The organism is Streptomyces sp. NBC_01571 (genome assembly GCF_026339875.1).
Lineage (GTDB): Bacteria > Actinomycetota > Actinomycetes > Streptomycetales > Streptomycetaceae > Streptomyces.
Genome location: NZ_JAPEPZ010000002.1, coordinates 1 through 115343, shown reverse-complemented (window position 1 = coordinate 115343; position 115343 = coordinate 1). Strand labels below are relative to the sequence as shown.

General features: G+C 70.2%; 98 protein-coding genes and 6 pseudogenes. 57 read left to right on the top strand and 47 right to left on the bottom strand.

Annotated features, from left to right (window positions below; genetic code table 11):
• Positions 1 to 28: 28 nt before the first annotated feature.
• Positions 29 to 745, top strand: coding sequence for a tetratricopeptide repeat protein (locus tag OHB41_RS43655; RefSeq protein WP_266706885.1), 717 nt, complete (start codon positions 29 to 31; stop codon positions 743 to 745).
• Between the two features lie 31 nt (positions 746 to 776).
• On the opposite strand, the gene OHB41_RS43650 is transcribed toward OHB41_RS43655, so the two are convergent.
• Positions 777 to 1160 carry a toxin Doc gene (locus tag OHB41_RS43650; protein WP_153286752.1) on the bottom strand — a complete coding sequence of 128 codons (384 nt, stop codon included), beginning with the start codon at positions 1158 to 1160 and terminating at the stop codon, positions 777 to 779.
• Positions 1160 to 1399 carry a hypothetical protein gene (locus OHB41_RS43645; RefSeq protein ID WP_168533035.1) on the bottom strand — a complete coding sequence of 80 codons (240 nt, stop codon included), beginning with the start codon at positions 1397 to 1399 and terminating at the stop codon, positions 1160 to 1162. Before OHB41_RS43645 ends, OHB41_RS43650 begins: the two co-directional genes overlap by 1 nt.
• Before the next feature lie 185 nt (positions 1400 to 1584).
• On the opposite strand from OHB41_RS43645, the gene OHB41_RS43640 reads away from it, so the two are divergent.
• The 4 genes from OHB41_RS43640 (at position 1585) to OHB41_RS43625 (ending at position 5361) form a co-directional block, all read left to right on the top strand.
• Positions 1585 to 2031, top strand: a complete 447-nt coding sequence (locus tag OHB41_RS43640) for an SRPBCC domain-containing protein (protein WP_266706878.1) — start codon at positions 1585 to 1587, stop codon at positions 2029 to 2031.
• A complete protein-coding gene (locus tag OHB41_RS43635) occupies positions 2028 to 2423 on the top strand; it encodes an ArsR/SmtB family transcription factor (RefSeq protein ID WP_266706876.1) in 396 nt (131 codons plus the stop codon). The genes OHB41_RS43640 and OHB41_RS43635 overlap by 4 nt, the downstream gene beginning before the upstream one ends.
• 183 nt (positions 2424 to 2606) lie before the next feature.
• Positions 2607 to 3146 (top strand): EF-hand domain-containing protein, encoded by a 540-nt coding sequence (locus OHB41_RS43630; RefSeq protein WP_266706874.1) that lies wholly within the window; start codon positions 2607 to 2609, stop codon positions 3144 to 3146.
• A 790-nt stretch (positions 3147 to 3936) separates the two neighbouring features.
• Entirely contained in the window at positions 3937 to 5361 is a 1425-nt protein-coding gene (locus tag OHB41_RS43625; RefSeq protein ID WP_266706872.1) for an RICIN domain-containing protein, read from the top strand.
• A gap of 147 nt (positions 5362 to 5508) precedes the next feature.
• Here the strand turns inward: OHB41_RS43625 and OHB41_RS43620 are convergent, their stop codons facing one another.
• Entirely contained in the window at positions 5509 to 6342 is an 834-nt protein-coding gene (locus OHB41_RS43620; RefSeq protein WP_266706870.1) for an enoyl-CoA hydratase/isomerase family protein, read from the bottom strand.
• A gap of 271 nt (positions 6343 to 6613) precedes the next feature.
• Here OHB41_RS43620 and OHB41_RS43615 point away from each other — a divergent pair, with 271 nt between their 5' ends.
• On the top strand, positions 6614 to 7519 hold the full coding sequence (locus OHB41_RS43615; RefSeq protein WP_266706868.1) for an alpha/beta hydrolase: 906 nt from the start codon (positions 6614 to 6616) through the stop codon (positions 7517 to 7519).
• Positions 7520 to 7657: 138 nt separating this feature from the next.
• Positions 7658 to 8161, top strand: coding sequence for a winged helix-turn-helix transcriptional regulator (locus OHB41_RS43610; RefSeq protein WP_266706866.1), 504 nt, complete (start codon positions 7658 to 7660; stop codon positions 8159 to 8161).
• Positions 8162 to 8339: 178 nt separating this feature from the next.
• Here OHB41_RS43610 and OHB41_RS43605 read toward each other — a convergent pair whose 3' ends face one another.
• Entirely contained in the window at positions 8340 to 8999 is a 660-nt protein-coding gene (locus OHB41_RS43605; RefSeq protein WP_266706864.1) for a TetR/AcrR family transcriptional regulator, read from the bottom strand.
• A 127-nt stretch (positions 9000 to 9126) separates the two neighbouring features.
• On the opposite strand from OHB41_RS43605, the gene OHB41_RS43600 reads away from it, so the two are divergent.
• The 7 genes from OHB41_RS43600 to OHB41_RS43570 all read left to right on the top strand — a co-directional run bounded on the left by OHB41_RS43600 (position 9127) and on the right by OHB41_RS43570 (position 20894).
• Positions 9127 to 10641: an FAD-dependent monooxygenase gene (locus tag OHB41_RS43600; protein WP_266706862.1), complete on the top strand. Its 1515-nt coding sequence runs from the start codon at positions 9127 to 9129 to the stop codon at positions 10639 to 10641.
• A gap of 492 nt (positions 10642 to 11133) precedes the next feature.
• Positions 11134 to 12399, top strand: a complete 1266-nt coding sequence (locus OHB41_RS43595) for an MFS transporter (protein ID WP_526025102.1) — start codon at positions 11134 to 11136, stop codon at positions 12397 to 12399.
• Positions 12400 to 12825: 426 nt separating this feature from the next.
• Positions 12826 to 14844, top strand: a complete 2019-nt coding sequence (locus OHB41_RS43590; protein WP_266706858.1) for an ATP-binding protein — start codon at positions 12826 to 12828, stop codon at positions 14842 to 14844.
• A 265-nt stretch (positions 14845 to 15109) separates the two neighbouring features.
• Entirely contained in the window at positions 15110 to 18241 is a 3132-nt protein-coding gene (locus OHB41_RS43585) for a GH92 family glycosyl hydrolase (protein ID WP_266706856.1), read from the top strand.
• A gap of 637 nt (positions 18242 to 18878) precedes the next feature.
• Positions 18879 to 19061, top strand: coding sequence for a hypothetical protein (locus OHB41_RS43580; RefSeq protein WP_266706854.1), 183 nt, complete (start codon positions 18879 to 18881; stop codon positions 19059 to 19061).
• A 137-nt stretch (positions 19062 to 19198) separates the two neighbouring features.
• Positions 19199 to 20470: an FAD-dependent monooxygenase gene (locus tag OHB41_RS43575; RefSeq protein WP_266708323.1), complete on the top strand. Its 1272-nt coding sequence runs from the start codon at positions 19199 to 19201 to the stop codon at positions 20468 to 20470.
• A gap of 211 nt (positions 20471 to 20681) precedes the next feature.
• Positions 20682 to 20894, top strand: a complete 213-nt coding sequence (locus tag OHB41_RS43570; protein ID WP_266706852.1) for a hypothetical protein — start codon at positions 20682 to 20684, stop codon at positions 20892 to 20894.
• Positions 20895 to 20904: 10 nt separating this feature from the next.
• Here the strand turns inward: OHB41_RS43570 and OHB41_RS43565 are convergent, their stop codons facing one another.
• From OHB41_RS43565 to OHB41_RS43550, 4 genes are all read right to left on the bottom strand, one after another.
• On the bottom strand, positions 20905 to 22497 hold the full coding sequence (locus OHB41_RS43565) for a phytoene desaturase family protein (RefSeq protein WP_266706850.1): 1593 nt from the start codon (positions 22495 to 22497) through the stop codon (positions 20905 to 20907).
• On the bottom strand, positions 22490 to 22942 hold the full coding sequence (locus OHB41_RS43560; RefSeq protein WP_266706848.1) for an SRPBCC family protein: 453 nt from the start codon (positions 22940 to 22942) through the stop codon (positions 22490 to 22492). The genes OHB41_RS43565 and OHB41_RS43560 overlap by 8 nt, the downstream gene beginning before the upstream one ends.
• A 333-nt stretch (positions 22943 to 23275) precedes the next feature.
• Positions 23276 to 23665: a hypothetical protein gene (locus tag OHB41_RS43555; protein ID WP_266706846.1), complete on the bottom strand. Its 390-nt coding sequence runs from the start codon at positions 23663 to 23665 to the stop codon at positions 23276 to 23278.
• Positions 23666 to 23764: 99 nt separating this feature from the next.
• Positions 23765 to 23920 carry a DUF6131 family protein gene (locus tag OHB41_RS43550; RefSeq protein ID WP_266708321.1) on the bottom strand — a complete coding sequence of 52 codons (156 nt, stop codon included), beginning with the start codon at positions 23918 to 23920 and terminating at the stop codon, positions 23765 to 23767.
• Positions 23921 to 25313: 1393 nt separating this feature from the next.
• Between OHB41_RS43550 and OHB41_RS52445 the strand changes: the two are divergent.
• A pseudogene (locus tag OHB41_RS52445) lies at positions 25314 to 25819 on the top strand (PP2C family protein-serine/threonine phosphatase).
• 33 nt (positions 25820 to 25852) lie between these two features.
• On the opposite strand, the gene OHB41_RS43535 reads toward OHB41_RS52445, so the two are convergent.
• The 6 genes from OHB41_RS43535 to OHB41_RS43510 form a co-directional block, all read right to left on the bottom strand.
• Positions 25853 to 27148, bottom strand: a complete 1296-nt coding sequence (locus tag OHB41_RS43535) for an AI-2E family transporter (protein ID WP_266706844.1) — start codon at positions 27146 to 27148, stop codon at positions 25853 to 25855.
• 372 nt (positions 27149 to 27520) lie between these two features.
• Entirely contained in the window at positions 27521 to 28549 is a 1029-nt protein-coding gene (locus OHB41_RS43530; protein WP_266706842.1) for an iron-containing redox enzyme family protein, read from the bottom strand.
• On the bottom strand, positions 28546 to 28812 hold the full coding sequence (locus OHB41_RS43525; RefSeq protein WP_266708317.1) for a CDGSH iron-sulfur domain-containing protein: 267 nt from the start codon (positions 28810 to 28812) through the stop codon (positions 28546 to 28548). Before OHB41_RS43525 ends, OHB41_RS43530 begins: the two co-directional genes overlap by 4 nt.
• 40 nt (positions 28813 to 28852) lie before the next feature.
• Positions 28853 to 29542 (bottom strand): HemK2/MTQ2 family protein methyltransferase, encoded by a 690-nt coding sequence (locus tag OHB41_RS43520; protein ID WP_266706840.1) that lies wholly within the window; start codon positions 29540 to 29542, stop codon positions 28853 to 28855.
• Positions 29543 to 29683: 141 nt separating this feature from the next.
• The gene (locus tag OHB41_RS43515) at positions 29684 to 29914 is read right to left on the bottom strand and encodes a DUF6479 family protein (RefSeq protein ID WP_266706838.1); all 231 of its coding nucleotides are present in this window, start codon (positions 29912 to 29914) and stop codon (positions 29684 to 29686) included.
• A gap of 518 nt (positions 29915 to 30432) precedes the next feature.
• Positions 30433 to 33036: a PA14 domain-containing protein gene (locus OHB41_RS43510; protein WP_266706836.1), complete on the bottom strand. Its 2604-nt coding sequence runs from the start codon at positions 33034 to 33036 to the stop codon at positions 30433 to 30435.
• Between the two features lie 159 nt (positions 33037 to 33195).
• Here OHB41_RS43510 and OHB41_RS43505 point away from each other — a divergent pair, with 159 nt between their 5' ends.
• From OHB41_RS43505 to OHB41_RS43480, 6 genes are all read left to right on the top strand, one after another.
• Complete coding sequence (locus OHB41_RS43505) at positions 33196 to 34209, top strand: LacI family DNA-binding transcriptional regulator (RefSeq protein ID WP_266706834.1); 1014 nt, start codon at positions 33196 to 33198, stop codon at positions 34207 to 34209.
• Positions 34210 to 34353: 144 nt separating this feature from the next.
• Positions 34354 to 35454, top strand: coding sequence for an ABC transporter substrate-binding protein (locus OHB41_RS43500; protein WP_266706832.1), 1101 nt, complete (start codon positions 34354 to 34356; stop codon positions 35452 to 35454).
• Position 35455: 1 nt separating this feature from the next.
• Positions 35456 to 36997, top strand: coding sequence for a sugar ABC transporter ATP-binding protein (locus tag OHB41_RS43495; RefSeq protein ID WP_266706830.1), 1542 nt, complete (start codon positions 35456 to 35458; stop codon positions 36995 to 36997).
• Positions 36990 to 37952 (top strand): ABC transporter permease, encoded by a 963-nt coding sequence (locus OHB41_RS43490; protein ID WP_266706828.1) that lies wholly within the window; start codon positions 36990 to 36992, stop codon positions 37950 to 37952. The genes OHB41_RS43495 and OHB41_RS43490 overlap by 8 nt, the downstream gene beginning before the upstream one ends.
• On the top strand, positions 37949 to 38971 hold the full coding sequence (locus OHB41_RS43485; protein ID WP_266706826.1) for an ABC transporter permease: 1023 nt from the start codon (positions 37949 to 37951) through the stop codon (positions 38969 to 38971). The genes OHB41_RS43490 and OHB41_RS43485 overlap by 4 nt, the downstream gene beginning before the upstream one ends.
• Positions 38972 to 39527: 556 nt before the next feature.
• Positions 39528 to 41180, top strand: coding sequence for an alpha-keto acid decarboxylase family protein (locus OHB41_RS43480; protein ID WP_266706824.1), 1653 nt, complete (start codon positions 39528 to 39530; stop codon positions 41178 to 41180).
• Between the two features lie 63 nt (positions 41181 to 41243).
• Here OHB41_RS43480 and OHB41_RS43475 read toward each other — a convergent pair whose 3' ends face one another.
• Together OHB41_RS43475 and OHB41_RS43470 are read right to left on the bottom strand one after the other, a co-directional pair.
• Positions 41244 to 42068, bottom strand: a complete 825-nt coding sequence (locus tag OHB41_RS43475) for a DUF1684 domain-containing protein (RefSeq protein WP_266706822.1) — start codon at positions 42066 to 42068, stop codon at positions 41244 to 41246.
• The gene (locus OHB41_RS43470; RefSeq protein ID WP_323138462.1) at positions 42068 to 42241 is read right to left on the bottom strand and encodes a hypothetical protein; all 174 of its coding nucleotides are present in this window, start codon (positions 42239 to 42241) and stop codon (positions 42068 to 42070) included. Before OHB41_RS43470 ends, OHB41_RS43475 begins: the two co-directional genes overlap by 1 nt.
• A gap of 570 nt (positions 42242 to 42811) precedes the next feature.
• Here OHB41_RS43470 and OHB41_RS43465 point away from each other — a divergent pair.
• Positions 42812 to 43528 (top strand): hypothetical protein, encoded by a 717-nt coding sequence (locus OHB41_RS43465; protein WP_266706820.1) that lies wholly within the window; start codon positions 42812 to 42814, stop codon positions 43526 to 43528.
• A 97-nt stretch (positions 43529 to 43625) separates the two neighbouring features.
• Here the strand turns inward: OHB41_RS43465 and OHB41_RS43460 are convergent, their stop codons facing one another.
• The 6 genes from OHB41_RS43460 to OHB41_RS43435 all read right to left on the bottom strand — a co-directional run bounded on the left by OHB41_RS43460 (position 43626) and on the right by OHB41_RS43435 (position 49783).
• Positions 43626 to 45671 (bottom strand): CocE/NonD family hydrolase, encoded by a 2046-nt coding sequence (locus OHB41_RS43460; RefSeq protein ID WP_266706818.1) that lies wholly within the window; start codon positions 45669 to 45671, stop codon positions 43626 to 43628.
• 86 nt (positions 45672 to 45757) lie between these two features.
• Positions 45758 to 47065: an ATP-grasp domain-containing protein gene (locus OHB41_RS43455; protein WP_266706816.1), complete on the bottom strand. Its 1308-nt coding sequence runs from the start codon at positions 47063 to 47065 to the stop codon at positions 45758 to 45760.
• Positions 47066 to 47321: 256 nt separating this feature from the next.
• Positions 47322 to 47588 (bottom strand): DUF4235 domain-containing protein, encoded by a 267-nt coding sequence (locus tag OHB41_RS43450; RefSeq protein ID WP_266706814.1) that lies wholly within the window; start codon positions 47586 to 47588, stop codon positions 47322 to 47324.
• A 5-nt stretch (positions 47589 to 47593) separates the two neighbouring features.
• A complete protein-coding gene (locus OHB41_RS43445; protein WP_266706812.1) occupies positions 47594 to 48043 on the bottom strand; it encodes a DUF3618 domain-containing protein in 450 nt (149 codons plus the stop codon).
• The gene (locus OHB41_RS43440; protein WP_526025101.1) at positions 48040 to 48468 is read right to left on the bottom strand and encodes a phage holin family protein; all 429 of its coding nucleotides are present in this window, start codon (positions 48466 to 48468) and stop codon (positions 48040 to 48042) included. The genes OHB41_RS43445 and OHB41_RS43440 overlap by 4 nt, the downstream gene beginning before the upstream one ends.
• 265 nt (positions 48469 to 48733) lie before the next feature.
• Positions 48734 to 49783, bottom strand: coding sequence for a YihY/virulence factor BrkB family protein (locus tag OHB41_RS43435; protein ID WP_266706810.1), 1050 nt, complete (start codon positions 49781 to 49783; stop codon positions 48734 to 48736).
• Positions 49784 to 49943: 160 nt separating this feature from the next.
• Here OHB41_RS43435 and OHB41_RS43430 point away from each other — a divergent pair, with 160 nt between their 5' ends.
• Entirely contained in the window at positions 49944 to 50768 is an 825-nt protein-coding gene (locus tag OHB41_RS43430) for a DUF427 domain-containing protein (RefSeq protein ID WP_266706808.1), read from the top strand.
• A 48-nt stretch (positions 50769 to 50816) separates the two neighbouring features.
• Here OHB41_RS43430 and OHB41_RS43425 read toward each other — a convergent pair whose 3' ends face one another.
• Positions 50817 to 52424 (bottom strand): sensor histidine kinase, encoded by a 1608-nt coding sequence (locus OHB41_RS43425; RefSeq protein ID WP_266706806.1) that lies wholly within the window; start codon positions 52422 to 52424, stop codon positions 50817 to 50819.
• 112 nt (positions 52425 to 52536) lie between these two features.
• Between OHB41_RS43425 and OHB41_RS43420 the strand changes: the two genes are divergently transcribed.
• Positions 52537 to 53313, top strand: coding sequence for a response regulator (locus tag OHB41_RS43420; protein WP_266706804.1), 777 nt, complete (start codon positions 52537 to 52539; stop codon positions 53311 to 53313).
• A gap of 361 nt (positions 53314 to 53674) precedes the next feature.
• Here OHB41_RS43420 and OHB41_RS43415 read toward each other — a convergent pair whose 3' ends face one another.
• Entirely contained in the window at positions 53675 to 54898 is a 1224-nt protein-coding gene (locus tag OHB41_RS43415) for a phospholipase D-like domain-containing protein (protein WP_266706802.1), read from the bottom strand.
• A 457-nt stretch (positions 54899 to 55355) separates the two neighbouring features.
• Between OHB41_RS43415 and OHB41_RS43410 the strand changes: the two genes are divergently transcribed.
• On the top strand, positions 55356 to 56681 hold the full coding sequence (locus tag OHB41_RS43410) for an epoxide hydrolase family protein (protein ID WP_266706800.1): 1326 nt from the start codon (positions 55356 to 55358) through the stop codon (positions 56679 to 56681).
• Positions 56682 to 56793: 112 nt separating this feature from the next.
• A pseudogene (locus OHB41_RS43405) lies at positions 56794 to 57531 on the top strand (class I SAM-dependent methyltransferase); the annotation flags it as partial.
• Between the two features lie 952 nt (positions 57532 to 58483).
• On the opposite strand, the gene OHB41_RS43400 reads toward OHB41_RS43405, so the two are convergent.
• Positions 58484 to 58759 carry a hypothetical protein gene (locus OHB41_RS43400; protein ID WP_266706798.1) on the bottom strand — a complete coding sequence of 92 codons (276 nt, stop codon included), beginning with the start codon at positions 58757 to 58759 and terminating at the stop codon, positions 58484 to 58486.
• A gap of 185 nt (positions 58760 to 58944) precedes the next feature.
• Here OHB41_RS43400 and OHB41_RS43395 point away from each other — a divergent pair, with 185 nt between their 5' ends.
• A complete protein-coding gene (locus tag OHB41_RS43395) occupies positions 58945 to 59526 on the top strand; it encodes an LOG family protein (RefSeq protein ID WP_266706796.1) in 582 nt (193 codons plus the stop codon).
• 982 nt (positions 59527 to 60508) lie between these two features.
• Here OHB41_RS43395 and OHB41_RS43390 read toward each other — a convergent pair.
• Together OHB41_RS43390 and OHB41_RS43385 are read right to left on the bottom strand one after the other, a co-directional pair.
• Positions 60509 to 60985: pseudogene (locus tag OHB41_RS43390) on the bottom strand (transposase); the annotation flags it as partial.
• Positions 60986 to 61059: 74 nt separating this feature from the next.
• The gene (locus OHB41_RS43385) at positions 61060 to 61668 is read right to left on the bottom strand and encodes a TetR/AcrR family transcriptional regulator (protein WP_266706794.1); all 609 of its coding nucleotides are present in this window, start codon (positions 61666 to 61668) and stop codon (positions 61060 to 61062) included.
• 107 nt (positions 61669 to 61775) lie between these two features.
• On the opposite strand from OHB41_RS43385, the gene OHB41_RS43380 reads away from it, so the two are divergent.
• From OHB41_RS43380 to OHB41_RS43365, 3 genes are all read left to right on the top strand, one after another.
• A complete protein-coding gene (locus OHB41_RS43380) occupies positions 61776 to 62786 on the top strand; it encodes an alcohol dehydrogenase catalytic domain-containing protein (RefSeq protein ID WP_266706792.1) in 1011 nt (336 codons plus the stop codon).
• Positions 62787 to 62899: 113 nt separating this feature from the next.
• Positions 62900 to 63988: an alkene reductase gene (locus tag OHB41_RS43375; RefSeq protein ID WP_266706790.1), complete on the top strand. Its 1089-nt coding sequence runs from the start codon at positions 62900 to 62902 to the stop codon at positions 63986 to 63988.
• 994 nt (positions 63989 to 64982) lie between these two features.
• Positions 64983 to 65849 (top strand): alpha/beta fold hydrolase, encoded by an 867-nt coding sequence (locus tag OHB41_RS43365; RefSeq protein WP_266706788.1) that lies wholly within the window; start codon positions 64983 to 64985, stop codon positions 65847 to 65849.
• A 180-nt stretch (positions 65850 to 66029) separates the two neighbouring features.
• Here the strand turns inward: OHB41_RS43365 and OHB41_RS43360 are convergent, their stop codons facing one another.
• Entirely contained in the window at positions 66030 to 66530 is a 501-nt protein-coding gene (locus OHB41_RS43360; RefSeq protein WP_266706786.1) for a winged helix-turn-helix transcriptional regulator, read from the bottom strand.
• A 102-nt stretch (positions 66531 to 66632) separates the two neighbouring features.
• Here OHB41_RS43360 and OHB41_RS43355 point away from each other — a divergent pair, with 102 nt between their 5' ends.
• Positions 66633 to 67730, top strand: a complete 1098-nt coding sequence (locus OHB41_RS43355; RefSeq protein ID WP_266706784.1) for a Glu/Leu/Phe/Val dehydrogenase dimerization domain-containing protein — start codon at positions 66633 to 66635, stop codon at positions 67728 to 67730.
• Positions 67731 to 67918: 188 nt separating this feature from the next.
• Here OHB41_RS43355 and OHB41_RS43350 read toward each other — a convergent pair whose 3' ends face one another.
• Complete coding sequence (locus OHB41_RS43350) at positions 67919 to 68164, bottom strand: hypothetical protein (protein WP_266706782.1); 246 nt, start codon at positions 68162 to 68164, stop codon at positions 67919 to 67921.
• Positions 68165 to 68362: 198 nt separating this feature from the next.
• On the opposite strand from OHB41_RS43350, the gene OHB41_RS43345 reads away from it, so the two are divergent.
• A complete protein-coding gene (locus OHB41_RS43345) occupies positions 68363 to 68776 on the top strand; it encodes a winged helix-turn-helix transcriptional regulator (RefSeq protein WP_266706780.1) in 414 nt (137 codons plus the stop codon).
• A 666-nt stretch (positions 68777 to 69442) separates the two neighbouring features.
• Complete coding sequence (locus OHB41_RS43340; protein ID WP_266706778.1) at positions 69443 to 70342, top strand: YceI family protein; 900 nt, start codon at positions 69443 to 69445, stop codon at positions 70340 to 70342.
• Between the two features lie 230 nt (positions 70343 to 70572).
• Here the strand turns inward: OHB41_RS43340 and OHB41_RS43335 are convergent.
• Both OHB41_RS43335 and OHB41_RS43330 read right to left on the bottom strand, forming a co-directional pair.
• A pseudogene (locus tag OHB41_RS43335) lies at positions 70573 to 70826 on the bottom strand (IS701 family transposase); the annotation flags it as partial.
• A gap of 362 nt (positions 70827 to 71188) precedes the next feature.
• Positions 71189 to 71887 (bottom strand): TetR/AcrR family transcriptional regulator, encoded by a 699-nt coding sequence (locus OHB41_RS43330; RefSeq protein ID WP_266706776.1) that lies wholly within the window; start codon positions 71885 to 71887, stop codon positions 71189 to 71191.
• A 262-nt stretch (positions 71888 to 72149) separates the two neighbouring features.
• Here OHB41_RS43330 and OHB41_RS43325 point away from each other — a divergent pair, with 262 nt between their 5' ends.
• Positions 72150 to 72557 carry a hypothetical protein gene (locus OHB41_RS43325; RefSeq protein ID WP_266706774.1) on the top strand — a complete coding sequence of 136 codons (408 nt, stop codon included), beginning with the start codon at positions 72150 to 72152 and terminating at the stop codon, positions 72555 to 72557.
• Positions 72558 to 72999: 442 nt separating this feature from the next.
• Here OHB41_RS43325 and OHB41_RS43320 read toward each other — a convergent pair whose 3' ends face one another.
• The 3 genes from OHB41_RS43320 to OHB41_RS43310 all read right to left on the bottom strand — a co-directional run bounded on the left by OHB41_RS43320 (position 73000) and on the right by OHB41_RS43310 (position 76456).
• Entirely contained in the window at positions 73000 to 74061 is a 1062-nt protein-coding gene (locus OHB41_RS43320) for a CU044_5270 family protein (RefSeq protein ID WP_266706772.1), read from the bottom strand.
• Positions 74058 to 74696, bottom strand: a complete 639-nt coding sequence (locus tag OHB41_RS43315) for an RNA polymerase sigma factor (RefSeq protein WP_266696835.1) — start codon at positions 74694 to 74696, stop codon at positions 74058 to 74060. The genes OHB41_RS43320 and OHB41_RS43315 overlap by 4 nt, the downstream gene beginning before the upstream one ends.
• A 263-nt stretch (positions 74697 to 74959) precedes the next feature.
• Positions 74960 to 76456, bottom strand: a complete 1497-nt coding sequence (locus OHB41_RS43310; protein WP_266706770.1) for a dihydrolipoyl dehydrogenase family protein — start codon at positions 76454 to 76456, stop codon at positions 74960 to 74962.
• Between the two features lie 287 nt (positions 76457 to 76743).
• Here OHB41_RS43310 and OHB41_RS43305 point away from each other — a divergent pair.
• Positions 76744 to 76864, top strand: a pseudogene (locus OHB41_RS43305) (cyanase); the annotation flags it as partial.
• A gap of 335 nt (positions 76865 to 77199) precedes the next feature.
• Complete coding sequence (locus OHB41_RS43300) at positions 77200 to 77472, top strand: hypothetical protein (RefSeq protein ID WP_266706768.1); 273 nt, start codon at positions 77200 to 77202, stop codon at positions 77470 to 77472.
• 304 nt (positions 77473 to 77776) lie between these two features.
• Here the strand turns inward: OHB41_RS43300 and OHB41_RS43295 are convergent, their stop codons facing one another.
• A complete protein-coding gene (locus tag OHB41_RS43295) occupies positions 77777 to 78754 on the bottom strand; it encodes a hypothetical protein (protein WP_266706766.1) in 978 nt (325 codons plus the stop codon).
• Positions 78751 to 79458, bottom strand: a complete 708-nt coding sequence (locus OHB41_RS43290; RefSeq protein WP_266706764.1) for a hemerythrin domain-containing protein — start codon at positions 79456 to 79458, stop codon at positions 78751 to 78753. The genes OHB41_RS43295 and OHB41_RS43290 overlap by 4 nt, the downstream gene beginning before the upstream one ends.
• A 73-nt stretch (positions 79459 to 79531) precedes the next feature.
• On the opposite strand from OHB41_RS43290, the gene OHB41_RS43285 reads away from it, so the two are divergent.
• Positions 79532 to 80176 (top strand): TetR/AcrR family transcriptional regulator, encoded by a 645-nt coding sequence (locus tag OHB41_RS43285; RefSeq protein WP_266706762.1) that lies wholly within the window; start codon positions 79532 to 79534, stop codon positions 80174 to 80176.
• A 1094-nt stretch (positions 80177 to 81270) separates the two neighbouring features.
• On the opposite strand, the gene OHB41_RS43280 is transcribed toward OHB41_RS43285, so the two are convergent.
• Both OHB41_RS43280 and OHB41_RS43275 read right to left on the bottom strand, forming a co-directional pair.
• Complete coding sequence (locus OHB41_RS43280; protein ID WP_266706760.1) at positions 81271 to 81462, bottom strand: hypothetical protein; 192 nt, start codon at positions 81460 to 81462, stop codon at positions 81271 to 81273.
• A 14-nt stretch (positions 81463 to 81476) separates the two neighbouring features.
• Complete coding sequence (locus tag OHB41_RS43275; protein ID WP_266706758.1) at positions 81477 to 81704, bottom strand: DNA ligase-like domain-containing protein; 228 nt, start codon at positions 81702 to 81704, stop codon at positions 81477 to 81479.
• 308 nt (positions 81705 to 82012) lie between these two features.
• On the opposite strand from OHB41_RS43275, the gene OHB41_RS43270 reads away from it, so the two are divergent.
• A complete protein-coding gene (locus OHB41_RS43270) occupies positions 82013 to 82402 on the top strand; it encodes a hypothetical protein (RefSeq protein ID WP_266706756.1) in 390 nt (129 codons plus the stop codon).
• Positions 82403 to 83000: 598 nt separating this feature from the next.
• Positions 83001 to 83129 carry a hypothetical protein gene (locus OHB41_RS43265; RefSeq protein ID WP_266706754.1) on the top strand — a complete coding sequence of 43 codons (129 nt, stop codon included), beginning with the start codon at positions 83001 to 83003 and terminating at the stop codon, positions 83127 to 83129.
• A 351-nt stretch (positions 83130 to 83480) separates the two neighbouring features.
• Here OHB41_RS43265 and OHB41_RS43260 read toward each other — a convergent pair whose 3' ends face one another.
• The 6 genes from OHB41_RS43260 to OHB41_RS43235 all read right to left on the bottom strand — a co-directional run bounded on the left by OHB41_RS43260 (position 83481) and on the right by OHB41_RS43235 (position 87397).
• On the bottom strand, positions 83481 to 83774 hold the full coding sequence (locus OHB41_RS43260; protein ID WP_266706752.1) for a DUF1330 domain-containing protein: 294 nt from the start codon (positions 83772 to 83774) through the stop codon (positions 83481 to 83483).
• 33 nt (positions 83775 to 83807) lie between these two features.
• On the bottom strand, positions 83808 to 85241 hold the full coding sequence (locus tag OHB41_RS43255) for an MFS transporter (protein WP_266706750.1): 1434 nt from the start codon (positions 85239 to 85241) through the stop codon (positions 83808 to 83810).
• Positions 85238 to 85600, bottom strand: coding sequence for a MarR family winged helix-turn-helix transcriptional regulator (locus OHB41_RS43250; protein ID WP_323138606.1), 363 nt, complete (start codon positions 85598 to 85600; stop codon positions 85238 to 85240). Before OHB41_RS43250 ends, OHB41_RS43255 begins: the two co-directional genes overlap by 4 nt.
• Before the next feature lie 120 nt (positions 85601 to 85720).
• A complete protein-coding gene (locus OHB41_RS43245; RefSeq protein ID WP_266706746.1) occupies positions 85721 to 85933 on the bottom strand; it encodes a hypothetical protein in 213 nt (70 codons plus the stop codon).
• Positions 85924 to 86058: a hypothetical protein gene (locus OHB41_RS43240; RefSeq protein ID WP_266706744.1), complete on the bottom strand. Its 135-nt coding sequence runs from the start codon at positions 86056 to 86058 to the stop codon at positions 85924 to 85926. Before OHB41_RS43240 ends, OHB41_RS43245 begins: the two co-directional genes overlap by 10 nt.
• Before the next feature lie 715 nt (positions 86059 to 86773).
• Positions 86774 to 87397 carry a TetR/AcrR family transcriptional regulator gene (locus tag OHB41_RS43235; protein ID WP_266706742.1) on the bottom strand — a complete coding sequence of 208 codons (624 nt, stop codon included), beginning with the start codon at positions 87395 to 87397 and terminating at the stop codon, positions 86774 to 86776.
• A 433-nt stretch (positions 87398 to 87830) separates the two neighbouring features.
• On the opposite strand from OHB41_RS43235, the gene OHB41_RS43230 reads away from it, so the two are divergent.
• The 4 genes and pseudogenes from OHB41_RS43230 to OHB41_RS43215 all read left to right on the top strand — a co-directional run.
• Positions 87831 to 88055 (top strand): hypothetical protein, encoded by a 225-nt coding sequence (locus tag OHB41_RS43230; RefSeq protein ID WP_266706740.1) that lies wholly within the window; start codon positions 87831 to 87833, stop codon positions 88053 to 88055.
• Between the two features lie 94 nt (positions 88056 to 88149).
• Positions 88150 to 89022, top strand: coding sequence for an NmrA family NAD(P)-binding protein (locus tag OHB41_RS43225; protein WP_266706738.1), 873 nt, complete (start codon positions 88150 to 88152; stop codon positions 89020 to 89022).
• 21 nt (positions 89023 to 89043) lie between these two features.
• Positions 89044 to 89874: an oxidoreductase gene (locus tag OHB41_RS43220; protein WP_266706736.1), complete on the top strand. Its 831-nt coding sequence runs from the start codon at positions 89044 to 89046 to the stop codon at positions 89872 to 89874.
• A gap of 106 nt (positions 89875 to 89980) precedes the next feature.
• Positions 89981 to 90382: pseudogene (locus tag OHB41_RS43215) on the top strand (hypothetical protein); the annotation flags it as partial.
• A gap of 145 nt (positions 90383 to 90527) precedes the next feature.
• Here the strand turns inward: OHB41_RS43215 and OHB41_RS43210 are convergent.
• Together OHB41_RS43210 and OHB41_RS43205 are read right to left on the bottom strand one after the other, a co-directional pair.
• On the bottom strand, positions 90528 to 90968 hold the full coding sequence (locus OHB41_RS43210) for a hypothetical protein (RefSeq protein ID WP_266706734.1): 441 nt from the start codon (positions 90966 to 90968) through the stop codon (positions 90528 to 90530).
• A gap of 342 nt (positions 90969 to 91310) precedes the next feature.
• A complete protein-coding gene (locus OHB41_RS43205; protein WP_266706732.1) occupies positions 91311 to 92429 on the bottom strand; it encodes a ScbA/BarX family gamma-butyrolactone biosynthesis protein in 1119 nt (372 codons plus the stop codon).
• A gap of 1498 nt (positions 92430 to 93927) precedes the next feature.
• Between OHB41_RS43205 and OHB41_RS52125 the strand changes: the two genes are divergently transcribed.
• The 9 genes from OHB41_RS52125 (at position 93928) to OHB41_RS43165 (ending at position 107228) form a co-directional block, all read left to right on the top strand.
• A complete protein-coding gene (locus tag OHB41_RS52125; RefSeq protein WP_323138461.1) occupies positions 93928 to 94446 on the top strand; it encodes a cytochrome P450 family protein in 519 nt (172 codons plus the stop codon).
• Between the two features lie 2 nt (positions 94447 to 94448).
• Positions 94449 to 94991 carry a cytochrome P450 gene (locus OHB41_RS52120; RefSeq protein ID WP_323138605.1) on the top strand — a complete coding sequence of 181 codons (543 nt, stop codon included), beginning with the start codon at positions 94449 to 94451 and terminating at the stop codon, positions 94989 to 94991.
• Between the two features lie 1621 nt (positions 94992 to 96612).
• Positions 96613 to 97299, top strand: a complete 687-nt coding sequence (locus OHB41_RS43195; protein WP_381240001.1) for a ScbR family autoregulator-binding transcription factor — start codon at positions 96613 to 96615, stop codon at positions 97297 to 97299.
• 534 nt (positions 97300 to 97833) lie between these two features.
• The gene (locus tag OHB41_RS43190) at positions 97834 to 98511 is read left to right on the top strand and encodes a ScbR family autoregulator-binding transcription factor (RefSeq protein WP_266695916.1); all 678 of its coding nucleotides are present in this window, start codon (positions 97834 to 97836) and stop codon (positions 98509 to 98511) included.
• Between the two features lie 792 nt (positions 98512 to 99303).
• Entirely contained in the window at positions 99304 to 100170 is an 867-nt protein-coding gene (locus OHB41_RS43185) for an AfsR/SARP family transcriptional regulator (protein ID WP_266695915.1), read from the top strand.
• Positions 100171 to 100886: 716 nt separating this feature from the next.
• Complete coding sequence (locus tag OHB41_RS43180) at positions 100887 to 101864, top strand: SRPBCC family protein (protein ID WP_266695914.1); 978 nt, start codon at positions 100887 to 100889, stop codon at positions 101862 to 101864.
• 22 nt (positions 101865 to 101886) lie between these two features.
• A complete protein-coding gene (locus tag OHB41_RS43175) occupies positions 101887 to 103521 on the top strand; it encodes a hypothetical protein (RefSeq protein ID WP_266695913.1) in 1635 nt (544 codons plus the stop codon).
• A complete protein-coding gene (locus tag OHB41_RS43170) occupies positions 103518 to 104621 on the top strand; it encodes a 4'-phosphopantetheinyl transferase family protein (protein WP_266695912.1) in 1104 nt (367 codons plus the stop codon). Before OHB41_RS43175 ends, OHB41_RS43170 begins: the two co-directional genes overlap by 4 nt.
• A gap of 339 nt (positions 104622 to 104960) precedes the next feature.
• Positions 104961 to 107228, top strand: a complete 2268-nt coding sequence (locus OHB41_RS43165) for a condensation domain-containing protein (protein ID WP_266695911.1) — start codon at positions 104961 to 104963, stop codon at positions 107226 to 107228.
• An 891-nt stretch (positions 107229 to 108119) separates the two neighbouring features.
• Here OHB41_RS43165 and OHB41_RS43160 read toward each other — a convergent pair.
• Positions 108120 to 108941, bottom strand: a complete 822-nt coding sequence (locus OHB41_RS43160; protein WP_168525349.1) for an AfsR/SARP family transcriptional regulator — start codon at positions 108939 to 108941, stop codon at positions 108120 to 108122.
• Between the two features lie 655 nt (positions 108942 to 109596).
• Between OHB41_RS43160 and OHB41_RS43155 the strand changes: the two genes are divergently transcribed.
• The 5 genes from OHB41_RS43155 to OHB41_RS43135 all read left to right on the top strand — a co-directional run.
• Positions 109597 to 109794 carry an acyl-CoA carboxylase subunit epsilon gene (locus OHB41_RS43155; protein WP_266695910.1) on the top strand — a complete coding sequence of 66 codons (198 nt, stop codon included), beginning with the start codon at positions 109597 to 109599 and terminating at the stop codon, positions 109792 to 109794.
• Between the two features lie 35 nt (positions 109795 to 109829).
• Positions 109830 to 111416 (top strand): acyl-CoA carboxylase subunit beta, encoded by a 1587-nt coding sequence (locus OHB41_RS43150; protein ID WP_266705540.1) that lies wholly within the window; start codon positions 109830 to 109832, stop codon positions 111414 to 111416.
• 412 nt (positions 111417 to 111828) lie between these two features.
• The gene (locus OHB41_RS43145) at positions 111829 to 112653 is read left to right on the top strand and encodes an AfsR/SARP family transcriptional regulator (RefSeq protein ID WP_266695909.1); all 825 of its coding nucleotides are present in this window, start codon (positions 111829 to 111831) and stop codon (positions 112651 to 112653) included.
• A 652-nt stretch (positions 112654 to 113305) separates the two neighbouring features.
• A complete protein-coding gene (locus OHB41_RS43140; RefSeq protein ID WP_266695908.1) occupies positions 113306 to 114118 on the top strand; it encodes an acyl carrier protein in 813 nt (270 codons plus the stop codon).
• A 15-nt stretch (positions 114119 to 114133) separates the two neighbouring features.
• On the top strand, positions 114134 to 115343 hold a 1210-nt coding region (locus tag OHB41_RS43135), incomplete at its 3' end, for a beta-ketoacyl synthase N-terminal-like domain-containing protein (RefSeq protein WP_266706730.1).

The following is a 115343-nucleotide window of genomic DNA, read 5'->3' as shown; positions in this document are numbered from 1 at the left end:
GGCAGGTCAGGACGAGAGAGGCAGCGACGTGGTGCAGTGGCAGGGGACCAACTTCACCGTGGACGGACACGAGCCGACCAGCGCCGAGGAGTACTACCGGATCGGTCTGCACTGCTGGGACAGCGCCGAACACCGGGGCGCGGCCACCGCCTTCCTGGAAACCGCGGCGGCCAACGGTCACGGCGACGCCGTCGAGCTCCTGGGACACATCGACTACGTGCGGGGGCAGTACGCGAGCGCCGTGCCACGGCTGCGGCAGAGCACCGGGTCACCGCGAGCGGCCTACTACCTCGCTTCGCTCTACCACCAGGGCTGCCCCCAGGCGGGTATCCCCCAGTCGCTCGACGAGGCGGCCGGCTGGTACCGCTCCTCGGCCGAACTGGGCGAGCCCGAAGCGATGCTGGCCCTGGGCGACCTGTACCTGGAGCGGCTGCTGCCCGTGACCCGCACCCCCGCGGAGCACGCTCTCGAGTACTTCCTGGCGGCCGCCGCACGCAATCACCCCTACGGCCAGTACCGCGCCGCCGAGGTGTACCGCACCCTCTACCAGGACGTCCAGCGCGCCGCCGTGCTCTACCAGGCCTGCGTGGACAACCCGATGACGGTGCGTCACGCACTGGGCTCGATGATGACCCTTCAGAGTCAGGCACACCTGCGGGAGACAGCGGCGAACAGGACGGCCGGGCTGCTGCAGCAGCGTCGTGACGCCGTCAACCCCCCACACCACCGAGGCGACTTCTACTGAGCCCACGTGAGCCCACGGGTCCGGGAGAGTCTCAGATCCTCCAGGAACGCAGGACGTCCGCGACGGCGTAGATCGGCAGGCGGGTCTCCCGGACCTTTCTGATCAGGTCGGACAGGCTGCCGTAGGGAGGATCGATCCCTTCGCCGGACTGGTCCATGTACTGGGCGGCGACGAACGCCGCGAAGAGGCTGTTGCGATGCGGCAGCGGCTCGAGCCGCACGACGGTGTGCAGAAGCGCTGCCGCGCGCCACGCCGTGTCGGGATTGGACGTCTGAAGGGTCGGCATGCGCGTCTTGTGCCGCGCGACGGCCGCGACCAGGGCCGAGTAGTCGGTGACCGACACGTCGTCAGTTCCCAGGGCGGCTTCCTGGACGTCCAGGAGCCAGGAGACATCGATGTACAGGATTTCGCTCATCAGGCGGCGGCGACCCCATCGCCACGCTGCGAGGGTGGGACCTCGTCGGGGAACGCCTCGTCGAACTCGGCGTGCAGCTTGTCCGCCCACGAGGTGGCGCCGGCGACGAACCGCTTGCGGTGCATCTCACGGACGCCGAGATCGTGCATGTACTGCTTCAGGCTCTTGCCCTCCGCCGAGGCGGCCGCGCGCACACCTTCCATTTCCTCGTCGGTGAACGTCACATTCAGTGATGGCATGCTCAGCATGGTACCTACCTGGTACCTGTGAAGCCAGGCGGGGGGCGGAAGTCCCGCGTCCTGGGCATCCGGGGCGCCGGTACTCCTTCCGGGCACATTCTTCTGGTGCAACCTTCGGGTTGCTCCTCGGGCCTCGGTGTGCAACCTTTGGGTTGCACCCAAATCGACATGGACGGAGAATCCTCATGAGCGAGGACCGCATCGAACGCGAAACCCTGATCGCCGCATCCCTGGAGCGGGTCTGGGAGCTGGTGGCCCAACCAGGGTTCTGGGTGGCCGACAAGGCGAGCCTTCCCGGCACGGTGGCCAGGGAAGGAGAGTCGTTGATCGCGAAGAACGCCGAGCACGGCGACTTCCCGGTGCGTGTGGAGAAGGTCGAGCCGCCGACGTATCTGGCGTACCGCTGGACCAGCGCGTTCCCGGGAGAAGAACTGCGCGAGGACAACAGCACCCTCGTGGAGTTCACGCTGACCCGGGAAGGCGACCGGACGCGGCTGCGCGTCGTGGAGAGCGGATTCGCGGCACTGGCCGGCTCCGAGGAACTGCGCAGTCAGAATGTGAAGGACCACAGCGAAGGCTGGCCCCTGGAACTCGGCGCGCTCAAGACGCGTGCCGAACAGCCCTCCACGTGACGGAAGAACGTCCTGGCACCGCCGGGGCCGTCGACGGTGTCCTGGTCGCACTCGCCGACCCGACGCGACGCCAACTGCTCGAACTGCTCGCCGCACAGGGCGAGGCCACCGCGACGACACTCGCCGAAGGACTGCCCGTCTCACGGCAGGCGGTGGTCAAGCATCTCTCCGTCCTGGACGCGGCCGGGCTGGTCACCGGCGGCCGGGTCGGACGCGAGGTCCGCTACGCGGTGCGGCCCGCGGCCCTGAGCGCCACGGCCCGGTGGATGGCCACGCTCGCGGACGACTGGGACCGACGACTGGCCAACATCAAGCACATCGCCGAGGCGGCGGAGCGGGAGGCGAGAAACGAGGAGAGGAACCCTCACCCCTCACCGGACCGGAACACGTGAGGAGGGGCTTGCGGGTCGGTCGGTGACCCCGTCAAGTGGGTGACCGTTCGCCCACATGTGCCCGTGGGGCCGGGGGCGCGCCCCGACCTACGCTGTCCGTGGCGACTGCAAGCAGGAACGGCATGCGTCGGGCAGTCGCGGTCCGCGGTTCGTGGTTCGGTTCGGCGTCGAGGGAGGCCGCTCATGGCCAGCGCGTTTCAGGAGCGCAAACTCAAGGGGATGTTCGCCGCGTTCGACGCGGACGGTGACGGCTACCTGCGCGAGGACGACTTCGCCGCGCTCGTCGGCCGCTGGAGCCTGCTCCCGGGCGTCGGGCCCGGGACCCAACTGCGCGCGCGGGTCGAGATGTTGCTGATGGGCTGGTGGGACGCTCTTCTGGAGGCCGGGGACGCCAACGGTGACGGCACGGTCGACATGGGCGAACTGCTCACCCTCGTCGACCGGTTGCCCACCATGGCCGAGGCCGTCACGGCGACCGCTGACACCGTCTTCGACGCGGTGGACGCGAATGGCGACGGCCGTATCTCCCCGGAGGAACACCGCAGGCTCGTGGAGACCTGGAACGGGCAGCCCGTGGACATGACCGGTGTCTTCGAACTGCTCGACCCGAACGGCGACGGCCACCTGGGCCGCGAGGAGTTCGCGTTTCTCTGGCGCCAGTTCTGGACCAGCGACGACCCGGCAGAACCCGGCAACTGGCTCTGCGGGCGCTTCCTCGCCTGAAGCGCGTTGCGAAAGTCCCGTCGTCCGCCCGCGAGGCAGGCGGGACTTTCGCAGCACGCCCCAGCAGGTGTCCGGGTGGCCGGTGACTGTCCGCTGGTCCGGTCGGTGATGACGAGACGGGGCGGGGCGATCCGGCGGGTGTCGAGTGGGCGCGCGTGAAGGCGCGCCCACTCAAGTGTGCTCAGCGGGGCGGGCGTTGCATCGAGCTCCGCGCAGCGATCAACGGGATTCGCATCCGCGGGGACACCGGGATGCCACGGTGGGACCTGTCCGCGCGACCCGCAGCTGAAGAAATACCGCTGACCGGCACCGGCACCGGCACCGGCACCGGCACCGGCACCGGCACCGGCGTTGGCACCGGCACGGGCACCGGCACCGGCGTTCGCACCGGCACTGGCGATGGGCTCGGCCGGCGGCCACGACGCGTGCACATGCAGAGCGTAGGTCACCCGCCACGGCACCCGGGGCTTCTGCCGCGTCGACAACTCCGGACCCACCGTGGTCACCGGCCGGGCTCGCGACGTGCCGGCCGCTGCACGGTGCGGGCGTGCTCCTGCCGCCGCCCTTCGTCGCGTGCCACCCGGGCGGAGGTGGCCGCGCCCGTCCGAACTCTTCCCGGATTCAAGGGTATTGACGCGAAGCTGGTCTAGTCCATACCGTCATCGCTCATCGGATGTTCATGTGGCGGAATCGATGTCAGCCACATGAACCGCTGTTCCGTCCCCGTTGCTCCACCCACGGCACCCCCCGCATCATCGCGCCCCCTCGCGCTCATGACAGGAGCCGTCTTGTGATCAGATCCGCCGTCAGAGCCCTCGCCACCGCTCCCGCCGTCCTGGCGATGGCCGCCACCGCGGTCGTCGCCGCCGGCGGCTCCGCGAGTGCCGCGGCCAACCCCGGCCCCGGCTTCCCCGCCCACTACGCCGCGCCGTACGTCGAGACCTGGAACTCGCCCTCGGCGATGACCAACGCGCGCAATGCGACAGGCCTGAAGTACTTCACACTCGCTTTCGTCATCGACGGCGGCGGCTGCAACGCCATGTTCAACGGAGACACGCCCGTCACCGACGCCGGCTGGACCTCCGCGATCAACTCCCTGCGGGGCGCGGGCGGCGACGTCATCGCCTCCTTCGGCGGTGCCTCCGGCATCGAGGAGGCGCAGGCCTGTACGAGTGTGACCTCGCTGAAGGCCCAGTACAAGAAGGTCATCGACACCCTCAACCTCACCCGCGTCGACTTCGACATCGAAGGCGGCGCGATCGCCGACACCGCCGCCAACGACCGTCGTAACAAGGCGCTCGCCCAGCTCCAGCAGGAGTACGCCGCCGCGGGGCGCAAACTGGACGTCCAGTACACCCTGCCGGCCATGCCGAACGGCCTGGACGGCAACGGGACGAAGCTGCTGTCCAACGCCAAGAGCAACGGTCTCAACGTCAACCTCGTCAACATCATGACGATGGACTACTACGACGGCACCCGGGACATGGGCAAGGCGGCCACCGACGCCGCCGGCGCCCTGCGCACCCAGCTCGGCGCCATCTGGCCGGAGAAGACCGACGCGCAGCTGTGGGCGATGGAGGGCAACACCCCGATGATCGGGGTGAACGACGACGTCAGCGAGATCTTCACCACCGGCAACGCCACCACGCTCGCCAACTTCGCGAAGTCCAAGGGCATCCAGGAACTCGCCTTCTGGGCGCTCGGCCGCGACAAGGCCTGCGCCACCAACGGCCAGCTCTCCGACACCTGCAGCGGCACCCCGCAGAGCGCCTGGCAGTTCTCCAGCACCTTCAACACCTTGACCGGCGGAACCACCCCGCCGCCCACCGGCTCGACCGGCCAGATCACGGGCCTCGGCGGCAAGTGCGTGGACGTCGCCTCGGCGAGCAGCGCCAACGGCACCGCCGTCCAGATGTACGACTGCAACGGCACCACCGCCCAGCAGTGGACCGTGGGTTCCGACAACACCGTCCGCAGCCTCGGCAAGTGCATGGACCTCACGGCGGCAGGCACCGCCAACGGCACCAAGGTCCAGCTCTACGACTGCAACGGCACCGGCGCCCAGGTCTGGCAGCAAGGCAGCGGCGACACCCTGGTGAACCCCGTCTCCGGCAAGTGCCTCGACGTCACCGACAAATCGACGGCCAACGGAGCCCGGCTGCAGATCTGGACCTGCGCGGGCGGCACCAACCAGCAGTTCCACCTCCCGGCCTGACAGGGGGACAGGCCCGCTACCGCCCGGTGCACCTCGTGTGTGCCGGGCGGCAGCGTGTGCGAACCGGGACGGGGACGGCGGTCCCCACCACGCACGGCGCTGGGCGAGGGGCGAGGGGTCGTTCGGCCGGCCCGCGGTTCAGTGCCCTCAGAGCTCACCGATGACCGTGCCGAGTTCGAGCTCGGTGTGGGAGCGCTCCTGGAGTCCGCGCTGCATCAGGGCGCCCACCCGGGCGGCGACGGCGCCGTCGCCCGCCAGGACCTGGAACATACTGCCGTCGACGTGGACGTCCTCCTTGGGCGGGAGACCGGCCGCGTTGATGCGGCGCTTGGCGAGTCGCACCGCCGCTTCCGGGAATTTGGCGATCCGCTCGGCGAGCCGCTCGACGTATGAGGACAACTCCCCGTCCGGAAGTGCCTTGTTGACCACGCCGATGCGTTCGGCCTCGCGCGCGTCGACGTCCTCCGAGCTCAGGATCATCTGCATGGCCTGGCCCCGGCCGGCGAGCCGTACGAGATGCTGGACGGCGCCGGCACCGGTGAAGACCCCGGTGCCCACCTCGATCTGGCCGATGACCGCGCGTTCGAGGGACGCGAACCGCATGTCGCACGCGTACAGGAATTCGGCGCCGGCACCGCGGGCCCGGCCTCCGAGGAGCGCGATCGTGACGGGACGCGCCTCGCTGAGCCGCCGGAACAGCGCGCCGAGGCTCACGTCGTCCGGACCGCCGGACGTGGCGGCAGCCGCCGTGTACTGGGGGATCCGCTTGAGGTCGACGTGGGAGATGAAGAAGTCGGGGTCCGCACTGCGGAACACCACGACGCGCACGTCCCCGTCGGTATCGGTGCTGTCGAGCAGGGCCACGAGATCGGTGACCAGCCGCTCGTCGATGAGGTTGACCGGAGGGTTGTCGATCGTGGCCCACAAGACCCCGTTGCGCAGTTCCGTTCGAATTGTCTCGTACGAGTACGTTGCTGGCACTTGATGCGCCCCCTTCCTGAATCTCACTTGCTTTCTGCAAGCTGTATGAGTCATCCTGGCATTGCGACTTGCGTTTTGCAAGCAACCGGGCGGGAGCCCGGGGCTCCGCGCCCTGCCTCCCCGGCCGGAGCGGCGCCTCCGCCCCGAAGCCCGCGCCGACGTGGTCGGGCATGCCGTCGCCGTCGAAGGGCCGCCGCGTCCGCGGTGCCGTGCCGGGAGAGGCGAGTGCGCCGCGAGGCCGCACCACACCGACCACCCCAGGAGAGAACTCATGGTCCAGCGCACAGACGACCTGATTCACCTGCCCGACGGGACGGTGCTCAGCGCATGGCTGTTCCTGCCGGAGGGCCCCGGGCCCCACCCGGCGGTCACGATGAGCCACGGCTTCGGCGGCACCAAGTACCACCAGGGCATCGAAGCGATCGCGCGCCGTATCGCGGAGGCGGGGTTCGCGGTGTCGCTGCATGATCACCGGGGCTTCGGCGACAGCACCGGAGAGCCTCGCCAGGACATCGACCCCTACCGGCAGATCGAGGACTGGCGGCGGGTCATCTCATACCTGCAGACCCTCGACCCGATCGATGCGGACCGCATCGGCATCTGGGGCTCCAGCTATTCGGGCGGACACGCCCTCGTTCTCGGGGCGACGGACCGCCGGATCGCGGCCGTGTACTCCCAGGTGCCGACCATCAGCGGCTCCCAGAGCAGCCGGCGCCGTGTTCCGCCGCACCTGACCCGTCAGCTCGAGCAGGCCATCGCCGCCGACGAACTGGACCAGGCCCGGGGCAGGGAACCCGCGAGTCAGGCGTTCGTCAGCGACGACCCGACCGTGCAGGCCTCCTACCGCTCCGCCGACGCCATCGACTTCTACCTGCGGCACAACGCGCCGGAGGGCGTGTGGGAGAACCGCGTCACGGTCCAGTCCAACCGGCGCGCCCGTTCCTACGACCCCGGCCACTGGATCGACCAGATCTCGCCGACACCCCTGATGATGCTGGTCGGCACCCACGACACCGTCGCCCCCACCGACCTGGCCCTGAGCGCGTACGAGAGAGCTCTGGAACCCAAGGAACTGGTTCTCGTGCCCGGCGGCCACTTCGATCCCTACCTCGACGGCTTCGAGGCGAGCACCAGCGCCGCCGTGCGGTTCTTCCGCACCCACCTCCGGGCCGGGTGAACAACCGGGTGCGTCCCGCCGGGCCGGGGGAGGAGCGGTGGGACACACCCGTGACGCCGCCGGACAGGAGAACGGCCTCGATCGGCCAGGAGACCCACCTGCTCTACAATCGCAAGTAACACGGAGAGGGGAGTCGCGGTGAAGCGTCAGGAACTGGGCCGGTCCGCCTGCCCCATCGACCGGTCCCTGTACGAGGTCGGCGACACCTGGACTCTGCAGATCCTGCGCGACGCGATGCACGGCGTCACGCGCTTCACGGACTTCAGCAACCACATCGGTCTCGCCACCAACGTCCTGAGCGCGCGCCTGCAGAAGCTCGTGGCCGTCGGGATCTTCGAGATCCAGGAGTCGGCACTCGGCAACTCGCACGAGTACGTCCTGACCGAGAAGGGCCGGGACTTCCACACCGTCCTGGCCGCACTGCGCCAGTGGGGCCAAAAGCACCTCTTCGACGACGACGAGCTCGTCAACCGTGTGGTCGACGCCCGCACCGGCCGGCAACCCCTGCCGGTCGCCCTCACCGCGGACGACGGCCGGGAACTGTCCGCCGACGACATCCTCGTAGTCCAGTCACGGGCGTCGGATCCCATCGAGTCCGCCACGCCGGTCGACACACCACGCCGTCGCCGGTCCCGGGCGTAGGCGACGCCCGATTTCGTACCGGGTGGTGATCCCGGCCCGCACCATACGAACGGTCGCCCTGCCGGGCACATGGTCGTTCACCTCACTGACAAGAGCAGGCCGATCAGGACAGCTCTCCGGCGCGCTGATCGCCACCGGCAGAAGGCGAGACCGGTCCGCGACCCTCGTCTCCTGAACGTCAGCCGTCGGTCCGGCCGTCGCCGGTCTCTCGCCGGTGGTCGTCCAGGGGGGTGGAGCGTCCGGTCCGCGGCCTCTCGTGCAGCAGTGCGTCGATGGAGGCGGTCAGGTCCTCCGTGAAGCGCTCCGTGCTCATCTCCGCCAGTGCGCCGGCCCGGATGACGTACCGGCTGAAGGTGACGCCGACGAGCAGTGCGGCCAGGAACGGCACCCGGTGCTCCAGCGCGTGCTCGCCGAGCAGCCGGCGATAGGTCTCGTCGGTGCGTTGCTGCATGGCGATGTACAGCTGGGCGGCGGCGTGTTCGTCGTCCGCCGCGCTCCGCATCAGGGCGACGAAGGTGTCGGTGCCTTCGGGGTTCTCCAGGCGACGGACGAACTCCTGGGCGATGCGGGCGGCCAGGGGTTCGCCGGAGTCCTCGGCCAGGTCCTCGATGGAGCGGGTACCGGGAACCGCGGCGAGGAACAAATCCTCCTTGCTGCCGAAGTGACGCAGGACCAGTCCGTGCGTGACCCCGGCCCGCTGGGCGATGTCCCGCAGCGTGGCCCGGTTGTAGCCGCGCTCGGCGAAAGCCCGCGCCGCGGCCTCGAGGATGGCGCGGCGGTGCAGCTCCGGATCGCGGACGCGGCGGGGGCGGGCGGGCGGAGTCTGTGCGGTGGACATGGAGTGAAATCTACCGTCGCGGACGAGACCTCCAGTGACCGCTTGGTCATGTGCGCGGAGAGGGCTAGCATCTCTAATGACCACGCGGTCAATAGAGATCCTCACGCCGCTCAGGAGACGAACCGACATGTCCGCCACGCCTCAGGCCGCCTCGCGCGGGTCCTCCGACCAGCAGGTCGTGATCGTGGGAGCCGGCCCGGTCGGTCTCTGGCTCGCCCACGAACTCGCCGTGGCCGGCGTGACCCCCCTCGTCCTCGAACGCGCCCGTCGGCGAAGCCCTCACTCCAAGGCCCTGGGCATCCAGCCGCGCACCATCGAAGTGCTGGCCCTGCGCAACCGGCACAAGGACGTGATCGCCGGCGGCCGCCCCCTGCCGAACTGGCACTTCGGCATGCTCGAGTCGCGCGTCGACTTCCGCGACCTGCCGACCCCCTTCCCGTATCTGCTGGCCCAGCCGCAGTCGGCCACCGAGCGGCTTCTGGAGGGCTACGCCACCGAATCGGGCGTCGAAGTCCGTCGCGGACACGAAGTCACGTCGCTGACCCAGGAGGGCAAGTCGGTGACCGTACGGGTCCAAGGCCCGGAAGGCGCGTACACGGTCGAGGCCGACTACGTCGTCGGCGCGGACGGCGCCCGCAGCGTGGTGCGCCAGGAGGCCGGCATCGACTTCCCGGGCTCCGAGACGTCCGCGTACGGCTTCCTCGGCGAGGTGGTCCTCGACCGACCGCCCCTGACCCCCGGATTCACCGCCCTCAACGAAGCCGGACGCCTCCTCGTCGTGCCGCTGCCCGGTGGAAGGTTCCGCGTCACGGGGTACGACCCGCTAAACCAGACGCGCGAACCGATGACACTGGACGAGCTGCGAGACGCCTCGGTACGCATCGCGGGCACCGACTTCGGCATGCGTGACCCGTCCTGGCTGTCCCGTTTCGGCAACGCGACCCGGTTGGCGGCCACCTACCGCGCGGGCCGGGTGCTCCTTGCCGGTGACGCCGCGCACATCCACTGGCCGGCCGGCGGCGTCGGCCTGAACGTCGGCCTTCAGGACGCCATGAACCTCGGCTGGAAGCTGGCCGCAGTGGTTCAGGGCCGCGCCGATGAGAAGCTCCTGGACACCTATCACGCCGAACGCCGTCCGGTCGGCCGGGAACTCGCCGAGCACACCCTCGCGCAGACGGCTCTCATCGTCGGCCTGACCCCCGAGACCACGGCGCTACGCGCCCTGCTGAGCGAGGCCGCCGCCGGCACGCGTGCCTTCTCCGACTTTCTGGCCGGCAAGCTCTCCGGGCTCGACATCGCCTACCCGCCCGCCGACCCCGGAACACACCCTCTGACCGGCGTCCGCGCCTACGATCCCGAGGGCGAGGGAGTCCTCCCGCTCCTGCACGACGGTCGCGCCGTACTGCTGACGATGGGGGAGGAACCGGTGAACGCGGGCGTGGCCGAGCGGGCGACGAAGGCCGGCATCTCCGTCCATGCCAGCCGACTCGCCGAGACCGGCGGCCCCGCCTGGTCCCACGTCACCGCGGCCCTCGTCCGGCCCGACGGCCATGTGTGGTGGGCAACCGAAGCGGACAGCTCGGGTGCGGAGTTCACGGCCGAGGTCAGCAGGACACTGGAGGAGCTGGCGGTGGTCTTCTAGGCGGGACGAGCGACGGGTCGTGACCCGGGCCGACACGGATGGCCAAGGTGGGCGGCGACCCGGGTGCTCCCGATCGCACGACCGCCCCGCGGGAGGCTGTCGAGCCGGCGACCGTTGCACCCGGCGGCTCGGCCGGCTTCTCCTCGGCGGTCTTCTCACCGCCCGCCGTCACGGATAGTGTCGTTTCCCGATCGGGCCGTTCTTCGATCCCGATTCCTCGATCTCAGTACTCAACGTCTCTGCCGGCGCTGGAGCCGACGCCGACGCGGACCTCGAGTCCGTCCTGTCCGCGTCACCTTGGACGACTCCTGGCGGCGGGGGACGGTGCCCGTGGCGGGCGCCGTCTCCCGGACCGCCCCACCGCGCAGCGGAAGGTTCACCGTGACGCCGCGGCGCCGGCTTCGTCGTACCGCACCGGATCCCGCCCGTTCCGCACGGGGATCGCGCACCACCGTCCCGGCCCGGAAAGGAACCGTCTCCTACCGTTCTGTCCTGCGGACCCCCGGCGCGGCGGCCTTCTTCCTGGCCGCGGTTCCCGCTCGCGTCGGGGTGGCCATGGCCGGTCTCGGCATCGTCTGGCTGATCCATGGGGAGACCGGGTCCTTCGGGGTGGCCGGCCTGGTCACCGGCTCGTTCGCCGTCGCGGAGACCCTGGTGGGCCCGCAGACGGCCCGTCTCATGGACCGTCTCGGGCAGCCGCGGGTCCTCGTCCCCCTCGTGTGCGCCCACGCCGGAGCGATCGCCGCCCTGGTCGCGCTGGCCCTGTCGGGGGCGCCCGCGGGGCCGCTGATGGCGGCCGGCCTCGCCGCCGGGGCGACCGTCCCGCAGTTCGGCGCGCTCTCCGCGGCGCGCTGGTCGGCCCTGCTGCACGGCCGGGACGAACTCACCCCGGCCTTCGCACTCGAAACGATCAGCAACGACGTCGCCTTCCTGCTCGGCCCCGGCCTCGCGGTGCTGACGGCGACCCGGTGGCACCCGGCCGCGGGTACGGTGCTGGCGGGGGCGCTCGTCGTCGGCGCCGGACTGGTCTTCGCGGCACTGCGTCGTACCGCCCCGGCGCCCGCCGCGACGGCCGCCCCGGATCGTACGGCCGCCCGGGATCGTACGGCCGCCCGGGATCGTACGGCCGCCCGTGGACCGGGGACCCTGCTGACCCGGAGCTTCGCCACCCTGCTGACGGTCGATCTGGCCCTGGGCGTCTTCTTCGGCTCGATGCAGGTCTCGGTCAGCGCCTTCGCCGGCGTCCACCACGCCGCCGCGGCGGCCGGGTTCCTGTACGGACTGATGAGCGCGGCGAGCCTGCTGGCCGGTCCGGCCTACGGGCGGCACCACCCGCACAGCCCGCCCGCGGCCCAACTGCCCCTGATCCTGGCCTTTCTGGCCTGCGCGTCGTTGCTGCCGCTCCTGGCCGACACCCCCTGGCAGCTCGGCCTCGCCCTGCTGCTCCCCGGTGCGGGCGTCGCTCCGTGCGTCATCGTCTCCTCGACGCTCGTCGAGTCGGTCATGGACCGGTCCGTCCTGACCCAGGCCTTCACCTGGACGAACTCCGCGAGCGCGGCGGGTATCGCCGTCTCCGCCGCCGCGGTCGGCGGACTCGTCGACGGTCCGGGCAGCACACGAGCCGGCTTCGCCGTCCCCCTCCTCGCCCTGACCGCGACGGCGGCCCTGACCTGGTCCAGCCGTGACGCCCTCACCACGGGCACCCCGGCGTCGAGGCAACCGCCGGCAGGGTCCGATTCGTCGGACCCCGCCCCCTGACGGGTCGACGCTGGGGATCCGGCACGCGTACGGATCAGAGGTGTACCAGACGGATTTGATGTCCCGTCAACAGGTGTTCCTCCGGGGTGTGATGGCGCGGCCGCAGCGTGACCGTCCGGGATCCGCCGGGCGGCGATGTCGGTGCGATGTCGGTCTGGCCGGACGGGTGCCGCCTGAGGCGACAGGGGGTGCGCGGGGTGACCGTGGCGCGGGAGAACGCCAGTGGGGAGGGTTATGCCGGTGGGGGCGCCGGCAGTGGCGCGATCGGGTCCATGAGGTTGGCGGAGGCGCCATACCCTGTCCGTTACAGGAACTGTCCGATCGGATAGTGGTCAATCTCGATCGTTTATGACCGCTTCTTGTAAGAGGGCTTAGGTCCGTGCGCGGGCCATGCAGGATGGGGGCGTGGTAGGCAACCTCCCGGTCATGACGACCAGCTTCGTCGGCCGCGACAGCGAACTCGAGGCAGTCGGAACGGCGTTGGCCCAGCACCGGGCGGTCACCCTCACCGGTGGCGGCGGTGTCGGCAAGAGCCGCCTGGCACTGCGCGTCGCGGAGCAGGTACGGAGTCGGTACGCCGACGGGGTCTGGTGGATCGACCTGTCCAACCTCTACGACGACCGGCTGTTCACCACCACGGTCTGCGACGCGGTCGATCTCCTGGACCACAACCCGCGCTCCCCGGTCGAGGCGCTGCGCGAATGGCTGACCGGCCGGCAAGTCCTGCTCGTCTTCGACTGCTGTGAACGGGTGTTGGCCTCCTGCCTGTCCCTGGTGAGCGAACTCCTGGCTTCCGCACCCCGGTTGACCGTCCTCGCAACCAGCCGACAGCCTCTGGGCGTCCAGGGTGAGCATCGCATCGAGGTCGCTCCGCTCTCCATGGACGACGGCGGCAGCGGAGACGCGGTGCGCCTGTTCCGCGAGCGCTGTGCCACGGCCGCACCCGCGGTGTCCCTCGATTCCCCCGACTCCACGGATGCCGTCACCGCCATCTGCCGCCGCCTGGAGGGAATTCCGCTCGCCGTCGAACTCGCCTGCGCACGCCTGCGGGAGAGCAGTCTCTCGGAGATCGCGGAGCGCCTCGCCTCGCGGCTCGACACTCTCGTGGACGAGACGGCGTGGCCCAAGCGCCACCGAGCCCTTCGCACGGCTATCGGCTGGAGCCACGAACTGTGTTCCCCGCTCGAACGCCTGCTGTGGGCCAGGCTCTCCGTCTTCCGCGGCCCCGTCGAAGCGGCGGACGCCCAGTCCGTCTGCGCGGGCGGCCCTCTCGGGGCCCACGACATCCCCCGGCTTCTCGAGCGGCTGGTCGATCAATCCGTCCTCCAACGGGTGGGCACCCGCTACCGCATGCTCGACACACTGAGCGAGTACGGTGCGATGTGGCTCACGGAGCTCGGCGAGGAGCACGCCCTGGCCCGGCTCCACGCCACGCACTTCGCGACCGTGCTGGCCGAGGCCGAAGCCGGCTGGCTCAGCGGCCAGCAGGTCGCCTGGTACGCGCGGATCTCCGCAAGCCACACCGACATCCGCGCCGCACTCGACCACCTCATCGAGGCAGACCCCGACGCCGCCCTCGAAATGGCCGGCCGGACGGGCCTGTTCTGGCCCTGCTGCGGACACCTTCACGAGTCCCGGGACTACCTCGAACGCGCCCTGGCCCTCGACACGCCCCAGGGGCCGTCCCGCACCCGCGCACTCTGGGCCCTGGGGATCACGCTCACCCTCCAGGGTGACCACCGGGCCGCCCTGCGCATCGGGGAGGAATGCGCCTACGCGGCGCGGCAGGACGGCACCCCGCAGTCCGCGCTCTTCGCCGCCCACACCCTCGGTCTCACCCATCTCATGGCCGGCCGCCCCCAGGCGGCGTACGACGTGAGCGACCACGCGTTGAGCGCCCGCGGCACGTCGCCCCCGTCGGGGGCACCACAGCTGTGCTGCATGGTGATCCGGACGTTCGCCCACTCCGCGCTGGGCCGGCTGGCCGAGGCCTACGAAGCGGCCATCGGTCTGCGCCGTCTCAGCCTCCGGTACGGCGAGCACTGGGCGCGGTCCTACGCGTTTCACCAACTCGCCTTCATAGACCTCCTCCAGGGGCGCGCGCACGACGCCGAACGCCACGCCCGAGCCATGCTCGCCAGCAAGCACAACCTCAACGACAACCTCGGAATCGCCCTGGCGCTAGACCTCCTGACAGGAGCGAACGCAGCTCAGGGCAACGGCATCGGAGCCGCTCGTACATCCGGCACCGGGAACTCCTTCTGGCGCATGCTCGGCCATCCGAACCACGGCACACCCGAGCTCTCCGAGGTTCGGGACCAATGGGAGCTGCAAGCCCGTGAGGCGGCCGGGGACGACGCCTACGACAAGGCTTTTCACGACGCGCTGAACAGCGACGCCGAACTGGGCCTCGCCCTCGTGCTGCAAGGCCCGCCACCCTCCTGACCGTGGCGTTCGTGGTCGGGGGAAGCCTGCGGCGCACCGGTGGATCCGGCCGACCGGTCCGAGGGGCCGGTGCGTGGCGTCCCCCGCGGTGGCGCCGCGGGCCTCTTGACCTTGGCGTGACCATGCCCGACTGTGTGGTGGCCGGGACGCCACTGCACAGGAGTCGCACGTGAGACGCATCAGAAGGCAAGTCGCAGTCGTAGCAGCTGTCATGGCAGCACTGGTCGGGGGCTCGGGAGGAGTGGCGTCCGCTGGTCAGACAACGTTGTCCAAGCCGCGAGCCGCCGAACTCGTCGAAGACCCCACCGAGTTCGTCGACCCGCTCATCGGGACCGGCAACGGCGGTGCGTCCGTCGGAGAGATCAACAACTTCCCCGGCCCGTCGACCCCGTTCGGCATGATGCAGTTCTCGCCCGATACCGAGGGCTCGTACGCCGGGTACCAGTACCACAGCAGCAGGATCAAGGGCTTCAGCCTCAACCACGCGTCGGTCGGCTGCACCGCGTTCGGCGACGTACCGCTGCTGCCGGTCGCGGGCGACATCGGCAACGCACCGTGGGACCGCACCGAGGCGTTCACGCACACGGACGAGAAGGCCGAGGCCGGCTACTACGCCGTGACCACCGGCGACGACGCGAAGGTACGCACCGAACTCACCGCCACCACCCGCACCGGACTGGCCTCGTTCACGTTTCCCGCCGACACCGGGAAGAAGGCGCAGGTCCTGGTCAAGGGCGGTGGCAGCCTCGCCGGCGACAAGGAGGCCGACCTGACGATCTCCGGCGACCGGCGGATCACCGGATCCGCGACCACGGGCAACTTCTGCGGCAAGGGCAACGAGTACACCGTGCACTACGCGATCACCTTCGATCGCCCCTTCGTCGCGCACGGCACCTGGGACGGCAGGACGGTGACCGACGGCGGAGACTCGGTGGACGCCCCCAGGGCGGGTGCCTATCTGACCTTCGACACGGCCGAGGAACGTACGGTACGCGCGAAGGTCTCCATGTCGTACGTCTCGGTCGACGGCGCCCAGGCCAACATGGCCGCGGAGATGCCCGGTTGGAACCCGGACGACGTACGCGAGCAGACCCGGGACCAGTGGAAGCAGGCACTGCGCAAGATCCGCGTCGGGGGTGGCGAGACCGGTGAGAGGAAGATGTTCTACACCTTCCTCTACCACTCGCTGATGCACCCGAACACCTTCGACGACGCCGACGGCCGCTACATCGGCTTCGACGACAAGGTCCGCACGCTGCCCGAGGGCCGCACGCAGTACGCCAACTTCTCCGACTGGGACACCTACCGCTCGCTGGCCCCGCTGCAGGCGATGCTGTTCCCGGAGCAGGCGAGCGACATGGCGCAGTCGCTCGTCCACGACGCGGAGCAGGGCGGCTGGTGGCCGCGCTGGCCGCTCGCGAACGACTACACGGGCCAGATGACCGGCGACAACTCCGTCCCGTTGATCGCGAACCTGTACGCCTACGGCGCACGCGACTTCGACCTCAAGGCCGCCCTGAAGTACCTGGTCAAGGGTGCGACCTCGGTGGACGGCACGCCAGGCGCGTACCAGGAGCGGCCGGGCGTCGAGGACTACATGGAGCGCGGTTACGCGAACAACAGCGTCGTCCGCGGGGACCACGCCCGCGTCGGCGCCTCCGTCACCCTCGAGTGGGCGATCGACGACTTCGCCATCGCACAACTGGCACGGGCCGCCGGTGACCGGGACACGGCCCGCACCTTCACCCGCCGCGGCCAGAACTGGCAGAACATCCTTAACCCGGCGACCGGCTATCTCTCCCCGCGCGGCGAGGACGGTCTCTTCCCGGACGGCCCCGGCTACCAGCCGCCACCGGCGGGCAAGTTCGGCCAGGACGGCTTCGACGAGGGCAACGCGGCGCAGTACAACTGGCTCGTACCGCAGAACACCGGTGGCCTGATCCAGGCGATGGGCGGCCGCGAGGCCACGGCGAAGCGGCTCGACACCTTCTTCGGCAAGCTCAACGCCGGGCCCAACGAGCCATACATGTGGGCGGGGAACGAGGTCGACTTCGGCGTGCCCTGGGTCTACAACCACCTCGGCCAGCCGTGGAAGACGCAGGAGAAGGTCCGGTCGATCGCGACCGGCCTCTTCAGCCCGACCCCCGACGGCGAGCCGGGCAACGACGACCTGGGCGCCCAGTCCTCCTGGTACGTCTGGGCCGCCGTCGGGCTCTACCCCGCCACACCGGGCACCGCCGACCTGTCGGTGCACAGCCCGCTCTTCCCGCGCGTGGTCGTCGACCTGCCGGGCCAGGGACGGGACTTGGACATCCGCGCCCCCAGGGCGGCGGCGGGCACACCCTACGTCCACGGGCTGCGACTGGACGGCCGCGACCATCAGCGCACGTACCTGCCCAGGTCGGCGGTGACCAAGGGCGGTCGACTGGACTTCGAGCTGTCCGGTACACCGGACAAGTCCTGGGCCACCTCAGCGAACGCGGCGCCGCCGTCGTACCGCGACGGCGAGCAGGACTTCCTGGCGTACGCGGCACAGAACCAGGTGATCGCGTCCCCGGGCGGTGCCGGCACGACGGTCACGGTGCACGGACAGCGGCTGGCCGGACACGACCGCACACTGACCCTCGCCGCGGACGCCCCGCCCGGACTGTCCGTGTCGGGGCACAGGATGAACCTCGCTCCCGGCACGGGTTCCGGCACCGCCGAGTTGACGGTGAAGGCGGCGGCAGGGACGGAACCGGGCTACTACGAGGTGCCATTTACCGTCCGCGGCCGTGAGGGCGACGCCGTGCACCGCACCGTGATCGTCCTGGTGGCCGAGGAGGGCGGCGTCACCGCGGCTCTCGGCGACGCGTATGCCACCGTGGGCGTGTCGAGCGACGGCACACCGGCCGAGGCCGACTTCGACGGCGCGGGCAACAGCTACTCGCGGCAGGCGCTCGTCGCGGCCGGGCTCAAGGGCGGCGCGACAACGGACGTTTCCGGTACGAGCTTCGTCTGGCCCGGCACTCCCGCGGGCCGCCCGGACAGCGTGACGGCGGACGGCCGGCGGCTCGACCTCGCCGCCGACACCAAGGACGCCACACGGCTGCTCTTCGTCGGCTCGGCCACGAACGGCGACCGCCGGGGGAGCGCGACGGTCACCTTCACCGACGGCACCACGGCGCAGACGGATCTGTCCTTCGGTGACTGGACCCGACCGGGCGGCGGCACCGATCCGGTCTACGGCAACGCCGTGGTGGCGAAGACGGAGTACCGCAACACCCCGAACGGAAAGGGCGACGCGGCGTTCGTCTTCGCCACCAAGCCCTATGAGGTGCCGGAGGGCAAGCAGATCAAGTCCGTCACCCTGCCCGAGGACGCAGACCTGCACATCTTCGCGCTGGGTCTCGGCTGAGGTCCGCCGCGGGCCGGAGGGCGACCACCGGTCTCCGGCCCGCGGAGCTTCCTGGCACCGTACGCGGACGATGTCGGCCCGGTTCCGGGCCTTCTCGCGCGGGGCCTCTGTACGCAGGTGATATCCGGAAACCCGGCCGCGATCGCGTCGCCTGCCGTCCCGTCCCGTCCAGCACCGCACGGCACGGCACGGCACGGCACCGTAGTCCCGCGGCCGACCGGGTCGTGGCCGACGGGCCGGCACCCGCCTCGACGATCAGATGGCGGTTGCTGTCACTTTTTACCGTCATTTCTTTGACTTCGCCGAGCTGGACTCCTAGGTTGGTACATACAGGTTTTTGTCCCTTTTGTGGGCAAAAGATATAGCTTGGCAATCCGCGGCCCGGCAGGCAAGGCCTCCGGCGACGGACCCCGCACACGGGCTGTGTGTCGGCCCCGATGTGCATGGGCGCTCGCTCTCCTGCGCCCGGCAGCGACATCAACCCTCTGGAGAGGGGATCATCATGCGAGCGAACACTTCACGCATCAGGCGAGTGGCCATTGCCGTCTGCACGGCGCCCATCATCGCCATCGCGGCCGGAGTCGGGGCGGCCAGCGCGGCAAGCGCTCCTGCGTCTGCTCCCGCGGCAACCTCGTCCGTGCACGAAGACGGATGGGGTTGGGGCGGCGGTCACGGCGGCTGGGGCTGGGGCAACGACAGCGGCTGGGGTTGGGGCGGTCACGGCGGTGGCTGGGGCGGCGGCTGGGGCGGCGGCTGGGGTGGCGGCGGCTGGGGTGGGGGCGGCTGGGGCGGCGGCGGTTGGGGCGGAGGTGGCTGGTGACCAGTCATTCGCCACGGCCATCCGTATGACCGGCATGAACTGATGGATCCGGGCGTCCGAGCCCGTGGGACGCCCGGATTTTTGCCGTCTTCCGGGCGGCATTCGCGTACACGAGGGCGTCGAGGCTGTGAGGCGTGATGAAGATCGTCTGCGTGGGTGGCGGTCCGGCCGGGCTGTACTTCGCGATCTCGGCGAAGCTCCGCGACGCCGGACACGAGATCACCGTTCTTGAACGCGATCCGCCCGCGGCCACGTACGGCTGGGGCGTCGTCTACTGGAACGACCTGCTGGACATCCTGCACCACAACGACCCCGAGAGCGCCCGGCAGATCGGCGCCAGATCCGTGCTCTGGCAGGGCCAGGAGGTGTGCCTGCACGGTGCCCGTCACGACGGCTCGGCGTACTTCGGAGGCTACGGGTACAGCATGGGCCGCGCGGCCCTCCTGGAGGTACTGACCCGGCGTGCTTCGAGCCTCGGTGTGGACGTCCGGTACGGGCGGCAGGCCACGGATCCCGCGCACCTGCCGGAAGCCGACCTGGTCGTCGCGGCCGACGGTGCCAACAGCCGGATCCGGCAGTCCCGCTCCGCGCACTTCGCCCCCCGTGTGGAGGTCGGCCGCAATCCTTACATCTGGCTCGGCACGGACAAGGAGTTCGACACCTTCGTCTTCTGCTTCGAGCAGACCTCCGCGGGCTGGATCTGGTTCCACGCCTACCCGTCGGTCAAGGGGATCAGCACCTGCATCGTGGAGTGCTCCCCGCAGACGTGGCAGGGCCTGGGGCTCGACTCCCTCGGCGCCGAGGAGAGCACGTCACTGCTGGAAGGGATCTTCCGGCGGGCGCTCGACGGCCACTCACTGATCAGCAAGTCACGTGGCGAGCCGGCGAGTTGGCAGCGCTTCGCGCACGTCAGCAACCGGACGTGGTTCCAGGACGACACGGTCCTGATGGGCGACGCCGCGCACACCACCCATTTCACGCTGGGGTCGGGTACCCGGCTGGCGATGATCGACGCGATCGTCCTCGCCCACAGCCTCGCGCAGTACCCGGACAAGGCGGTCGCGCTGCGGGAGTACGACCAGCACCGTCGTACCGAACTGCACTCCGTGCAGGCGGGCGCCCGCTCGAGCATGGCCTGGTTCGAACAGCTCGACGACTACCTCGACCGTGACCCGGTGTCCTTCGCGTACGCCATGGCGGTGCGTCAGGGCAACCAGACACCCTGGCGCTACCAGGTGCACCTCGCCACGCAGATGGCCGCGATCCGCCGGGCACGACGGGCCTACGACACCGGCAGACGCTGGTATCTCACCCGCCGGCGAGGCGAGGCCCCGCTGCCCGCGCTGGGAAGAGGCCGGCCCGCCGGGCGGCAGCCGTCCGATGTGAAGGCGCCGCTGCACACCAGCTGACCGTGGACGAACCGGTGAACCGGGTCGAGCCCGGGCGTCCGCCTCCCGGAGGGGTGGGCGAGTCCGTCCGCGAACCCGATGACCCTCACCGCGCCTGGGAGACATGAGGCCGCTGAGGCCTGCGCAGGGGTCCGCCGGCCGGCACCTCCAGCACCGCGCCACGGGCTACGTCCGGATGCGCGGGGTGTGGCCGCGCGCGATGCTTGCCAGCATGACCGAGCGTTCCGTAATCGTCAGCCCACTCGTCAAGGGGGAGGGACGCCAAGTGCGCGTCGACGGGGAGAGCATGGGGGCGGCCTTCAGCCTGCGCGGCCTGGCCGAGATCATGCGGCGGGCCGGGTGGACAGATGTGGATGAGATCGATGTGGCGGACTCGCCGGTCATCGAGTGGCACGGCGGCGGGCCCGAGGTGTGGTCACGGTAGGCGTGAGCGGTCAGACGCGTTGGGCACGGTGGAGGAGGGCGCGCAGTGCCGCGGGGCGCAGCAGCGCGGCCCGGGCGGCGTTCGCTCCGGGCGCCCCGTGGACGCCTCCTCCCGGGTGGGTTGCCGCCGAGGCGAGGTAGAGGCGCTCAACGGGGGTCTCCGGCCGGCCGGTGCCGGGTACGGGGCGGAACACCGCCTGTTGGTGCAGGGCGGTGGTGCCGTTGTTGATGGCGCCGTTGTGCAGGTTCTCGTCCATGGCCTGGAGTGTGGTGGGGGCGAGGATCCGGCGAGCGCCGATCAGTGCGCGGAATCCGGGCGCGAGACGTTCCACCTGCGCCTCGACGCGGTCGGCCATGACCTCCTGCTCACGGACGTCCCATCGGCCGGTGATGCCGTCGCCGCCCGCGTCGGAGGTGATGCGCTGCGGAAGGTGGGTGTAGGCCCAGGCCGATTCGGTGCCGGCGGGGGATCGGCTGGGATCGGCCGTGGTCATCTGGCCGACGAGGGCGAACGGCTCGTCGGGGACCTGCCCCATGGCGATCTGGGAGGCGAACCGGGTGAGGCCGTCGACACCGTCCGCCACGTGGACCGTCCCCGCCCCGGAGGCCTGCGGCGCGTCCCACGGCACCGGGCCCGTCAGCGCCCAGTCGACCTTGAACGTCGCGAAGTCCCACTGGAAGCGTTCCAGGTCGCGCAGGAGGCGGCCCGGCAGGTGTTCCTCGTCGACAAGGCCGCCGTAGAGGACGGGCGCCGACACGTCGGCCAACACGGCCCGCCGCGCCGCGACGGCTTCCCCGGCGGCCGTCTCGACACCGACGGCCGCTCCGCCCCGTACGACGACGGACGCGACGCGCTCGCCGCACCGCAGCGTGCCCCCGCGGCGCCGGAGGCGGGTCACGAGAGCCGCCGTCAGGGCGCCGGCGCCGTCCACGGGAACCGGGAAGCCATGGCTCTGTCCGAGCATCGACATCAGCCATCCGAAGCCACCGCTGCCGGCGGCCTCGGGGGCCAGGTCGGCGTGGAGGGCGTTGCCGGCCAGCAGGAGGCGTCCCCCTTCCCCCGCGAACTCCTCTTCGCCCATGCGGCGCACCGGCAGGGACAGATTGCGGGCGAGCCGCAGGCCCCCTGCCGCACGCAGCCTCGCGGCCAGGCGGAGTCCGGCGCGGACCGGGGGAAAGGGCGTGAACATGGCCCGCACCAGGTCCGGCCCGACACGGCTCCACACGTCGTACATGTCCTGCCAGGCGCCCGCGTCGGCCGCCGCGAACTCCGCCAGCCCGTCCGCGGTGTCCCGCACGCGGCGCTCCAGCACGGCGCACCGCCCGTCCCTCAGCGGGTGGGCCAGCACGCGCGGGGCCTGACTCCACCGCAGTCCCTCCGCGGCGAGGTCGAGGTGGGCGAGGACCGGTGAGGCGGCGGCCAGTGGGTAGAAGGCGCTGAAGAGGTCCGAGACGTAGTCGGGGTGGACGCCGCGGTCGCTGCGGACCGCGCCTCCCGGCTCCTGCTGGGCTTCCAGGACTTCCACGCTCCAGCCCGCGTCCACCAGCAGGTTCGCGGCCACCAGCCCGTTGGGGCCGGCGCCGATCACCACCGCGTCAGGCATGCCGGGTCCGCTCGTGCGGCTCTTCCACGACCCTCGCGAGGCGGGCGAGCATGCCCCGGTGCCGGAGTTGCAGCAGCGCTTCGGTGGCGGGGTTGTGGAGGGTGCCGCCCAGGCCTCTCAGAGGGTGTTCGTCACAGATGACGAGGGTTTCCTCACCCCAGGGCCGGAGTTCGAGGAAGATCCTGGCGCTGCCCAGCGACTTGAACGAAGCCTCCAGTTCCAGCTCCCTGCCCGCTTCGCTGTGGCGCACGGTCGTGATCCCGTCCGTCGACCAGGGCCCCAGCCGCACGGTGTACCGGATCCGCGACCCGATCTCGGGCCAGGACTCGTCCAGGGGCGTGGAGCGGGAGGGCCCGACCACCCAATCCCCGTACCGGGTGGGGTCGGCGAGTACCGCCCACACGGCCCGCGGGGGAGTGTGAACCAGCTGATGACGGACAGCCATGCGACAAGACCTCCTGCCATGACGGACCACGGGCGGGCAGGCGTACGGCGCCGGGCCGGCCGGCCACACGACCCGGTCGGCGTGGGCGTGAGAGCCCTGCGGTCCCGGGTGACCCGGCACAACGGCCGAGGGCTCGGTCGAGGGGGCTGGGAGCTTTGCGCGGCTCGGTCTGGCCGCGCAGCCCACGATCGCCATCGTCTTCGCGCAGCCCTCGGGCATCCCCCGGTGCGCCACCGGGGCATGCCACGCACGCGGGTCAACCTCGACGGGTGACGGGTGACGGGTGACGGGTGACGGGTGACGGGTGACGGGGTGTCCGAGTGGTGCGGAGTGTCAGCGGGGCCTGCGTCCGCTGGGCGGATCCTGGGGGTCGATGCCGGTGGTGGCGGACGCGTCCTTGGATCCGCTGGGGCGCCGCGAGCGGCCCTTGGGCCCGGTGTCGTGCATGCCCGTCTCGTCACCGCCCCTGCTCTGCTGTTCTCCGCGGTCGCTCGTGCTCTTCACGGACTTGCCGTGCGGACTTCCGGCCTCTTCCTTGGAGACCTTGCGGCCCGGACCCTTTTGCGGAGTGTACTGGTCGGGATGGAACGAGCGGTGGGCGCTCGGGTTGTCCTGTTGACGGGTCTCGTCGACGTCCGGGGACCAACCGTGCTGGTGGGTTCCCTTGTGCGGACCGGGACCCTCGCCGTGCGGGGGCTGGGACGACTTCGGCTGCTTCGCCATGGCTGGCCTGCCTGCCTCTTCTGCACCGGGGACGGACCGTGTCCGCTCCGGGGATCACGGAACTCCCGGCGCCGATGTGGTTGGCACCGGTAGCGCTTGCTACCAGTAGTGCTTGCGTCCGCCGACGCCGTGGCCCAGGGAGCCCACGATCCACAGGACGGCTCCGATGACGACGAGGATGACGCCGATGGTCCACAGGATGCTGATTCCGGTGACGAAGCCGATGACGAGCAGAATGACGCCGAGGACGATCATGGAGCCCTCCGATTTTCGCTGATGGCTCTTCCCGACCAGAGTAGGCACGTTCGCGCCCTTCCGCGCAGCGGTTCACTGGCGACCGGAACTCGTCGAAGCGGGTGTTTCCGAGTCAGGAGCACGTGAATTCCGAAGACTGCGGCGGTGAGAATCCGTATACCCACCTCCAATTGGAGGGGAGGGTCCCGTACCTCGGTGCCTCACGCGGAAGCCTTCACCGGGCCGGCCTCCGCGCTGTCGAGACCGTGAACGCCACGCGTGCCACCGCCCTGACGGACCGTAGCCGCCCCGCACCGAAGCGCGTCGGCAGCCATAGGAACACGAAGTGCACGTCGGGCCATCCTGGCGGATGATGATCCCATTGCCGGTTCTCTCCCCGGATTGCGAGAGGTACGCCGCACCGCGTTTCTCCCTGTCGAGGACGGGCACTCGGTTCAGGTATCCGAGAGATGTCGGGTATCCCAGAGACGACGGATGAGCCGGGCTTCCAGCGGGCTCGGCGCAGGAAGAAGATGAAGTGTTGTGAGCACTGAGGTCAGCAGGAAGATCGCCACGCGTCGGCCGGAGACAGGCTGGGCGGAAGCGCGTCGTCGGCACGGGAGCGGAGTGCGTACCTGCGTTCCCGCGACAGCCGCCCTCGCCGCACGGCGGGACCAGGCGGACAGCCCCGAGGGGAACATCGTCAGAGGTGAGGACTGAACCCTCGTTCCGGGAATTGGTGCGAAGGGCCGATGAGGAAGGCGACTTCCTCGCCGGCCCTTTCTCTGTTTTTTCCGCGGTCGGTGCGGGCGTGACGCGACCCTCGTAATGCGGTGAGGCATCGACATCCGTCTCCGTCACTTCCCCGGTGCGGTGGTGCCCGGGGACGCGATGAATATCGCGGTTTCAGGGGCGGTTTTCCGGGCGGCATCGCCCTTCTCCCCGGCTGCCCGAAACGGTGAGCGCCATTGCCGTGAGACGGTGACCGCCCACCTCACCTCAACGGCCCAAGGGCCCGAGGGGACCGGTCGGTCTCCTCCGAGAGGGATGTGCTCTGTGGCTGGTGAGGTCGTTTCGGACCGTTTGATCGGTCTGTTGTCCGTCCGAGGCGAGGATCTGGGCGCCGACTGGGCGGACAAGGTCACCGGTTCGCTGGGCGGCCGGGTGAGCCGCGCGGAGGTCTATCGCGAGCTCCAGGAGATCTACGTCAGGAACACGAACGCGCCCTGGCCCTGCAACGCACCTTCCTGCCCGCCACCTTGCCCCGGATCCCCGGGACCGAGATCGCCGCCCGCTACCTGCCCGCCGCGTCCATGACCGAGATCGGCGGCGACTTCTACGAAGCCATCTCGACACCGAACGGGGCCTCCTCCTCGCGGTCGGCGACGTGGTCGGCCACTCCCTGCAGGCCGCCATGGTCATGGGCGAACTCCGCCACGCCCTGCGCGCCTACGCCGCCCAGGACCACCCCCCGCACATCCTGCTGGAGCACCTGGACCACCTCCTGGGACTGCACCAGCCCGGATGGACCGCCACCGTGTGCATCGTGCTGATCGAACCGGGTAACACAGGCCTGCGCGTCGCGAACGGCGGTCATCTGCCACCCCTGCTCCTCGCCCCCAGCGCCGCGTCCCGCTACCTGCGAGAACACGGCCCCTTGCTGGGCCTGAGACTGCCGCAGCCCCCCGCCGTCAGCCACTCCGTCGAGCCGGCAGCCGGCTCCTCATGATCACCGACGGGCTCATCGAGACCCGGGACAGCAACCTCTACGAACGCCTCGAGTTCCTGAGCGGCGCCGCCGCGGCCGGCCCCGAGCAACCCGACGCGTTGTGCACCAAGGTGCTGGAGACCTTCGGCGCGGATTCCGAAGACGACATCATCGTCTTCGCGGGCCGCCCGCACCCACCCGAACTTCCGTGATCGCCGGTCGGGTTCCCCCACGGACCTGGGCAGTCAGGACTCGTCGAGCGTCCGGTCCACGGGCTGCCCCGGCCCCTCACCCTCGAGAGCCGGTACGGCCTCCGCCTCCGGCTCCTCCTCACCGGCGTGGGCACGGAGATGACCGACCACCGTGTTCACGACGGCGACCAGCGGCACGGCGACCACGGCACCGCCGATCCCCGCGACCAGGCCACCGGTGGCCACGGCCAGGACCACGGCCAGGGGGTGGACCCGGACGGCCTGTCCCAGGATGAAGGGCTGGAGTACGTGCCCCTCGATCTGCTGCACCAGGAGCACCACCAACAGGACCATGAGCGCGGTGAACACGCCCTGCGTGACCAGGGCGACCACGACCGCGATCGCGCCGGAGGCAACGGCACCGACCAGCGGCACGAACGAGCTCAGGAAGATCACCACGCCGATGGGGACGGCGAGCGGCACGCCGAGGAAGTAGATGCCCACTCCGATGAAGAGAGCGTCGATGAACGCGACGATCATCGTCCCGCGCGCGTACGCGGTGAGTGTCCGCCAGGCCAGCGGGCCGGCCGAGGCCACCCCGGGCCGGGCCTCGGCCGGGACCAGCTTGAGGGTCCATTGCCAGATGCGCCTGCCGTCGTACAGCAGGAAGAGCGTGGAGAACATCGTCAGCAGCACGCCGGTGAGGACCTCGGCCAGCACGGTGACCCCTTGGAGGCCTGTCGAGGTGATCTGACTCGTGCTGGTGCCGATCGCGTCGCTCAGATTCTTCGCCACGTCGTTGATCTGCTGCTCGGTCACGTGGAACGGGCTGTCGAGCAGCCACTGTTTCAGCTGTTCGACTCCGTCCTGCAGGCGGCCGGACAGACTGTCGAGGTTGTCGAGCACCTGCCATACGACGAACCAGGCGACCAGCCCCAGCACGAGGAACCCGCAGATCGCGGTGACCGCGGTGGCCAGTCCCCGGGACAGCCCGCTGCGATGCAGCCGCGAGACCGTCGGCTCGAGCAGCGCGGTGATCAGCAACGCGACGACGAAGGCGAGAACGGCCAGCCGTACGGAGCCGATCACCCGCATCAGCACCCACACCGCGGCGGCCAGGACCAGGAACCGCCAGCCGGCCTCGGCCGCCACCCGCACGCTCCACGGAACCGCGCCGGCCGGGTCCGGGTCCGGTCTGCGCGGACGAGCCGGTCGGATCTCCGCCGGCCGCTCCCCGCCGGTCATCGCCTCGTGGTCCGCGACATGGCCCGCCCGGGCCTGCGCACGGCGTTCACCGAGCGTGGCCGCGCCGTTCTTCACGCGATCGAGCCATCCGTGGATCCGGGGCATCCGAAACCTCCCTTTGCATCGGTGGCCTTGTGCCCCCGTTCCGATCGATCAGCCACCTGCGGGACTGCGCGCCTGATATCGCCCGTCGGCCCGCGCATCACCTCGCCGCCGGCTGCCTCTGACGTCGCCGGCGGATGCCCGGGCTGGTCCGGTCCGCGCACACCCGTGACCCGGGCACGAACGCGTTCCGGCCGACCGTCAGGAGCACCCACGCGACGTCGGGAGCGAGGGTCGGACAGTGGCGCCCTGGCAGTGGCGTACACGGGGCGGACAGGGCGGGTGCGGCTCTCTCCGGCCGGAGGTGCGCACAGGGGGCGGACTGAGGCGGGTCAGCTTCCCGGCCGAGGCGTCCGCAGGGCGGACAGGGCCAGGTCAGGTCCCCGGCAGGGGCGTACGCAGGGCGGACAGCCCCTGGTCCCACGCGGCCTCGATGTGGGCGGCGAGCCGGTCCTCCAGCAGAACGGTCGCCGCGCAGCCGAAGGCGATGTCGGCCTCCAGCTCCGGTTCGTCGGCGAGGAGGCCGCCGATGACCTCGTGCCGTACGACCTGTTCGTGGACGGCGTCGGCCTCGACATGCTCGGCGTAGAAGTGCTCGGCCGCGGGGCCCGCCCCGCACCTGCGCATCGCTCTGGCGAGACGGCGGGAGCCGGGGGAGGAGGTGACCTCGACGCAGGCGAAGTGGCCGACGAGCGCGCCGCGCAGCGCCCGGTGCAGGCCGAACAGCGACATCAGGTTGACGGTGGCGAGCAGTGGGGCGGGTGCCTGGTCGAGGTAGCGGCCGTACGCGGGGTCGAGACCGAGGTCGCCCATGAGGTCGGCGTAGAGACGGGCGTGGATGCGGTCGGCGCGGCCCGCGCCGAACTCGTCGTACTCGATGGCGACCATCGCGGCCTTGGCCCGGCCGGTCAGGCGTGGGATGACCCAGGCGTGCGGATCGGCTTCCTTCAGGTGGTAGAGCGAACGCAGCGCGGCGTACTCGCGCAGCTGCCAGAGCTCGCCGGTCGTTTCGAGTCGGTGACTGAGGCTGCCGGTGAGGTCCACGGGTTCGACGAGCAGCGGCGCGAAGGCCTCCTCGACGGTCCGGGGGGCGCGGGCCAGGGCGGCTCGCAGGGAGTTCCGGAACAGGGTCTCCAGGCTCTGGCGCAGACGCAGCAGTTCCGGATCCCATTCCCGGTCGTCGGCGACGCCTTCGAAGCCCCGGTAGTGCAGCTCGTACAGCAGGTGCAGGGCCAGCTGAAGGTCCTCGCCCCAGGGATCGGCCTGCCGTACCGCGTCCGGTGCGTGGGCGGGGGGCAGACCCGTGCGCAAGGACGCCACGACCGCCCCTGACAGCTCGCCCCGCCCCTCGACCAGCCGGGCGCCGACGGCAGACGAGGAGGCGGTGATGCCGGGCGCGGTCATGGTGAACTCCTGTCATCCGGAGCGGGCCTGGTCGCGCGACCGTCGTGGCCTCCACGGGCCTGCTGCGCGTGTTCGTCGGAGGCGGAGGCGTCGACGGCCTTCTCGCGGGGCCGGTGGCTCGTGTCGCACCAGGGGTACGTCCGGCTGCGGCGGCATGTGCAGATCGCGACCATGAACCGTTCCGAGCGGGCGACCGTGCCGTCATCCAGGACGATCTCCACCGGCCCCTCGACCAGGACAGGCCCTTGCGGGTCGACACTCACCCGGCGAGCCCGGCAGACCGGTACGGCACCGGTGGTGTGGTCAGAGGGCCTGGGCACGGATGATCACCAGCTCTTCGCGCTCTTCGCCGACGTCGGCGAGCCCCTGCCTCTCGAGCCAGGGCCGGCGTGAGCGCAGGACCGGCCCCCAGGGCACGAATGTCCTCGCGGTGGTCCGTCCTGCCAGCCCCGCCTGTCGCAGCCGTCTCAGCGTGCTTTCGGCCCCGCACATCGCGGAATGCACCATGAGCAGGACGCCGCCGCGGCGCAGCAGGCCCGGGGCGCTCGCGCAGATCCGGTCGATGACGAGCCGGCCGTCGGGGCCGGCGTCCCAGGCACGCGCCGGACCGCCGGTGGGCGGCCGGACCTCCGGCGACGGGACGTACGGGGGATTGGCGAGGACGATGTCGTATCGTCGGCCGCTCGTGCGGGCCGTGAAGTCGCCGTGCAGGACCCGCAGGGGCAGGCCTTGCGTCAGGGCGTTGAGGCGGGCGGCGGCCACCGCCCGCCAGGACACGTCCACGGCGGTGACCCGTGCCCCTCTGCCTGCCGCGCTCAGCGCCAGGACGCCCGTCCCGGTGCCGATCTCCAGGACCTCGGTCGAGGGGTGTACGTCCTCCATCGCCAGGGCGCCGGCGAGGAGCCGGGTGTCGGCCTGGGGCCGGTACACACCGGGCAGGGTCAGCAGGCCTGTGGGGAGTGTCGCTTCTCGAGCAGTAGTCGTGGCGGGCACCGCGTACCTCTCTGTTCTGTGCGTCCGCAGTGCGGAGCTCGCTGGGTGAGGTGTCAAGTCCGAGCGGGGCCGCGCGAGGATTCCACGTGCCCCGCGGCACTCGTGGCGGTCCTCGATGAGTGCCGAGCAGGCGTGGTGCGGTCAGTGCCGGGGCTGTCGGTCCGTGTCGTCGTCGGGGGTCTGCCAGGAGTCCTGTCGGGCTGCTGCCTGTGGGTTCTGTTCCGCTGGGGCGGCGCCGGGATCCTGGCGGCGTGCGGTGCGCCGGCTGCCGTACCAGAACGCGCCGATCAGGAGGGCGGCCAGCACCAGGCCGGCGACGATCAGGGGGAGCGACGACGAGCCGTCGGCGGCGAGAACATACGAAGAGATCATGACGGCCGTCTACCCGTTCTCCGGCGTCCCTCACGGAGGGCGACCGGGTATTCCGCTGAGGACGATCGTCCGCCACGCACGGTGATGGGGTCGGGGGAGGCAACCCACTGGGCGGAGCCATCCGAGCCGGCGCGCGCGTGCCGCTGCGCACGAGCGACCTCCGCGGCATCCGCCCGGCTCTTACTGCCCACGGTCGACGGTCCACTCGTCCTGTCCATGGTCCCCGGTCCTGTCCCCGGTCCACGGTTCCCGGTCCTGTCCCCGGTCCACGGTTCCTGGTCCACGGTTCCCGGTCCTGTCCCCGGTCCACGGTTCCCGGTCCTGTCCCCGGTCCATGGTTCCCGGTCCTGTCCACGGTCGACGGTCCGAGGTGCCCGGGTGCGGGACCTCGGCGCGACGGACGAGGAACGGTCCGCCCCCCATCCCGCGGGGAGCGGACCGTGCCGAGGACCCGTCGGCGGGTCAGAACGGGGCGCGCACGGAGAACCTGTCAGGTGCTCGCCGGGCGCGCCCGTCCATCAGGAGCAACCCGCCGGCGTCGGTTGCGACGCGTCGTGGATCAGCGCGTCGTGGGCCGCCTTCAACCGCTTCACATCGGGCTTGACCACCTTGCGGTCGTACGTCATCAGCCCGTTCAGCTCGCCCTCCACGTCCGAGATCTGGGTGTAGACGGCGCCGTTGCCGCCCTTGCAGGCGAGCTTGTGCACCTCGTCCAGACGGGCCAGATAGTCGTCGGTGTACGTCGCCGGGTCCACGTCCACGTAGGACTGCTGCACCGACCAGGCATGACCGGGCACCGCGAGCCCGAGACCCCCGTACTCACCGCTGACCAGGGCCCGCTTCCCGTCGGGATTCGGTGGCAGCGCGGGGCTCGGATAGCCGTGCTCGTCGATGATGTCGCCGGTGCCGCCGTCCACGCCGAGATTGATGCCCGACATGGAGTTGACGAGGCGCGTCGGGTCCCAGGACTTGGCCTGGTCGGCGATGCGGGCCTCGTCGTACTGGCCCCAGCCCTCGTTGAAGGTCACCCACATGACGACCGACGGGCTGCTGATGTGCTCGTCGATCATCTGCTTCATCTCGCGCTCGTACTCGGCGCGGGACGCGGCGTTCGGGTCGACCCCGGCGGTCATGGCGGGCATGTCCTGCCAGACCATCAGGCCGAGCCGGTCCGCCCAGTAGAACCAGCGGTCGGGTTCCACCTTGATGTGTTTGCGGACCGCGTTGAAGCCCATCTGCTTGTGCATCTTCAGGTCGTACGCCAGGGCCTCGTCGGTCGGCGCGGTGTGCAGACCGTCGGGCCAGAAGCCCTGGTCGAGGGTGGCCATCATGAAGACGGGCTTGCCGTTGAGGACGGTGCGCGGGGTTCCGTTCACCTGTTCCACGGCGATGGACCGCATCCCGAAGTAGCTGCCGACACGGTCGGCACCGACGGTCACCTTCAGGTCGTAGAGGAAGGGGTCGTCGGGTGACCAGAGGTGCGGATCGCTGATCTTCAGGGTGAGCGGCTGTCCGGTGCGGCCGGCCAGGGTGGCGACCCTGCGGTGTCCGGCGTACGCGGTCGCGGTGACCGGCACGCCGTCCCGAACGCCCTGCGGCTCGACGGTGAGCCGGCTGCTCTTGACGTCGGGCGTCAGCTTGAGCGAGTCGACGTGGTCGGTGGCGACCGGCTCCATCCACACCGTCTGCCAGATCCCGGAGGACGGCGTGTACCAGATACCGCTGGGGTCGAGTCGCTGCTTGCCCACCGGCGGGTTCTCGCCGCCCTGCGCGTCGGTCGGGTCGTAGACGCCGACGATCAGTTCCTGGGTACGGCCAGGCTTCAGCGCGGCGGTGACGTCGGCGCTGAACTTGTCGTAGCCGCCCTGGTGTTCGGTGACCTTGGTGCCGTTGACGTAGACCTCGGCTTTCCAGTCGACGGCGCCGAAGTTGAGCTGGAGGCGCTTGCCGGAGCCGATCCGCCAGTCCTTTGGGACCGTGAAGGTGCGGCGGTACCACATACGGTCCTCGTGCCGTTCGATGCCGGAGAGCTGGGACTCCACGGGGTAGGGCACGAGGATCTTCTCGGCGAGGTTCCTGCCGACCGGCGGCTGGTCACCGGCCTTGGCCGCGGCGAACTGCCACGAGCCGTTCAGGTTGCGCCAGTTGTCCCGGGTGAGCTGGGGCCGGGGGTACTCGGGGTGGGCGTTGCGCGGGCCGACGTCGTCGGCCCACTTCGTGCGCAGCTGGTAGGTGGAGTGGTTGGAGCCGCTGCTCCAGAAGGCGTTGACAACGTTGCCGTTCGTGCCGGAGAGGCCGCCCTTGCCGTCGTAGCGCAGGTCGGCGGTGCCTCGGGCTGTGCCGGTCTTGTTGCCGACGACGGGTTCCTTCAGGCTGACGAGCAGCGACTTCGGGTCGGCGGGGTCCAGTTTCGCCGTGGACAGAGGCCACTTGGCGCCTCCGATGACCGCTTCCACGTGGTCGGTGAGACCGGCCGGGGGTGCGGTCAACGCCTGGGCGAAGTCGAGGCGCAGGGTACGGCCGTCCCCCTGGACCGTGGTCGCGATGGCGCCGTCATAGGCGTATCCGTCGGGCAGCCGGAGTGCCGACTGCGGGACGGCCTTCTTGGTGCCGCCCGGCGGGGTCCAGCGCAGGTGGAGGTTGGAGCCGCCGAAGTGCTCGAAGTACTCGACCTTGATGTCGTAGGCCCGTCCGGCGGTCAGGTCGAGGGGCTGGGAGGTCTGTTCCCGGTCCCAGTCGTCGACCCAGTGGTCGATGGCGAGCTGCCCGTCGACCCAGAGCCGGAATCCGTTGTCACCGATGATCGAGAAGGTGTGGGCGCCGGTCTTCTCCGGGACGATCCGGCCGGTCCAGCGGACGTTGACGTCGTCCGACTGTCCGGTGGCGAAGGCGAGTCGCGGCTCCAGGTTGTCGAAGTCGAGGTTGGTGTCGAATCCGGTGGCCTTCAGCTCGTGGAAGTCGAAGGCGCCGGGGGCGGACTGGGTGTAGTACTCGCCTTTCAGGCCGTGGACCTCCACGGGGTCGCCGGCGGCTGTGGCGGCGGGGGTGGCGGTGAGTCCCGCCAGGCCTAGCACCGCGACGAGCAGGAGTGCCATTCGGGTTCGGAGTCTTCTGATGCGCACGGATCCTCCTTGGCTGAGGAAGGGTGGCGGCTCGTTGCTTCAGTCTGTACAACGTTGGAAGGAACGGGAGTTGGCATCACAGCACGGGTCCCGGCCTCTGTCCAGGGTCATGACAAACGTACTGGTGGCAGGGGCGCACATCGATGGAGAGGAGATCCCTTGCGGGTCAGCCTGAAGGACGTCGCGGAGCGCGCGGGCGTCTCGATCAAGACGGTTTCGAACGTCGTGAACAACTATCCGCACGTCACCCCCGCCATGCGGGCCCGGGTTCAGGAGGCCATCGACGAGCTGGGATACCGGCCGAACCTCACGGCGCGCCACCTGCGCAAGGGCCGCACGGGCATCATCGCCCTCGCCATCCCCGAGCTGGGCAACCCGTACTTCGCCGAGCTGGCCGGAGCCGTCGTCGACGCCGCCGCCGAACACGAGTTCACCGTGCTCCTCGACCACACGCGGGGCGACCGGGAGCAGGAGGTGCTGGTCAGCCAGGGTTTCCGGGCCAACGTGATCGACGGACTGATCCTCAGCCCGCTGGAGCTCGAGGCCGAGGACCTGCGCTCGCGTACCGACGACGTGCCGCTCGTGCTGCTCGGCGAGCGGGAGTACGAGCTGCCCTACGACCACATCGCGATCGACAACGTGGCGGCCGCGCGCAGTGCGGTACGTCATCTGCTGGGCCGCGGACGCTCACGGATCGCCTACCTGGGGGCCCGTACGGATTCGGCCAACCGGCCCGCCCATCTGCGGCTGGCGGGCTGGCGCGAGGAACTGACGGAGGCCGGGGTGCCGGCGCCGGACGATCTGGTGGTGCCGGTCGGTGGCTGGGACCGGGACGAGGGCGCGCGGGGGATGGCCCGGCTGCTGGATTCCGGAGTGCGTCCGGACGCCGTTTTCGCGTACAACGACCTGGTCGCGATCGGTGCGATGCGCGTGCTGCACGAGCGCGGTCTGCGGGTGCCGTGGGACGTGGCGGTGGTCGGCTTCGACGACATCGAGGAGGGGCGGTTCGGCGCCGTCACGCTGACGACGATCTCGCCGGACAAGCAGGCCATCGCGCGGATGGCGGTGGCCTCCCTGCTGCGCAGTCTGTCCGGCCGCACCGAGCCCGGTGGGCGTGAACTGACCGCGGATTTCCGGCTGGTGGAGCGCGAGAGCACCCTGGGGCGGCGCTGACGAGATTTCGGACCGAAGGCTTTACAGCGTCCTTCCAACGATGTAAAAACCTCCCCGGAACGACGTGTACACCGAGTTGACCGCAAGAGCCGATCACCCCCCGGGAGCGCTCTCAGCGCCGGGGCCGCGCCGTTTGGGGACTCCATGAAGCCGATCGCACCTCGTCACCGCACCTCCGCCAGGACCCTCCTCGCCACCGGCCTCATCACGAGCCTCGCGCTCGTCTCCGGATGCGCGAAGTCGGAGGACGACTCCGCCGACAAGGACAAGAGCTCCACCAGCCAGGGTGACTCGGGACAGGTCGTCGCCTCGCCTTCCACGGGGTCCGGCCCGACCTGCGCCATAGACGCCTACGGCGCACAGAAGACCGACCTGAAGACGGCCACCGTCGGCTTCTCCCAGTCCGAGAAGGAGGCCAACCCCTTCCGGATCGCCGAGACCGCGTCGATCAAGGCCGAGGCGAAACAGCGGGGCGTGAAGCTGCTGACGGCCAACGCCCAGTCGCAGTTCTCCAAGCAGATCAGCGACGTCCAGGACCTCATCGCCAAGGGCGCCGACCTCCTGGTGATCGCACCGCTCAACTCGGACGGCTGGGAGCCGGTCCTGCGCTCGGCCTCCGCCAAGCACATCCCGATCATCACCATCGACCGCAAGATCAACGCCGCCGCCTGCAAGGACTACGTGAGCTTCATCGGCTCCGACTTCGTGGAGCAGGGCAAGCGGGCCGCGGACCGGATGATCGAGGCGACCGGCGGCAAGGGTGAGATCGCCATCCTGCTGGGCGCGGCGGGCAACAACGTGACGACCGAGCGCACCAAGGGGTTCGAGGAGCGCGTCAAGGAGAAGGCGCCCGGCCTCAAGATCGTCTTCAAGCAGACTGGTGAATTCGCCCGGGAGAAGGGCCAGTCGGTCACCGAGAACCTCATCCAGTCCAAGCCCGGCATCACCGGGATCTACGCCGAGAACGACGAGATGGGGCTCGGGGCGGTCAACGCCCTCAAGGGGGCCGGCAAGCAGCCGGGCGCGGTGAAGATCGTGACGATCGACGGCACCCGCAACGCCGTCCAGGGCATCGTCGACGGCTGGATCGACGGTGTCGTGGAGTCCAACCCCCGCTTCGGACCGCTCGCCTTCCAGACCCTGGACACCTTCACCAAGGGGGAGAAGGTCGCCCAGGACATCGTCATCCAGGACAGCGAGTACACCACCGCCAACGCCAAGTCGGACCTGGGCAAGGCCTACTGACATGTTGTCGGTCACCGGCCTCTCGAAGACCTTCCCCGGCGTGAAGGCCCTGTCCCAGGTGGACTTCACGGCCCGCGCCGGGGAGGTGCACGCACTCATCGGCGAGAACGGCGCGGGCAAGTCGACCCTCATCAAGGTCCTCACCGGGGTCTACCAGCCCGACGAGGGCGAGGTGACGTACAACGGTGCCCCGGTCCGCTTCGCCACACCCCTGCACGCGCAGCACGCGGGAATCTCCACCATCTACCAGGAGGTCAACCTCGTCCCGCTGATGACCGTGGCCCGCAACCTCTTCCTCGGCCGGGAGCCCCGCAACCGGCTGGGCCTGATCGACTTCCGGCGCATGCACCGGGACGCGGACGAGGCACTGCGCGAGCTCGGACTGCGCGTCGACGTACGCCGGCCGCTGCGTGAACTGGGCGTCGGCGCCCAGCAGATGGTGGCGCTCGCCCGAGCGGTCTCCGTCGACGCGCGCGTGGTCGTCATGGACGAACCGACCTCCTCGCTCGAACCGCGCGAGGTCCGGACCCTGTTCGGGGTGATCCGGATGCTGCGCGAGCGGGGCATCGCGGTGATCTACGTCAGCCACCGGCTCGACGAGCTGTACGAGATCTGCGACGCGGTCACCGTCCTGCGCGACGGCAAGGTCGTGCACACCGGCCGCATCGCCGAACTCGACCGGCTGAGGCTCGTGGCACTCATGCTGGGACGCGAGATCACGGACGTACGCGAGGACGGCCTCACCAAATTCGCGGGCGGCCACGAGACCGAGACCGAACCCGTCCTCGAGGCGACGGAACTGACCGTACGTCACCAACTGGACGGCGTGTCGGTCTCCGTACGTCCCGGCGAGGTGGTGGGGCTCGGCGGCCTGCTCGGGTCGGGCCGTACCGAGACCGCCAAGGCCATCGCGGGCGCACTGCCCACCGACTCCGGGCGGGTCGTGGTGGCGGGCGTGCGGGTACGCACGGGATCGACACCCGCCGCGATCCGCGCGGGCATCAGTCTGCTCCCCGAGGACCGCAAGGCCGAAGGCATCGTGCCGGGCCTCTCGGTCCGCGAGAACATCGCGCTCGCCGCGCTGCCGGGCCTCTCACGCTTCGGCCTGGTCGACGAGGCACGCATCGACCGCATCGTCGAGACGTTCATGAAGCGGCTGCGCATCAAGGCGGCGGGACCCCACCAGAAGGTGGGCGAACTGTCCGGCGGCAACCAGCAGAAGGTCCTGCTGGCCCGCTGGCTGGCCATGCAGCCCAAGGTCCTGCTCCTCGACGAGCCGACCCGGGGCATCGACGTCGGAGCCAAGGCGGAGGTGCAGAAACTGATCGACGAACTGGCCGACGACGGACTCGGCGTCCTCCTCATCTCCTCGGACCCGGAGGAATTGATCGAAGGCAGCGACCGGGTGATCGTCCTCAAGGACGGCGCGGTAGTCGAGGAACTGACCGGCGACGCCGTCACCGAGGACAGGCTGATGCGCGCCATAGCCGCCGGCCCCGCGGACACGGGGACCGGCACCGGCACGGGAGGCCACGATGACTGACCTGACCCTGGGCCGGGTGACCGCGGACCGCGACCGACTGCTGCGCCTGCTCCAGGAGTACGGCGTCTACCTGGGTGTCGTGGTCCTCTTCCTGGTCAACACCGTCTTCACCCCGCACTTCCTGTCCACCGAGAACTTCCGTACCCAGGCCGTCCAGGTCGCCCCGGTCCTGATCGTGGCACTCGGCATGGCGCTGGCGATCGGCAGCGAGGGCGTCGACCTGGCGGTCGGCTCGGTCATGGCCCTGTCCACCTCGCTCCTGTCCCTCTACCTCGGCTACGGGCCCTGGATCGCCATCCTGATCGCCCTCGTGGGCGGTGCCGTGATCGGTGTCGCGAACGGATCGCTCATCGCCTTCGTCGGCGTCCAGCCGATCGTCGCCACACTCGCCCTGATGGTCGCCGGCCGCGGCCTGGCCCTCGTGCTCCTCCCTCAGCTCAAGGACGTCCACGACCCGGCCATGGCGTCACTGGGCTCGGGCGATGTCCTGGGCGTCCCCTATCTCGTGCTGATCGCCGCGGCCCTCGCGCTGCTCGTCGCCTTCGTCGTGCGTCGCACCACCTTCGGCCGGCAGCTCCTGGCCATCGGGGACAGCCGCCCGGCCGCCCGGCTCGCCGGACTGCCGGTGCGCCGCGTGCTGATCCTGGTGTACGTCTGCTCCGGCGTCCTCGCCGCGATCGCGGGCGTGCTGGCCACCGCCCGGCTGACCGCGAGCGACCCGACCTCCCTCGGCAACCTGATGGAACTCTCCGCGATCACCGCGGTCGTTGTCGGCGGCACCCCGCTGAGCGGGGGCCGCGTCCGCATCGGCGGCACGGTCGCCGGCGCCGTCCTGATCCAGTTGCTCACCACCACGCTCATCAAGCACGATCTGCCGCCGTCGTGGACCCAGATCGCCCAGGCCGTGGTGATCGTCCTCGCCGTCTACGCGGCACGGGAACGAGGAAAGCGATGACGACCGACGTGGACACTCCGGTGAGCTCCAAGACCACGGCCGAGGAGGAATCGCCAGGCGCCACCCGCTCCGAGCGGCTCAGCGCGCTCGCCCAGCAGCACGGCGCCCTGGTCACCCTCGTCGTCGCGATGATCGCGGCGTCGCTGAGCTTCGACACCTTCCTGACCGGCGACAACCTGGAGAACATGGCGCTCTCCTCGGCGTTCCTCGCCGTGGTCGCGCTCGGTATGACCTTCGTCATCGTCACCGGCGGCATCGATCTGTCGGTGGGCTCGCTCTTCGCCCTCGGCGGGGTGCTCGCCGCGTGGGGATCGCAGTACGGAACGGCGGTGGCGCTGCTCCTGCCGCTGGCTGTGTGCGGGCTGATCGGGCTGGTCAACGGCCTGCTGATAGCCCGCTCGCGACTGGCTCCGTTCATCGTCACGCTGGCGGCGATGCTGGGCGCCCGGGGCATCCTGCTCTCCGTCACGGACGAGGGCTCGACGACGTATCTCGTGGACAAGGACTCGTTCTTCGCGAAGCTCGGCCAGGACACCCTGCTCGGTGTCGGCGTGCCCGTGTGGATCACCCTCGCGCTGTTCGTGCTCGGCGCGGTCGTGCTCCGGCGCACCCGCTTCGGCCAGTACGTCTACGCGGTCGGAGGGAACGAGGACGCGGCGGCGCTGATGGGTGCCCCAGTGGCCCGTACGAAGATCTCCGTCTACACGCTCTCCGGGCTCTGCGCCGGGCTCGCCGGGGCTCTCAACGCGGCCTGGCTGGTGTCGGGCGTGACGATCCTCGGCTCCGGCATGGAACTGGAGGCGATCTCCGCGGTGGTGATCGGCGGCACGCTGCTCACCGGCGGGTTCGGCTTCATCAGCGGTTCGCTGGTGGGAGTTCTACTGCTGAAGGTCATCCAGAACGTCATCAACCAGATCGGTTCACTGGACTCGGCCTACCAACAGGTCGTCAGCGGAGCCTTCTTGGCCGTGGTGGTCATCGCGCAGACGTGGCTGGGTCGTAGACGCCGGGTGCTGTGAGGGGCCCGGCCCGGGTGCCGGTTCGCGGCCCGCGCGTGGGCGGGAGGTTCCGTCCGCGGCGGCTCGCGGTGGTCAGCGGCTCGCTGCGTTGTGGGCCAGGAGGGTTCGAGCCGTCGGGACGTCGGTGGTGATCCGCTGCGGCTGCCTGGCGCCCTCGCTCAACTCCCCACGTCAGACGTACGCCCACGTCCCCATGGCCGACGTACCCGCCAGCGCATGACCACCAGCACCACCGGTTGCGTGTCCTGCGGGATGCGGACAGCATGGTGGGGGAGCAGAAGAGCCGTTCTGCTCTTTTTGTGCAGCGCGTCGGCTACTCTCCGTGACGCCCTGAGTGCCGAAAGGGATCGGCCGGCGTGACGGCGGAGAAAGGCCACGGAGCGCTTTCGAAGGTTCGCGCACATGAACTCGTCGCACCGCTGCACAGCGCCATGAAGAAGGACCCTTCGCACGCTCGCACCCATCTGTCGCGCGCGGAGGGAACGGTCGGCACCGACTCCGTCGGGCAGTGAGCACCCTGGAGCGGTGGTGCCACCACAAGGAAAGGAACTTCCTGATGTCCACCACCGTGATCCAACACGTGCTGAACAGACTGCGGGACATCGGCGTGCGTCACGTCTTCGGTGTTCCCGGCGACTACGCCTTCCCCGTCGACGACGCCATCGCCGAACACCCGGACATCCAGTGGATCGGCAGCTGCAACGAGCTGAACGCCGCCTACAGCGCCGACGGTTACGCCCGCGTGCACGGCATCGGCGCCGTGTGCACCACCTACGGGGTCGGAGAACTCAGCGCGATCAACGGCATCGCCGGCGCCTACACGGAGCATCTTCCGCTGTTCCACCTGGTCGGCATGCCCAAGATGCCCGTCCAGGCTCACCACTCACTCGTCCACCACACCCTGGGCAACGGCCAGTTCGACCTGTTCCAGAAGATGTCCGAGCCGGTGGTGTGCGCGAGTGCCATCATGACGCCGCAGAACACCGCGGCCGAGACCGAGCGTCTCATCGCGGCGGCGCTCTACCACCGCCGCCCCGTCTACATGGCCTTCCCCGCCGACCTCGCGGAGATGCCGGTGGTCGGCAAGGCCCAGCCCATCCCCGCGCCCGTCAGCGACCCCGCGCAGGTGAAGGCAGCCGTTCAGGCCATCACCGACATGCTCGGCCGGGCGAACAGCGCCTGCGTCCTGCCCGGTATCCTCACCGCCCGCACCGGCCTCGGCGCTGACCTCCAGCAATTCCTCGACGCCACCGCACTGCCCTTCGCCACGATGATGGCCGACAAGGGTGTCCTGGAGGAGGACCAGCCCGCGTACATCGGCATGTACGACGGCAAGCTCATGAACGAGAACGTCCGCCGCTTCGTCGAGGACAGCGACGTCGTCGTCCTGGTCGGCGCGATGATGCACGACTTCAACACCGGGGCGTTCACCGCCAACCTCGACCCGGGGCGGACGATCGACATCCGCCATCACCATGTCAGCGTAGACGGCATGACCTACCAGAGCGTGGAGATGAAGGACCTCCTCGGCGCTCTCGCCCAGAAGCTCCCCGGCAAGCAGTGGCCGCGCCCGTCGGTCGAGGTGACCCGGATGTCCCCGGCGGGCGGCAGTGGCGACGACTCCATCACCGCCGAGAACCTCTACCCCCGCTGGGAGAACTTCCTCAAGGCCGACGACATCCTGGTCGCGGAGACCGGAACCGTCTCCATGGGCATGGCCTTCGCCCGGTTGCCCCACGGTGCCACCTTCCAGAACCAGTCCCTGTGGGGATCGATCGGCTGGGCCACCCCCGCCGCGGTCGGCGCGGCCGTCGCCGCCGCGGACGGGCAGCGCGTCGTCCTGGTGACCGGTGAGGGTTCCCACCAGCTCACCGCGCAGGAGATCAGCCAGTTCGGGAGGTTCGGCCTGCGCCCGGTGGTGTTCGTCCTGAACAACCACGGCTATCTCATCGAGCGCCTGCTCTGCAAGGACCCGGACATCGCCTACAACGACCTGGCCAACTGGCGCTACTCGGACCTGCCGAAGGCCTTGGGCTGTGAGGACTGGTTCACCGCCCGGGTGTCGACCCTCGCCGAACTCGACGCGGCCATGGAGACCGCGGCGAAGGCCGACACCGGTTGCTACATCGAGGTCATGACCGACACCTACGCGGCACCGCCCCTGGCCAACCAGCTGCACGAGAACATCGGCACGCTCTACTCCGCGTAGCTCGACCGGCGCACACCTGCCGGGCAGGGCACACGCAGCCCCCGGCGGCAGGGGGGGACGTGCTCAGGCTCCGCCCCGCTCGCGGGGAATCTTCAGGCCCGCCTCGATCGCCACCGGCAACCGGTTCTCCGCCGGTGGCAGCGGGCAGGTGGCCAGGTCCGTGTAGGCGCACGGCAGGTTCGCCGCACGATTGAAGTCCAGGACGACCGTGCCATCCGCGGCGGGCGTTTCCACGGCGAGGGCACGGTTGGCGGCGTAGGTGGTGACCCCCGACGTCGCGTCGGTGAACAGCACCGTCAGCCGGCCCGCGCCGTGTCCGGGGAACGCGGTCAGGGACAAGGGACGTCCGTCCAGTTCGAACTCGATCCGGCCCGGAGCGTCGTACACATGCTCCAGGCCCTCGACCGCGGCACCCACCGTGGTCGGCCGCGGCTCGTCGAAGGCGACGTAGCGGCCCGTCAACGCCCAGCGCGGATGCGGTGCGTAGGCGGGCGTTCCGGCGAAGGCGGTGCGCAGCGGCGCGTCCGGGTGCCGGGGACGCACGATGTCGTTTCCGCCGCGCTTGGCCACCTCGATGACGGCGTTCCCCCACACCGCGTCGACGCCACCGCGTTCGGGGAGCACACCGAAGTGGTGCTGCCCGCGCACCGGGGTTCCCTCCACGACCAGTTCCTCGCCGTCGTCGAGGGCCACCGAGACCCCGGCGGTGTCGGTCCACCACGCGCCCGGGGCGTCCGGGAAGCGCTGCGGCTGGTCGTCGAGCCAGTGCAGACCGGTGATCGCGAGGAAGCCGTGCGGGTCGGCAAGGCGTTTCTCCTGCGCGCGGTACCAGTCCAGCCAGTTCTGGGTGAAGGCCTGCAGATCCGTCGTCGTGACCTGAGTGGTCATCAGCACTCCTTCGTCTTCGTCTTTGCCGCCGCGAGCTGGGGTGAGTCCGCGCCGAAGGTCTGTCCGGACGGGGCCGGCCGCAGGTCCGTCGACGCGGCCCCACGCGCCGGCCGCGCGGAGGCATCGACGTGGTTCTCCGCGTCGGATGCGTCGAGCGCTCCTCCTGCAGTCATGCCATTGAGAACCGCCGACATCCGATCCGGCATTCCGCTCCGTGTGTGACAGCTTCTTGTCAGTCGTGTGGACGGGACGGCCTCACGTGGGACTCCCGGCCTCCCGGGCCGCTGGGCAACCCGGGCGCCCGGGCGTCTGCGTGCCGGCGCGAGGCCGCCCCGTGCTGGGGCCAGAAGCCGGTCAGCGCGGTGACGAAGGTCGGCATCACACCAGTGAACCCATTGACACCCGAGTCGGCAATGCAAGGTGTGTTCGGGTGTGCTCCGGCTCCCCTTCTTTCTCGGGGGCGCGGACCGAGGGCCCCCGAACGCCTCGTGCGGTGTCCGCCGTGCTCCGGCAGGCAGCGGGGTGGGCCGGACCCCGCCTGTCGCGACATGTGCCGCTCGGCGGACCGGAGCACCGACGTCCGTCCCCCGTGGATGTCCTGGCGGCCCGGTGCGGGTCGGGGAGCCCGGAGCTGCCGGGTGGCGTGCATGACCGTGGGTCTCACGAGGACCGTCGGCCTTCATTCCTCGTCGGAGGGCAGACGATCAGCGTCGTGTCGGACGCAGTGCGAAAGGACATCGCCCATGGTGAAGAGCCGCGTCGAGGCCCGGGTGAGGCACCCCAGACACGAGCGCCGTGGTGAAGCCCGGCTGCCGGGAGTGGTCGTCACGCTCGTCGCGATCACCTTGTACGTGGCCCTGCCGCAGCAATTGCTGGTCGCTCCGCGCTATGTGCTGCCCGCTCTGGAACTGCTGCTTCTGGTGCCGCTCATCGCGGTCAATCCCAAGAGGCTCACCCGGCAGACCAAGGCCATCAGGTTCGTTTCGCTGACTCTCGTCCTCGTCATCGCGGCCAGCAACCTCACCGCGCTGGGCATCCTCATTCACGAACTGATCCACGCCGATGTCAAGGACGGCCGATCCCTGCTGGTCGCCGCACTACAGGTGTGGCTCACCAACATCATCGCCTTCGGGCTCACCTACTGGGAACTGGACCGTGGCGGCCCCGTGGCACGCACCCAGGCACCCCGCGGCGATCTCCCCCTGGCGGACTTCCGCTTCTCGCAGGACGAGAACAGCGACGCGGTGGAGGAGGTCGCGGACGGCGCCAGCGGCACCTCGGACTGGGTTCCGACCCTTGTGGACTACCTGTACATCTCCGTGACCAACTCGACGGCCTTCAGTCCCACCGACACCATGCCCCTCTCCACCCGCGCCAAGCTGTTGATGAGCGTCGAGAGCGTCGCCGCCCTGCTGACCTCCCTCCTCGTCATCGCCCGCGCGGTCAGCGTCCTCCACTGACCGTCCGGCCGAGGGAGGCTGTCGGCGGGAACCCACCGACAGTCGCCCTCGGCCGACCGGTCAAAGGCCGTGGCGCCGTGAGGGGGGACGGACGCGGTCACAACAGGTCGCGTGGCACGCGTTCGTTCCAGGTCCGGGAGAACACGCGCTTGTCGCCTTCGTAGCCGTCCAGCGTGGCGTCGACGAAGAACTCCCCCTCGTCCGAGGTGAGCCGGGTGCGTGTCTCCACCCGTACGTCCCAGTCCTCCCTGCGGAAGCGCATGGTCCAGGCCGATTCACCGCTCACCGAGGTGAAGTCCTCGGCGACGGCCGTGTAGCGCTCGTGGGCGCGGAGCCCGACGTCGAGACCGACATCCTCGATCCGGACCATGCCGCGGTCCTTCACGATCTCCAACTCCGCCCCATATCCGACGAGATCGCGCTTGACGTCCCACCGTTCCTCCCGGGGCGTGAGCTGGGTCGAGGCGAGAGGCGGTGTCCCTTCGGGCTCTCCGAAGGGACTGGGCGGCATCTCGCCGGGATCACCCGTCGGGCGCACGGGCAGCGTCAGGGTGCTGGACCCCGCGTAGACGCTGAGCAGGACCGGCCTCGGGGGCGGCCAGGCGAGCGGCCAGTACGAGGTGGACAGGGACAGCCGGATCCGGTGACCGCGGGGGAAGGCCTGGCCGACGCCGTTGAGCTGGACCGTCGCCCGGTACCGGCGGCCGGGCTCCAGCGGCGCGGGCTCACTCGTGCTGTCCAGGCGGGTGAGGTTGAGGATGCCGTAGGACACGCGGGTGGCCCGGCCGTCGGGGCTCAGGTCGGACAGCCGTGCCGCCACCATCCCGATCGGTTCGCTGACCGACAGGTCGAGTTCGACGGTCGGTGACCCGAGGATCTCCAGCGGTTCGGTCAGCGGGTCGCTGTCGAAGACGAGCGAGCCACCGTCTTCCTCCCGCTGGTCGTAGGGCAGGTCGGGCGGTGCGTTGTACGAGGCCCACTTGCCCGCGAACTGGCCGACCGACAGAGGTGATTGCACGGTCATGGGTTCGGACTCCGGGACGCACTCCCGCTGTTCGGCGCTGTCGAGGGGCGGCCCGACGTGATGGGGCGTGAGCGGATGCGTGACGTCGTGGACGTGCGGGGAGGGCCACGCGGGTTCGCCGATCCAGCGCCCGGGCCGTTCCTCGTAGGACGTGGAAGGCGGCACACTCTCCTGCATCCACGTCTGCAGCATGGGGCCGTCCATGACGCCGTTGTCGACGCCCTTGAGCCAGTGGTCCCACCACCGCACGACCTCCTGGAGGTAGCCGATGGCCGGCCCCGGCTCGCCCAGGTGGGGGAACTTGTGGGACCACGGTCCGATCAGGCCCTTGCGCGGCACGTCCAGATTCCCCAGCAGGCGCGTCACCGCGTTCGAGTAACCGTCGGCCCAGCCGCTGGAGGCAAGGACCGGGCACCGGACCGCCTGGTAGTTCTCGCAGACCGACGCGTGCCGCCAGTAGTCGTCACGGCGTTGGTGCCGCAGCCATTCCAGGACCCAGGGACGTGTGTGCTCGAGCCGTTCGTGCCACATCTCGCGCCAGCGTTCACCGACCACCGCCGGATCGGGCGGGCAGGTGCCGTAGGCGAACATGGTGCCCGCCTCGGCCAGGTTGTCCGAGAGCAGGGCTCCGCCCATGTAGTGCATGTCGTCTGCGTGCCGGTCGTCGGTGAACGAGGCGATGACGACGCCCCGCAGGCTCGGTGGCTGCCGCGCCGCGACCTGGAGCGCGGCGAACGCCCCCCACGAGATACCCATCATGCCCGTGCTGCCGTCGCACCACGGCTGCTCCGCCAGCCAGGCGAGGATCTCCTCGGCGTCGCGCTGCTCCTGCTCCAGATACTCGTCCTCGAGCACCCCCTCGGACTCGCCCGTGCCGCGGATGTCGACCCGTACGCACGCGTATCCGTGGCCGGCGATGTACGGGTGGTGGATCGAGTCCCGTACGGCGGTGAGGTCGCGCTTGCGATACGGGATGTACTCGAGCACCGCGGGCACCGGTTCGCTGTCCGACGAGGTGGGGCGCCAGATCCGTGCCGACAGCTCCACTCCGTCGGACATGGGGATGACGACGTGCTCTTCTTCCTTCGTCGCGTACGGCAGGTTGGTCACGAAACGCATGTGTCGGTGTTGCTCCTCTCCTCGCCGCATACCCGGGCCTCGTCGTCGGAGGGGCGGTTGCGGGCGGTCGGGCGGCGGGCCGGTGTTCAGACGTTCTTCTGGTCGCGTCCGCCCGGTGTGGTCTCGTCGAAGGTGAGCCCCAGCGCGGCCACACAACGGTCGTACTTCTCCCTGAGGTCCTGCTCGCTGTCACCACCGGTGAAGATGTGTGCCAGCTCGTGGCTGTAGCTGTCCTGACCGGGCAGCTCCGACAGGCGTGCGCCTTCGGCGGGCACGATGTCGATGCGTACGCCCGGGATCTCCCGCTCGATGCGGCGCAGATCGTCGGCCGTGGGCACGTCGTGGACGACTCCGTTCGCGAACCAGCGGTGGTACCACTTCGCCGCCATCGCGTACGGCCCGGCCCGGTGCGGCATGAGCGGGTCCCGGCCGAGGGCCAGGCTGACCATGCAGTGGTGGTTGGGCACGCCGTCGACGTACTCGAAGAGCTCCGCGTGCGACTGCGAGTGCCGTGGGTTGATCTCCAGCAGGCTGATCTGCCCGGTCCGCGGGTCGTAGAAGTACTCCACGCTGAAGGTCGCCGAATCGAAGCCGATCCGGCTCATCACCCGCCGCGTGACATCGTGCAGCTGCCTGATCGCCGGCTCGGGCAGTGCCGACGGGTACTGATGGCGCAGGAAGCAGGGGGAGTCGGGGTAGTTGATCGAGTCGAGCGCACCGTAGACGGTGACCTCGCCGAGGTGGACATAGCCTTCCACCGCGACCTGGATGCCCGACATCTCCTCCTCCGCCAGACACACCTCGCCGCCGACCCCGTCCATCTCCGGCGGGAGGGTGAGCCGGTCGAGGACGTACTCGAAGGGGCGGCCGACACGGGACATGCCCTCGCGGATCTCGGCGACCGCCGTGCGGAACTCGTCCATGTCCTTGACTCCGAAAGCGAGTTCCGAGGAGTAGGCGAGCGCGGGCTTCAGCCACATGGGGAAGCGCACACCCTCCGGCGGACGCGGGTCGTCGGCCTCGAGGTCGACCCGCCCGAACCGCGGATGCCTGTCGGTCACCTTCTGCTGCTCGAGCCTGCTCCAGTACTTGTGCTCGCACTTGACCACCGACTCCAGGCTGGTGCTGCGCGTGCTGTACCGCTCACTCAGCATCGGCACGAGGGTGCTGACAGGGAAGTCCCAGTAGCCGACGATCGCGTCTATGGTCCCGTCGAACGCGTCCAGCACGCTCCGCGCCTTCTCCAGCAAGGCCGCCACCGACACTTCGCCGCCCTGCAGTTCCTCGATGGTCAGCAGGGGGTGGAAGCGCAGCTCTTTCGCGTCCGGTACCGCGTTCAGCGTGGGGAGGTTCGCTTCGTCCAGGCCGATCACAAAGACATTCTTCTCGGGCACGTGTCTCTCTTCCACAGGGGACGGGGGAGTCGTTGAGGTAGCCGCGTGTGTCCGCCCCATGCGTCCGTACGTCCCCGTCCCTTGAGCCATACCAGGGACTCACGACACCGCTTTTTCGGAGCGGCGCAGGGAACGCCGGAAGCCCCCGCGCCGCTGCGGCCGGGGACTTCCGTGCGCTGGTGCCGACGGTCATCGGTCGGATCGGTGCAGGCTCCCTGCGCCCGACCGCCGTCAGCAAGAGTTGTCAGCTCGGACGTCAGCCCGGCCAGGTACCGGTCACGCGGCGAGTGGCGGTGGCACCGGCGCGGTCGACAGCCGCTTTGACTCCGGCGAAGATCGCACCCTGCAGCGTGGCGGCGAGCAGGACCTCACGCCAAGAGCGGTTCTCGTCGGTGGCGTTGGGGGTGTCCTCGGCGTGGGCGAGTATCTTCCAGGCCTGCTTGAAGGCCATGCCGGCGAGCAAGCCGCCGGCGGCGCCCAGAGCGAGGCCGACCGGTTTGTAGGCTACCTTCGAGGCTTTCACCGGCTTCAGCCCTTCTTACGGCGGAACATCAGCCACGCGAGAGCCGTCGCGCCCCCGGCTGCCACCAGCAGCTTGCGGTTGTCCCGTACCGCCCGGGCGCCCTGGGCGGCCTGCAGCTGGACCGGCTCGGGAACCTTCTCCTCCCACACACTCCCGGCCTGGGCGGTCTTCTCCCGGACCTGGGCGGCGGTCTGGGCCGCCTTCTCCTTGACCTGGTCGGGCAGCTTGTCCTGGACCGAGTGCGCGGCCTGGGCGGCCTTGGCCTTCAGCTCCCCGGCCTTGGCCACGGTCTGCTCCTTGACCTCGGCGGTCTTCTCCCTGGCCCGGGCCTTGACGTCGGTCTTGTCGGCCAGGGCCTGGACCGTCTCCCCGAGCTCGGCACGGGTCTGCTCGACCTGCTCACGCAGCTCTTCCGGGGTGGCGGCGGTCTGGTCGTGGTCGGACGGGTTGCTCATCGGTGGGCACTCCTCTTGATCTCGGCCACATCGGCCTTCACGTTGTCGATGGTCTGCTCGGGCACGGGCGGCGCCGCCTGACTGACCTGCTTCTTCCCGGTCAGAGCCAGGACCGCGGCGATCACGCCCAGCACCGCGGTGATGATCAGCGCCGCGGCCCACACCGGCAGCGGCACGGCCAGGGCGGCGATCGCGGCGACCACCAGGGCTTCCAGCATCAGGAAGCCCACGATCCCGGCGCCCCCGAACAGCCCGCCGCTCTTGCCGTAGTGCCTGCCCTTCTCCTTCATCTCCGCCTGCGCCAGACGGAGTTCGCCCCGGACCAGCTCGGTCAGCTGCTGCGAAGCCCGGTGCACCAGCTCACCCACCTGATCCGATCCGGACCCCTGCGCCTGCCTGTCGGGCCCGTCCACGTGCGACCGCACACTCGACACGGCACATCACCTCCCACCAGATATCTCGGTCACCGCCGGGCCCTGTGCTGAGCCACGGCAGTCAGTGAGGAGTCGAGTACCCCCGACCGGGCAGTTCAGGGCAGCAACTGCGAATCAACCAGGCTTCCCTGCGCCGGGATACCGGCGCACGCCGGATCCGACGGCGCAACCGCCCCACTCCGTGCTGTCGCCGCAGTGCCGGACGGTGCGGCGTGCGAGTCGCTGTGCCCGGCCCCGTATCGGCCGTGGGGCGCGGTCAGATGTCGCCGAGCCGACGGCGGTCCTCCTCGTCCCACGTGCGGGTGTCGCGCGGCTGGGTATAGGGCTCCGCCTCCGGCGGATGACCGCCGGCGATGGCCCGCTGGCGGATCGTCTCGGCGTCGAACTCCAGACCCAGCAGGATCGCCAGGTTGGTCATCCACAGCCACACCAGGAAGACGATGACCCCGGCCATCGTGCCGTAGGTCCTGTTGTAGGACGCGAAATTGGCTACATAGAACGCGAATCCGGTGGAGGCGATCATCCAGATCACGAGGGCGAGGAAGCTGCCCGGTGTGATCCAGCGGAACCCTTTCACCTTGGCGTTCGGGCTCGCCCAGTACAGGATCGCGATCATGACGGTGACCAGAACGACCAGCACGGGCCATTTCGCGACCGACCACACCGCCAGTCCCGTGTCTCCCACGCCCAGCGCGCTCCCGGCCTGCCGGGCCACGCCGCCGGAGAAGACCACGATGACCGAGCCGGCGACCGCGAGGATCATCAGCGCGACGGTCACACCGACGCGCACCGGCAGAATCTTCCACAGCGGACGACCCTCCGGCATGTCGTAGACGGCGTTCGCGGCGCGGATGAACGCCGCCACGTAGCCGGACGCAGACCACACCGCCAGTACGATGCCGACGATCGCCACGACCGAGCCCGCGCCGGAGCTGTTCTGCAGTTGGTCCACGGCCCGGGTGATGATGTCGTGGGCCGAGCCGGGGGTGAGCTGCCTGAGGTTGGTCAGCACCCTGTCCGCCGCCGACCTGCCGATGACGCCCAGCAGGGACACGAGCACCAGCAGCGCCGGGAACAGCGACAGCACCCCGTAGTACGTCAGCGCCGCCGCCCGGTCGGCCAGCTCGTCGTCCTTGAACTCGCGCAGGGCACCCTTCAGCGCCGCGCCCCACGCACGCTTCGGCAGCTTCGCCGGAGTGTCCGGTGCCGCTCGCTCCACCTCCGGTTCCGGGCCGACCTCCTCCGGCGGCAGTACCTCGTCCCTGCCGCGGTGATCTTTTCGCCCTGGAAGATGCAGCTTCGCCATGGCGGCCGGGTACCCCCTGAGCCGCCCGGGATGTGTTTGGCTCGATCAGGACCTCGAGAACACTCGGCGCAGGGTGGAGAGGCCAACCCCGACGGCTCGACGCCGGCGGGCGAGGACATGCCGAAGTCACCGCGGCGAGCAAGCTGAAGGAGAGCTGGTCATGATCACGTTTCCCACCGCCCCGGACGTCAGAACCACCCCCGAAGGCCTTCTGTGGGAGCCGAGCGCACGCTGGGTACGCGGCCGCAAGGGAAACATCCCCGTCGTCGACAGCAGGCACCCCGTCCTCGTGTGGGAACCACGGGTGCCGGTTCCGCTGTACGCCTTCCCGCGCGAGGAGGTCCGCGAGGACCTGCTGCGCCCCGCGAAGCACCCGCTGACCGGCACCCACACCGGATCGCGGATCTTCTACGACCTGGAGGTCGACGGCGAACTGCTGGAGAACGCGGCCTGGACGTTTCCGGCCGACGACCTGGCCGGACACATCGCCTTCGAGTGGTTCCGACGCGTCGGACGGGGCCTGGACCACTGGTACGAGGAGGAGGAAGAGATCTTCATCCACCCCCGCGACCCGCACAAACGGGTGGACGCCATCCCCAGCCGCCGCCACGTCCGGGTCGAGATCGACGGTACGGTCGTCGCCGACACCCACCACCCGGTCCTGCTCTTCGAGACCGGCCTGCCGACGCGGTACTACATGCCGCGCGAGGACGTCCGGATGGAACTGTTCGAACCGACCCGCCACAGCACCGGCTGCCCCTACAAGGGGACCGCCGCGTACTGGTCGTGGCGAGGAGAGGCCGGAGTTCCCGACACCCCGCCGAACATCGTCTGGAGCTACCCGGAGCCGCTGCCCGCGGTGGGCGCCGTCAAGGACCTCCTCGCCTTCTACAACGAGGCGGTGGACATCACCGTGGACGGCGACCGCCTTGAACGCCCGGTCACCCCGTTCACCAGGACACTCCCGGAGCGGTCGCCCGGATGACGCCACCAGTGGCGGTGATCACGGGCACCGCCCCGGCCAACGCCCCGGTCAAGCCGTCGGCTGCGCGCCGGAACGGGTCTCCTCCGCAGCGGTGGAGGGGAGGCCCGTCTCCACGGGTTCACCGGCCAGGGTGAACGTGATGCGGGTGCCCCCCGTGTACTCCGGGTCGACGAAGATGGTCCCGCCGTGGAATTCCACGATCTTCCTGCACATCGCGAGTCCGATGCCACTGCCGTGGTAGGCGTCCTTGGTGTGGAGCCGCTGGAAGATCACGAACACCTTCTCGGCGTACTCGGGGGCGATGCCGATTCCGTTGTCGGTGACCGCGAACCGCCACAGCGCACCGTCCCGCACGGCGGACACGTGGATCTTCGGTGCCTCCTGCGGGCGGCGGAACTTGACGGCGTTGCCGATCAGGTTCTGCCACAGCATGCCCATCTGGGTGGGGTCGGCGACCAGTGTCGGCAGCTCGTCCTGGGTGATCACCGCGCCCGCCTCCTCGATGCTGACGCTGAGCGCGGAAAGGCTCCGCTTCATCACCGAGTCGAGGTCCACGCTCTGGTGGGCGTGGTGGACGCGGCCGACGCGGGAGAAGTCGAGCAGGTCGTTGATGAGGGTCTGCATGCGATTCGCTCCGTCGACCGCGAAATCGATGTACTGGTCGGCCCGCTCGTCGAGCTGACCTCCGTAGCGCCGCTGCAGCAGCTGGGTGAAGCTGGAGACCTTGCGCAGTGGTTCCTGGAGGTCGTGGGAGGCCACGTAGGCGAACTGCTCCAGCTCGGCGTTGGACCGCTGGAGCTCCGTGGACTGCTCGTCGAGGCGCAGCCGTGCCTCCTCACTGAAGTCCAGTTCCCGCACGAGCCGTTGGCGCATGGAGTCGATCTCGCCGCTCAGCTGACGCAGGTCCGCGGGGCCGGTCGGCGTGATGGGATGAGCGAAGTCGCCGTCGGCGATGGCGCGGGCGTCCGCCCCGAGCCGCTCCAGCGGCGTGGTGATGCCACGCCGCAGTGCCTCGAAGACCACGCCCGCGAGGATGGCGATGACCACGGCGATCGCGCTGAACACCCAGTTCCGCACCCTCATCGTGGTGGCCAGGTCCGCGCGCGCCTGGGCCCGGGCGGCACGCAACCCGTCCTGCTGGGTGACCATGGCCGCGCGGAGCGTGTCGAAGACCGTCTTGCCTTCCGCGGCGCGTTCGGTGGTCAGCGGTGAGGGCGTCCCGGGCGGTGAGGCGGCGATCGGCCGGGCGATCCGTGACTGCCACTTCTCCACGGCGTCCTGTACGGCCTTCAGATCGCGAAGACCTGCCCGGTCGCCCCGGAGCAGCTCCGACAGCGACGCGATGTCCGTTTTCTGCTCGGCGAGCCCCTGCTGATAGGGCTTGAGGAAGTCCGGCGTCCCGGTGAGCCCATAGCCGCGGATGCCGGTCTCCTGGTTGAGCAGGGCCGATTCCAGGCGGATCGAGGTGGTCAGCGCGGGGGATTTCACGTCCACGAGGTTGTCGCTGATCGACGCCGTCCGCCCCAGGATCCACGCTCCGGTGACTCCGAGCACGGCCAGGACGGTCAAGGACACGGCCACCCCGACACGAAGCCATCGCCGGGTCGTCCACGTGGAAAGCTCCCGCGCACGCGGCGGTCTCTCGTCGCCGGTCATTCCCTGACTCCTCCGCTGTGACGGCCGCCTTCAAAGCGGCGCAGCGCACACTGTAGGGGGCGATCGACAACGGTTGTTGTCGCGGGGGCGGTCCGGGGCCTAATGTGCGGGTGTGCCTGGCAAGAACTTCGTCGTGCGGACCACTCCGCAGGAGACGGCCGCAGTCGCGGATGCGGCGGTCGATGATCTCGCGCGGCGCATCGCCCTTCAACTACTGGAAGACCCCCCACATCCCCCGTCAGCGGACGATCCGACGCGGGCCCTGACCCTGCTGCACGTACTGACCCACCTCCAGCGGGCCGCCGAGCGGCTCCAGCGGGACGCGGCCCTGGACGCCGCTCGGGCAGGGGCCGGATACCCGCAGATCGGCGAGGCATGCGACATGACTCGCCAAGGCGCCCGGCGTCGCTGGCCGGGACTCTTCCACCACTCCCACGAAGCCCCCACGGAGCATCCGATGATGACCACCCCTGCCCGCCCGTTCGACGTACTGCTCGTCGAGGACGACGTCGCCGACGCCATGCTCATCGAGGAAGCCCTCTCCGAGCGCGGGGCCCGCAACCTGGTCCAGGTCACCGACGGAGTCGCCGCGCTGGAACACCTGCGCACCCCGGGCAGCGTGCGTCCCGACCTCATCGTGCTCGACCTCAACATGCCCCGGATGAACGGCCGTGATCTGCTCCGGGTCCTGAAGGCCGACGAGGACCTGCAGACCATCCCCGTGGTCGTCCTCACCACGTCCGCCGCGCCGGACGACGTGGTCGGGGCCTACAACAGCCACGCCAACGCCTACGTGACCAAGCCCGTGAACCTGGCGGAATTCGAGCAGGCCGTCAGGAGCATCGACGCCTTCTACCTGGAGACCGCGACCCGACCGCCTCGCGCCTGAAGGCTGGACCTCGCGGTTCCCTCGCCGGGAAGCGGGAGTGATTCTGACGGCTCTCCGGTCCCAGGACGCTGAACCGTCCGGGCTAGGTCCCCGTCCCTCGGCGGTGTCACGGTGCCTTGTCGTGGCGGTACCCCACAGTCCCGCGACCGGCGGCCGTGGATCGTTGTCCGTGGATCACTGTCCGTGGCAGGGTCCGTCGGGTGCTGCCACGGGGTAAGGCGTACGGGGTACGAGGTGTACGGGGTTGCCCGGTCCGGCTGCCGGACCCGCCGCACGGATACGAGGTCCGGCCGCCGATCGCCGAGATCGGTGGCCGTCGGCCGGCGGTCGGCGGTGCGAGACCGGCGGCCGACGGCCGGAGCTACAGAAAGCGGCGGATGGGTACGACGGCAACCTCTCGTGCCCGCTGCGCCAAGGAGCGCCGCTTCCAGCGCCCCTCCTGAATCAACGTGGCAGCCTTGAGGTCCTCGTCGAAGTGGCTGTCGAGGATGGCGGTGAACTTCTGCTCCAGCACCGCGAGCATGATCTCCTCGTCGTGATCGAGTGATCGCCGGTTGAAGTTGGTGGAGCCGACCAGGGCGGCGACGCCGTCCACGGTGATGACCTTGGCGTGCATCATCGTCGGCTGGTACTGGTAGATCTTCACGCCGCAGGCGGTGAGGTCTTCGTAGTGGTGCTGGCCGGCCAACTGGCAGACCCGCTTGTCCGTGTGCGGGCCGGGCAGCAGGATCTCCACCTCGACGCCCCGGCGGGCGGTCGCACAGAGCAGCTCGACGAAGTACGCGTCCGGTGAGAAGTAGGCGGTGGCCAGTCGGAAGCGGTCCTCGGCCGACTCCAGCATCACCCGGATGAGGGTCTGCATGTCCTGCCAGCCGAAACTGGCCGAGCCGCGCACGACCTGCACCACCGCGTCGCCCTGCGGTCGGTGCGGGACGAACCGGTCACGATCGTCGAAGAGTTCGTCGTGGCACTCGGCCCAGTTCTGCGCGAACGCGGCGGCGACGCCGTCCACGGCCGGCCCGCGGACCTCGACATGAGTGTCGCGCCACTCGTGCTCGGTGCGCGCGTCGCCGCACCACTCCTCCGCGATGCCCACCCCGCCGGTGAAGGCCGTCTGCTCGTCCACGACGAGAACCTTGCGGTGGCAACGGTGATTCTGCTTCAACGGCGAAAGAGCCAACGGTCTGCGGAACCAGGCCACTTGTACGCCGGACCGCTCCATTTCCCGCAGTAGTTCCTTCTCGATCAGGCGGCTGCCGAACCCGTCCAGCAGCAGTCGCACCCGCACGCCCGCACGTGCCCGTTCCGCCAGTGCCCGCGCGAACTCGCGGGCTATGTCACCCGTCCAGTACACGAACGTCATCATGTCCACGGTGTGCTCCGCAGACCGGATGCCGGCCAGCATCGCCGGAAAGATCTCATCTCCGTTGCGCAGGACCGTGAGCGCGTTGCCCTCGGTCGCCGCGATGCCGATCAGGCGCTCCAAACGGCGCCGTATCCGCGAGGTACGTTCCTCGACCGTCGCGGAGGTCGACCGGTCGACGTCGGGAGAAGCCAACTCCGGCCGTTCCTGGGTACTGGTCACGTCCTCACGGAAGGGTGAGACCCGCATCCCGTACGCCGGCCCCCTCTGGTGCCGTCTGCGGACCACTCGGGAGTGGGCCCACTCCGGGGGCTCTGTCTGGCCGGACATCTGCATCGCCGAGTGCCTCTCCTGATCGTCCTCGACCGTCGAGGACCTCTCTCGAGGACCGACTGCCCGGTGATCGCATGTCGCACGCACCTTTCGGCCTCGAGTTGCACGCTCACAGAGGGACAAATATCGTTACGTACCGTGATGAGACCGTCGCGTGCGGACAACGTCACATGAGGCCGTCGCATGCAGACGTCTACCAGCTTGTTGCCGCCCGCCTCAGGCTCCGCCGGGGTGGAGGCCACCCGGGTCACAGGAATTCCGTGCCGGATTTCTGTTCCGCCGACCCGAAATATGACTGTCGAGGGTGCCCTCTCGGAAGCGCTGGAACGATCCAAGGAGATCCGCCATGTCCGAAAATCTCCGGCTGCAGTCCCGGCGTATGTTTCTCACCACCTCAGCCGCCGCGATGACGGCGGCGGCAACCGGTGTTTTCGGTCCGTACTCCGATGAGTACTCCGGGAAGCCCGTGGCGGTGAGCGAGAGGGAGAGCATCCGCCCCTTCCGCGTGAACATACCGGAGCAGGACCTTGTCGAGCTGCGCCGGCGCATCATCGCGACACGGTGGCCTGACCGGGAGACGGTCCACGATCAGTCCCAGGGCGTCCCGTTGGCGACCATGAAAGAACTCTCCCACTACTGGGGGACGAGCTACAACTGGCGGAAGATCGAGGAGAAGCTGAACTCCTTGCCGCAGTTCAAAACCGAGATCGACGGACTCGATATTCATTTCATCCATGTCCGCTCCCGCCATGCGAACGCCCTGCCGATGATTCTGACCCATGGCTGGCCGGGCTCGATCCTGGAATTCCTCAAGGTGATCGATCCGCTCAGCAAGCCCACGGCCCACGGGGGACGCGCGGAGGACGCCTTTCATCTCGTCATACCGTCCATGCCCGGGTACGGCTTCTCCGAGAGACCGACGACCACCGGCTGGGGCCCCGACCGTATCGCCCGTGCCTGGGCCGTGCTGATGGAGCGCCTCGGATACGGGCACTACGTCTCCCAGGGCGGCGACTGGGGAGCTGTGATCTCGGACAAGATGGCGGTACAGCGACCCGCGGGACTCCTTGGAATCCACGTCAACTTCCCGGCCACCGTCCCTGCCGATATCGCGAAGAAGCTCGCCTGCGGTGACCCTGTCCCGGCGGGACTGAACGCCGACGAGAAGGCCGCGTACGAAAAGCTCGCCACCTTCTACAAGTCGGGCTCGGGTTACTCCGCGATGATGGTCACCCGTCCCCAGACCGAAGGCTATGGACTGACGGACTCACCCGTCGGACTGGCCGCATGGATGTACGACAAGTTCGCCGCATGGACCTACAGCGACGGCGATCCCGAACGGGTGCTCACCAAGGACGAGATGCTCGACGACATCACGCTCTACTGGGTCACGAACACCGCCGTGTCATCCTCGCGTCTCTACTGGGAGAACAACGCCAACAACTTCAACGCCGTGTCGGTCTCCATCCCGGCCGCCATCACGGTGTTCCCCGGTGAGATCTACCAGGCGCCGCGGAGTTGGGCCTCACGCAGCTACCACAATCTCTTCTACTTCAACGAAGCCAGCAGGGGCGGCCACTTCGCGGCCTGGGAAGTTCCCGACATCTTCACCAATGAACTCAGGGCCGCGTTCGGGGTTCTGCGCGACTCTCGGGGAACCGCGGGCAAATAGCGTCGCTGTGGCGCGGGTGGGGTTGGTTAAACGCGGGGGACCCCTTGACGTCGTGCCGGGAAACGCCGTCAAAGTGCTGTGCCAGGTACTTCGGACCGCCGAGGATGGTCGAATGACGATCACTTCGCAGGCTCGTTCATTCAGCAAGGCCGCCGCCAGCTATGCCGCGAACCGCCCTTCGTATCCGCCCGCGCTGCTCGATGCGGTCGAGGAACTCGCCGCCCGTCCCTTAACGGGCGCCCGCGTTGCGGACATCGGCGCCGGCACGGGACTGGCGACCGCCCTCCTGCACGCCCGCGGTGCGCGCGTCGTCGCGGTCGAGCCAGGCCTCGGAATGGCCTCCCAATTCCGCCTCGGCCTGCCGGACGTCCCCGTCGTGCTCGGTGACGGCAACAACCTGCCACTGGCCTCCGAGTCCATCGACATCCTGACCTATGCCCAGGCGTGGCACTGGACCGACCCCCACAAGTCCGTCCCCGAAGCCCTCCGAGTACTGCACCCCCGCGGCGCACTTGCCCTCTGGTGGAACGACTCGGACAGCACCGTCGGCTGGATAGCCGACCAAGACGCCCGCTTGCGCCGTCTCTTCGGCGCCGAGGACAGCGCACCCGACCCCAGGGCCCGATTCCGCCACCTGCCGCTCGAACTCAGCTTCGTCACACGGCAGATGTCGTGGACAAGGAGCGTCCCACTCGAAAAGCATCTCGCGAATCTCGCCAGCTACTCCGACTTCCTCGTCCTCGGCAAGAACGCCGCCGAGACGTTCCTGGCCGCTGAGCGCGACCTCCTGACTCAAGCCTTCCCGGACGGGACGGTCGAGGAGCGCTATGTGGTCAGCTTGGCCGTTGCCACCCATGGACACGGCAGTAGGTCAGCGACGTGTCCGTCCATGCGAGAGGGTCCTGGCCCGTGTCGAAGCCCCGCTCCATTTGCCGTGCGGGGGCTCAGGTGGAGCGGACCCGGCCGACCATCTCGATGGGGAGATCGTGCAGGACCCAGGCCAGGCGGGTGACGTTCACCTCGGTCACGCACGCCTTGGCCGGAGGAGATGACCAGACGAGGGCCGCCGCCGCGTACGCCGAATGTCCAGGTGCGTGATCTGGTCTGACGGACTGTTGGCCCGCCCGCATCACTGGCGGCCGTTTCGGGATTCGGGTCGGACCTCAGGTATCGGCCCCCGACCTGGGCCTTGCGAAAGGGACGGCCGCCGCCGATGTCGTACTGCGGGGTGTCAAAGGTGACCCAGTACAGCAGTTCGCACCAAGATCTGACCACCGGTGAGGTGACTGCGGCTCGGAAGGTGGACGCGCGTACTTCACGGTGCTCTGGTGCTTTGAGTGAATCGAAGCCGGCCGTACCGCGATGTTGCGTGGCGGCTTGCAGGGCGGGGAGGCAGTCGGCTATCTCGAGGGGCTCATCGCGTGGCACGTAGCCGAATACGCCTGCGGTTTCGGTATTGCCCGCGGAAGGCTCGCTGAGGCATCTGGCGAGGAGACGGGCGACGGCGAGTCCGCCACTGGCTTCCGAAGACTGGTACTTGCGCTGAAAGCACGCGGGTTGGCCGATGCCTCCTTCGGTCCAGGAGGGTGTGCGGGAGCTGTGTGCCCCTGTGATTGCCATCGGTAGAGGTCGTCCTGATGCCAGCGGACCGGATCTCACAGCCCCTCCGGGGGCACCGTGCCATCGCTACGTCATCGCTCTGGCCCCCGGTGGGACTCGATCCCCTTGCTCAGAAACACAGAAAGCCCCGCATCCCGGACCGAAAGGTCAGGGAAGCGGGGGCTCCGTCTGATTGCTCCATCTCAACCGAGAAGGCTGGACGCGGCCGTCGGCTGTGAGTACTCGGCTTCCGCGAGGCCGTGGTGCAGGGCGTCGTACACGGAACAGGCCGTCTTCCCGATCCGGGCGGCGCTCTCGTGTCCCTCCTGTGCGTGCAGCCGGGCCCAGGGGTCGGGGAAGTCGCGGCCGGTGCCGTCGCCACCTGGTTCGGCGTCCATCAGGGTGGAGATGTGGGCCGGGTCCCTCGTGAGCCACGGGCGGATGTATTCGACCCTGGGGAGGTAGGGGTACACGGTCACGGTCGTGCCGGGAAACGTGCAGGGTGTTGCCCGTCTGCTGTCGCAGGCTGCTGGCGGTCGCGGTGGCGTGGTTGACGGATCCGTAGGGCCCACGGACTCTTCCTCGCAGGAAAGGCCTTGGGCAGCGCCGGAGTCCCTGTGGTAGACCGAAGGGTCTGCTGCCACAACCGTTTCCGGAGATCTTCATGCGCCGTCTCGCCGTCTTTCTCGCCGCGTCCAACGGACACGATCCGGCGCACGCCGCGCTGGCCGCCAGCGTTGGCGCAGAGCTGGCCCGGCAAGGAATCGGTCTCGTCTACGGCGGTGGCCGCCGGGGCCTGATGGGCGTGGTGGCGGACAGCGCGCTGAAGGCGGGTGGTGAGGTCATCGGTGTCATGCCGCGCAGCATGGTCGAACGGGAGTGGGCGCACGAAGGGGTGACGGAGCTGCTCATGTGCGACTCGATGCACGAGCGCAAGGCGCTCATGGCTGAGCGTGCCGACGCCTTTGTCGCCCTGCCCGGCGGCCTCGGCACCCTGGAAGAGATCTTCGAGGTGTGGTCCTGGCGTCAGCTCGGATTCCACGCCAAGCCCATCGGCTTCCTTGACGCCGGGGGCTTCTGGACGCCGCTGCTCGGCGCCCTGCGCGGCATCGCTGACTCTGGCTTCCTCCCCGCATCCACTCTCGACGACCTCGCCGTTGCCCCCGATCTGCCCGGTTTGCTGGAGGCGCTGCAGGAGCGGCTCCGCTGCATCCCGCAGCCCGCGCACGGAGAGAATCTGCGGTAACTGATCAGGTCTGCGGCGCGGCCGGCGAAAGCCGGAGACCCCGAACATGAGGCGTCACACTCTGTGACGCCCTCCTGCGCATCAGGTGGCGATGTGTAGTGGGCCGGCTGGGAGGCTGGCGTAGTCCGGTCAACGCCTTGGTGCTTGCCGCCTCGGCATCCGATGGCGATGTGGCGGGGGCCGGCGGGGAGGACGCCGTAGTCGGCGAGGTTACCCATGGCGTTGTTCACGAGTTTGGGTTCTTGCTCACTTTCCGTGGAGCATGCACGCTGAGTCACGGTTGTCGGGCGAGTGGGTCCTGGGAAAGTTGCCCGGAATTGGCTCGTACCAGGTTGGCGTGGCTGACGGTTCGACCCGTGGAAGAAGTGGTGCTCCGGCTGGAGGAATTGCTGTTCCCGTCGATCGCCGACGTGGCGGTGCTGTCCGTCACCGTGAACGACGAGGCGGTACGCATAGAGGCCTGAAGCACTGTGGCTGGGGGCCATCTGTCCCGGATGTGGGAACTGGTCACGGCGGATTCACAGCTCCGACCCGCGCGCGTCACTACGGGACCGTCGTGGTCGACGTCGAAAGCCGGCGTCCACTGGACCTGCTGTCCGACCGGGAGGCGTCCAGCCTCGCAGCTTGGCTCGCGAGACGGCCCGAGGTGGAGGTGGTCTGCCGCGATCGGGCACCGTTCTTCGCCGAAGGTGCCACGGCCGGGGCACCGCAGTCGGGTGCAGGTCGCGGACAGGTGGCATCTTTGGCACAACCTGAGCGAGGCCGCAGAGCGGTGCGTCGCGCACCACCGTGGATGCCTGCAGGTCCTGGCACCAGATCCAGCCCAGCCTGCCCCCGAACCGGAGAAGTTCGAAGACCCCTCCGGCTCGCCCTGGCCGAGGGGACACCGCTTCGCTGACCGCACCCGTGCCAACCATGCGACCGTCCACGAACTGCTGGCCGCCGGGCTCAGCCGGAGGGCGATCGGCCGCCAGCTCCGGATGACCTCCCGCACCGTCAACAGCCAGGACGTGGTCCGTGCGATGACCCATCGGCGGCGGCCCAAGCGTTCGCTGGACTCGATGCCCTTGCGGGCGATACGTACTCCGATCCGCTTGCCGCGATGCCATTTCCGCAGGTGGGGGGAGGTCGTAGGCCTTGTCGGCGTGGAGGCGTCGGGGTTTGAAGTGGCGGCCGCGGTAGGGGTCGTGTTTCGTTTGGTGACCCTCCACCATGGGCTTCAGGCCTTCGCTGTGGTGGACGTTGGCGGCCGAGATGCCGACGACCAGGGGCAGTCCGTTCGCGTCCGACAGGATGTGCATCTTGGAACCCGGCTTGCCGCGGTCCACGGGGCTCGGACCTGTGTGTTCGCCCCTTTTTTAGCGCGCGCGTGAGCGGAGTCGAGAACCACGCGCGAGACGTCGATGAGGCCGGCGTCGCCGAGTCGGTGCAGGACCGCTTCGTGCAGCCGGCCCCAGACGTCGGAAGTCGTCGTCGTCCTTGGCAGTCGACGTCCAGCCGTAGGCGTCCAGGAACCGGCGGCCTTGAGTCGTGTCAGTCGAGGGTGTGGCTGCGGCCGGTCTGCAGGATCTCGTCGGAGAGCTCGGGTTCGACGTGGTGTACGGCGCGGGCGAGCATCAGCGCGCCGACCATTTCGCTGAGCAGGCGGATGGCCTTGTGGCGGGCGTCGGCCGGGTCGAGTTCGTGGCCCTTCTCGTCGGCTTCGCGCAGGAACTCGGCGGCGAAGCGGTTGAGGTAGCCCTCGACGCCTTCGGCGTACGCGCTCTGCACGGCTTCGCCGTGCCGTCCGGCGTCGGTGACCAGGGAGGCGGAGGGACAGCCGCCGTCCGGGGCGTCACGGTGCGCGGTGGACAGGTACCCGGCCACGACCCGTTCCAGCGGAGAGCCGGCCTGGTCCGGACCGTCCTCGATCGTCCGGGCCAGGGCCTCGAGCGAGGCGGCGTAGGCGGCACCGCACACCTCCACGGCCAGGTCGTTCTTGGAGGCGAAGTGGTTGTAGAAGCCGCCGTGGGTGAGTCCGGCTTCCTTCATCAAATCGGCGATGCCAACCGTGTCGATGCCCTGCGAGCGGAACATGCGGCTCGCCGCTTCGAGGATGTTCTGCCGGTTGCGGGCCTTGTCCTGCTTGGTGATCCGCGGCATGGCCGTCCTCTCGTGTCGCTCTCGACTTGACATTTTTAATGATGCCTCTCATCATAGCAGAAATTGCAATGATGCCCATCATTAATAGTTCGTGGAAAGGGAGCGTCATGCGCGCCATCACCTACGGCCGGCACGGAGAAGCCGGGCAGGTACTGCGCCTGAGCGAGCAGCCGGCCCCTGCTGCGCCCGCGGCCGGGCAGGTGCGGGTGCGGGTGCTGTCCCGGCCGATCCACCCCGGCGACCTGGCGGGAGTGGAGGGCCCTGCGGGTGGGCCGCGGCAGCGGTTCGCCACGCCACGGATTCCCGGCGTGGAGGGAATGGGCGTCATCGAGACCGTCGGCGAGGGCGTGCAGGACCTGCGGCCCGGTCGGCGGGTGGCGTTCTTCCCGGTGCCGGGCGCGTGGAGCGAACTCGTCACGGCGCCGGCCGATCTTGTGGTGCCGGTGCCCGACGACCTCAGCGACGAGACCGCAGCTTTGATGCTGGTCAACCCGCTGACCCTGCTCTCCTTGCTGCGGGCGGTCGAGGACGCCCAGCACGGCCAGCCCGGTCCGGTGGTGCAGACGGCCGCCGGTTCGTCGGTGGGAAAGCTGGTCAGCGCCGCCGCACTCAAGCACGGCATCCCGCTGGTCAACCTGGTACGCAGCGCCACCGGGGCGCAGACCCTGCGGCAGCGCTTCCCCGGTCTGCCGACCATCTCGACGGACGACGCGGACTGGCGCACTCAGGTCCAGGACGCGACCGGCGGCCGGGGCGTCCAGGTCGTACTGGACGCGGTGGGCGGATCCCTGACCGGTGACCTGGCCGGACTGCTCGCCGACGGCGGCACGCTGATCACCTACGGAGGGCTCGGTTCCGGCAGCACGCCGCTGGAGTCGCTCGCGCTGACCCCGCGGGCCCTGACCGTGCGGGGCACGTCCGTCTTCCACTGGATGGCCGCCCGCACGCCTGAGGAACGGGCCGAGGACGTCGCCTTCGCCGCCCGTCTGGCCACGACCGCCCCGGAACTCTTCGAGGTCGCCGCCGGCTACGACCTCGCCGACTTCGCGAAGGCCATCGACCATGTCCGCCGCCCCGGCAAGAGCGGAACCGTCCTGCTCACCAGCCCCACACCCTGAACCCCACGAAGGGCCCGCTCTCCGGCCTCCACGCCCTCAGACAGGACTGAGCCGGGCCCTCGCCCATTTCTTCGCTCTCCTCCTCATCACCCCTCAGCACAAGGAAGTTGCTCATGACCACCACCCAGCCCCTGCTGCAGCCCGTCCGCCTCGGCGCCCTGGAGCTCGCCAACAGCGTCGTCATGGCCCCCATGACCCGCGCCCGCGCCCAGAACGCCGAGCTGGCCCCCACCGACCTGCACGCGACCTACTACGCGCAGCGCGCCGGCGCCGGCCTGATCGTCACCGAGGGAACCTGGGTCAACGCCGAGGGGGTCGGTTTCATCCACGTGCCCGGCATCTACACCGACACGCAGACCGCCGGCTGGGTGAAGGTCACCGAAGCCGTCCACGAGGCCGGCGGGCGGATCGTCTCCCAGCTCGGCCACCTCGGCGCGGCTTCCCACCCCGACCACCTCGGCGGCCGCCTGCCCGCCGGACCCTCGGCCATCAACCCCGGCGAGAAGTCCTTCACCCCCTCCGGCCCCAAGGACACCGTCACCCCGCGCGCCTACACCGCCGCCGAGATCGCCGCCACCATCGCCGACTACCGCCAAGCCGCCGAGAACGCCCGCCGCGCCGGCTTCGACGGCGTGGAAATCCACGCCCAGCAGTCCCAGCTGATCCCGCAGTTCCTCAACCCCCGTCTCAACCAGCGCACCGACGCCTACGGAGGCAGCAGCGAGAAGCGGGCCCAGTTCCTCCTCGACATCCTCGACGCCGTCAGCGACGTGTGGGGCAGCGACCGCGTCAGCGTGAAGATGTCCCCGACCTGGGACAACGGAGGCACGTTCACCGCGGACGAGGAGACACTCGCCGACTACGACCAGCTGTTCAAGAAGCTCAACGACAGCAACCTGGCCTACCTGCACCTCCTGGGCACACCCGGCACCATCGAGGAGCGCGTCGCCCTCTTCTCCCGCTACCGCGCCCACTACCAGGGCAACATCGTCGCCAACCTCGGCTTCACCCAGGCCCTCGGCAACGAGATCCTCGACCACGGAATCGTCAACGCGGTCTCCTTCGCCGAACCCTTCATCGCCAACCCCGACCTGGTCGAGCGCTTCACGCAGGGCCACCCGCTGGCCGACGGCAACAGGGACACCTACTACGCCGGTCAGGCCGAGGGCTACACCGACTACCCCGCCTTCACCGCCAACTGAGCAAAGAAGACGTCGGCGCTGCGTCGGGTGTGGGGCAGCGCCGACCAGCTCCCTGAACGCTACTGGTCGCGAACCACAGCAAAAGGGACAACGCCACAGGTCGGGTACCTGTAGCAGCGGGCCCAGTCCCGAGCCACGGAACTGGGCCCGTTCGCATTGGGCAGATCCACCCCTTCCCGGCACTTTCGCCGGCGCAACATGACGGAATCGGCCGCCCGGACGAGATCGCCGCCGTGGCGTCGTTCCCGGCCTCGGACTCCTCCAGCTTCGTCAACGGCGACGACTGGTTCGCCGACGGGGCCAGGCCCAGGCCTGACACCTCCGTCACCTCATCACTGACAGGAGGACACCCATGGGACAGCTCGAGAACAAGACCGCTGTCGTGACCGGCGCCAACAGCGGCAGGGCCGCCCGCCAGGGGATCTGACCGGCTCACCGTCAGCCGCGGCACCGGCGCCGACACAGACGCTGGTGACCGCGGCTCGTGCCGTGCGAACCGCCTCGGCGCCGCCGGTTGCAGTCGGCGATTCCCGCGACTGAGCGAATAGGCGCCAGGCGTCAGCCCACACGCAGTACCTCCACCGCGCGGACAATGCAGCACCGTCGAGCGGCGCATCAGCAAGTTCCAACAGCGCCGTGGCCCAGCCGGCCACCAGCTACGACTGGATCAGAGCTGTCTGCCACGTCTCGCTGAGAGTCGCCATCGGCTTCAGCGGGCCGGCAAGGTGATCCGGCACATCGGAGGGCTGGCCGCGGAAGCGGCAGACTCAGCCAGGCAGCGCCCTGTGCCGGCATGGCTGGGACGCAGGCGTCCTGCCCTCAGTGGCCCCTGCACCTGGTTGGGCTTAGCATTTTAGGTGAATAAGGGTGCGGCGCGTTCTGGTCCATTTGCAGACCAGGAAATCCATCAGAGTCTCCGGTGCCGCCGGTTATCGACGGCACCGAATGCCGCGAAACCCGCTTTGCCAACTCGGTGCGTCCTCGGAGGGCCAGCATGCTCCCTACCTACCACCGCACGTCAATCGTCCAGGGGCAACGAGTCTTCTACCGCGAGGCAGGTCCGGCGGAGGCGCCGGTCGTTCTGCTCCTCCACGGATTTCCTACCAGCTCCCACATGTTCCGGCACCTCATCCCGGCCCTCGCCGACCGCTACCACGTGATCGCGCCCGACCACATTGGGTTCGGTCAGTCCGCAATGCCGGAAGCCGACGAGTTCGAATACACCTTTGATAATCTCGCGGAAATTACCGGCGGATTGCTCGACAGCCTAGGCATCAGCCGTTTCTCAATTTACGTACATGATTACGGTGCCCCTATCGGATGGCGGCTTGCTCTCGATCCTTCGTACGACGTGACCGCGATCATCTCGCAGAGCGGCAACGCCTACATGGATGGATTCGTCCAGCCTTTCTGGGAGGACCTGTTCGCGTATGCCACGGCCCCGGGAGCAGATACCGAACCGGGAGCGCGGGCCAAGTTCAGCGCCGAGACAACCCGTTGGCAGTACGAGAACGGCGCCTCCGACAGGAGCCTCGTCAGCCCGGACACCTGGCTGCACGATCAGACTCTGCTGGACCGGCCCGGCAACGATGAGGTGCAGCTGGCGCTCTTCCGCGACTACCCGACCAACATCGACGGCTACCCTCAGCTCCAGGAATATTTCCGCACCCGTCAGGTCCCGCTGCTGGCGGTCTGGGGTGCGGGAGACGAGATCTTCGGACCGGACGGGGCCCGGGCTTTCACCCGCGATCTGCCGGACTCGGAAGTTCACTTGCTGCCGGCTGGGCACTTCGCCCTGGAGACGCACCTCGACGCCATCAGCGGCTACATTCGCGGGTTCCTCGGCCGCGTCCTGGACTGAGCTGCAGCCGGTCTTGACCGCACCCCATGCGTGAAGCCGTCCCAGTGCCCCGCGGCGCGCGAAGGCCGTCTGTGCGGCGGTCCAGAAGCTGAGCCGATCCGGCTACGAATGGACCGATCAACGTCGCCAGGGCGCTGCCGGGACGAATTGCGTACACGGGGCGAGGGGGCGTCGGAGGGATCAGTCTGCCGCCTCAGTCCGCGACAGTCCCGGGGCTGGAACGACCTCGAGTTCGCTGGGGGCGAGCGTGTGGCCGTCGGAGCAGGAGAGTTCCACGTGCACGGGAGCATCGCAGTCTCGGTGCCGCAAGCGAACCGGACCGCCTTCCGTTCCCTGGGTGGCGTGGCGGTCGCCCCACTCCATCAGCGCGAAGTAGGCGATCAGGAGCTCCTGGCCGGGTTCGGTCAGTTCGTAGCGGTCGCGTGTTCGCTGTCCGGGCGCCTGGTAGGGGGTCCGCCGCAGAAGTCCGACCTCGACGAGTTCTCGTAGACGCTTGGCCGTGGCGGGTGCGCTCAGCGGGGTGTGGCGGACGAAGTCGTTGAAGTAGGTCGTGCCGTAGAAGGCCTCGCGCAGCACGAACAGATTCGAGGGCGTCCCCAGTACTTCCAGAGCCCGAGCCGCTGAGCAGCGGTGTTCGCTCCAGCTGTCCCGGTCGGTCAGCGAGCCAGTGAGTGCCGACATCACACCATCCCGTCTAGCGAAGCAGCAGACTTATGCTAGCTTAAGCCAGATCTGACTTAGCTACTGTTAAGTCAGCCCGTACCTGAGCTGGAGGGACTGGCCATGCCGTCACGCACCCTGGAGACCACGCTTGACCATGAGGGGTTCCTGGTCCGGCAAGGACACCGCTCCGGCCTGCCAGTGATCATCGCCATTCACTCCACTCGCCTCGGCCCTGCCGTCGGTGGCATGCGGATCGCTCGATACGACTCCCCGGCCGACGCGCTGGTGGACTGTCTCCGACTGAGCCGCGGGATGACCTACAAGGCTGCCGCCGTCCGCAATGGCACGGGCGGAGGAAAGACTGTCGTCCCGCTCCTGCCCGGGGGCCCTCAGCGCCTGGACGGCCAACTGCGGGAAGCCCTGCTGCTCGATGTCGCCGAACTGGTCCACGATCTGAACGGCGCCTACTACGTGGCCCCCGATGTCGGCACCGGCTCCGCCGACATCCAGCTCATGCGCCGCCGCACCCCCTATGTGGGCGGCTATTCCGCCACAGCCGATGGCCTCGGGGCCACTACCTTCGGGACTGCCGCCGGCGTCGAGCATGCGATGAACGCAACCGCCGCGCATCTGTGGGGAACACCGCATCTGCGGGGACGTGACGTGGTGGTGATCGGATTCGGTGGCGTCGGGCATGAGCTCACCAAGCGCCTGCTCGCACAAGGCGCTCATGTGCGGGCGACCGACGTCGACGCCGGGCGGCGCTCGGCCGTCGAGGCGTCCGGAGCGCAGTGGGTAGAACTGGACGGCGCCCACACCCTTCAGACCGACATTCTGGCGCCCTGTGCCCTGGGCGGCGCTTTCACCTCCGAGCTCGTCGGCTCACTGCGCTGCCGGGCGATCGTCGGCTCGGCCAACAACCAGCTGGCCCACGACGCCGTGGCAGAGGACCTGGCCAAGGCACGGATCACCTGGGCACCGGACTTCGTGGCAAACGCCGGCGGGGTCATGTATGCGTCCGGCCTTGAGCTTCACCAACTGACGCCGGCTCAGTCCCTGCAGCGGCTCGCCTCCATCGAGGAAGCCACCGCACGGATACTGGAGGACAGTGCGAATGAGGCAACAACACCCCTGGCCGTCGCCTACCGTCTCGCCGAAGACGTCCTGACCGCCGCAGGAGCCCACCGACCGAACGGAAACACCCCCAGTACCACTTGATGCGATACCGAGGAACCCCCGCACGAAATCTCCACCCTCACCCGATGGCTCTGGTTGCGCTGCTCATTTCTCTAGTGATATCGGCATGTGGGATTCCCTCCACCAGTGTGGTTCAGGTGGGCGAACCTGCGACCGGGATAGATACGCGGAAGATTCGTGTCTACTTCTGGTCCGGCGGGAACCTGACATCACTGCCACGACTTGTCGATACCACAGGAAACGTACAGACCGCGGTCGAGTTGTTGTTCGCTGGGCCGACCGAGGACGAAGCGGCCCGGGTCTCCACAGAGCTTCCTCGACTGGCGGTCGATCCTCTGGTCTTGTCGAGCCATGGCGCCGTGACGATCGCCCTGCCTGAACTGTCCGTTCCTTTGAGTCACGCCGCCATGGACCAACTGGTAGGCACCGCTGCGCGCGCCGAGGAAGACATCCATGCACCCCGGACTCTCGAGCCCACGATGAACCACGGCCCAGGAGAAGTAAAGAAGCGGATAAGAGTCCATGTCACAGGCTCAGGTTGGAGTTTGACGCAGACAGCATGTCCGATGCGCTAGCGCAAAAGATCCTTCTCCGTGCACGATCGCTGGCTCGGCCACCTGATTTTCTCTCCACCAAAGGAATGTAGTACGCACATGTCAGCGCTGGGAGCACACGACGCAGGGCCGGGCCAGAAGGTCGACGACGGTATGGCCCGGGTCTTCCAGCTGTTCGGAAAGCGCTGGACGGGCCTGATCGTGGCCGTGCTGCTGCCGCATCCCGTCCGCTTCGCCGACCTGCGCCGGGCGATCCCCGGCATCAGCGAACGGATGCTCTCCGACCGCCTCACGGAACTCGGCGCCGCGGGACTCGTCGTGCGCGAGGTCGACGAAGGACCACCGCTGCGGGTCTCGTACGGTCTGACGGAGGCCGGCGCCGCGCTGGAGCCCGCGCTGAAGGAACTGGGCAACTGGGCGGAGAAGCATCTCCGAGCTCAAGAAGTGATCCGGGCTGGGCAATATGCTCCGGGGAGCCAGAAGAGCCTCTCGCTCGAAATCCCGCAGTGGTGAGCCAGACAAGGATCACCTCCTCGCTCGGCTCGCGGACACCGCCGACACTTCCAGCTTCGCCAACGGCGCCGACTGTTTCGCCGACGGCGGCCAGGTCTGACACCCACGTAGCGGACATCTGCGTACCCAGGCTCCCCGAAAAACTGTCACCTGCGGGGCTCGCCGCGAGGGGAGTGACAGCCTGCGCCCAGTTCGCCGCGAGTCGCAGGCGGGGTTCCATGAAATGCCATTCCGCTCAGTCATCGGGAAGTGTGTGAAGGGATTGTCGAGAGTTTCGGATGGCCTCACTCACTCCGACCCTCCAACTGAAAGGGCAAAACGGATTTAGTGCATTTACCGCCGTCCAGATTCGCCGGCGTTGGCAACCGCTGCCGCGGAGGACCTCGTCCGGAGAGCAGCTAACACGCACCCCCCCGCGCCGGGAGATGGGTCGCTGCGCGGAGCATTGGTCGGTTACGTCCATTCGGGCTGCGGTTCAGTAGGTGTGGGTGTAGGTGTCACGAACGTCAGGTTGCATGCAGGTTGCATGCATGAGCACCTCTCTCTGTCGACCCGTTTGCATCGAATGGCACCAAGTGATCGAATAATGTCTCAAACAGCGGCCCGTTCGACGACCAGTCGAACCGTTAGAGCCGCGAAGCTTCATTGCACAGGGGTACATACACCATGATCCGTCGTTTTCTTGGCCGCCCGATGACCGCGAACGGGCAAAACTCTATATCTGGACTTTCCGTGCCGTCCGGTGCAGGTCTTCTCGCGTGCCGCGTTCTCGATTCTGCGACCCAGCCGGTCAGGCACGCCGAATTCACTGTGAGCGACAGAAACGGTCATAAGATTGTGGGCGGGGAGACTGACCCCTTCGGCATGATCTTGGCGATGGTTCCCGTTGGGGAATACCGGCTCGCTGTCTCGTCAGAAAGTTTCAGCCCGTACCGGGGAAACGAGTCTGTCGTGGAAGAGGGAAAGTGCACCGGGGTGAAAGATATTCTGCTCCAGGCGGCACCGTTGACCCCTTTGCCAACCCCCGGCGAATGGGAAATCGAACGAGCTCATACCCGAATTTCCTTCGCAGCTCGGCACATCGGACTGGGCCGCGTCTTTGGCCATTTCGACAACTTCTCCGGGGCGATTCGGGTCGGAGAGTCGATGGAGGAGACGGCAATGCATGTCGTTATCGACGCCGCCTCGATCGACACCAATGTAAGGATGCGTGACGAGCATCTGCGGTCCGCGGATTTCCTCGACGTGGACCAGTACCCGACCATGGAGTTCTACAGCGACCGTTTCGTTCATCGCGGCGGAAACAACTGGGCGATCACCGGCGGACTCACGCTGCACGGAGTCACGCGCACGGTAACCCTCGACGCTACATACGGCGGTCTGCGCGTCGGTATGGAAGGTGAGACCCGTGCGGCAATCCGGGCCACCACCGAGCTGCACCGCGAGGACTACACCATCAACTGGCAGTCGATGCTGGCCCGCGGCATCGCAGTCGTAGGCTCCAACATCAATATTGAACTCCACGTCCAGATCGTCCCCAGGGGCACCGAGCTGGAATTCAAGTGACACCTCTTGCATGTAGTCGGCCCGCTGTTCGTCGATCGACCCGGCCGCAATGTATGCGGCTGGACGTTCTGCGCGGCGTACAAACGGTGCGCGGGACCGTATTGGCCGGTTCGAGCTGATGCCAATAGGGCTCCGTCAGGTCTTTCTTGATCTTGCTGTTGTGCGGACTGTGGTGGGGAGGGGTTGCCGGCAACTGGTGCAGGTCTCGGTCCCGGTCCCGCACCTCCGGGTGTCTTGGAGGGCGTCGAGGATCTGGTAAAGGGTGATGCTGGTTGCGGTGCTTTTGGGGCCAGGCGCTGTTCGGGGAGGAAGGCGTGCTGTTCCTGGCCGGGCTGGCACCACCACATCACCCTCGTGACCGCCGACGGCCTTCGAAGTGGTCAAGGCCCCAACCGTGCGTGAGCTCTCGGTGGTCGTGCTCGATGCGCCAGCGGACCTTGGCCAGGCGGACCAGATCGGCGGTCGAAGTGTCGGGCGGGAGGTCCTGGGGCGAGGGAATGCTCGAAGATCTTCTTGCCGTGGACCGGCTCGGAGTCCATGGGGCTCGCCGACGCATCCAGATCCGGCTCGGCGATTCGGCGGCGGCGTGGGCGGCGTACGTCCGCGGACTCCGCCAGATCGAACGGCGGCACCGAGCGGGCCGGTGCTGTGCGCCGCCTCGATCTTGTCCAGGAGTCGTAGGTACAGAGAACTCCGTCACCGCGTCCAGGACCACAGGGGCGACCGCCGACAGCGCCACCCGCGGTGAACGTGCCGGGTCCGGCGGGGGAGGTCGGCGATGTGGACGGGGTGCTTGCGGGAGACGGGCTCGCACCGCGAGGTGTGGGTGGCGTGTGACGGCACGGGTCAGGGCCGCTGCTCGCGGCAGTCCTCTTCGTTGCACTCGAGGGCGGTGAGGGTCTGGTCGGCCTGCTCGCTGGTCAGAGGAGGCTCTGGCAGTTCGTGGGCGCCCTGGGCGCGGAAGCCGTCGAGCATCAGGTAGAGGTGGCGGCGCCAGGCCCGGGGCGCGACGGTGCGGGTGGCCTGGATGATCCCGGCCTGGGACCAGATCACGAAGGCGATGTCCTGAGCGGTGACGTCGTCGCGCAGGGCGCCCTGTTCTTGGGCGCCGCGCATGATCTGGGTGCAGAGTTCCTTGGCGCGTTCGTGCATCTCGCGGCCGGCCGCGTGAAGGGGCAGTCGTGCCGAGACCAGGTCGTTGAAGGCGCGGTCGCAGGCCTGCAGCTGGCAGAGTTTCTCCATGTAGCGGCAGAACCCCTCCCAGGCGTCGTCCATGGCCGCGGCCTCTTCCGCGGTGGCGAGCAGTTCCGTGTACTTCGCGTTGAAAAGCGCCTCGACCAGGGCGAGGCGGGTGGGGAAGTGGCGGTAGAGCGTGCCGATCGCGACGCCGGCCTCGCGGGCGACGCCCTCCAGGGACGCCCCGAGGCCCTGCTCGGAGAAGGCCGTGCGGGCGGCGGCCACGATCGCGTCCCTGTTGCGCTGTGCGTCACGGCGCAGAGGTTTGGCCGGGGGCTCGCTCAGGGACGGGGCGTGGTGGTGGCTCATGGCTCGACTGTAACATGAGGACCCCCTCCAATTGGAGGGAACTCGTATTTCCGATCGCAATTTCGTGCCCGTGACGTGCTGTGATGATGCTCACTGCAAACATGAGGCGCCCCTCGGGTACGGTGGCGGAGTCGAACGTGAGGCACCCCTCCGGATGACCTTGAAGCCAGCCGACTGACCCGGGATTTCCGGATCTCGGTTCACATGGAAGCGGCGCCCGCCAGATCGGCGAAGCCGCGGCAGTTCTGTAAGGGAAATGACCATGAGCAGCATGACGAAGCGCCTCTCGATCGCCCTCGCCTCCACCGCGCTGGCCGGCGGAGCCCTTCTCGGAGCCGGCGGCTCGGCGTCGGCCGCCACGGCCTCGGCACCCGTGCAGCACACGCAGTACGTGTCCGTACAGGCCGCGGCCCACAAGGGCGAAGCGGCCTCGTGGCACGGCGTCAGCGCCGCCCGTTGGTACCAGGGCCAGGTCGACGAGGCGACGTCGTCGCACCGGGTCACTGCCGCCCGTTGGTACCAGGACCAGGTCGACGAGGCGACGTCGTCGCACCGGGTCACTGCCGCCCGTTGGTACCAGGACCAGGTCGACGAGGCGACGTCGTCGCACCGGGTCACTCCCGCCCGCTGGTACCAGGACCAGGTCGAGTGGTCCCTGAACCACAGCTGACACGGCCCGGGCCGCCCCACTCCGGAACGGCGGCAGTTGCATGGACAGCAGCACGGCCGCCCCCCGTTACCGTTTTCGTAGCCTCGCAATGCGGTTACCGGCCTTCGGAGTTGGCATGACTACCTCCTCTCGTCGAGTGCATGGCTCGGGGGGTGTCACCAACTCCGAAGGCATTGACAGACCGCCACTTTGGGACAGGACCACCGGGCCCGGCTCACCCACCGCTCCTCATGGCTCGACCACGACGGTGAACTTCCCCTGGTGGAAGGCCTGTTGATCCGGCTGAAGGTAAGGTCGAGTATCTGTCGACGGACGAGCCCTTGCCGCCGCGTCAGGCGACGTTGTCCCCGCTCATGCCAGGCCCGGTTGGCGCCGGTTGGGGGATGAGGGCCGCCCGGCTGCTGAGTGGTGGTCAGCGGCCGGGCGGTTGGGGTGTGTGGGGTCAGGCGCGGGTGCCTGCGGGGAGGTCGCCGATCTTGTTCACGACGGCGCGGGAGAGTATCGCGCTGGTGCCGGTGAGCATGCCTGCCTTGCCCTCCGGGGTGTCCTTGACGAGGTAGCTGCGCTCGCCGAGGAACAGGTGGGTGTTGCGGTCGAAGATGTATTCGGTGCGTTCGCCGTTGGAGACGTGGGCGATGGCTTCGCCGTGGCGGCCGGCCGCGTCGGTGGCGTCCTTGACGAGGACGACGCCGGGGATCTTCGCGGCGGCCCGCCAGATGCTGGAGGCGACGTTTCCGGGGACGATCGACTCGGACACGGTGTCGCCGACCCAGTTGAACGCGGCCGCGTCCTTGCCGGGGGCCTGGCCGCGGGTGGCGGTGTAGATCTGCTTCAGCAGGGTGTCGGGGTTGGTGGACAGGGAGGCGATCTGGGGGACGGTGCCCGGCCTCGGGGGCTGCGCTGCTGCGTGGGGGTTGACGATGCCGGGGCCGCTGTTGTGGATGGTGATGTTCTGGCCGCCCTCGTGGATGAGGCCGTTCTTGGAGGGGTCGGCGGCCAGCCACACCTGGCGCTGGTGGACGGCGTCGAGCTTGGCCGGGCCGCCGATGGTGCGCTGCTTGACCTGGTGGGTGAAGCCGACCTTGCTCTTGACGTAGATGAACTGGTGGGCGCCGACGGCCGGGGTCTTCTGCTTGCCGGCCGCGTCCGCGACCTGGCTGAGGAAAGCGGTGGCGCCGTGGGCCGAGGCGGGCTGCACGGTGATGACCGATGACATCGCCACACTGTCGTCAGTGGGTCCGGTGCCGGAGCCGGTGACGCTGACGGCGACGGCCGCGGCGACAGCCAGTGCCGCGGCGGGCGCGGCGATCAGGCTCCAGCGCGGCATGCCGCGCTTGGCTGCGGGAGACGGCTGCGTCTGCGCGCCGGTCTGGGTGACTTCCTGCATCAGATATTCCTCGAGACGTTGAGACCGGGCGGGAGAGAGACCTGGTGTGCCGGGGCGCGGCAGCAGGTGGGACAGCTCCTGGCGCTCGACCTCGTGACCGTGCTTCGGAGCGTTCATCGGGCTTTCTCCTGTATCGACCGGACCGCGGGTGTGCGGTCGCCCTGTATCTGTCGGACGGGTGCGGGGGGTTCCACTCTTTTTTTCCCGCGCTTCAGTTCCTGCTCGGTCAGTTTGAGCAGACGCCCCCGTGCGCGGGACAGGCGGGAGCGGACGGTGCCGACCGGGATGCCCAGGGCCTCGGCGGCCGCGGCGTAGCTGAGGTCGGACCAGACGCACAGCATGAACACGTCGCGGTCCCCGCGGCGCAGCCTGCCCACCGCCGCTCTGGCGGCGGCGAGTCTTTCACCGTCGTCGATGCGATCGGCGACTTCGTCGGCGAAGTCCGGGACCGTCTCCGGTGTGGGGAAGCGGGCCAGGGTCTGCTGGTGTTTGCGCGCCGCGCGGCCGCGGTTGCGCAGGACGTTGGTGGCGATGCCGTAGACCCAGGGGCGGACGCTGTCGTCGCCCTCCTCCAGCCGCTCCCGCAGCCGCCACACTTCCAGGAACGTCAACGACACCGCGTCCTCGGCCGCCGACCAGTCACCCGTGGCCCGGTAGGCGTGCGCGTAGATCGCCTGGCCCAGTTCCTGGTACAGCTGGCGGAAGGCTTCTGGATCGCCGGCTCGCAGACGAGCTCGCAAGGATTGCTTCACGCAGGTACCTGTCGGTTGTACCGGGCCAGTTCCCGTGAGGTGGGTCACAGCCAGGTGAGGCGCAGCAGGACTACGGCATCCCTGTGGTTCTTCTCAATCGGAGGTCTCACGCGGCCCATTGCCGCCGACCTCGGTGGCAGCGCCATGATATGTCGTTGAATTATGAAGTAGCCGGTCCGCCCGACTGCACCCCGGCGGCGACTCTGCCAGACACCATGAGCGAACCACCGGCCGGCCGAAGCGACCCGCGCACACCTGGAGCATCAGGCATAGCTCTGAGCCCGGTACGTCTCCAACAGGCGTAGCCAGACCTCGCTGGCGGTGGGGTAGCTGGGCACCACATGCCACAGCAGGGAAAGCGGGACCCTCGCGACAATGGCCGTCGTGGCGGAGTGCACGAGATCCGCGACGCCTGAACCGACGAACGTCGCACCCACCACCGTGTCGCTGGCTCGGTCGATGACGAGTTTGGCGCGCCCGAGATAGTCATCACGCATCACGTACGTGCCGGCGAGGGCGGCCATGTCGTACTCGACCGTCGCCACGTCGAGCCCCGCTTCGCGGGCCCGCCGCTCGGTCATGCCGGCTGATCCGACCTCCGGATCGGTGAACGTCACCTGCGGGTTGCCGCGATGCCCGTCAGCAGCCCCCCGCACACCGCTCTGCGCACCCGCCACAGACTGCCCCGTGGCGCGAGCAGCGATCACCTCGCCGGCGACCCGCGCCTGGTACTTGCCCATATGAGTCAGCAACGCACGCCCGCAGACATCACCGACCGCGTACAGCCAATGCCCGCTCACCGCCCGTACGACTTGCTCGTCGTCCACCTCGAGGAAGCCGGCGTCCGGGCATCCGACCGACGACAGGCCGATGTCCTGAGTGTTGGGGGTACGGCCGGTGGCAAGCACCAGTTCGTCGCAGACGAGCGTGCTGCCATCGTCCAGCCAGACGGTTACCTCTCCGCCGTGGGGCAGTCCGACTCCCGTCTCCCGCGGATCGTCGCGTCCCACCTTGGTGATCGACCTCCCGGGAAGCAGCCGCACCCCTGCATCCCTGAGCCGGTCGCCGACCATGCGCCCGGCAAACGGTTCCTCTCGCGGCAGCAGCTCGGTGCGCCGGTATACGACGCTCAATTCGGCCACGCCCAGCGCCCGCAGCCAGGTCGCCGCCTCGCATGCGACCACTCCACCGCCCAGGACGACGACCCGGCGCGGCACCTCGTGCAGGTTGGTGACATCGCGGGAGGTCCACGGCCGGACTTCTGCCATGCCTTCGATCGGCGGCACCGTGGTGCAGGACCCTGTGTCGATCACCACCGCGTGCCTCGCGGTGAGGTCACGGGTGCCACCCGCTGCCATCTCCACCGCCACCGAGCGCTCTCCGTCGAGGCGCCCGTACCCGCGGACCACGTCGACGCCGGCACCGAGTGCCCACCCGATCTGCGAGGAGTCGTCGAGGCCGTTCACGACGGTGTCCCGGCGAGCCAGTGTCGCCGGCACGTCCAGCACGTGATCAGTCAACAGCGACGCCACACCGGGCACATGCTTCGCGTTTCCCAGTACGTCAACGGGGCGCAGCAGGGCCTTGCTGGGCATGCAGGCCCAGTACGAGCACTCGCCACCCAGCAGTTCAGCTTCCACGAGCACCGCGTCCAAACCCGAGAACTGTGTGGCGTATTGAGCCGCGTTCTCGCCCGCCGCGGCGCCACCCAACACGATGACGTCCCACTCGGAGCGATCAGGATCCACACTTGCGGCCATAATCGCGCCTCCCTATTCCGATTGCGAAAAAATCGGGACGGATGAACTGCTGGAAATCGCCTTTCGCGGGAGATGTATCGGGGCACGGAATGCACAAGCGTCCCGCGCTGGGCATACGGGAGAAAGCCTACGCCTCCGGCCCGGTTCGAGTAACCGCAGGCGAATGAGGCCGTGGACTGGCAAGGTTGGACTCGAGTCGGACTGGTATCTCCAGGTCCGTCAGCACGGACACCCTCTTCGCCGAAACGCTGGGGGACGACTTGGCAAAGGGCATAAAGACCAGCATTCAGTTTGGCGACGGCATCGTCAGCGCCATCGACTTCAAGCTGCACGCCAAGAAGGTCGCCGACCCCGAAGGCGGCGAGCGCGGGCATCACACTCGGCGGCAAGTACCTCTCGGCCCCGCCGGGCCCTGAGAGGGCAATGGCGAAACACGCGGTGAACCGTTCAGGACTGGCCCCCGCAACGGGGCTACGCGCCATCACTACATCCCATTCGTGATGTCTTGGCCGTTTCGAACAGCAGCCGATGGCTTGGAGCCGGCGTCGCTGACCCACCGCGCCGTAGACCGCGCGTCCCGGACGCGCATCCTCTGTGCTGCCGCATCCGTCACCGCGACCCCAGTCATGAGCGAACACCTGACCGCGCACAACTCCGTCGCCGGGCTCGCGGATCCCCACCGCCCCCAAGTTGAACATGTTCAAAGATGGGGCTAGGGTCGCCTCCAGCGCAATTACCGGGGGGTGACCGTGCGCATTGCAGTGATCGTATTCAAGGCCGTACTCGTTGTTGTCGCTACGTGGATCGCTCTCATCACGGGCCTCGGGCTGGTGGCGTTCATGCCTGCTCGCGTGCAGTACTACGCGATCTCTCCAGTCAGCATCCTCCTCTGGCTCGGCTCCCTTGTCGTGGTCCCCATGTTTACCTGCATGGCGCTAAGCCGCTGGATCAAGAAGGTGCCGGGCTCGCCGCCCCCGGCGCACCACGCGTCTGACCAGCCCGACCTCGATTCATGACCGGTCACCTGCCTACAAGGTGGCATCCAGCGAACGAGAGCCAGCGCCGCGGCTGAGTCTGCAGGACGGGAGTGCGTTCGCATGCGGACGCGAGGAGACGAAGGCCGGGACCGATTGGGGTTCCCGGCCTTCGTGCTGCAGGCCGGCCGTGCAAGGCTGCCGTCCGCACATCCGCCAGCTACCGCTCCAGAGTCCCGGATCGCAAGGCTGCTCGTGGCGCATCCGCAGGGACGGGGCACTGACGCGAGGCGTCGCGTCCCAGGGGCGGCTGTTTCTTCCGGCAGACCCTGGATAACAAGGTGTATCAGTCTGTCTGGCGTTGGGCGGCAAGGGCGTGCAGGCGGGCGGAGGTGCCGTCACGTCGCGCGCGCCACAGCCCGTACTTGGCCAGTAGTCCGTTGGAGACGGTCAGCAGTGTCCGGTACGGGGGTGCGGCCAGGCCCTTGGACGTGTGAGGTGCGTAGACGGCCCCCTTCTCGGTGACTGTGAGCCAGCCGGTGAGCGTGCGCATTCCCAGCCCGACACACTGCGGTTGGAAGGCGTGGGCAAGGAAGCCTGCTCTGCGGCCGCCGGGCGGAAGCAACCCTGCGGGGATGTCCAGGTGCAGTCCGGTCTCGTCGTGGCCGGTGACTTTCACGGGGACGATGACGGGCAGACCGTCCGCGCCGCGGTAGGCCAGAAGCCGGTGCGGCAGCCGGTGGACCTGACGGGCGACCGCGGCGACGTCGACGCGCGGGCCGGTGCCGTTCTTCGGTGCCTTCTGTTCCGCCGGGAACTCCGGCCAAGCGGCGCCTGTGACCGCTCTCGCCCCTCGGGCCGCGAGGTTCTCCCACACCGCGACACGCTGCAACTCGACGTCCACGAAGACGCGTTCCTGGTGGTACTCACGCAGGAGCCAGTCCCACAACGGCCCACGTCTCACTTCTCCGAGGAACGGCTCGGAGGCATGCATCAGCTCTGCAAGGCGCTCCGGTGACGGATGCATGTCCACCGACGCAGCGCCCTGGGCCAGCACGTACGCGTCACTGGCGGCGAAGCCGTGCTCACGGGTGTGATAGGCGACGGCGACGTTCGGGTCGCGCAGGATCCGTTCGAGTTTCTTCGGGAAGCCGAGAGAGGTGGTGAACCCGACCCGGGCGGCCTCGCGGCTCCCGAGGCCGAGCGGTGAGACGCTGGTGACCACGGCGCCGCCGGCCGGAGTGACGTAGGCGACCGCCACGGTGAGGTCGCCCCTGATCACAGGGTCGGCGGCGTCGGGCCACCTGAGCGGCGCGGACGTCATACGCCGGTCCCGCGGAGAATGCCGAGATCGGCCTCTGCCTGGAGGCGCATGGCGGGGACCAGCGGACGCACCGGCTCCGGCAGGCCCGAGAGCACCAACTCGACCTCCGCAGAGGTGCCCACCTCGTCGAGGAACCCGACCATGAGGTGCCCGGCCACGGGGGGAGTGGTCGCGATCACGCGCTGTGCGAAGTCCTGCCACTCCGCGGGACTGACATGTTCGCGGAGCGCCGGGAAGAGGACGGGCTCTTCATGGGTGAGGTGGTCGTGCACGACGTCTCGGACCGTCACCGCGGCGTCGTGCAGCTCGGCACGAACCGCCGCCTCACCCGGGGTGGCCGCGCCGTCGCCGGTGCCGGCCGTCGTGAGCGGAACGCCAGCGACGGCTTCGCCGACGTGGACGGCGACTCCGGCCAGCCGGTCGAGCGCCGCGTCCAGTTGGTCATGCTCGTCGGTCAGTGAGTCCAGCGACTGTGCGGCGGCCGGCGCTTTCGCGGTGATCCGGGGCCACAGGTCGTCGTCCTCCGTCTGGTGGTGGTGCCGGAGGTTGGCGACCAGGAAGTCGCGCAGCTGCGCCGTCGCACCGAGGGGGACCGAGGCGTCGAGGGCCGCTTCGGCCAGCAGCGTGGTGGCCGCTCGGTGGACGTCGTGGGCCAGCCGGGTCTCGACGACCGCCGGCACGTCCGTGGGGGGAGTCAGTGTCATGAAGCGCAACATATTCATTAGAGGAACCTATTGTCAATATAGTTACCTATCGTGCACGCGGTACACTGCGTCTGTGACGACGACCCGGAAGTACACCTCGACTCGACGCGTCAGCTCGGCGGCAGCCACCCGTGAAGCCATCCTGAGCAGCGCGCATGCGCTCTTCCTCGCACGTGGGTACGCCGGGGTGACCGTCGCGGAGATCGCGCACGCGGCGAAGGTCGCCGTACCGACCGTGTACAGCAGCGTGGGCAACAAGCCCGGCATCCTGACGGCCCTCCTGGAGCCGGCTCTCACGGACCCCGCCATCGCCACGACCCTCGCGGCAGTCGAGGCCACTGACGATCCGCACGCCGTGATCGGCCTGACGGCCGCGGGCACCCGGCTCACGCATGAGCGTCATTGGGACCTGGTGTACGAGATCTTCTACCGGAACCCGCCGGGCGAGCCCGCCGTCAAGGCAGTCCTGGACAAGGGGGCCGACGACTACGTCCAAGCTCTGACCCTGGTGGCCGACCGTCTCGTCGCCCTCGGCGCGCTCCGCGCCGAGGTGAACCGCGCGGAGGCCATCGATCTGCTCTGGTTCCATCTGGGGCCGCACGCCTGGATCACGCTCGTCGGCGAACGCGGATGGCCGTTCGAGCGGGCGCAGGATTGGATTGCCCGCTCGGCCTGTCATGCCCTTCTGTCTGATCATTCCGCAGCGACTTCGAGCTAAGGGCTGTGCCGTGATCCCCGGCGGGCGCACGACGACAGCTACGGCACCTCGCAGCGTTGTCGGATCGCCCGAATACGCCAAGTATGAGGCCGACCCTCCGCCGTGCGATGCACCCATCTGACGCCGCGCGCTAATACACCGGGGATTACGGGACAGCCCTTAGCGCCACGCACTGGGCCTGGCGGCGATGAGACTCCACGGGGTGGAAAGCCGCAATTCGGCGATACCTTCATCTCGTCACTGCTGTGCTGCTAACGATGCGGCCGCGTTGGTGGGACAGTACGAGACCCCGGACCTCCGCGGCCCGGGGTCTCTCTGCGCTCTGAGGTCTCCGATCGGTTCAATGACCTGCCGTAGGAGTGTTACGCCCACTCCCTATACCGCGTACGCGGAGTACGCCGAGTTGATCCTGGCGGGCACGCTCGGGGGAATTGGAAGCCGTTCGATGTCACTGAGTGCCAGGAGTGCATGCGGCTGGAGAACATCATCCGTAGCTGACAGGGACATCGCGGAGTGCAGATTCGCTGAGCTAGGGCGCTGGTTCGTACACCACGGGCCGCAGCAGCTCTCTGGGCGGCGCGCTGCACGATCTCCTGCGTGCCCAGGTCACCCCCCGCCATCGGCTGGCCTCCTACAGCGCCAAGCACTGGCACGCCCAGCTCAGCCAGCTCACCGAGACCCGCCGCGGCTACGAAGCCCTGGACGCCGCCGGCCTCGACGTCCGCCCCGACACTCTCATCAAGTGGCTGTCGGACCTTGAGTACAACGTCCGCCGCAGCTATCGCGATCTCATCCACACCGCGTACGAGAACGTCGCCATCATCCCCGCCGACCCGATCCCCGACACCGTCAAGGACGGCCGGTTCGAGATCAGCGGCCTCGTCAAGACCGGCGCCGACGAACGCGAACGCGGCACCCGCCGTGCCGCCCCTCTGCGCATCGACGCGAGCCGCGGGGACTGGAGCGACATCGAGGCGCTGTGGCTGGCCGGCGACCTGCGTGACGACGACTTCGAGGACCGCTTCATCGACGACGTCGTCGTGGCCGACATCGGCGAAGGCACCGACGGCTGGGAATTCTCCGGCAGTTCGTACTCAGTCGAGCTCAGGTGACGGTACCCGGGCCCCGTTCTCGATCGGGGCCAGGAAGGTGCCCACGTCTCCGGTGACGGCTATCCATGTGTTGTCCAGGATCGCCATCGCGTGGACGGATACCCCGTGTCCGGTGAGCGGCTTGCCGATCCGCTGGTCGTTGGCCGGGTCCCAGATCCGCACGATGCCGGTCATGCCTGTGGTGACGGTTACCGGCGTGCCGTCGAGAAGCGTGCACGCCACCGCGTAGACGGGGTGTCCGTCCCCGCCAGGTGCAGCAGATCGAACGCGACGAAGTGCGCCGGCCACCCTTCGGCGGCCTGGGCGGCTGCGGCACCCCGGCGTTGAAGCCGGCCCTGCAGCCGTTCGAACGCGAGCCGGTCCTGCTCCCGCATGACCAGTTCCCCGTCCAGGGCGGTGGCGTCGGGCAGCCGCACCTTCTCTGGGGTTCTGGGCTGTGGCGTTAGCGAGTTGGTTCACGTTGGTACAGCTCAGCGCCATTGATTGGGAGTCCAGCCACTGCGACAGGTGTGGTGCTGTCGCCTGAAGGGGCTGTTGGGCGGCCATCTCGTTGACGAGGCTGCCGTGGAGCCGGGGTGGCACTGCGGGGCCGTGCGCCGGGTACTGTCGCCGGGCGGTCCGCATCATGGCGAGGGTGTCCACGTTCTTCGCCATAAGACGATCTTGGACACCCTCATTCTCGCCTCCGCAGGCACCCCTTGGACCACCCCACCAGGAGGAACCAGTGTCGTACCTGCAATCGCTCACCCCCGAGGAGAAACTCGCCGACGCGAAGAAGCAGCTGAACCTCCCGCGTATCGTCGTGATCTGCGGCTCCACCCGTTTCATGACCGAGATGACCGAGGTCGATCTGCGGGAGACCAAAGCTGGAAAGATTGTCGTCAAGCCGGGTTGCGACATGAAGTCGCCGCACGAATTTTGGTCCGATCCTGTCGAGGCCGAGAGGCTGAAGGTTCGACTCGACGATCTGCACCGAGCGAAGATCCGGCTCGCTGACGAGGTGCTTGTAGTCGGCGACTACATCGGAGACAGCACCCGAGCCGAAATCGCCTACGCCCGGTCGCTGGGCAAGCCCGTGCGGTTCACGCACCCCGAAGTCGACCCCGACGCCTGACCGCCCACCGCAACACCCTCCGCAGGCACCCCCTTGAATTGATCATCTAGGTCTCAAGGCGGCGTGGGAAGCGTGGAAGAACCACCGCGACGGTGAAGACGCGGACGAGGCAGAGGCGAAGGAGGGCGGCCGCAGCTCGTTGGAGGTCGCCGCAGTCACCTTCGCCAACGGCGGTGACAACATCGGTGTCTACGTCCCGGTGTTTGCCACCTGTCGGCGTACACCTGAACGTCCCCACCCACGTACGGGCGAACGCGGCCACTTCCTGATGCGTTGAGGAGGGCTGGTCGGCACTCTGCTGCGTAGTCGGTGTGCTGCGGCAGGGGGGGTGGCCGGCGATGGTCTTGGATCCGCGTCGCTGGTCGGAACTACGTCGATTTCGGGGGCTGTTGGAGTCCGGGGCAATGAGCCTGTCGGAGATCGCCCGAGCTACCGGCTCAAGAACCGTCTCCAGGCCATCGAGCGCGAGAACCAAGTGGCCTAACAGCTGGGGACGTTCGCCCGTACACAGCTGGGGAGAGAACCTCGTACGCCGACAGCCGGGGCACCGCACCTGGACCGCGCCCTGGCCAAGGTCGCCAGAGGCGGCGGGGAGGCCGTGCTGATCGACGGCACCCTCATCCCCACCCGCCGCCGCACCGGCAAGGACAACCGCAAGAACTATTCGGGGAAGCACATGCGCCACGGCCTGCACTTCCTCGCCTCACCGACAAACGCGGACGCCTGATCTGGATCTCCGCCGCGGGGCCCGGGCGCACCCACGACATCGCCGCCGCCCGCCACGACCACATCGTCGAGCACCTGAAAGCCGCCGGCCGCGCCCCCGTCGAGCACGGCTTCGCGCACCTGAAGACCTGGCGCATCCTCACCAGACTCCGCACGAGCCCCGCCCGCGCCACCAACCTGCTCCGCGCCTTGCTCGTCCTGACGAACCTCGAACTCGACCGCTGACAGACGATCAAGACCGAAGACAGCCGCCCACGACCAGTACGAGCACGCACGAACCCCGCCACACCAGCAGCCGCACCAGCGAAAACCAAGATGGTGGATCTTCAGTGAAGATCCGACTGGACCTCGGTCAGTCGATGCCTTCGACGATGCGGAAGTCGCGCTCGACGCCGTCGGAGAGGGCGCCCAGCGCCTCCTGGTAGGCCGCACTCTCGTGCGCCGCGACGGCCTGTTCGAAGCTGTCGAACTCGATCAGGACGGTGCGCTCGGCGATTCCGGCGTCATGCGCCACGACCCGACTGCCACGGGCGAGGATCCGACCGCCCCCGGCCTCGACGGCCGGGCCGGCCAGCTTGTTGTAAGCAGCCAGCTTCTCAGGGTCTGAAATGGTGCGGTAGGCGCTGACCCAGTAGCCCTTGGGCATGGAACCTCCAGTGTTGGGATGAGTGCATCTGACTTACGGGTTGGTCTCGGACGAGCGTCGGCGGGCGAGAGCGAGGCTTGTCAGAGTCGTGATCGCCATGGCGCCGATGCCGACCAGTGCCGCGGTGGTGTAGGCGCTGTCGTCGGGGAAGAGGTGGCCGGGGCCGGTGCCCGCGGCGAGGATCAGGCCGCCGATGGCGCTGCCCAGGGAGTACCCGACGCTGCGGACGACGTAGTTGAAGCTCATGGCGCTCGACGTCTCGCTCTTGGGGGTGACGGCCAGGATGACGCCGGGCATCGCGGCCGAGAAGCCGCCGACGCCGAAGCCGAGCACGCCCATCGCCGCGAACAGTTCGGCCAGGTCCGACCGGGCCGCCGCGAACAGGGCGAACCCGCCGCCGACCACGACCGCGCTGCCGGCCAGGAGCAGGGGGTCGGCGATCCGCGTCCGGACCCGCGGAGTGAGCTTGCCGGCGACGAACCCCAGCACCGAGAACGGGATGAGGACCAGCCCGGCGACGAAGGTCGTCAGCCCGAAGCCGTAGCCGGCGCCGTGCGGCGTCTGCGCGTACCGGGTGATGAGCGTGAGCAGGAGGTACATGCCGATCCCGCCGACGAACATGGCGAGGTTCGCCCCGGCGACCGCCGGGTGCCGCACCGCCCGCAGATCGACCAGGGGCGTCGTGCTGCGCAGCTCGATGACGGCCCAGACGCAGAGCAACACCACCGCGACGACGGCGAGGCCTGCCGCCACGGCGAGGTGCCGGCTCCATAGATTCCGTTCGCCGGCGAGGAACAGCACCAGGAGCAGCGCAGCGGCCAGGACGACGGCGCCTGCCACGTCCACGTGGGCGGAGCGGCCTTCGGGGGCTTCGGGCATGGAGCGCCACGCGGTCAGGAGGGCGGCGGCGGTGACGACCAGGCCGAGGCCGTAGGCGGCCCGTACCCCGCCGAGCTCGGCGAGCAGTGCGGCCAGCGGGTAGCCGACGCCGGCCCCGATGATCGAGACCACCGAGATCAGGGCGATCACGGCCGCGCTGCGCTTTTCGGGGAGGTGGTCCCGGGCCACGCCCATCATCAGCGCCGTCAGCCCGAGCCCTACGCCCTGGGCCGCCCTGCCGGCCAGCAGCCACGCGAACGGCAGCGGCAGCACGGTGAGCGCGCTGCCGGCGACGACGACCGCCAGCGTGGCGAGGATCGTGGCCCGCCGGTGCGGGCCGGCTCCGAGCCGGCCCAGGACCGGCGTGGCGACGGCGCCGCTGAGCAGCGCGACGGTCAGCGTCCACTGCGCGCTGCCGAGCGAGACGTGGAACGAGGTCGCCACGCTGGTGATGAGCGGCGTCCCGAGGCTGGCGACCGCTGCCACGACCAGAGCGATGAACATCAGGGCAGGGACCAGCAGCCGCGCCTCGGAACGCGCCACCGGGAACGCCTTCACCGCGACCCCGCGGACCGGCTGCCCGGTCACTGCTTCGGCCCTTCGCGGTCCTGGCTTTCGAGCTCTGCCAGATGCTTCAGCGCCGGAAGGGCCGCCACCAGCGCCTCGACCTCGTCGCCGGTGAGCTCGCCGGTCAACCGCTCGAACGCGTGGACGCCCGCCTGGCGCCGCGTCCGGACATAGGAGGCGCCGGCCTCGGTCAGGCACACCAGCGTGACCCGCTTGTCGGACGCGTCGCCCCGCCGCTCGACCAGGCCGGACTCCTCCATCACCCGGACCAGGGCGGTCATCGCGGGCTGGGTGACGCCCTCGACCGCGGCCAGATCGGTGATGCGCCGCGGGCCGGTCCGGTCCAGGGTGGCCAGGGTGGCGGCGGACGTCAGGCTCATGTCCCGGGGCAGGCGTCTCGCGGCCCTGGTGGCCAGGCCGTAGAGGGCTGCCCCGATGGCGGCGGACGCGCCAGGAGCGGTGTCTTGACGACTCATGCTCGAAGCATAGCGTTTTTATATTCATAGTTTATGGAAATGGTCGGACAGCCGGTTCAGCTTCGCCCGCAGCGGCTCCAGCTTGCCCCGCACGTCGACCGGCAGGCCGAGCACCTCGCCGACGGCCCGGACCGTGACCGGCCCGGCCGCCTCCCGCACGATGGCCACCAGCCGCTGATGGTCCTGCGGCGGCCCGTCGGGGTCGATACCGGCGGCGCGGGCCGGGATCAGCAGCACCGACCGGCCGCCCACCTGGACTCCGGCGCCGGCGGCGCGAGCGACAGGTACTGCTCGAAGCCCTGCTCGCTGATCCGCTGCACGACCCGCCCGGCCACCACCAGCTCATCACGCTCGACCCGCACGTCGACCAGCTGCTTGACCAGCTCCTCTTGCGGTGGTCCATCAGCTCCTTGAGCACGTCGGGCGCGACGCCGGCGTCGGCGTGCCGCTGGGCGTGGCTGTGCCGGTAGGCGTGGAGGAAGACGCGGGCCTTGTCGAAAAGGGATCTGCCGGTTTGTGCGCCGCCCGTCGGTTTCCACGCGACGTTGACGTAGAGGTCGGGCAGTCCGTTGACCCAGGTGCGGTGCCACTGGGCGAGTAGGTCCTCGCTGATCGTCTTGATGCCGTGGGGGTTGCGCATCTGCGTGGGCAGCAGTGCCAGGCCCTTCGTGGGAGTGTTCGGGAAGCGACGTCGCACGGTCGCCTACTGCCGGGTGATCAGGGCGGCGGTCGCTGCGGCGATGGGCAGGCGCCGGCGCAGGCGGTGGAACTTGTAGTTGTCGTAGATGCGGACGGGCTGACCGTCTTCATCGGCATCGAGGCAGTCCCAGCGCAGATAGCTGACATCCTGGGGCCGGCGCCCCGGTCGGTGATCAGTTCCACCGCGATTCCGATGTGCGGGGGCGCGATGGCATCGAGCGCGTCCAGCTGGGAGCAGAGCCCCCTCCTTCTGACTATGCGCGGCAGACGTCGCGAGGTCTTTGCTGCCTGGCACCGGGCCAGACGAGCGATCGGCGGCGACGTCGATGGTGAGCCCTGCTGAGACTGGTTGTGCTCTTACGTGCCGTGGCGGGCTGGTCAGGTCTGAGGGGCGAAGGATTCGATGTAGTCCAGGGCGCCGTGCAGGGCGTCGCGCAGCGGGATGGTGTTGCCGGCTGCTTGGTCCAGCAGCATTCCGCCCTGGAACGCGGCTGCCAACAGGTGGGTGAGCGCGGCGGGTTCGGCTTCCGGGCGTAGCTCGCCGCGCTCCCGCATACCGGTCAGTCCTCGCAGGAACAGCTCCTGCCACCGCTCGAAGCCGTTGGCGATCGCACCTTGGTGGGAGGGCTGGGCCTTGATCACCTCGGCGGCCAGCGAGCCGAAGGTGCATCCGCCGTGCAGGGCTTCGCGCGCGGCGACGAATGTGTCGGCCCACAGGCGTAGGGCGGCGAGGCTGTCGAGTTTGCCCTCAGGTATGCGCGGGTCGGTGACGATCTGCTCGGCCTGCCAGTCCAGTACGGCGCTGACCAGGGATTCCTTGGTGGGGAAGTGGCGGGTCAGCTGGGAGCCGCTGACGTCGGCGGCCGCGCGGATCTGCTCGTTGTTGGTGTTGTGCACGCCGTGTTCGTAGATCAGATCCGCGGCTGCGCTGACGATGCGCTCGCGTGTCGCCTCGCCCTTGGCGGTCAGCTTCCGGGGCCGCCCTTCGGTGGTGGTGGTCATGGCGACCACGCTACCATAAAATGGGCTTGACAGCCCCTTTTTTTTGGTGTTCCATGAGGTCGAGATGAAAAAGGGCTGTGAAGCCCCTTTTTTGGAAGGAGTGGAAACGATGTCCAGCCAGCCCCCACCGCAGGCCGCTACGCCGGCGTCGTCACACACCGGCTCCACACCGGCCGCCTCCGGCGTGGGTGCCGCCCACCCTCGCTGCTGGGGCACCGCTGTCCTCGATCCCCTGCGCCATGAGCGAGGGCCCCATCCAGCGACGCTTCGGACGGACGTTCCCCGCGGTGTCCGGCACGGCCGTGATGGTCCTCGCCGTTGGCTACTGGCTCGCAGCCGTGGACGCCACCCCGAACTACTGGAGCGGCATGTTCACGGGCCTGCTGCTTGTCGGCCTGGCAGGCGGGACTTTCGCAACACGACCCAGGCCCCGATGTTCGCCGCTGCCGGGACCCTCGCCCCCGAACGCGCCGCCACAGGCAGCGCCCTGCTGAACATGAGCCGCCAGATCGGCAGCGCCGTCGGCGTGGCTCTGCTCGTCGCCCTCACCGCCCAGCCCACCCTCACCAGCTACCGCCATGCCTGGCTGATCCAAGCCGGCACCGGCCTCGCCGCGGGCGCCGCCCTGCTCGCGCTGCGTTCCCGCCGCGAGACGTGAAAGCCCGGCCCTACGAACCGCCCCACACCCTCCTGACGTGTCCACACACTTCAGGATGAAACGCCCATAACAATCTTATGGAAAAGGACCTCTCGTGACCCGCAACCTCCTGGTGATCGGCGCCACCGGCCAGACCGGCGGCCACACCACCCGCCTGCTCCTCGAACGCGGCCACCACGTCCGCGCCCTAGTGCGCCGCAGGGACGACGCCGCCGCACGGCTCGCTGACCTCGGCGCCGAGATCGTGGAAGGAGACGTCCAGGACCTGCACTCCCTGGACCGTGCGACGCAGGGCATCGACGCCCTCTACTTCACCTACCCCATCCTGCCAGGACTGATGGATGCCACCGCGAACGTGGCCCAGGCAGCCGAGGACAACGGTGTACAGGCGATCGTGAACATGTCCCAGAAGTCCGCCCGCCGCGAGAGCGCCAGCAACGCGGCCCGCCAGCACTGGGTGGCCGAACGCATCCTGGACCGCTCTCCTGTCGCCGCGACCCACCTGCGCCCCACCTTCTTCGCCGAATGGCTGGTCAACATGTGGGACGGCAGTGGCGAGCTGCGCTTCCCCTTCGCCGACGGGCGTCACGCCCCCGTCGCCGCCAGCGACCAGGCCCACGTGATCGCGGCCATCCTCGAGGACCCCGCCCCGCACGCCGACGAGATCTATCCGCTCTACGGGCCGATCGAGCTCAACCACCGCGAGATCGCCCAGAAGATGACGCAGACGCTGGGCCGACAGGTCACCTACGTGCCCATCGAGCTCGATGAGTTCGAGGACCTCCTCAAGAAACGCAACATGTCACCGCACATGATCCAGCACCTGCTCGCCGTCGCCGTCGACTACCGCAACGGGATTTTCGCCGGCACCAACGACTTGGTGAAGACCATCGGCGGCACCGAGCCCCTCGACGTCGAATCCTTCGTCACCCGTAACCGCGCCTTCTACGACGCCCACACGGCCTGATCCATCCCACAGGAGAACCCGATGAGTGTTTGGTTCATCACCGGCTCGTCCCGCGGCCTCGGCCTGGAAATCACCCGCGCCGCGCTTGCGGCAGGACACCAGGTCGTGGCAACCGCCCGGAAGGCCGAAGCCGTCCGCACACAGTTCCTCGACGCCCCGGAGGTGCTGCTGCCTCTCTCCTTGGACGTCACCGACGCCAGCAGCATCCAGGCGGCCGTCGACGCAGCCGTGGAGCAGTTCGGACGCATCGACGTCCTGGTCAACAACGCCGGAACGGGCCTGCTGGCAGCCATCGAAGAATCTGACGACGCGGCAGTCCGGCGGATTTACGAGACCAACGTCTTCGGCCTGCTCGCCGTCCAGCGCGCGGTTCTTCCGGTCCTGCGGCGCCAGCGTGCCGGACACGTGATCAACATCAGCTCGATCGTCGGCTTCGCCACCTCGCCCGGATGGGGAATCTACGCCTCGACGAAGTTCGCCGTCGAAGCCATCGGCGAGACCCTCGCCGCCGAACTGGCCCCTCTGGGCGTGCACGTCACGCTCGTGGAACCGGGCTTCTTCCGTACCGACTTCCTCGACTCTGCCAGCCTCCACACCGACGTCGAGGTCATCGAGGACTACGCCCCCACCGCCGGCGCGGTGCGCAACGCCATGACCGACCTCAACCACGCCCAGCCCGGCGACCCAGCCAAAGCCGCCCGCGCCATCATCGACATTGCCCAGACCCCGCAGCCCCCGCTGCGCCTCCAGTTGGGCGCCGACACCCTCCGGGCCTACGAGGCCAAGCTCACCAGCGTCCGAGAAGAAATGGACGTCTGGCGCCACATCGCCCTCAGCACAGACCACGACTGACAAACGCGGGCCTGCGGCGCTGCAGCATTGCTGCTGCAGCGCCGCGCTGGTATCTGACGCGCTGCCACTCAATCCGTGCACCTGGCCTCAGGATCCCGGGCCCGGGAGCGGCCTCACGTACACCGCGATCACCCTCGTATCCAGCGGTCTGGAAGCCGGAGCTGTCATCGCTGCCGACCATCCCGTCGATCCCACGGTCACGGTCACGGTCTCGGGTACCTACATCCTCTACGGGACGATCTCTCGCATGTTGCTGGGCATGTTCCTCGTCAGCTTCGGATACGCCGCGAGCAAGGCATGTCTGCTGCCGTGCTGGACTCACCGCACGGCCTACGTTCTGGACGCTGTGAACTTGGCCTTTGTGCCGTCCCTGTTCTTCGGCAACACCCCGGCCGATTTCTATGCCGCCAAAGGTTGGGGTACCACCGCACTCATGGGCGCCCTCCTCAGCTACTGGCTCCTTGCTGTCGGCATCGCGACCTTCCGCAGTGCTGGGCGGGTGCGTTGATGGCCGGCGCCCCGCACCCCGCGTCTGTTGTCTGCCATCCGGCACGCGGTGCGGTAGGTCCGTGGAGGCGGAGAAAGGGAGGAACGCCGGGACCTGTGGATCAAGTCAGTCGCGGTGGTGTCGCTGACGTAGTCGGTGACTGGCGTTAGCACGGACGCGCCGGGTTCTTCCTGACTCGGCGAGCAGGGTGAGGACGACGGGTGAGGGCAGGGTCTCGACGGCCTTGCGCTGGAACCAGTCGGATCCCGTGGTGACTTCCTCCGAGCTCCACGGCTCGCCCATGGTGATTGACCGCAGCACGCCATTCGTGCAGCCGGTGGGGGAGGAACACCCGCTCCGCGCTGACCTCGGCCATTGCGTGGGCCCAGGAGGTGAACCCGTCGTCGGTCAGCAACTGCGCCGCGCGACGGTCGAGGTGGCGGACGATGGCCGACTGCGCCATCGTCGTGTCCGGGTCGCGCAAGATTCTGGTGACCAACTCGGCTTCGTCCTCGTCACGGACGACGGCCAGCTCATCCAGGTAGCGGGCGAATCGCTGGTGCTCGTCCTCGGTGGAACGGTCATTGGCGCTGTTGGTGCCATTCACTCCGTGGCCTCCTCGGGGCACTCGACCAGGTGGCCGTGGTCGAAGCGGGCACCGGCTCGCACCAGTGGCACGAGAGGGCCGAGACGCTCAGGTGTCACATAGTCCCATTGCGCTTGGTGGGGTTCGACTCCTCGCTGTCCATGAGTTCGTCCACACGTCCAGCTGCTCCTCGCGGTGATGACCCGTCGTGGATACGGGGTTGGTGGCTCTGACTCTGTGGTGAGAGGGATGCGGGTGCCGTGGCTGGTTGGGTGTGGGGGTTGGGTTGCGTGGGTGGTGGGGGTTGGTGGTGGGTTGGGTGTGGGGGTTGGGTTGCGTGGTTGGTGGGTTGGGGTTGGTGGGTTAGGGGTGGTGGGTGGGGGTGGTGGTGATGTGGGCGGTGAAGACGGTGTGGTTGTTTTGGTGGCCGGTGACGTGGATGGTGCGGGTGTTGGTGGGGGTGTTGGTGGGGGTGTTGGTGGGGGTGTTGGTGGTGGGGGTGGTGTGGGTTCGGTTGTTGTGGGTTCGGTTGTTGTTGGTTCGGTTGTTGTTGGTGGTGGTGTTTTGGTTGGTGTTTGGGGTGGGGGTGTCGCTGGTTGTGTGGGTGGTGATGTAGGTGGGGGTGTGGTGTTCGGTGTAGCGGTGGAAGGTGGCGTGGAGGGTGGTGAGGTGGGTGGGGGTGGGGTGGGTGTGGGTGTGGGTGGCTTGGCGGGCGGCTTCGAGGAGGACCATGCCGGGGATGTGGTCGGTGGTGTGGTCGAAGAGGATGGGGTGGTGGGGGTTGGGGGTGAGTTGCCAGGTGTGGGGTTGGGGGGTGGGGGTGAGGACGAGGTCGAGGGGGAGGTGGCGTCCGTAGGGGGTGGGGTCGGTGGGGGGTGTGGGGGGTGGGGTGGGTTGGGGGGTGGGTTGGGTGGTGTGGGGTTGGCGGAGGCGTTGGTAGGTGGTGGGGGTGAGGCAGGTGAATTGGCCGCCGCCGGTGGCGGTGGTGTGGCCGTTGCGGGTGATGTGGATGTGCATGGTGAAGTCGGCGAGGCGTTTGCCTTTGTAGCGGAGGGTGGTGCAGGTGGCGGTGAGGGTGAGGTCGGTGGGGGTGGGGCCGATGTGGAGGTGTTGGGGGTGGGTGGTGAGGTGGATGTTCCACATGAGGAAGTGGTGGTCGAGGGGGACGCCGAGTTCGGCGTGGGCGAGGTAGAGGCCGGTTTGGCGGATGGTTTCTGCGGCTTGGAGGGGGTCGTGGTGGGTGCCGTCGGGGGTGGTGTAGAAGGTGTGGGCGCGGGGCCATTGGGCGGTGAGGGTGTAGTGGTTGTCGCCGGTTTTTTCGCTGCCGGTGAGGAAGACCTCGGCGAGGCTTGAGCGGTGGACGTATTCGCGGGGGACGGTGGTGGTGAGGCGGGGCATGGGGGTGGTGGGGGCGGGGTGCGGGGGTGGGGTGGTGGCGGGTGGGGTGGGGTGGTTGTCCTGGTGGACGGTGAGCAGGGTCATGGGTGTCTCCGTTGCGCCGTTGGATGGGCTGGGATCGACCGTGCAGGGTCATAAGATACGAACCTACCGGTTTTCTTTTCAAGGGTGGGCGGGGAATTTCGCGGCCGGCGGTCGGGTGGAGGGTCCGGGCGGGCGGGGTGGCGGGGGTCGGTGGCCGGGGGCGGGCGGGGTGGGGATCTTTCCGGGTAAACGGGGGGTTGTATTCCGTTCTGGTGGTGTCTTCCGTGGGTGCGGGGTGCTGTGCGAGGCTCGGGTTCGGTGGCGGGGGTGGGGTGGGGCTCTCGCGGGTGGCGGGTTCGGGGGCTATGGTGAAACCGGCTGAGCGGTTTGGTTTGGGTGCTGTTTTGGGCGGGTGCGGGCCTGTGCCGTGGGCGTGGGCGTGGGCGCGTGCGCGGGTGTGGGTGTGGGTGGTGTGAGGGTTCGGGCCGGTGCTGTGGGTGGCGGTGCTGGTGGCGGGGCCGGGATGGTGCGGTGCTGGTGGTGTGGGGGGTCGGGGGGTGCCGGCCGGGGGTGGCCGTGCGGGGGTGCGGGGGGGTGCGGGTTGGGGGTGGCCGTGCGGGGGTGCGGGGGTCGGGGGGTGCGGGTTGGGGGTGGCCGTGCGGGGGTCGGGGCGGGCGTGGGGTCTGGTGCCGGTGTGGGTGTCGTGTCTGCTTCGTTCCTGGTGGGGGTGCGGGGGTGGTGCGTTGCCGGTTTCCTCGTGGTGGGGTGACGGGCCGTTCGGTGCCGGGCGGTTCGGTGCGGGGCGGTTCGTGGTGGCGGGGGTGTCGGGTGGTGCGTGGGTGCGGGGCGGCCTTGGTGGCGCTGGGTGTGCCGCGCCGTGCCGTGCTGTGTTGTGTTGTGGGCTGGCGTTTTGTGCCGGTTTTGTGTTGTTGGTGATTGTTTGTATTGCTGTGTTGGTTCGTGTCGTTGTGGTTTTTCCGGTGTTTTCGCTGTCTGCGGGGAGGGTCTGATGGTGCGTCGGCTGGATGGGCGTGAGCAGGGTCGCAGTGGGCTGGACGGGCTGGACGGGGGCGAGGCGGCCGGGGGCGGGGTGGCCGGGGGCGGGGTGGCCGGGACGGCCGGGAGTGAGGCGGCGGCGGTGGCTGGGTCGGGGGGCGGTGGGACGGCCGGGAGTGTGACGGCGGTGGCCGGGTCGGCGGGGTCGGCTGGGCTTGCGGGGAGTGAGGCGGCGGTGGTGGCGGGGCTGGCGGGGCTGGCGGGGAGTGGGGCGGGTGTGGGGGTGCTGGGTGGTCCGGGTGGGGTGGTTGGGGTGGGTGGTTCGGGTGGTGGGGGGTGTCCGTTTGTGTTGGATGTGTTGGGGCGGGATGTGCAGGGGGAGGCGGCTGTGTTGCGGGGGCGGGGTGCGGTGTCGCGGGTGGTGTTGCCGGGTGGGGTGGGGGCGTGGGTGGTGACGGATGCGGGGGTGATGCGTGGGTTGTTGACGGATGGGCGGGTGTCGAAGGATGCGTATCGGCATTGGCCGGCGTGGCGGCGGGGGGAGGTGTCGGGGAGTTGGCCGTTGGCGGTGTGGGTGTCGGTGCAGAATCTGGTGACGTCGTACGGGGCGGAGCATCGGCGGTTGCGGGGGTTGATGGCGTCGGCGTTCACGGCGCGGCGGGTGGCGTTGCTGGGGCCGCGGGTGGAGGAGATCGCGGGGGGTCTGCTGGATGGGGTGGAGGAGGCGGCGGGGCGGGCTGCGGGCGGGGTGGTGGATGTGCGGGAGTTGTTCGCGCTGCCGTTGCCGGGGCTGGTGATGTTGGAGTTGTTCGGGATTCCGGAGGAGTTCCGGGGGCCGTTGCGGGAGATCATTGACGGGTTTTTCGATACGGCGGTGTCGTCGGTGGAGGCGCAGGCCAATTACCGGGCGCTGTATTCGACGATGGGGGAGTTGGTCGCGTTCAAGCGGCGTTGTCCGGGTGAGGATCTGACCAGTGCGCTGATCGCGGCGGGTGATGCCGGTGGTGCGGGTGGTGCGGGTGGTGCGGGTGGTGCGGGTGGGGGTGGGGGTTGGGTGGGAAGGAGCTGGTCGACAACTTGATCATGTTGTTGAGTGCGGGGTGTGAGCCGACGGTGAATCTGCTGGGCAATGCGGTGGCGTTGTTGCTGGGGGATGTGGGTCAGCTGGAGTTGGTGCGGTCGGGGCGGGCGTCGTGGGGGGATGTGGTGGAGGAGGCGGTGCGGGTGGAGGCGCCGGGGGCGAATGCGATTTTGCGGTATGCGGTGGAGGATGTGCGGGTGGGGGAGACGGTGATCGGGCGGGGGGATGCGCTGGTGATGTCGTTCGCGGCGGCGGGCCGGGATCCGGGGGTGCACGGGGAGGATGCGGATGTGTTCGATGTGACGCGAAAGACGCGTCGGGAGCATCTGTCGTTCGGTCATGGGGTGCATTACTGCCTGGGGGCGCCGCTGGCGCGGCTGGAGGCGGAGATCGCGTTGCGGGCGTTGTTCGGGCGTTTCCCGCGGATGCGGGCGGCGTTCGGGCCGGGGGAGCTGCCGCGTACGGAGTCGTTCATTTCGAACGGGCCGCGGGTGCTGCCCGTGGTGCCGGGCCCGGCGGCTCACCCGGCTGCTGCGGCCGGGTGAGCGACCGGGCCTGCCGGACTCCGCCAGGCCCGCCAGGGCCGCTTGGCTTGGTGGGTTTGGTGGGTTTGGTGGGTTGACCGGGGTGGGGGTCCTGGCCGGTGCCGGCCAGGGGCTGGTGCGGGGCGGTGTGTTGTCTGTTTCGCGGGCCGGGTCGCCCTGCGGGTGCGGTGTGTGTGGTGGTGGTGGCCGTTCTGGGGCGGTGGGCCGGGCGGTGCCGGGGATGGCGTGGGTCCGGGGGTGTCGGCTGCGTCAAGTTCCGTCATCCGGGCTTGCCTTGCCTCGTCGTGCCTTGTCTTGTCTCGTGGGGCCTGGTGTTGTCTTGTCTCGGGTTTGCCGGCTGTGGTGGGTGGTTGTCGGTGGCGGCCGCCCGGCGCTCTCCTTGTGGCTGTCTCGGGCGGGTTTTTGTGGGGCCGGCCGGTTCTGGCCTGTGGCTTGTCGCTGCTGTGGGCGCTGTGGGTGCTGTGGGTGGAGTGCGGGCTGAGGGGGAGGCTCCGGTCGGTGGTTGCCGGAGTTTTCGGCTGGTGCTGCCCGGACGGGGCCGGCGCCGGTGGGGGTGGGGTGCTGCTGGTTGTGACGGTGCGCGGGAGGCCGGGGGCGGGGGGTTTCGTGGCCGGTGGCCGGTCCGGGAGGCCGGTTGGGGGTTCGCGGACCGGGGAAGGGTTCCGGTCCTGTCGGGTGCGGCCGGTCCGGGTGTTCGGGGGCCTGGTGCCGGGTGGGCTTGGTGGCGACCGTCTGCGTGACGTTGTGGGTGTAGGGGATTTTCCTGCTGTGTGAACCGGCCGGCGCCTGTGGTGTGTTGCGGTGCGGCCCCGGCAGGAGACGCGGGCACCCAGGGGTGCCGGGGTGCCCAGGGGTGCCGGGCGGCAGGGCCGGGGTGGGGTGGCAGACGTCGTTCTGCCGGGCCGTGTGCGGATGCGGTTTCTCCGGTGTGCCGGGCCGTGCGGGGAAGGGGCCCGGTGGTGCGCGGGTGCCGGTGTCCGCCCCGTCGTTGTCTGCGGTTGTCTGCGGTTGTGTGCTGTCTGGGCGGGTGGGTCAGGCGTCTTGGTCCCGGGGGGTGTGCTGCCGGGTGCCGGGGCGCCTGGGGGCTGTTGGCGGGCGGGCGGCTGGGTGGTGTTCGCCGGGGTTTTCGGGTGTGGGCCCGGCGGTGCGGGTGGTGAGCGTGGCGGCACGGGGTGGGGGGTGCGGGTGGGGTGTGGGCCGTGTCCGTTCCTGGTGTGGTCGGGTGAGCGTCTGGTTGTAGTGCCGGGGTCTGCCGTGCCGGGTGTTGGTTGTTGGGCTGTCGGGTGTGGGTGGGGGTGGCGGGTGGGGTTGTTGTGGGGTCGGGGTGTGCGGGTGTGGTGGTTCGGGGCGGGGCGGGGTGGGCGGGGACCGGTTGAATCCGGACTTCCGGTTGGGTGGGTGCGGGGGGTGGCGGGTGGGGGGTGGAGGTGTTGTCCGGCCCGGTGAGGGGGCGGGCGGGGCGGTGTGGTGCGGGGGTGGGCGGGGGCGGGGTTTTGAGCCGGGGCGGGGTGGTGGCGGGGGCGCCGCCCTTGTGAAAATACGGACTACCTGGTTTGGTTTGGAGTGGTTGCAAGGAAAACATCTTGCGATGGAGTGAGGAACGACCACTGGAGGGTTCGTGGTGCGGCAGGAGCGTGCGATTCGCACCCGGCGGGCGATTTTGAATGCGGCGGCGTCGGTTTTCGACGAGCGCGGGTATGAGGCCGCCACGATCGGTGAGGTGCTGACCCGGGCGGGTGTGACCAAGGGGGCTCTGTACTTCCATTTCCCCTCGAAGCAGGCGCTGGCGGAGGGGGTGCTGGCGGAGCAGTTCTCGGGTTTCACGCTGGCGCCCCGGGCGAGCAAGCTGCAGGAGCTGGTGGACATGGGGCTGTCGCTGGCGTACCGGATGCGCCGCAACCCGGTGGTCAGTGCCTCGGCGAGACTTTCGCTGGGCCAGGAGATGGGGGCCATCTTCGGCACCTGGACGATCACGACCTGGCTGGATGCGACGGAGAAGGTGCTGCGCGAGGCGCGGGAGCAGGGTGAACTGCTGCCGCATGTGGACCCGGCGGAGAGTGCGTGGGTGTTCTCGGCCGCGTGGACGGGTGTGCAGGTCTACTCCCACACGCTGGCGGGCCGGGAGGATCTGGAGCGGCGGGTCTCCGCGCTGTTCGAGCATCTGCTGCCGAGCATCGCGGTGCCCGCGGTGCTCGGCAAGCTGGTCACCGACCCGGCCCGGGCCGCCGAGGTCGCCGCCGAGGGCGAGCGGCTGGCCGCCGAGGCGGGAGAGCTGGGGGACCTGGACGAGGTCGCCGCTCCCGCCTGACCGCCTGACACCCGGCCCGCTCGCACCGCCCACCCCCAGACCCGCAGGCCCGCAGACCGGCAGGCCCGCAGACCGGCAGGGCGGCGGGCGGGCAGGCCGGCGCCCGTCCCGCACGGCCCTCCTCGCAGTCGTGGACCGGCCCGTGACTCGGGGCCCGTGCCTCGGCCTGTGGGCCGGTTTGTGTGTGCGGACCGGGCGGGGTGGCTTGTGCGGGATGGGCCGTGTGGCTGCCCGCGCGGTGTGCCGGTGCCGGTGCCGGTGCCGGTGCGGGCGGGGTGGGGTGCGGCCGGTTTCTGTTCCGTGGGGCTGTGTCCGGTGGCCGGGCGGCCGTTGGTGGGTGCCGGGGGCGGTGGCCTGGGGTTTCCGGGCCGGTGGCGGCCGGTGGCGGTGTCTGCGGGCCGGGGTGGGGCGGGGTGCCGGCGGGGCATCCCCGCAGTGAAACATACCGCGCGTGCGGTTTGGTAGGGTATGGCCTCGGAGTGCCCGGGGGTGTCCGCCGTGGCGGCGGCCGGTGCGGGCCCGGGAGGAGGCGGGATGGTCAAGCAGGTTCGGGCGGCACGTACGCGCCAGGCCCTGGTCCGGGCGGCGGCCGAGGTGTTCGCCGATGACGGGTACGCCCTCGCCTCGCTGCCGGCGATCAGCCGGCGGGCCGGGGTGAGTACCGGGGCGCTGCATTTCCATTTCCCGAGCAAGGATCTGCTGGCCCGTGAGGTGGAGGCGGCGGCGACCGTCTCCCTGCAGCGGCTGGCCGCGCGCCAGGACGCGCCGCCGGGCGGGGTGCCGGGCGGCCCCGCCGGAGCGGGTGCGGGGGGTGCGGCGCTGCGGTTGCTGGTGGAGGTCAGCCGTGACCTGGTGCTGGGGCTGTCGGCCGACCCGGTGCTGCGGGCCGGGTTCGGGCTGGGCGGTGATCCCTCGCGCAAGGGCGGTGAGGGGCCGGGCCGGTGGTGGAGCGAGTGGGTGCACGCGCTGCTGCGCGAGGCCCATGGTGCGGGTGAACTGGCGGAGGGGGTCTCCCCGGAGGCGGCCGCGGTGGCCGTGGTCGCCGCCACCCTCGGGCTGGCCGGTCTCGCCTCCCGCCACCGCTTCCACCTCTCCCCGCATCTGGTGGAACAGTTCTGGGCCCTGCTGCTGCCCGGCCTCGCCGCGCCCCCGCCCCGGCGCCCGGCACGGCCGGGCATACCCGCCGCCGAGACCGGCCCCGCCCCCCGCTAGCGGCCCCGCCCCCCGGCGGCGGATCTCCGGTCCCGCCCCCGGGCGCAGGCCGGTTCCGTCTGCGGCGGCAGGCCGAGTCCGCCTGCGGGCGGCGGACCGGTTCTGCCCGTCGGGGCGGGGATCCGGCTCGTTCCGTGCGGGGGACCGCACCCGCCTCCGGGTAAACAGACCGCATGGTCCGGCAATGGAGAGGTCAAGTCGTGCGGGGAGCGGGCCCGCAGGGCCGGTGTTCCGCCTGGCCGGGGCGTTGTGCGGCAAAAGTCGCGTTCCCTGGAGGGGGTCTCGAGTGCCGGCGGAGAGAAAACACGACGACCGGTTTGAGATTGACATACCGTCCATGCTGTTTTTTACTCGGGTGTGCCGGGAAGCACGGGGGCGGCGGTCAGTCCGCGGCCCGGCAAGTCCCGGCAGAACGGGGCCTGCTGACGGACCGGCAGAACCCTCGGCCGGCACACCTGAAGACGGCACACCTGAAGACGGCACACCTGAAGACGGCGGACCTGGAGCCCGGCGGACCTGGAGGCCGGCGGACCGGCTGGGCGGATGATCTGAGGATCTGACGCCGGCGGGTCTGAAGGCCGGCCGGCCGGTGACGAGCCGCAGAGCGGCCGGCGGGCCGGCGGCCGGCCGGACGGGCTCACGGGTCCTACCGGTCCGCGGGTTGGTGGGCCGGTGGGCCGGTACGGGGCCCGGGACCGGGCCGGCCGGCTCTGCGGCGGGCGGCGGGGCGGTGGTGGCCGGTGCGTGGCCGCGGGCTCTGGCAGATGGCAGCGAACGGACAGGGGAGACGGCGTGGACACCGACATACTCGGCACACTTGATGTGCGGGAGAAGGGCATCTCGATCACCCCGACCGCTCCCAAGCCGCGGCAGGTGCTGGCGCTGCTGGTGCTGCATGCCGACCAGATGGTGCCGGTGGGCATGCTGAGCGAGGAACTGTGGGGCGCGCAGCCGCCGCGCAGTGCACGGCCCACCCTGCAGACGTACATCCTGCAGCTGCGTGAGCTGATCACCGCGGCGCTGGAGAGGGATCCGGGCGGGCACCGTACGGCCAAGGACGTGCTGCTGACCGTGCCGGGCGGTTATCTCCTCAAGAGCGGTGAGGGCAGCAGTGACGTGCGGGAGTTCGAGCGGCTGGCCGGGCTGGGCTACCGGGCGATGGACGGGGCGGACTTCCCCGAGGCGGCCCGGCACCTGCGGGCCGCGCTCGCGCTGTGGAGCGGGCCGCCGCTGGCCGACGTGCAGGCCGGCCCGCACCTGGCCACCCAGGTCAAACGGCTGGAGGAGAGCCGGCTGTGCGCGCTGGACCAGCGCATCGAGGCCGATCTGCGCCTGGGCCGCCACCGTGAACTGCTCGCCGAGCTGACCGTGCTGGTCAGCCGGTATCCCACCCACGAGAGCCTGTGCGGGCAGTACATGCTGGCCCTGTACCGCTCCGGGCGGCGGGGCGAGGCCCTGGACGCCTACCAGCGGCTGCGGGCCACCCTGGTACGCGGTCTGGGCCTGGAGCCGTCGGCGGCCCTGGGCAAGCTGCAGCGTTCCATCCTGATGGCCCGGCCGGACGGCTCACCCGCCGCAACCGCCACGGCCGGATCCGGGTCCGCCGGTCCCGGTACGGGCCCCGCCGGGAGCGGACGGCTCGCCGCCCCGGTCGGCTGACCCACCCCCACCCCCACCCCGGCCCAGCACCGGCCCAGCACCGTCCCGCCCCGGCCCAGCACCGTCCCGCCCCCCGGGCTCCGTCTCAACCCCCTGGTCACCGGCCCCGATCCCCTGGCAGCGGCCCCCAACTCCCCGGCCCGGGGCTCTTGTTCCTCCCCGGGCGGGCCCCGGTGCCGAGAGGCACAGCCCGGACCGCCCGGACCGACTGGACCGTCCGGACCGACTGGACCGACTGGACCGCCAGGCCGTGCCGGGAAGTCCGGGCGGTCCGGTCCCTGGCGCGGGCCCCCGGGGTACGGGCATCTGGCCGGGGCTCGGCCGGGGGCGCGGTAGGGCTTGGCGTGGCGCGGGCCGCCCGCTCGGGGGCCTGGACATGCCGTGCCGCGTCGGCCGTGCGATACCGGCGGTGCCGTGCGAAGCCTGGGCCGGGCCGCGCGAAGCCGCTCCCCGCCAGTGCCGAGCCAGTACCTGTCGTGTCCCGTGCCGTGCATGCCGGTGCATGCCGGTGCATGCCGTGCGGGTCGGCCGGGTTGTTCGGGCCGGCGGGGTTGGCGGGGCCGGCGGGGTTGGCGGGGTCGGTGGTTGTTCGGGGTTCGGGGTTCGGGGTTCGGGGTGCCGGCCGGGGTGGCGGGGTGCGGGGGGTCGGTGCGGGCGCGAGGCGGGCTCGAGTGGGGTGGGGCAGGGTGGGGGTATCCGCAGGAGGAGGGGCAGGCATGTCGTCGCGCGTGCACGCCGGCGAGGACGCCGTGGAGGTGGCCGCTCCGGCCGGTGTGGTCTACGGCCTGCTGGCCGATGCCGTGCGCTGGCCGGTGTTCCTGCCCTCTCATGTGCACGTCGAGCGGCTGGACTTCGACGGCGTGCGGGAACGGCTGCTGGTGTGGGAGGTGGCCGACGAGGCGGGTGCCCCGGGCGGCCACGTCCGCTCCCGGCACACCCGGCGGGTCCTGCGGCCGCAGGACCGCAGTGTCGTCTTCGAGGAGGAGGACCAGGCCCGCCCGGGCATGGTGACCTCGGGGGTGTGGACGGTGCGCCCGGCGGGTGAGACCCGGTGCGTGCTGAGCCTGCGTCAGGAACGGGTGCTGCCCGTGCTGCTCGCCGCGGGCGACAGCCGCCTGCGCGGTGACGCGGCCGCCGGCGTACGGCGCCGGCTCGGCGAGGTCCGCGGGGCGGCCGAACGGTGGGAGGAACTCGACGAGCTGCTGCTGTCCTTCGAGGACCGGATCCGTGTCGAGGGCCCCGCCGAGCTGGTCTACGACTTCCTCTACCGGATCGGGGACTGGCAGGAACGGCTGCCGCACGTCGAGGGGACCCGCGTGCGCGAGGACGCGCCGGGCGTCCAGGTGGTGCAGGTGGACACCTGCGCCGCCGAGGACGCAGGGACCGTCACCACCCGGGCGGTACGGCTGTGTTTCCCGCACGCCGGTCGCATCGTCTACAAGGAGACCCTCACGCCCCGCCTGCTCGCCGCCCACAGCGGCGAGTGGTCCCTGCTGCCGGACGCCTCCGGGGTGACGGTCGTCGCCGCCCACCGGGCGATGCTCCGGCAGGACGCCGTCGCCCGGGAACTCGGCGAGAACACCAGCCTCCTGGAGGCCCGCCGGTACGTGCACGGCTGGCTGTCCCGGGCCGACAGACAGGCACTGGGCCTGGCCAAGTGGCATGCGGAGAGCACCGTCCGCCGTCTGCGATGAACAGATGAACAGGAGGCCGCCCATGGCCGTCACCCGTCCCGCCCCCCGCACCGTCCCCGCCGGCCTCCCGCCCGCCCGGCCCGGCCACGGCCAAGGCCAAGGCAGCGGCAGTGGCAGTGGCAGTGGCAGTGGCAGTGGTGCGGTGATACCCGGGCCCCGCCGGGGCGTCGCGCACCGCTATGCCGCACTGCCCCCGCCCCTGGAGGTGGCACTCGCCGCACTGCGCCTGGACGCCCTGCTCGGCGACCCCCGGGATGCCGCCAACCCCTACGGCCTGCCCGCCCTCACCACCACCCGTATCACCGGCAGCACCACCACCGGCAGCACCACCACCGGCAGCAGCACCACCCGCACCACCGGCAGCACCACCGGCAGCACCACCGGCAGCACCGCCGGCAGTGCGGGTGGTGCGGGTGGTGCGGGTGGTGCGGGTGGTGCGGGTGGTGCGGGGGAGGACCGGGCCGGGCTCCTGGCGGCGGCGGGCCTTGGCCGGATACGGGCCGCCGACCAGCTGGTCCGTGCCCTGCGGCCGGTCCTGCGCCGGGACGTTGCCCTGGGACAGGCCTGCGCATCGGCCGTGCGGGCGTGCCCGGTGCCCGCCGCCCTGCTGGGGCCGGCCGCGCTGCTGGCCGCCACCGGTACCGTGCTGCGCCAGGCCGCGCGGATCGTGGCCGGCCGCTGCCACAGCGAGCCGGCCCTGCGGCAGTGGCGGCCGGTGCTCGCCACCGTCTTCGCCGACCTGCTGGCCTGCGAGAGCCTGACCAGCGTGGCGCTGCGCCGCCCGATGCGTCCCGCGTCCGGTGCGCTGCTGCCCGCGGTGGCCGGCTACGTGGTGCCGACGGTAGTGGCGGACGTACTGGCCCAGCTCGAACTGGTGCTGACCGAGTGCGGCCACGGGCCCGCCGGTCCTGAGGGCCGCATGCTGGCGAAACTGGCCGGTGACCTCCCGGCGGCCGGCGTGGACGCGGCAGCCGCCGGGTCCTGGCAGACCCACCTGGTACGGGCTCTGCCGGCGCTGGCCGAAAGCCCCCGCCCCCCGCACCCCACCGCCCTCCCGGCCCTGTTCCGGCTCGCCGACCCCCACCCCGGCTCCGCCTCCGACCCCCACCCCGGCTCCGACCCCGCCGTCACCGCCGCGAACCGGCAGGACCGGCAGGAGCGGGACAGGGACGGGCAGGACAGGGACGGGCGGGGCGGGGACAAACAGGGCGGGGGCGGGCAGGGCGGGGACGGTGTGGTGCTGTCGGGGCTGCTGCGTGCTGCCGCCCGTGCGGGCGGCGGTGATCCGGACCGTGCCGCGCTGGCCGGTGCGGCCCGGCGGCTGCTGAGCGAGCAGCGCGCGCTGCGCCGTCCGTGCCGCGCGGCGGGCCAGGACGGTCCTGACGGTCCGGCCGTACGGGCGCTGGCGGACCGTCAGGCGCTGCTGTGGCTGGCCGCGGCCGTGCTCGGGGTCCAGGAGGCGGCCGACGACGGGCGCGGTCTGTTCCTGGGCGGCCCGCACTGGGCGCTGCTGGCACTGTCGGGCATCACCGAACGGCTCGGGGTGCCGCTGCCCGGCCCGGCCGCCGACCCGCGCGAACAGGTCTGGGCGGAACTCGCCGACCGGGTCCGGCACGGCGTGGACTGCGACATCTACGCGACCCGGCTGCTGTGGTGAACGGACACGGCCCGGCCGCCCCGGGCAGCACCGGCCCCGCCCGCCCCCGCCCGTCGTCCCGCCCGCACCCCTCCCACCCGGACGTCCCCGCCCCGGACGTCCCCGCCCCGGACGTCCCCGCCCCGGACGGGCCGGGCACGGGCGGGCCGGGTACGGGCGGCCCGGGTCTGCCGGAACCGGCGGAACTGGCGGAACCGGCGGATCTGGTGGGCCGGGTGGGCCGGGTGGGTCCGGGGGGCGGGCAGGGGCGGGGGAGCAGCGGGGGGCTGCTCGGGCCGCCGCTGCACGTGGCGGGTCCCGAGGGTCCCTGGGAGGAGGTCCATGACCAGCTCACCGGCCGCGGTCACGTCCTGGTGCACACCACCTGGGGGCAGTGGCTGGCGGCCGCGCTGCTGGATCCGGGACTGCGGGGCCTGCTCGGCCGTGACTGGCCGCGCTACCGGCAGACGGCCGCGCCGGCCGGCCGGCTGCGTTTCGCCGCCTCGCGGATGGTCCTCAAACACACCGCGGCCGCCGCCCTGCAACTGCCCGCGGACGCCCTCGACCTGGCCTACCGGCCCGGCGGCCGCCCCCATCTGCGCGGCCTGGCCGGCACCGAGGTGAGCCTGGCCCACACCGACGAGCTGATCGTGGTCGCCGTCAGCCGCACCGGGCCGATCGGGGTGGACGCCGAGCCCGTCACCCGCCGGCCGTCCTTCGAGCTGCTGCACCCCTACGTGTGCACCCCCGCCGAGGCCGCCGAACTCGCCGCGCTGCCCGAGGACGACCGCACGGCGCGGCTGCTGCACCTGTGGACGCTCAAGGAGGCCTACACCAAGGCACTCGGGCACGGCATGCGGCGCCGTTTCGCCGCGTTCGGCTTCAGCCGCGACGAGCAGGGCCGTACGGTCCTGGCCGACGAACCGGCCGGCGCGCCGCGGTGGATTCTCGCCACCCACCTCGTCCACGGCCGCTATCTGGTCAGTGCCGCCCACCATCCGCTGTTCCCGGTCGAGACCCCTTCGCGGCCCGCTCCACACCCGCTCGAGGAAACAGGCCTCCCACCTGCGGCGACGCTAGGCTGGCCGCTGCCGGGCAGCTCCGGCGCACAGCCGACATGACGAGAGGCGGGCGTCGTGAACCACCGTGCAGCCACCCCACCGCACACCGCCCCGCCCGCCCCCGCGCGGCCCCGTGCCGCCGGCGGCAGGCCGGGCGGCAGCTTTCGCCGCCGCCCGGCCGGATACCGGCCGGGCACCACGATCCCGCCTGTCCCCACGATCCCTTCGGCCCGCCCAGCCGTTACTGCCCGCCCAGCCGGTACTGCCGGGTGTGCCGGGTGTGTTGGCTGCGCGGGGCCGGTCCGGCCGGTCTGGCCGGTGCGGTGGGTGCGGTAGGGGGAGCGGGGGGCCGGTCCGCTGGTGTGCCGCGGGTGTGGTCCCTGGTTCGCGGGAGGGCGGATGAGCAGCCGGTACGCGCCGCGGGGCGCCGTTCTTGCCGTGGTCCACGAGCCGGGTACGCCCCCGCCGGGGGGCCCGCTCGTGCTGGAACTGTGCGGCCCGCTGGGCCCGGCCGACGCGGAGAGCGTCGCCGCCCGCCTCGCGCAGCGCCACCGTGCCTTCGACGTCGCGCTGGACAGTCACCGGCCCGGCCGTCACACCCTGCGCCTGACCCCGCCCGCCGGCGCGCCGGGCCCCGTCCCGCTGCCCGCGGAACTGCTGGCCGACGTGCTGGCCCCGCCCCCGCCGGGCGGTGAGGTCCTCCCGGTCACCGGACACCAGCAGACCCTGCTGATCGCGGCCCTCGCCCCCGCCGGCGCCACCGACCACACCGACCACATTGATCACACCGGCCCCGCCAACGGCACGGACAGCACCGGCGGTACGGACGGTTGGGACAGCACCGGCGGCGGGGACGGTACGGGCGGCGCGGGTGGCGGGGACGGTCAGCTGGAGCAGTTGTACTGGGACTGGTCCGGGCCGCTGGACGTGGCCCGGTTCGCCGCGGCGTGGCAGTCGGTCGTGGACCGGGAGTCGGTGCTGCGGGCCTGTTTCGACTGGGTCGCCTCACCGCGTCTGGTGCTGCACGCCCGCGCCGATGCCGACATCGCCGTCCACTCCCGTACCGCCGTCACCTGGGCGCGGCTTCTGCGGCGCGACCGGGCGCGGGGTTTTGCACTGCACCGGCCCGGCCTGCTGCGCCTGGCCCTGCTGCGGGGGGCGTCCTCGGCCGCGGTGCCGGCCCCGCCCCCGCGGGTGCTGCTGACCTACCACCCGGCGCTGCTGGACGAGCGGGGCGTGCACCTGCTGCTGCGGGAGTTCTACCGCGCCTACGCCGCGGGCGGTGTGCTGCCCGGCGGGGAACGCCGCCCCGACCTGCGTGATCACGCCCGCTGGCTGGCCGGCCAGAACACCGACGCCGCACGGCAGTTGTGGGCGCGGGCCGCGCCGCCGCGGCACGCCGCGACCCGTCCGGGCCGGGCGGGCGGGGAAACCGGGCAGCACGGGCCCGGACTCCTGCACACCCGGCTGCGGGCGGCCCAGACCTTCCGGCTGCGTTCCTGGGCGGCCCTGCGCGGCGTGGCGGAGAGCAGCGCCCTGCACCTGGTGTGGGCGCTGCTGCTGTACCGGGCGGCGGACGCGCAAGGTCCGCTGCCGGTGAGTTTCGGGGTGCAGCTGTCCGGCCGGGACATCGCCCTGCCGGGCGCCGCGGGCATCCCCGGCCCGCTGGACGGGCCGCTGCCGATGACCGTGACCGTCGACCCCGACGAACCCCTCACCAACCTGCTGCACCAGGTCCGCGACACACTCCTGGACCTGGCCGCCTATCCGTGGGCCGGCGCCGAGTCGATCCGCGCGTGGAGCGGCAGACCACCCTCCCCGCCCCCAGCCGTGTCCGGGTCCGTGTCTGCGTCGGTGTCGGGGTCGGGGGCGGGGTCGGGTCTGTTCGCCGACACGTTCACCGACCCCTGCGCCGACACCCTGGTGCGGTTCGAGGGCCCGCTCCTGCTGCCGCAGGCGCTGCGCGGTGAACTCGCCGCCCAGGGCATCGACGTGCAGAGCCCGCGCACCGCGGCCGGCGCCACCGGCCGGCCCCTGACCCTCACCGCCCGCCACGACACCGGGGGCGGTCTGGCCCTCACTGCCGTCTATGACCGGGCGCGCCTGGCCGACGAGGACGCCGCCGCCCTGCACGCCCAGTGCGTGCGTCTGCTGGGCGCGCTGCCCGGACACCGGGATGCCGCGGCCACCGCCGGGCAGCTGCTGGACGTGCTGGCCCGGGCCGCGGTCCCGCGCATGGCCCGCCCCGCCCCGCCCCCGCCGCGTCCCGCGCTGAGCGTGCTGCGGCCCGGACACCCCCACGCGGACGTGATCTGCCTGGTCGTCGTCCCCGGTGTGCCCAGGGGCGGTTACGACCTGTTCGTCCGCGGCCACCGGGGCCCGGAGAAGATCGTGGCCGTGCACGCCGACGGTGCCCCCGGCGCCCCGCAGGCCGTACTGCACCAGGCCCGGGGGCCGGGCCGGCGGCTGGTGCTGTGCGGGTGCGGGCCCGGCGGGCGGGCGGCCTACGAACTCGCCCAGCACATGCCGTATGCCGCCGGCCCCGCTCCGGCCGTGGTCATGACCGGCATCGGCGATGCCGCCGCCAGCGCGTCCGCCCTCGCCCGCGGCGTCCGCGCCGTCCTCACCCCGCCCCCTGAACCCCGCCCCCTGAACCCCGCCCCCTGAACCCCGCCCCCTGAACCCTGCCCCCCTGAACTCCGCCCTTTTGAACCCGGCCCCGGGCCGGCGTCGCGCGCAAGTCCGGTGAGCGCAGGGCGCTGCCGGGGCGGGGGCAGGGCGTTGCCCGGGCGGGCGCACCAGCGGCCCCGCCGCCCGCGCGAAGCAGCGGGGTCCACGAAGCAGGGGGCCCGCGAAGGAGGGGGCCGCGAAGGAGGGGGCCGCGAAGGAGGGGGCCGTGAAGGAGGGGGCTGCGGCGGTGTGTTCGCGCCCGGCCGCCCCGGGCGGGCCGGGCGGGCCGGGCGGGGCGCGGACGGCGGTGTCCCGGCGGCCACCGCTGCGCGGCGCTGCCGGGACACCGCCGGGGCGGACCGTCCCTGCCGTCGTTGCCCGCCGCCGTTGCGGCAGGTTCGGGGACCGTGGGCGGACCCGCACGGCACGGATGCGCCCGTACCCCGTTCCCGTCGAGGAGTTGAAGGGCCGGGGAGAGCGCGCCGGTTCCGCGGGGCATCCGCACGCGCCCAAAACGGCCCGGTGCCGGCACCGCCCGGTCCCGGCACCGCCCGGCATCGGGCCGAGCCGGGACCGGGCGGGGAAGTCACGCGGCCCCCGCGCCCCGCGCCCCGCGCGGCCCCCGGCCCGTGGCGGGCGGAAATGCAGGCGGCCCCCCGCGCCCCGCCCAGACCCGGTGCCGAACCAGCGCCGGGGCCGGGGCCGGGGCCGGGGTCAGGGGCGGGGGTGGCGGGCCCGGGCCGGTTTCCTGTCGTGCTGTCACCGGCCGGTCGGGGGCCGCAGGCTGCCCGGCGGCGGCCGTGTCGCCCGTCCCCCGCCTCCGCCTCCGTCCACGCTCCCGTTCCCGCTTTCGCCCCTCCTGCTCGCGGGTTCGGCTCGGGCTCGGGCTCAGGCCGTGAACAGGTCGTAGGTGGAGCTGTGGCGCGGTCCGGCCAGTACGTCCAGCTGGGGGTCGACGGTGAGGACGGCCTGGTGCAGCCGTTGCAGCTGGGGGGAGGGTTCCACGCCCAGGTCCTCGATCAGCCGGACCCGCAGTCTGCGGTAGACCTCCAGGGCGGAGGCCTGCCGGCCGGAGCGGTAGAGCGCCACCATGGCCTGCGAGTGCAGCCCCTCGTGCTGGGGGTGACGGGCGGTCAGTTCGATGAGTTCGGCGATGAGTTCGGCGTGCCGGCCCAGCCGCAGGTCGGCGTCGATGCGCCGCTCCACGGTGACCAGCCGGCTCTCCTCCAGCCGGACCACCTCGATCTCCAGGACCGGCCCCAGGCGTACGTCGACCAGGGCGGGTCCCTCCCACAGTCCCAGGGCCTCGCGGAAGCGGGCGGCGGAGACCTCGTCGTCGCCGCTCTCGAACGCGGTCTGTCCCTCCCGTGTCAGCCGGTCGTACTGGTGCACGTCGACGCTGTCGGGCGGGATCTGCAGCAGGTAGCCGCCGTGCCGGGTGGCCAGTACCTCCTTGGCGCCGCCCGGCGCGCCGGGCCCCATCGCGGTGCCCAGCCGCCGGCGCAGCTGCAGGATGTAGGTCTGCAGGGTCGTCAGTGCGCTCTGCGGGGGCTGCGTCGCCCAGATCTCCTCCATGAGGGTCGGGACGGGCATCACCCGTCCGGGATACAACGCCAGCAGCGACAGGATCTGCCGCGGCTTGCCCGCGCTCGGAACGATGGATCCCCCGTTGACCTCGGCACTCAACGGACCCAGAACCTGAATCCTCACCGGTCTCCTCCGTATGTCGTCGAGCTCCTTGTCCCGTTCCTTTTTGTGGCCAGAAATCCGCGCCGCCGCTCACGCTAGCCGCGGCCGTCCCTCCCCAGCGATTTCCTGGAGCCGTTCTCGAGCGGACTTCCAAGTCCGGTGTCACGCCCGCTGTCCGGGGCGCTGGAGGACGCTTGCAGCGCGGCTCGAATCGAACTCCTGATTCCGCCGTCGCCGCACTCCAGACGGTTACCGTCGGCCATTTCCACGCGCCCGCGCCGCTGCCGGCGGCATCCGTAATCACCGCCGCGGGCGCCGTCAAGACATCACGTCCGCGCCCCGCCCCGCACCCGCCGCGCACCGGAGCGCACGCCCCGCCCCCGCGCTCCCGGCCCGCCCCGCCGGACACCTCCCGCCCGCCCCGCACCCACGGCAACTGGCCGAAGCGTTTCCCCCCGCCCCGCCCCGCCCCGCCCCGGCCGTCCCGTCCCGGCCTGTGCTGCTGCGTGCGGGCCGTGTCCGGCCGCCGCGGCCCCGCGGCGCGGGTGTGCCGGGCCGTCCTGTGGTCGCGGGCGGCGGCGTGGAGCGCTCTTCAAGCGCAGTGAGAGCGGTTCTTGAGCGCGGTGACCGATGGTGTCCCCCAAGGCTGAAGAAGAAGGAGGAGGAGGGAGGAGGTATGGGCACCCCGAACCAGTACGAGCCCGTCCTGCGCGTGGAACGCGGGCGGGCCGGCGAAGAGGAACTGGCCGCACTCACCGTGGTGCTGCTCGCGCTCAGCGCGGGCGGCGCACCCGCCCGCCGGGGCAGGCCGGTCAACGGCTCCCGCTGGTGGAGGAGGCCCCGGGCCTACCGCGGCCCGCGCGGCTGGCAGTGATACGGACCTCGCCCAGAAAGGGATCTGACATGGCAATGACCACTGCCCCCGCCCCCGTCGAGCCGGGGCCGACCGACATCCGCGGACGCGTGGCGGAACTGCACGCGATCCGTGAGGCGGCCCGGCTGGGCCCCAGCGAGAAGGCGACCGCCGCCCAGCACGCCAAGGGCAAGCTGACCGCCCGGGAACGCATCGCCCTGCTGCTGGACGAGAACAGTTTCCAGGAGGTCGAGCAGCTGCGCCGGCACCGGGCGACCGGCTTCGGCCTGGAGGCCAAGAAGCCGTACACGGACGGTGTGATCACCGGCTGGGGCACGGTGGAGGGCCGTACGGTCTTCGTCTACGCCCACGACTTCCGTATCTTCGGCGGCGCGCTCGGCGAGGCGCACGCCACGAAGATCCACAAGATCATGGACATGGCCATCGCGGCCGGGGCGCCGCTGGTCTCCCTCAACGACGGCGCGGGCGCCCGGATCCAGGAGGGCGTCTCCGCGCTGGCCGGCTACGGCGGCATCTTCCAGCGCAACACCAAGGCCTCCGGCGTCATCCCGCAGATCTCGGTGATGCTCGGCCCGTGCGCGGGCGGCGCGGCCTACTCGCCGGCCCTGACCGACTTCGTGTTCATGGTCCGTGAGACCTCGCAGATGTTCATCACCGGCCCGGACGTGGTCAAGGCCGTCACCGGCGAGGAGATCAGCCAGAACGGGCTCGGCGGCGCCGACGTGCACGCCGAGACCAGCGGCGTGGCCCACTTCGCCTACGACGACGAGGAGACCTGCCTCGCCGAGGTCCGCTACCTCCTGTCGATGCTCCCGCAGAACAACCGCGAGAACCCCCCGCACACCACCGCCCACGACCCGGCCGGCCGGCGCGGCGAGATCCTCCTCGACCTGGTGCCCGCGGACGGCAACCGGCCCTACGACATGACGAAGGTCATCGAGGAACTCGTCGACGACGGCGACTACCTCGAGGTCCACGAACGCTGGGCCCGCAACATCATCTGCGCGCTGGCCCGCCTGGACGGCCAGGTGGTGGGCATCGTCGCCAACCAGCCGCAGACCCTCGCCGGCGTCCTGGACATCGAAGCCTCCGAAAAAGCCGCCCGGTTCGTGCAGCTGTGCGACGCCTTCAACATCCCCATCCTCACCCTGCTGGACGTGCCCGGCTTCCTGCCCGGCGTGGACCAGGAGCACGGCGGGATCATCCGGCACGGCGCGAAACTCCTGTACGCGTACTGCAACGCGACGGTGCCGAGGATCTCGCTGATCCTGCGCAAGGCGTACGGCGGTGCCTACATCGTGATGGACTCCCAGTCCATCGGCGCGGACCTCACGTACGCGTGGCCCACCAACGAGATCGCCGTGATGGGCGCCGAGGGCGCCGCCAACGTCATCTTCCGCCGCCAGATCGCCGACGCCGCCGACCCCGAGGCCATGCGCGCCCGCATGGTCAAGGAGTACAAGGCGGAACTCATGCACCCCTACTACGCGGCGGAGCGCGGCCTGGTCGACGACGTCATCGACCCCGCCGAGACCCGCGAGGTCCTCATCCGCGCGCTGGCGATGCTGCACGCCAAACACGCCGACCTGCCCTCCCGCAAACACGGCAACCCCCCGCAGTAACCCCGCGGACCGGCCACGGCGCACCCGCCCGCACCGCCCCGCACCGCCACGGCACCCGCCCGCACCGCACCCGCCCCCGCGCCCCTGCACTTCCCGCCCCCCGCACTCCCCGCCGCTCCGCTTTCCGCCCGGCATTCCGCACCAGGAGCAGACCCCACGGTCTGCTTTGCGGGACGCCGACCGGTCCCGCCCCGCCGCTCCCCGCCCCACCGGAGCGGGCCGGAACAGGCCGGAACCGGACCGGAGTTGCGCAGGACGCCTGGCAGCCGCCCCTCCCCGGCGGCGCACGGGCCGCGGACGGACAGCCTCCCCCACCCCCATTAAAACAGCACGACCGGTCGGGTATTGACAGACCGGATGCGCTGTTTTGTAATCGGGGGTGCGGCACGGGACACCGAGCAGGGGAGACGGCGTGGACATCGACGTACTGGGCGCACTGGCAGTGCGGGAGAACGGGGTGTCCATCACCCCGACGGCGCCGAAACCGCGGCAGGTCCTGGCGCTGCTCGCGCTCCGTGCCGACCAGGTGGTGCCCGTCGCGGCCCTCATCGAGGAACTGTGGGGCAACTCCCCGCCGCGCAGCGCCCGTACCACCCTGCAGACGTACGTGCTGCAGCTGCGCGAGCTCATCGCGCAGGCGCTCGAGCACGGCCGCAGCGGCGCCAAGGACGTCCTGATGACCCTGCCGGGCGGCTATCTGCTCGTCTCCGGCGGCGGCAGCAGCGACGTGCGCGAGTTCGAGCGGCTCGCGGGGGAGGGCTACCGGGCCATGGACCAGGGGGCCTTCGCCGAGGCGGCCCGCACCCTGGCCGGGGCGCTGCGGCTGTGGACGGGGGCCGCGTTCGCCGACGTGCAGGCCGGGGCGCAGCTGGCGATGGAGACCCGGCGGCTGGAGGAGAGCCGGCTGTGCGCGCTGGACCAGCGCATCGAGGCCGATCTGCGGCTGGGCCGCCACCGTGAACTGCTGCCCGAACTGACCGTGCTGACCAGCCGTTACCGCACCCACGAGAACCTGCACGCGCAGTTCATGCTGGCCCTGCACCGCTCCGGCCGGCGCAGCGAGTCGCTCAGCGTCTACCACCAGCTGCGCGCCACCCTCGTCAACGACCTGGGCCTGGAGCCCTCGCCGCGGCTGCGGCGGCTGCAGCACTCCATCCAGACGGCGGCGCCGGAGACGGCGGCGGCGCCCGCACCGTTCGACGGCGCGGGACCCCCCGCGCCCGCACGGGCCCGCTGAACCCGCACCGCCCACGCGGCGGCGGCACGGGCCACCGCCGTGCGGGCGGCCGGCAGCAACTGCGCCGGACTGCAAGGCGGTTCGGCACCTCGGGCCGCCCGGGCACCTCGGGCACCTCGGGCACCTCGGGCACCTCGGGCACCTCGGGCCGCCCCGACCGTCCGGCCGCACCGACCGTCCGAGCGGTGCGGACGGGCCGGATGGTGCGGACGGACGGAGCGGATGGTGCGGACGGACGGGGTGGGTGGTGCGGGTGGTGCGCGGGCTGCCCGCGGATGCGGGAAGCGGCTGAACGCGCCGTATCCGCGGGCCGGATGGACGGCACCCCCGGCGCCACGGGACCAGTGGCGCGACTCCCCTGCCCGGACCGCGGGTCGCCTGCCGGACGGGCCCGGCGGGCGCCGCACGCAGCCCATGCCCGCCGGGAGACCGGCGCGCGGGCCGGCAGCCGCCGTTGCGGCTGCCGTGGGCGGGCAGGGGCAGGCAGGTGGGCGGGCGGCTCATTCTTTGGGCGGAGGGTTTGGGCGCCGGCTGGTTCCCGGGAGCCAGTCGCCTTCGGCGGGATCACCACGGCCGGGGATGTGGCGCGGTGGCGGCGGCGCCCACAATGCCAGGACGGCCACCCGGGATCCGACCCTTGGAGACGCCCACCATGACCTCCGCCCCTCATCCGCACACGGCCTCGCCGACGCCGGCGGCCGACGTGCTCGCCGAGCTCACCGCGGTACTGGCGGGCATGATGCGGGTCGAGCCGCAGTCCCTCGACACGCAGGAGTCCTTCCGGCTGCTGGGCCTGGACTCGATGCTGTCCCTCGAGTTCGTCGCGGCGCTCAACGCCCGTTACGGCACCCAGATTGCGGCCACCGCGCTGTACGACCACCCCACCCCGGAGGCACTGGCCCGGCACGTCGCGGCCGAACTCGCCGCGCCCGGGCCCCTGCCGCGCACCGGCCCCGCCCCGCGGCACGGTGACGGGCAGCCCGACCCGGTCCAGGCCCCGTCTCAGGCTGCGGCTGCGGTGCGCGGTGCCGGCCCGTGGCCCGTCGCGGGGCCGGACACCGTCACCGACACCCTGCGCACGCAGCTCGCCGGGATCCTGCACTGCGCCGCGCAGGACATCGACGTGAGCGCGCCGTTCGCCGCGCTGGGACTGGACTCCATCCTGGCCGCGGAGTTCCTGGCCGGCATCAACCGCACCTACGGCCTCAGCGAGCAGACCGACCTGCTCTACGACCACCCCGACCTCGCGGCCATGGCCGCACACGTCACCGCGCAGGTGACGGACACCCGCACCACCGGCCCCGCACCCGCGTCCGGCTCCGCACCCGCACCCGCGTCCGGCCCCGCCCCCGCGCAGCCGCCGCGGGCCGTGGAGATCGACCTGAACGCCCTGCTGGACGCGGTGCGCGACGAGGTGCTCAGCATCGACGAGGCGGCTGCCCTGCTGGCGGCCCGTTCCGCCTGACACGAAGGGCACACGGTGACGGACACCCGCGAGATCCTGACGCGGTTCAAAGGCGGCACCCTGCAGCGCGAGCACGCCGTGGCCCTGCTGCGCGGCGCCGCATCGCCGGCCGGAGCACCGCCGCGGCCCGGCCCCGCGGTGCGGCCCGCGGCGGAGCGTGAACCACCGGCCGGCCCCGGTGCCGGCGGCGCCGAGCCGTGCGCCGTCGTGGGAATGCAGGGCTGTTTCCCGCACGCCGACGACCTGGACGCCTTCTGGCGCCACGCCCTGGAACAGCACACCCCCACGGCATCGTCCCCGCGGGGAGGGGACCGATTCGCGGACGGCATCCGGGAGTTCGACGCCGGCCTGCTCGCCCTGTTCGGCCTCGACACCGCCGGCGCGGCCGTCCTGGACTCCCGTGAACGCCTGCTGGCGCGCAGCGCGTGGCAGACCCTGGAGAGCGCCGGATACGCCGGAGTACGGACCGACCGGCTCACCGGCCCCGACCACGCAGGGCGCAGCGTCGGTGTCTACCTCGCCGCCGGCCCGGCAGACAACGCGCCGGGCGGGGACACGCCGGGCGGGCCCGGACCGGCCGGGCGGCTGTCGCGGCTGCTCGACCTGCGCGGGCCCAGCCTGAGCGTCGACACCGGCGCGTCCTCCTTCCTCACCGCGCTGCACCTCGCACTCGGCGCGCTGCGCGCGGGGGAGTGCGAGGCGGCGCTGGCCGGCGCCGTCGAGCTGCCACCGCGTCCGGCACCTCGGCCGCCCCGCACCGGCACCCACATTGACACCGGCACCCACACCGACACCGGTGCGGGCACGGATGCCGGTGTCGATGCCGATGGTGGGGGTGGTGGTGTCGGGGACGGTGGCGGGGGAGTGGTGGTCGTGCTGCTCAAGCCGCTGGCCGCGGCCCGTGCCGCCGGGGACCGCGTGTACGCGGTGATCCGCGCCGGCGCGGCCGGTCACCCGGGCCGCCTGGGAGCCGTACCGCACCACGCCCGGCTGGTCGGCCGGGCGCTGGCTGCGGCCGGCCTGACCGCCCCGGCCGCCGATCCGCACGGGACGCGCACCGGGCCGCCGCCGCAGATCACTCGGCAGCCGGCGCCGGCCGCCGCCCCCGGTCCGGACGGCCCGGGGGCGGGCCTGGTGGCGGGGGCCGGACTGGAGGCGCTGGGCATCGCTGTGCGGGAGAGCGCCCGGACGGCGGACCCGGCGGGTGACACGGGGGACGGCCCGG

What these genes read in the sequence shown, in the direction of transcription:
- OHB41_RS43650 (WP_153286752.1), bottom strand. Translation starts at nt 1,160, where the DNA reads ATGAGCGAAATCCTGTACATCGATGTCTCCTGGCTCCTGGACGTCCAG.
- OHB41_RS43645 (WP_168533035.1), bottom strand. Translation starts at nt 1,399, where the DNA reads ATGCCATCACTGAATGTGACGTTCACCGACGAGGAAATGGAAGGTGTG.
- OHB41_RS43640 (WP_266706878.1), top strand. Translation starts at nt 1,585, where the DNA reads ATGAGCGAGGACCGCATCGAACGCGAAACCCTGATCGCCGCATCCCTG.
- OHB41_RS43630 (WP_266706874.1), top strand. Translation starts at nt 2,607, where the DNA reads ATGGCCAGCGCGTTTCAGGAGCGCAAACTCAAGGGGATGTTCGCCGCG.
- OHB41_RS43615 (WP_266706868.1), top strand. Translation starts at nt 6,614, where the DNA reads ATGGTCCAGCGCACAGACGACCTGATTCACCTGCCCGACGGGACGGTG.
- OHB41_RS43605 (WP_266706864.1), bottom strand. Translation starts at nt 8,999, where the DNA reads ATGTCCACCGCACAGACTCCGCCCGCCCGCCCCCGCCGCGTCCGCGAT.
- OHB41_RS43600 (WP_266706862.1), top strand. Translation starts at nt 9,127, where the DNA reads ATGTCCGCCACGCCTCAGGCCGCCTCGCGCGGGTCCTCCGACCAGCAG.
- OHB41_RS43590 (WP_266706858.1), top strand. Translation starts at nt 12,826, where the DNA reads ATGACGACCAGCTTCGTCGGCCGCGACAGCGAACTCGAGGCAGTCGGA.
- OHB41_RS43575 (WP_266708323.1), top strand. Translation starts at nt 19,199, where the DNA reads ATGAAGATCGTCTGCGTGGGTGGCGGTCCGGCCGGGCTGTACTTCGCG.
- OHB41_RS43570 (WP_266706852.1), top strand. Translation starts at nt 20,682, where the DNA reads ATGACCGAGCGTTCCGTAATCGTCAGCCCACTCGTCAAGGGGGAGGGA.
- OHB41_RS43565 (WP_266706850.1), bottom strand. Translation starts at nt 22,497, where the DNA reads ATGCCTGACGCGGTGGTGATCGGCGCCGGCCCCAACGGGCTGGTGGCC.
- OHB41_RS43560 (WP_266706848.1), bottom strand. Translation starts at nt 22,942, where the DNA reads ATGGCTGTCCGTCATCAGCTGGTTCACACTCCCCCGCGGGCCGTGTGG.
- OHB41_RS43555 (WP_266706846.1), bottom strand. Translation starts at nt 23,665, where the DNA reads ATGGCGAAGCAGCCGAAGTCGTCCCAGCCCCCGCACGGCGAGGGTCCC.
- OHB41_RS43550 (WP_266708321.1), bottom strand. Translation starts at nt 23,920, where the DNA reads ATGATCGTCCTCGGCGTCATTCTGCTCGTCATCGGCTTCGTCACCGGA.
- OHB41_RS43535 (WP_266706844.1), bottom strand. Translation starts at nt 27,148, where the DNA reads ATGCCCCGGATCCACGGATGGCTCGATCGCGTGAAGAACGGCGCGGCC.
- OHB41_RS43530 (WP_266706842.1), bottom strand. Translation starts at nt 28,549, where the DNA reads ATGACCGCGCCCGGCATCACCGCCTCCTCGTCTGCCGTCGGCGCCCGG.
- OHB41_RS43515 (WP_266706838.1), bottom strand. Translation starts at nt 29,914, where the DNA reads ATGATCTCTTCGTATGTTCTCGCCGCCGACGGCTCGTCGTCGCTCCCC.
- OHB41_RS43500 (WP_266706832.1), top strand. Translation starts at nt 34,354, where the DNA reads ATGAAGCCGATCGCACCTCGTCACCGCACCTCCGCCAGGACCCTCCTC.
- OHB41_RS43495 (WP_266706830.1), top strand. Translation starts at nt 35,456, where the DNA reads ATGTTGTCGGTCACCGGCCTCTCGAAGACCTTCCCCGGCGTGAAGGCC.
- OHB41_RS43490 (WP_266706828.1), top strand. Translation starts at nt 36,990, where the DNA reads ATGACTGACCTGACCCTGGGCCGGGTGACCGCGGACCGCGACCGACTG.
- OHB41_RS43485 (WP_266706826.1), top strand. Translation starts at nt 37,949, where the DNA reads ATGACGACCGACGTGGACACTCCGGTGAGCTCCAAGACCACGGCCGAG.
- OHB41_RS43480 (WP_266706824.1), top strand. Translation starts at nt 39,528, where the DNA reads ATGTCCACCACCGTGATCCAACACGTGCTGAACAGACTGCGGGACATC.
- OHB41_RS43475 (WP_266706822.1), bottom strand. Translation starts at nt 42,068, where the DNA reads ATGACCACTCAGGTCACGACGACGGATCTGCAGGCCTTCACCCAGAAC.
- OHB41_RS43470 (WP_323138462.1), bottom strand. Translation starts at nt 42,241, where the DNA reads ATGACTGCAGGAGGAGCGCTCGACGCATCCGACGCGGAGAACCACGTC.
- OHB41_RS43465 (WP_266706820.1), top strand. Translation starts at nt 42,812, where the DNA reads ATGGTGAAGAGCCGCGTCGAGGCCCGGGTGAGGCACCCCAGACACGAG.
- OHB41_RS43460 (WP_266706818.1), bottom strand. Translation starts at nt 45,671, where the DNA reads ATGCGTTTCGTGACCAACCTGCCGTACGCGACGAAGGAAGAAGAGCAC.
- OHB41_RS43445 (WP_266706812.1), bottom strand. Translation starts at nt 48,043, where the DNA reads ATGAGCAACCCGTCCGACCACGACCAGACCGCCGCCACCCCGGAAGAG.
- OHB41_RS43435 (WP_266706810.1), bottom strand. Translation starts at nt 49,783, where the DNA reads ATGGCGAAGCTGCATCTTCCAGGGCGAAAAGATCACCGCGGCAGGGAC.
- OHB41_RS43430 (WP_266706808.1), top strand. Translation starts at nt 49,944, where the DNA reads ATGATCACGTTTCCCACCGCCCCGGACGTCAGAACCACCCCCGAAGGC.
- OHB41_RS43425 (WP_266706806.1), bottom strand. Translation starts at nt 52,424, where the DNA reads ATGACCGGCGACGAGAGACCGCCGCGTGCGCGGGAGCTTTCCACGTGG.
- OHB41_RS43410 (WP_266706800.1), top strand. Translation starts at nt 55,356, where the DNA reads ATGTCCGAAAATCTCCGGCTGCAGTCCCGGCGTATGTTTCTCACCACC.
- OHB41_RS43395 (WP_266706796.1), top strand. Translation starts at nt 58,945, where the DNA reads ATGCGCCGTCTCGCCGTCTTTCTCGCCGCGTCCAACGGACACGATCCG.
- OHB41_RS43385 (WP_266706794.1), bottom strand. Translation starts at nt 61,668, where the DNA reads ATGCCGCGGATCACCAAGCAGGACAAGGCCCGCAACCGGCAGAACATC.
- OHB41_RS43380 (WP_266706792.1), top strand. Translation starts at nt 61,776, where the DNA reads ATGCGCGCCATCACCTACGGCCGGCACGGAGAAGCCGGGCAGGTACTG.
- OHB41_RS43375 (WP_266706790.1), top strand. Translation starts at nt 62,900, where the DNA reads ATGACCACCACCCAGCCCCTGCTGCAGCCCGTCCGCCTCGGCGCCCTG.
- OHB41_RS43365 (WP_266706788.1), top strand. Translation starts at nt 64,983, where the DNA reads ATGCTCCCTACCTACCACCGCACGTCAATCGTCCAGGGGCAACGAGTC.
- OHB41_RS43360 (WP_266706786.1), bottom strand. Translation starts at nt 66,530, where the DNA reads ATGTCGGCACTCACTGGCTCGCTGACCGACCGGGACAGCTGGAGCGAA.
- OHB41_RS43355 (WP_266706784.1), top strand. Translation starts at nt 66,633, where the DNA reads ATGCCGTCACGCACCCTGGAGACCACGCTTGACCATGAGGGGTTCCTG.
- OHB41_RS43350 (WP_266706782.1), bottom strand. Translation starts at nt 68,164, where the DNA reads ATGGATGTCTTCCTCGGCGCGCGCAGCGGTGCCTACCAGTTGGTCCAT.
- OHB41_RS43345 (WP_266706780.1), top strand. Translation starts at nt 68,363, where the DNA reads ATGTCAGCGCTGGGAGCACACGACGCAGGGCCGGGCCAGAAGGTCGAC.
- OHB41_RS43340 (WP_266706778.1), top strand. Translation starts at nt 69,443, where the DNA reads ATGATCCGTCGTTTTCTTGGCCGCCCGATGACCGCGAACGGGCAAAAC.
- OHB41_RS43330 (WP_266706776.1), bottom strand. Translation starts at nt 71,887, where the DNA reads ATGAGCCACCACCACGCCCCGTCCCTGAGCGAGCCCCCGGCCAAACCT.
- OHB41_RS43325 (WP_266706774.1), top strand. Translation starts at nt 72,150, where the DNA reads ATGAGCAGCATGACGAAGCGCCTCTCGATCGCCCTCGCCTCCACCGCG.
- OHB41_RS43320 (WP_266706772.1), bottom strand. Translation starts at nt 74,061, where the DNA reads ATGAACGCTCCGAAGCACGGTCACGAGGTCGAGCGCCAGGAGCTGTCC.
- OHB41_RS43310 (WP_266706770.1), bottom strand. Translation starts at nt 76,456, where the DNA reads ATGGCCGCAAGTGTGGATCCTGATCGCTCCGAGTGGGACGTCATCGTG.
- OHB41_RS43295 (WP_266706766.1), bottom strand. Translation starts at nt 78,754, where the DNA reads ATGACGTCCGCGCCGCTCAGGTGGCCCGACGCCGCCGACCCTGTGATC.
- OHB41_RS43290 (WP_266706764.1), bottom strand. Translation starts at nt 79,458, where the DNA reads ATGACACTGACTCCCCCCACGGACGTGCCGGCGGTCGTCGAGACCCGG.
- OHB41_RS43280 (WP_266706760.1), bottom strand. Translation starts at nt 81,462, where the DNA reads ATGACCGGCATCGTGCGGATCTGGGACCCGGCCAACGACCAGCGGATC.
- OHB41_RS43260 (WP_266706752.1), bottom strand. Translation starts at nt 83,774, where the DNA reads ATGCCCAAGGGCTACTGGGTCAGCGCCTACCGCACCATTTCAGACCCT.
- OHB41_RS43250 (WP_323138606.1), bottom strand. Translation starts at nt 85,600, where the DNA reads ATGAGCCTGACGTCCGCCGCCACCCTGGCCACCCTGGACCGGACCGGC.
- OHB41_RS43235 (WP_266706742.1), bottom strand. Translation starts at nt 87,397, where the DNA reads ATGACCACCACCACCGAAGGGCGGCCCCGGAAGCTGACCGCCAAGGGC.
- OHB41_RS43230 (WP_266706740.1), top strand. Translation starts at nt 87,831, where the DNA reads ATGTTCGCCGCTGCCGGGACCCTCGCCCCCGAACGCGCCGCCACAGGC.
- OHB41_RS43220 (WP_266706736.1), top strand. Translation starts at nt 89,044, where the DNA reads ATGAGTGTTTGGTTCATCACCGGCTCGTCCCGCGGCCTCGGCCTGGAA.
- OHB41_RS43205 (WP_266706732.1), bottom strand. Translation starts at nt 92,429, where the DNA reads ATGACCCTGCTCACCGTCCACCAGGACAACCACCCCACCCCACCCGCC.
- OHB41_RS52120 (WP_323138605.1), top strand. Translation starts at nt 94,449, where the DNA reads ATGTTGTTGAGTGCGGGGTGTGAGCCGACGGTGAATCTGCTGGGCAAT.
- OHB41_RS43190 (WP_266695916.1), top strand. Translation starts at nt 97,834, where the DNA reads ATGGTCAAGCAGGTTCGGGCGGCACGTACGCGCCAGGCCCTGGTCCGG.
- OHB41_RS43180 (WP_266695914.1), top strand. Translation starts at nt 100,887, where the DNA reads ATGTCGTCGCGCGTGCACGCCGGCGAGGACGCCGTGGAGGTGGCCGCT.
- OHB41_RS43175 (WP_266695913.1), top strand. Translation starts at nt 101,887, where the DNA reads ATGGCCGTCACCCGTCCCGCCCCCCGCACCGTCCCCGCCGGCCTCCCG.
- OHB41_RS43165 (WP_266695911.1), top strand. Translation starts at nt 104,961, where the DNA reads ATGAGCAGCCGGTACGCGCCGCGGGGCGCCGTTCTTGCCGTGGTCCAC.
- OHB41_RS43155 (WP_266695910.1), top strand. Translation starts at nt 109,597, where the DNA reads ATGGGCACCCCGAACCAGTACGAGCCCGTCCTGCGCGTGGAACGCGGG.
- OHB41_RS43150 (WP_266705540.1), top strand. Translation starts at nt 109,830, where the DNA reads ATGACCACTGCCCCCGCCCCCGTCGAGCCGGGGCCGACCGACATCCGC.
- OHB41_RS43140 (WP_266695908.1), top strand. Translation starts at nt 113,306, where the DNA reads ATGACCTCCGCCCCTCATCCGCACACGGCCTCGCCGACGCCGGCGGCC.